Origin of the sequence: Acidovorax bellezanensis, assembly GCF_025421555.1 — a bacterium.
GTDB lineage: Bacteria > Pseudomonadota > Gammaproteobacteria > Burkholderiales > Burkholderiaceae_C > Comamonas > Comamonas bellezanensis.
Map to the genome: position 1 here is coordinate 1 of NZ_JAODYH010000012.1, position 105,450 is coordinate 105,450.

Annotated in this window: 92 protein-coding genes, 2 tRNA genes, 2 pseudogenes and 1 riboswitch; of the genes and pseudogenes, 64 read left to right on the forward strand and 32 right to left on the reverse strand. The window is 63.5% G+C overall.

The features are described from left to right. From N0K08_RS19105 to N0K08_RS19140, 8 genes and pseudogenes are all read left to right on the forward strand, one after another. Positions 1-357 (forward strand): annotated as a pseudogene (locus N0K08_RS19105) (hypothetical protein); the annotation flags it as partial. A 78-nt stretch (positions 358-435) separates the two neighbouring features. Then, positions 436-747, forward strand: a complete 312-nt coding sequence (locus N0K08_RS19110) for a hypothetical protein (RefSeq protein ID WP_261501992.1) — start codon at positions 436-438, stop codon at positions 745-747. 28 nt (positions 748-775) lie between these two features. Beyond that, positions 776-2,458, forward strand: a complete 1,683-nt coding sequence (locus N0K08_RS19115; protein WP_261501993.1) for a type I secretion system permease/ATPase — start codon at positions 776-778, stop codon at positions 2,456-2,458. Positions 2,459-2,476: 18 nt separating this feature from the next. Further along, positions 2,477-3,799 (forward strand): HlyD family type I secretion periplasmic adaptor subunit, encoded by a 1,323-nt coding sequence (locus tag N0K08_RS19120; protein ID WP_261501994.1) that lies wholly within the window; start codon positions 2,477-2,479, stop codon positions 3,797-3,799. Between the two features lie 64 nt (positions 3,800-3,863). Continuing rightward, positions 3,864-5,618, forward strand: coding sequence for a multicopper oxidase family protein (locus N0K08_RS19125; protein WP_261501995.1), 1,755 nt, complete (start codon positions 3,864-3,866; stop codon positions 5,616-5,618). A gap of 23 nt (positions 5,619-5,641) precedes the next feature. Further along, entirely contained in the window at positions 5,642-6,280 is a 639-nt protein-coding gene (locus tag N0K08_RS19130; RefSeq protein ID WP_261501996.1) for an SCO family protein, read from the forward strand. An 86-nt stretch (positions 6,281-6,366) separates the two neighbouring features. Beyond that, complete coding sequence (locus tag N0K08_RS19135) at positions 6,367-7,713, forward strand: TolC family outer membrane protein (RefSeq protein ID WP_261502078.1); 1,347 nt, start codon at positions 6,367-6,369, stop codon at positions 7,711-7,713. Between the two features lie 370 nt (positions 7,714-8,083). Continuing rightward, positions 8,084-8,680 carry a hypothetical protein gene (locus tag N0K08_RS19140; RefSeq protein WP_261501997.1) on the forward strand — a complete coding sequence of 199 codons (597 nt, stop codon included), beginning with the start codon at positions 8,084-8,086 and terminating at the stop codon, positions 8,678-8,680. Positions 8,681-8,747: 67 nt separating this feature from the next. On the opposite strand, the gene N0K08_RS19145 is transcribed toward N0K08_RS19140, so the two are convergent. From N0K08_RS19145 to N0K08_RS19160, 4 genes are all read right to left on the reverse strand, one after another. Then, positions 8,748-9,818 (reverse strand): response regulator, encoded by a 1,071-nt coding sequence (locus tag N0K08_RS19145; RefSeq protein WP_261501998.1) that lies wholly within the window; start codon positions 9,816-9,818, stop codon positions 8,748-8,750. A gap of 2 nt (positions 9,819-9,820) precedes the next feature. After that, a complete protein-coding gene (locus N0K08_RS19150; protein WP_261501999.1) occupies positions 9,821-14,164 on the reverse strand; it encodes a PAS domain S-box protein in 4,344 nt (1,447 codons plus the stop codon). A gap of 332 nt (positions 14,165-14,496) precedes the next feature. Next, positions 14,497-15,507: a glycine betaine/L-proline ABC transporter substrate-binding protein ProX gene (proX, locus tag N0K08_RS19155; RefSeq protein WP_408642980.1), complete on the reverse strand. Its 1,011-nt coding sequence runs from the start codon at positions 15,505-15,507 to the stop codon at positions 14,497-14,499. A gap of 352 nt (positions 15,508-15,859) precedes the next feature. Further along, positions 15,860-16,654, reverse strand: coding sequence for an IclR family transcriptional regulator (locus N0K08_RS19160; protein WP_261502000.1), 795 nt, complete (start codon positions 16,652-16,654; stop codon positions 15,860-15,862). A 114-nt stretch (positions 16,655-16,768) separates the two neighbouring features. On the opposite strand from N0K08_RS19160, the gene N0K08_RS19165 reads away from it, so the two are divergent. From N0K08_RS19165 to N0K08_RS19185, 5 genes are read left to right on the forward strand one after another with little or no spacing between them, the layout of a single operon-like run. Further along, positions 16,769-18,211 carry a carotenoid oxygenase family protein gene (locus N0K08_RS19165; RefSeq protein WP_261502001.1) on the forward strand — a complete coding sequence of 481 codons (1,443 nt, stop codon included), beginning with the start codon at positions 16,769-16,771 and terminating at the stop codon, positions 18,209-18,211. A 3-nt stretch (positions 18,212-18,214) separates the two neighbouring features. After that, the gene (locus N0K08_RS19170) at positions 18,215-19,960 is read left to right on the forward strand and encodes a class I adenylate-forming enzyme family protein (RefSeq protein ID WP_261502002.1); all 1,746 of its coding nucleotides are present in this window, start codon (positions 18,215-18,217) and stop codon (positions 19,958-19,960) included. Beyond that, positions 19,957-20,679: an alpha/beta fold hydrolase gene (locus N0K08_RS19175; RefSeq protein WP_261502003.1), complete on the forward strand. Its 723-nt coding sequence runs from the start codon at positions 19,957-19,959 to the stop codon at positions 20,677-20,679. The genes N0K08_RS19170 and N0K08_RS19175 overlap by 4 nt, the downstream gene beginning before the upstream one ends. Positions 20,680-20,701: 22 nt before the next feature. Next, positions 20,702-22,171 carry a carotenoid oxygenase family protein gene (locus tag N0K08_RS19180; protein ID WP_261502004.1) on the forward strand — a complete coding sequence of 490 codons (1,470 nt, stop codon included), beginning with the start codon at positions 20,702-20,704 and terminating at the stop codon, positions 22,169-22,171. Between the two features lie 36 nt (positions 22,172-22,207). After that, a complete protein-coding gene (locus N0K08_RS19185; protein WP_261502005.1) occupies positions 22,208-23,449 on the forward strand; it encodes an acetyl-CoA acetyltransferase in 1,242 nt (413 codons plus the stop codon). A 73-nt stretch (positions 23,450-23,522) separates the two neighbouring features. Here the strand turns inward: N0K08_RS19185 and N0K08_RS19190 are convergent, their stop codons facing one another. Beyond that, a complete protein-coding gene (locus N0K08_RS19190) occupies positions 23,523-24,479 on the reverse strand; it encodes an SDR family NAD(P)-dependent oxidoreductase (RefSeq protein WP_261502006.1) in 957 nt (318 codons plus the stop codon). 38 nt (positions 24,480-24,517) lie between these two features. Further along, positions 24,518-24,922 carry a limonene-1,2-epoxide hydrolase family protein gene (locus N0K08_RS19195; protein WP_261502007.1) on the reverse strand — a complete coding sequence of 135 codons (405 nt, stop codon included), beginning with the start codon at positions 24,920-24,922 and terminating at the stop codon, positions 24,518-24,520. Between the two features lie 120 nt (positions 24,923-25,042). On the opposite strand from N0K08_RS19195, the gene N0K08_RS19200 reads away from it, so the two are divergent. Beyond that, positions 25,043-25,798, forward strand: a complete 756-nt coding sequence (locus N0K08_RS19200) for an IclR family transcriptional regulator (protein WP_261502008.1) — start codon at positions 25,043-25,045, stop codon at positions 25,796-25,798. Positions 25,799-25,958: 160 nt separating this feature from the next. On the opposite strand, the gene N0K08_RS19205 is transcribed toward N0K08_RS19200, so the two are convergent. Next, on the reverse strand, positions 25,959-26,999 hold the full coding sequence (locus N0K08_RS19205; RefSeq protein ID WP_261502009.1) for a porin: 1,041 nt from the start codon (positions 26,997-26,999) through the stop codon (positions 25,959-25,961). 32 nt (positions 27,000-27,031) lie between these two features. Further along, the gene (locus N0K08_RS19210; protein WP_315968017.1) at positions 27,032-28,006 is read right to left on the reverse strand and encodes a Bug family tripartite tricarboxylate transporter substrate binding protein; all 975 of its coding nucleotides are present in this window, start codon (positions 28,004-28,006) and stop codon (positions 27,032-27,034) included. A gap of 632 nt (positions 28,007-28,638) precedes the next feature. On the opposite strand from N0K08_RS19210, the gene N0K08_RS19215 reads away from it, so the two are divergent. The 6 genes from N0K08_RS19215 (at position 28,639) to cobJ (ending at position 34,402) form a co-directional block, all read left to right on the forward strand. After that, on the forward strand, positions 28,639-30,258 hold the full coding sequence (locus N0K08_RS19215) for a sodium:solute symporter family transporter (RefSeq protein ID WP_261502010.1): 1,620 nt from the start codon (positions 28,639-28,641) through the stop codon (positions 30,256-30,258). Positions 30,259-30,293: 35 nt separating this feature from the next. Continuing rightward, entirely contained in the window at positions 30,294-30,425 is a 132-nt protein-coding gene (locus tag N0K08_RS19220) for a putative transporter small subunit (RefSeq protein WP_261502011.1), read from the forward strand. Between the two features lie 110 nt (positions 30,426-30,535). Further along, positions 30,536-30,772: riboswitch (cobalamin riboswitch) on the forward strand. Positions 30,773-30,981: 209 nt separating this feature from the next. After that, the gene (locus N0K08_RS19225; protein WP_261502012.1) at positions 30,982-32,244 is read left to right on the forward strand and encodes a nitrite reductase; all 1,263 of its coding nucleotides are present in this window, start codon (positions 30,982-30,984) and stop codon (positions 32,242-32,244) included. Further along, on the forward strand, positions 32,228-32,857 hold the full coding sequence (locus N0K08_RS19230; RefSeq protein ID WP_261502014.1) for a precorrin-8X methylmutase: 630 nt from the start codon (positions 32,228-32,230) through the stop codon (positions 32,855-32,857). The genes N0K08_RS19225 and N0K08_RS19230 overlap by 17 nt, the downstream gene beginning before the upstream one ends. Positions 32,858-32,868: 11 nt before the next feature. After that, the gene (gene cobI / locus N0K08_RS19235) at positions 32,869-33,609 is read left to right on the forward strand and encodes a precorrin-2 C(20)-methyltransferase (protein ID WP_261502015.1); all 741 of its coding nucleotides are present in this window, start codon (positions 32,869-32,871) and stop codon (positions 33,607-33,609) included. A 10-nt stretch (positions 33,610-33,619) separates the two neighbouring features. Beyond that, positions 33,620-34,402 carry a precorrin-3B C(17)-methyltransferase gene (gene cobJ / locus N0K08_RS19240; RefSeq protein ID WP_261502016.1) on the forward strand — a complete coding sequence of 261 codons (783 nt, stop codon included), beginning with the start codon at positions 33,620-33,622 and terminating at the stop codon, positions 34,400-34,402. Positions 34,403-34,418: 16 nt separating this feature from the next. Here cobJ and N0K08_RS19245 read toward each other — a convergent pair whose 3' ends face one another. After that, on the reverse strand, positions 34,419-35,165 hold the full coding sequence (locus tag N0K08_RS19245; RefSeq protein WP_261502017.1) for a cobalt-precorrin-6A reductase: 747 nt from the start codon (positions 35,163-35,165) through the stop codon (positions 34,419-34,421). Between N0K08_RS19245 and cbiE the strand changes: the two genes are divergently transcribed. The 4 genes from cbiE to cobF are packed head-to-tail and all read left to right on the forward strand — an operon-like array spanning position 35,164 to position 38,350. Then, positions 35,164-36,357 (forward strand): precorrin-6y C5,15-methyltransferase (decarboxylating) subunit CbiE, encoded by a 1,194-nt coding sequence (cbiE, locus tag N0K08_RS19250; RefSeq protein ID WP_261502018.1) that lies wholly within the window; start codon positions 35,164-35,166, stop codon positions 36,355-36,357. The genes N0K08_RS19245 and cbiE overlap by 2 nt on opposite strands. Beyond that, on the forward strand, positions 36,354-36,764 hold the full coding sequence (locus tag N0K08_RS19255) for a cobalamin biosynthesis protein (RefSeq protein WP_261502019.1): 411 nt from the start codon (positions 36,354-36,356) through the stop codon (positions 36,762-36,764). Before cbiE ends, N0K08_RS19255 begins: the two co-directional genes overlap by 4 nt. 42 nt (positions 36,765-36,806) lie before the next feature. Next, the gene (gene cobM / locus N0K08_RS19260; protein WP_261502020.1) at positions 36,807-37,601 is read left to right on the forward strand and encodes a precorrin-4 C(11)-methyltransferase; all 795 of its coding nucleotides are present in this window, start codon (positions 36,807-36,809) and stop codon (positions 37,599-37,601) included. Further along, positions 37,601-38,350, forward strand: a complete 750-nt coding sequence (gene cobF, locus N0K08_RS19265; protein WP_261502021.1) for a precorrin-6A synthase (deacetylating) — start codon at positions 37,601-37,603, stop codon at positions 38,348-38,350. The genes cobM and cobF overlap by 1 nt, the downstream gene beginning before the upstream one ends. A gap of 37 nt (positions 38,351-38,387) precedes the next feature. Here cobF and N0K08_RS19270 read toward each other — a convergent pair whose 3' ends face one another. Both N0K08_RS19270 and N0K08_RS19275 read right to left on the reverse strand, forming a co-directional pair. Further along, positions 38,388-40,160, reverse strand: coding sequence for a M14 family metallopeptidase (locus N0K08_RS19270; RefSeq protein WP_408642981.1), 1,773 nt, complete (start codon positions 40,158-40,160; stop codon positions 38,388-38,390). A gap of 260 nt (positions 40,161-40,420) precedes the next feature. Continuing rightward, positions 40,421-42,259: a DEAD/DEAH box helicase gene (locus N0K08_RS19275; protein ID WP_261502023.1), complete on the reverse strand. Its 1,839-nt coding sequence runs from the start codon at positions 42,257-42,259 to the stop codon at positions 40,421-40,423. Positions 42,260-42,513: 254 nt separating this feature from the next. Between N0K08_RS19275 and ettA the strand changes: the two genes are divergently transcribed. Next, the gene (gene ettA / locus N0K08_RS19280; protein ID WP_261502024.1) at positions 42,514-44,175 is read left to right on the forward strand and encodes an energy-dependent translational throttle protein EttA; all 1,662 of its coding nucleotides are present in this window, start codon (positions 42,514-42,516) and stop codon (positions 44,173-44,175) included. Between the two features lie 167 nt (positions 44,176-44,342). Here the strand turns inward: ettA and N0K08_RS19285 are convergent, their stop codons facing one another. Both N0K08_RS19285 and N0K08_RS19290 read right to left on the reverse strand, forming a co-directional pair. Continuing rightward, positions 44,343-45,374, reverse strand: a complete 1,032-nt coding sequence (locus N0K08_RS19285; protein ID WP_261502025.1) for a P1 family peptidase — start codon at positions 45,372-45,374, stop codon at positions 44,343-44,345. Positions 45,375-45,424: 50 nt separating this feature from the next. Beyond that, positions 45,425-46,183: an MHYT domain-containing protein gene (locus N0K08_RS19290; RefSeq protein ID WP_261502026.1), complete on the reverse strand. Its 759-nt coding sequence runs from the start codon at positions 46,181-46,183 to the stop codon at positions 45,425-45,427. Between the two features lie 673 nt (positions 46,184-46,856). On the opposite strand from N0K08_RS19290, the gene N0K08_RS19295 reads away from it, so the two are divergent. From N0K08_RS19295 to rlmD, 7 genes are all read left to right on the forward strand, one after another. Next, on the forward strand, positions 46,857-47,270 hold the full coding sequence (locus tag N0K08_RS19295; protein WP_261502027.1) for a type IV pilin protein: 414 nt from the start codon (positions 46,857-46,859) through the stop codon (positions 47,268-47,270). Next, positions 47,261-47,746 (forward strand): GspH/FimT family pseudopilin, encoded by a 486-nt coding sequence (locus N0K08_RS19300; protein WP_261502028.1) that lies wholly within the window; start codon positions 47,261-47,263, stop codon positions 47,744-47,746. Before N0K08_RS19295 ends, N0K08_RS19300 begins: the two co-directional genes overlap by 10 nt. A gap of 5 nt (positions 47,747-47,751) precedes the next feature. Further along, positions 47,752-48,345 (forward strand): type IV pilus modification protein PilV, encoded by a 594-nt coding sequence (pilV, locus tag N0K08_RS19305; RefSeq protein ID WP_261502029.1) that lies wholly within the window; start codon positions 47,752-47,754, stop codon positions 48,343-48,345. Next, positions 48,342-49,412: a PilW family protein gene (locus tag N0K08_RS19310; RefSeq protein ID WP_261502030.1), complete on the forward strand. Its 1,071-nt coding sequence runs from the start codon at positions 48,342-48,344 to the stop codon at positions 49,410-49,412. Before pilV ends, N0K08_RS19310 begins: the two co-directional genes overlap by 4 nt. Then, positions 49,409-49,960, forward strand: a complete 552-nt coding sequence (locus N0K08_RS19315; RefSeq protein WP_261502031.1) for a pilus assembly PilX family protein — start codon at positions 49,409-49,411, stop codon at positions 49,958-49,960. Before N0K08_RS19310 ends, N0K08_RS19315 begins: the two co-directional genes overlap by 4 nt. Positions 49,961-50,016: 56 nt before the next feature. Next, a complete protein-coding gene (locus N0K08_RS19320; protein WP_261502032.1) occupies positions 50,017-53,298 on the forward strand; it encodes a pilus assembly protein in 3,282 nt (1,093 codons plus the stop codon). 96 nt (positions 53,299-53,394) lie between these two features. After that, positions 53,395-54,852, forward strand: coding sequence for a 23S rRNA (uracil(1939)-C(5))-methyltransferase RlmD (rlmD, locus tag N0K08_RS19325; RefSeq protein ID WP_261502033.1), 1,458 nt, complete (start codon positions 53,395-53,397; stop codon positions 54,850-54,852). Positions 54,853-55,125: 273 nt separating this feature from the next. Here the strand turns inward: rlmD and N0K08_RS19330 are convergent, their stop codons facing one another. The 3 genes from N0K08_RS19330 to N0K08_RS19340 form a co-directional block, all read right to left on the reverse strand. After that, complete coding sequence (locus tag N0K08_RS19330) at positions 55,126-55,347, reverse strand: hypothetical protein (RefSeq protein WP_261502034.1); 222 nt, start codon at positions 55,345-55,347, stop codon at positions 55,126-55,128. Between the two features lie 248 nt (positions 55,348-55,595). Then, the gene (locus N0K08_RS19335; RefSeq protein WP_261502035.1) at positions 55,596-55,967 is read right to left on the reverse strand and encodes a hypothetical protein; all 372 of its coding nucleotides are present in this window, start codon (positions 55,965-55,967) and stop codon (positions 55,596-55,598) included. 116 nt (positions 55,968-56,083) lie between these two features. Continuing rightward, the gene (locus N0K08_RS19340; protein WP_261502036.1) at positions 56,084-56,776 is read right to left on the reverse strand and encodes a Bax inhibitor-1 family protein; all 693 of its coding nucleotides are present in this window, start codon (positions 56,774-56,776) and stop codon (positions 56,084-56,086) included. Between the two features lie 195 nt (positions 56,777-56,971). Between N0K08_RS19340 and N0K08_RS19345 the strand changes: the two genes are divergently transcribed. After that, on the forward strand, positions 56,972-57,379 hold the full coding sequence (locus tag N0K08_RS19345) for a GlcG/HbpS family heme-binding protein (RefSeq protein WP_261502037.1): 408 nt from the start codon (positions 56,972-56,974) through the stop codon (positions 57,377-57,379). Between the two features lie 241 nt (positions 57,380-57,620). On the opposite strand, the gene hemP is transcribed toward N0K08_RS19345, so the two are convergent. From hemP to N0K08_RS19395, 10 genes are all read right to left on the reverse strand, one after another. Continuing rightward, positions 57,621-57,830: a hemin uptake protein HemP gene (gene hemP, locus N0K08_RS19350; protein ID WP_261502038.1), complete on the reverse strand. Its 210-nt coding sequence runs from the start codon at positions 57,828-57,830 to the stop codon at positions 57,621-57,623. A gap of 185 nt (positions 57,831-58,015) precedes the next feature. Beyond that, positions 58,016-58,426: an ExbD/TolR family protein gene (locus N0K08_RS19355; protein ID WP_261502039.1), complete on the reverse strand. Its 411-nt coding sequence runs from the start codon at positions 58,424-58,426 to the stop codon at positions 58,016-58,018. Between the two features lie 2 nt (positions 58,427-58,428). Beyond that, positions 58,429-59,154 (reverse strand): MotA/TolQ/ExbB proton channel family protein, encoded by a 726-nt coding sequence (locus N0K08_RS19360; protein WP_261502040.1) that lies wholly within the window; start codon positions 59,152-59,154, stop codon positions 58,429-58,431. A gap of 15 nt (positions 59,155-59,169) precedes the next feature. Next, complete coding sequence (locus tag N0K08_RS19365; RefSeq protein ID WP_261502041.1) at positions 59,170-59,865, reverse strand: energy transducer TonB; 696 nt, start codon at positions 59,863-59,865, stop codon at positions 59,170-59,172. Positions 59,866-59,965: 100 nt separating this feature from the next. Beyond that, the gene (locus N0K08_RS19370) at positions 59,966-60,238 is read right to left on the reverse strand and encodes a (2Fe-2S)-binding protein (protein ID WP_261502042.1); all 273 of its coding nucleotides are present in this window, start codon (positions 60,236-60,238) and stop codon (positions 59,966-59,968) included. A 120-nt stretch (positions 60,239-60,358) separates the two neighbouring features. Continuing rightward, positions 60,359-61,486 carry an alpha-hydroxy acid oxidase gene (locus tag N0K08_RS19375; RefSeq protein ID WP_261502043.1) on the reverse strand — a complete coding sequence of 376 codons (1,128 nt, stop codon included), beginning with the start codon at positions 61,484-61,486 and terminating at the stop codon, positions 60,359-60,361. Positions 61,487-61,539: 53 nt separating this feature from the next. After that, positions 61,540-62,229 carry a Fe2+-dependent dioxygenase gene (locus N0K08_RS19380; protein ID WP_261502044.1) on the reverse strand — a complete coding sequence of 230 codons (690 nt, stop codon included), beginning with the start codon at positions 62,227-62,229 and terminating at the stop codon, positions 61,540-61,542. Positions 62,230-62,268: 39 nt separating this feature from the next. Continuing rightward, complete coding sequence (locus N0K08_RS19385; RefSeq protein WP_261502081.1) at positions 62,269-64,410, reverse strand: TonB-dependent receptor; 2,142 nt, start codon at positions 64,408-64,410, stop codon at positions 62,269-62,271. A 339-nt stretch (positions 64,411-64,749) separates the two neighbouring features. After that, complete coding sequence (locus tag N0K08_RS19390; protein WP_315968018.1) at positions 64,750-65,052, reverse strand: SWIB/MDM2 domain-containing protein; 303 nt, start codon at positions 65,050-65,052, stop codon at positions 64,750-64,752. Positions 65,053-65,410: 358 nt separating this feature from the next. Beyond that, positions 65,411-66,310 (reverse strand): LysR substrate-binding domain-containing protein, encoded by a 900-nt coding sequence (locus N0K08_RS19395; RefSeq protein ID WP_261502045.1) that lies wholly within the window; start codon positions 66,308-66,310, stop codon positions 65,411-65,413. A gap of 153 nt (positions 66,311-66,463) precedes the next feature. Here N0K08_RS19395 and N0K08_RS19400 point away from each other — a divergent pair, with 153 nt between their 5' ends. The 5 genes and pseudogenes from N0K08_RS19400 to rimO all read left to right on the forward strand — a co-directional run bounded on the left by N0K08_RS19400 (position 66,464) and on the right by rimO (position 73,092). Beyond that, positions 66,464-67,456, forward strand: coding sequence for a Bug family tripartite tricarboxylate transporter substrate binding protein (locus N0K08_RS19400; RefSeq protein ID WP_261502046.1), 993 nt, complete (start codon positions 66,464-66,466; stop codon positions 67,454-67,456). Positions 67,457-67,503: 47 nt separating this feature from the next. Continuing rightward, positions 67,504-68,922: pseudogene (gene hglS / locus N0K08_RS19405) on the forward strand (2-oxoadipate dioxygenase/decarboxylase HglS); the annotation flags it as partial. 27 nt (positions 68,923-68,949) lie between these two features. Then, on the forward strand, positions 68,950-70,170 hold the full coding sequence (locus N0K08_RS19410; protein WP_261502083.1) for an aminotransferase-like domain-containing protein: 1,221 nt from the start codon (positions 68,950-68,952) through the stop codon (positions 70,168-70,170). Between the two features lie 152 nt (positions 70,171-70,322). Continuing rightward, entirely contained in the window at positions 70,323-71,537 is a 1,215-nt protein-coding gene (locus N0K08_RS19415) for a D-alanyl-D-alanine carboxypeptidase family protein (RefSeq protein ID WP_261502047.1), read from the forward strand. A gap of 142 nt (positions 71,538-71,679) precedes the next feature. Next, positions 71,680-73,092 (forward strand): 30S ribosomal protein S12 methylthiotransferase RimO, encoded by a 1,413-nt coding sequence (gene rimO, locus N0K08_RS19420; RefSeq protein ID WP_261502048.1) that lies wholly within the window; start codon positions 71,680-71,682, stop codon positions 73,090-73,092. A 99-nt stretch (positions 73,093-73,191) separates the two neighbouring features. Here rimO and efp read toward each other — a convergent pair whose 3' ends face one another. Then, positions 73,192-73,746, reverse strand: a complete 555-nt coding sequence (gene efp / locus N0K08_RS19425; protein ID WP_261502049.1) for an elongation factor P — start codon at positions 73,744-73,746, stop codon at positions 73,192-73,194. Positions 73,747-73,882: 136 nt separating this feature from the next. After that, on the reverse strand, positions 73,883-74,992 hold the full coding sequence (earP, locus tag N0K08_RS19430) for an elongation factor P maturation arginine rhamnosyltransferase EarP (protein ID WP_261502050.1): 1,110 nt from the start codon (positions 74,990-74,992) through the stop codon (positions 73,883-73,885). Between the two features lie 92 nt (positions 74,993-75,084). Between earP and uvrC the strand changes: the two genes are divergently transcribed. From uvrC to N0K08_RS19485, 11 genes are all read left to right on the forward strand, one after another. After that, positions 75,085-77,037, forward strand: a complete 1,953-nt coding sequence (gene uvrC / locus N0K08_RS19435) for an excinuclease ABC subunit UvrC (RefSeq protein ID WP_261502051.1) — start codon at positions 75,085-75,087, stop codon at positions 77,035-77,037. A 20-nt stretch (positions 77,038-77,057) separates the two neighbouring features. Further along, positions 77,058-77,627, forward strand: coding sequence for a CDP-diacylglycerol--glycerol-3-phosphate 3-phosphatidyltransferase (gene pgsA, locus N0K08_RS19440; protein WP_261502052.1), 570 nt, complete (start codon positions 77,058-77,060; stop codon positions 77,625-77,627). A 223-nt stretch (positions 77,628-77,850) separates the two neighbouring features. After that, entirely contained in the window at positions 77,851-78,210 is a 360-nt protein-coding gene (locus N0K08_RS19445; RefSeq protein WP_261502084.1) for an HU family DNA-binding protein, read from the forward strand. Between the two features lie 16 nt (positions 78,211-78,226). Continuing rightward, a tRNA-Val gene (locus N0K08_RS19450) sits at positions 78,227-78,302 on the forward strand. Between the two features lie 329 nt (positions 78,303-78,631). Beyond that, a complete protein-coding gene (locus tag N0K08_RS19455; RefSeq protein ID WP_261502053.1) occupies positions 78,632-80,527 on the forward strand; it encodes a SurA N-terminal domain-containing protein in 1,896 nt (631 codons plus the stop codon). Between the two features lie 108 nt (positions 80,528-80,635). Further along, positions 80,636-80,711, forward strand: a tRNA-His gene (locus N0K08_RS19460). A 576-nt stretch (positions 80,712-81,287) separates the two neighbouring features. Next, positions 81,288-81,809, forward strand: coding sequence for a hypothetical protein (locus N0K08_RS19465; RefSeq protein WP_261502054.1), 522 nt, complete (start codon positions 81,288-81,290; stop codon positions 81,807-81,809). Between the two features lie 3 nt (positions 81,810-81,812). Then, positions 81,813-82,619 (forward strand): DUF1266 domain-containing protein, encoded by an 807-nt coding sequence (locus tag N0K08_RS19470; RefSeq protein WP_261502055.1) that lies wholly within the window; start codon positions 81,813-81,815, stop codon positions 82,617-82,619. Between the two features lie 249 nt (positions 82,620-82,868). Then, the gene (locus N0K08_RS19475; RefSeq protein ID WP_261502056.1) at positions 82,869-83,402 is read left to right on the forward strand and encodes a DUF3302 domain-containing protein; all 534 of its coding nucleotides are present in this window, start codon (positions 82,869-82,871) and stop codon (positions 83,400-83,402) included. Further along, the gene (locus tag N0K08_RS19480) at positions 83,402-84,583 is read left to right on the forward strand and encodes an HlyD family secretion protein (protein WP_261502057.1); all 1,182 of its coding nucleotides are present in this window, start codon (positions 83,402-83,404) and stop codon (positions 84,581-84,583) included. Before N0K08_RS19475 ends, N0K08_RS19480 begins: the two co-directional genes overlap by 1 nt. Positions 84,584-84,593: 10 nt before the next feature. Further along, the gene (locus N0K08_RS19485) at positions 84,594-85,985 is read left to right on the forward strand and encodes an efflux transporter outer membrane subunit (protein WP_261502058.1); all 1,392 of its coding nucleotides are present in this window, start codon (positions 84,594-84,596) and stop codon (positions 85,983-85,985) included. A 49-nt stretch (positions 85,986-86,034) separates the two neighbouring features. Here the strand turns inward: N0K08_RS19485 and N0K08_RS19490 are convergent, their stop codons facing one another. The 4 genes from N0K08_RS19490 to N0K08_RS19505 all read right to left on the reverse strand — a co-directional run bounded on the left by N0K08_RS19490 (position 86,035) and on the right by N0K08_RS19505 (position 91,342). After that, positions 86,035-86,874 (reverse strand): IclR family transcriptional regulator, encoded by an 840-nt coding sequence (locus N0K08_RS19490; protein WP_261502059.1) that lies wholly within the window; start codon positions 86,872-86,874, stop codon positions 86,035-86,037. A gap of 138 nt (positions 86,875-87,012) precedes the next feature. Further along, entirely contained in the window at positions 87,013-89,163 is a 2,151-nt protein-coding gene (locus N0K08_RS19495) for an acetate--CoA ligase family protein (protein WP_408642982.1), read from the reverse strand. Further along, complete coding sequence (locus N0K08_RS19500) at positions 89,156-90,139, reverse strand: Bug family tripartite tricarboxylate transporter substrate binding protein (RefSeq protein WP_261502061.1); 984 nt, start codon at positions 90,137-90,139, stop codon at positions 89,156-89,158. The genes N0K08_RS19495 and N0K08_RS19500 overlap by 8 nt, the downstream gene beginning before the upstream one ends. A gap of 42 nt (positions 90,140-90,181) precedes the next feature. Next, positions 90,182-91,342, reverse strand: a complete 1,161-nt coding sequence (locus N0K08_RS19505) for an acyl-CoA dehydrogenase family protein (protein ID WP_261502062.1) — start codon at positions 91,340-91,342, stop codon at positions 90,182-90,184. A 129-nt stretch (positions 91,343-91,471) separates the two neighbouring features. On the opposite strand from N0K08_RS19505, the gene N0K08_RS19510 reads away from it, so the two are divergent. From N0K08_RS19510 to N0K08_RS19580, 15 genes are all read left to right on the forward strand, one after another. Then, a complete protein-coding gene (locus N0K08_RS19510; RefSeq protein WP_261502063.1) occupies positions 91,472-92,266 on the forward strand; it encodes an enoyl-CoA hydratase/isomerase family protein in 795 nt (264 codons plus the stop codon). 109 nt (positions 92,267-92,375) lie between these two features. Continuing rightward, positions 92,376-93,524 (forward strand): acyl-CoA dehydrogenase family protein, encoded by a 1,149-nt coding sequence (locus N0K08_RS19515; protein WP_261502064.1) that lies wholly within the window; start codon positions 92,376-92,378, stop codon positions 93,522-93,524. Then, entirely contained in the window at positions 93,521-94,309 is a 789-nt protein-coding gene (locus N0K08_RS19520) for an enoyl-CoA hydratase/isomerase family protein (RefSeq protein ID WP_261502065.1), read from the forward strand. The genes N0K08_RS19515 and N0K08_RS19520 overlap by 4 nt, the downstream gene beginning before the upstream one ends. Further along, positions 94,306-95,457 (forward strand): thiolase family protein, encoded by a 1,152-nt coding sequence (locus N0K08_RS19525; protein ID WP_261502066.1) that lies wholly within the window; start codon positions 94,306-94,308, stop codon positions 95,455-95,457. Before N0K08_RS19520 ends, N0K08_RS19525 begins: the two co-directional genes overlap by 4 nt. Position 95,458: 1 nt before the next feature. Next, positions 95,459-95,878: a Zn-ribbon domain-containing OB-fold protein gene (locus tag N0K08_RS19530; protein WP_261502067.1), complete on the forward strand. Its 420-nt coding sequence runs from the start codon at positions 95,459-95,461 to the stop codon at positions 95,876-95,878. Beyond that, entirely contained in the window at positions 95,875-96,273 is a 399-nt protein-coding gene (locus tag N0K08_RS19535; protein WP_261502068.1) for a hypothetical protein, read from the forward strand. The genes N0K08_RS19530 and N0K08_RS19535 overlap by 4 nt, the downstream gene beginning before the upstream one ends. A gap of 2 nt (positions 96,274-96,275) precedes the next feature. Then, complete coding sequence (locus tag N0K08_RS19540; RefSeq protein WP_261502069.1) at positions 96,276-96,692, forward strand: MaoC family dehydratase; 417 nt, start codon at positions 96,276-96,278, stop codon at positions 96,690-96,692. A gap of 1 nt (position 96,693) precedes the next feature. Beyond that, the gene (locus N0K08_RS19545; protein ID WP_261502070.1) at positions 96,694-97,680 is read left to right on the forward strand and encodes a thiamine pyrophosphate-dependent dehydrogenase E1 component subunit alpha; all 987 of its coding nucleotides are present in this window, start codon (positions 96,694-96,696) and stop codon (positions 97,678-97,680) included. After that, the gene (locus N0K08_RS19550) at positions 97,677-98,657 is read left to right on the forward strand and encodes an alpha-ketoacid dehydrogenase subunit beta (protein ID WP_261502071.1); all 981 of its coding nucleotides are present in this window, start codon (positions 97,677-97,679) and stop codon (positions 98,655-98,657) included. The genes N0K08_RS19545 and N0K08_RS19550 overlap by 4 nt, the downstream gene beginning before the upstream one ends. Before the next feature lie 40 nt (positions 98,658-98,697). After that, entirely contained in the window at positions 98,698-99,489 is a 792-nt protein-coding gene (locus N0K08_RS19555) for an enoyl-CoA hydratase/isomerase family protein (protein ID WP_261502072.1), read from the forward strand. Positions 99,490-99,492: 3 nt separating this feature from the next. After that, positions 99,493-100,680, forward strand: a complete 1,188-nt coding sequence (locus tag N0K08_RS19560) for a dihydrolipoamide acetyltransferase family protein (RefSeq protein WP_261502073.1) — start codon at positions 99,493-99,495, stop codon at positions 100,678-100,680. Beyond that, on the forward strand, positions 100,680-102,089 hold the full coding sequence (lpdA, locus tag N0K08_RS19565) for a dihydrolipoyl dehydrogenase (protein ID WP_261502074.1): 1,410 nt from the start codon (positions 100,680-100,682) through the stop codon (positions 102,087-102,089). The genes N0K08_RS19560 and lpdA overlap by 1 nt, the downstream gene beginning before the upstream one ends. 56 nt (positions 102,090-102,145) lie before the next feature. After that, positions 102,146-103,318, forward strand: a complete 1,173-nt coding sequence (locus N0K08_RS19570; RefSeq protein WP_261502075.1) for an acyl-CoA dehydrogenase family protein — start codon at positions 102,146-102,148, stop codon at positions 103,316-103,318. A 45-nt stretch (positions 103,319-103,363) separates the two neighbouring features. Continuing rightward, on the forward strand, positions 103,364-104,866 hold the full coding sequence (locus tag N0K08_RS19575) for an AMP-binding protein (protein WP_261502076.1): 1,503 nt from the start codon (positions 103,364-103,366) through the stop codon (positions 104,864-104,866). A 42-nt stretch (positions 104,867-104,908) separates the two neighbouring features. Next, a partial coding sequence (locus tag N0K08_RS19580) for an electron transfer flavoprotein subunit beta/FixA family protein (protein ID WP_261502077.1) occupies positions 104,909-105,450 on the forward strand: 542 nt, incomplete at its 3' end.

A 105,450-nucleotide genomic window follows, 5' to 3' on the forward strand; every position in this document is an offset into this window, starting at 1 on the left:
AATGCCCTGAGCAACACGCTGAGCGGCGGTGGCGGCAACGACCGCCTGATCGGCGGCGCGGGCAACGACACGATGGATGGCGGGACGGGCAACGACGTCTTCGTGTTCGCAGCTGGCTTCGGCAACGACACGATCACCAGTTTCGACGCCATCCCGGATGGAGTCGGGGCGCAGGATTGGCTGGACATCTCGGCGCTCGGTATCAATGCGGGGTCCTTCGCCAGTCGTGTGGCGATTACCGATCTGGGTAATGACTTCAGCATCGCAATCGACGGCGTGGACACCATTCTGCTGCAGGGTGTCAACGGTGTCGGCACCAACACCGTCACGCAGGCCGACTTCCTGCTGGCGGCTTGAGCCGAGCGCGCGGTGCGGGGCTGTAACGGTCCTGCACCGCGAGTTCTTCCAAACGATAATGAACCCGAGGAGCCCGACATGACCGACCAAGACAAGACCCCCGCCGGCGCCGCGCAAGCAGGCAGTGCCCCAGCGCAGAGCGAACGCCGCACAGTGTCCGACCCGCGCGATGTGGCGACCCTCGTCATGTCGAGGATGAGCATGGTCAATGCGAAGAAGGACGAGCTCACGATCGCCATCAAGGGATTGAGCGACGTGACCCAGCAACTCGCACACGCCTATGCCGAGCAGATGAAGGCGATCGAAAAGCTGGTCAAGCGCGTCAAGGCGCTGGAGGCCGCTGGCGCCGCTGAAGCCTCCAAAGGCATGAACGGCAGCGGACTGCAATAGGCGACATAACAAAAGGGAGGGCCTGCTCATGAAGTCCCTGTGGACCGAACTGCGTCCGCTGCTGGGTTATATCGCAGCGTTCTCGTTCTTCATCAATCTGCTGTTCCTGGTGCCCGCGTTTTTCACCTTGCAGGTGTTCGACCGGGTCATCTCGACCAATAGCCACGAAACCCTGCTGGTGCTGCTGGCCGGCACCGGCGTGGCGCTGCTGATCCTGCTCATCCTGGACTACCTGCGAACGCGTTTGCAGAACGTGGTGGGCGTGCTGGTGGACGAGCGGCTCTCGCCGCCCGTGGTGAATGCCATCGTGGAGCGCGCTGCACGCACGCCCAACGGTAGCCGGACCGAAGGCATCCGCGACGTGGCGGCGCTGCGCTCGGTGTTCTCCGCCAATGGGCTGATCGCAGTCTTCGATGCCCCCTGGGTGTTCGTCTATGTGTTCGTCATCTGGTTGTTCCATCCGGCGCTGGGGATTGGCGCGGCGTTCTCAGCCCTGCTCATGCTGGCCCTGGCATGGCTTAACGACCGCATCAGCCGCAAGTCGCTGGAGACGCTGCAGAGCGAAGGTCGCCGGGCGGCCCAGTATGTCGAGAGTTCGCTGCGCAATGCGGAAGTGCTGCAGGCTCTGGGCATGACCCAGCGGCTGCTGGTGCGCTGGCGCGCGCTGCAAAGCCAGATCGCCGTGATGCAGACCAGCGCCAGCCGCAGCACGGTGGCCTTCGCGGCCGGCACCAAGGCGGTTCGCCAGGCCATACAGATTCTCATGCTGGCGCTGGGCGCCTACCTGGTGCTCAGTCAGCAGGCATCCGCCGGGGTCATGATCGCGACCAGCATCCTGCTCGGACGCGCTGTCCAGCCGGTCGAGCAAATTGTGGGCAGCTGGCGCACGCTGATCGAAGCACGCGCGGCCTACCAGCGCTTGCGGGAACTGTCGAAGGATTTCGAGCGCCCCGAGCCGCGCGTGGTCATGCCGCGTCCCGTGGGACGGCTCACGGCCGAGAATATTTCCTATCGGCCTCCTGGCTCGGACACCCTGGTGCTGTCGAACGTCGCCTTCGCGCTCGAGCCCGGCGAAGCCCTGGCCATCGTCGGTCCAAGCGCCGCCGGAAAGTCCACCCTCGCGCGCCTGCTCACGGGGGTGAGGGCGCCGAGTGCCGGCCGGGTGCGACTCGACGGCGCCGATGTGTCTTACTGGTCGCGTGAACAACTGGGCCCCTTCATTGGCTACGTGCCGCAGGACATCGAACTCTTCGATGGCACGGTCGCCGACAACATCGCACGACTGGACACTGTCAATTCGGAAAAAGTGGTGGAGGCCGCGACGCGCGCCAACGCGCACGAGATGATCCTGTTGCTGCCCCAGGGCTACGACACGCCGGTCGGCGAACACGGCTCGCGCCTGTCTCCCGGCCAGCGCCAACGCATTGCGCTGGCCCGGGCGCTCTACGGCGATCCTCAGCTGGTGATTCTGGACGAGCCGAACTCCAACCTGGATGGCGCCGGAGAAATCGCCCTGGCGCAATCCATGGGCAGCCTGCGCGAAGCCGGTGTGACGTCGGTGGTGGTGACCCATAGACCCTCGCTGATCGCCCACGTTGACAAGATCCTGGTGCTCGCGGGGGGGCACGTCAAACAGTTCGGCCCCGCCAGCGAGGTCATGCGGGATATGCAGCGCCAGGCACAGGCGGTCGTCGACCAGAAGGTGGCCTGAAGGCCCCAAGGATGCACTATGAACACCGCAACGCTCGCCATGCCTCACTCGAGCCAGGAACAAGCCCGCAGGCTGGCGCGGGCTGGCTGCTGGACCATTGTCCTGTCGGTCATTCCTATCGGCCTGTGGATGAGTCTGGCGCCGCTGTCTATGTCCGTCGTCGCGCCAGCTTTCGTCAAGGTGGATCTGAATCGGCGACCGGTGCAGCACCTTGAAGGCGGCACCGTGCGTGAGGTACTGGTGCGTGACGGCCAGCATGTAAAGGCCGGCGACCCCATTTTGGTGCTCGGTGACGTGAGGGTCGATGCCGACCGCAACCGGCTTGGTTACCGTGTGTTCGTGGAACAGGCCGCGCTGGCGCGTCTCGAGGCCGAGTATTCGCTCGCCAAAACCTTGAAATTTCCAGAAGACCTGCAGAAGGCGGCACAGACCGACGAGCGCATCCGGCAGGCCCTGCAGAAGGAGACCGGCCTGTTCCAGGCGCAGCGCCATTCCCTGGACAGCGGCACGGCGCTGATGTACACGCAGCGTGAGCGCGTGCAGCAGGAGATCGTGGCCGTCAACGCGCAGATCGATCAGGCGAAGAGCTCGCTCAATCTGCAGCGCCAGGACCTGGAGGCCAACCGTGGATTGATTGCCGAAGGCTTCATCTCCGCCAGCCGCATCTCCCAGATCGACTCAACGGTCATGGAGTATGCGGCGAAACTCGAAGAGCGGCGCACGGAGCTCGCGCGCGCCGGCCAGCGCCTGGTGGAGATCGACATGAAGATCCAGACGATACGCAACGACTACGTGAAGTCCGCCAGCGACCAGCTCAAGGCCACCACACAACGCCTGAGCGAGATCGAGCAGGAGCAACGCAAGTCGGAAGACGCCGCCCAGCGCCAGGTCGTATCGGCCCCGGCCAGCGGCGAGGTCATCGACCTCAAGTTCACATCTCCCGGCGCGGTGGTGGGCCCCGGGGACACGATCGCGGACATCGTGCCGAGCAACACCCAGCTCCTGATCGAAGCCCACATCCGCCCCGAAGACATCAGCAACGTCCGCCTCAACCAGAACGCACGGATCAAGTTCACCGCGTTCAAGCACCGCAACACGTCGATGGTGACGGGCACCGTGAGCTACGTATCGGGCGACCGTTTGCTCGAGCGCCAGAGCAACCAGCCTTACTACAGCGTCATGATCCGTGCCGACGCCGAGTCGCTCAAATCCATCAGCGGCTTCACGTTGCAGGCGGGCATGCCCGCGGAAGTCTATATCGCAGGCGTCACGCAGACGGCTCTTCAGTACATTGCCGAGCCCATCACCAGCACCATTCGCCGGGCGGGCCGGCAAATGTGAAAAATCTGTTCAGTATCAACGAGGGGAATGCATCATGCGCAAGAATTCCAAACAAAGCGAGCCAGTGGCTTCTTCCCTCGCTGGTACCCGACGCAGCTGGCTGAAGGCCTCGCTTGCGGCCACGGCGGCGCCCATTGTGCTGACACCGGGCAAGGCGAGCGCACAGCCCACCCCATTGCCGCCCAGCCCGCCGACAACGCCCTGGGTCGAGGAGCTGCCTACGCAGGTCACGCCGCTTTCGCCGCTCGCCGCGCTGAACCCGGCCCCCACCGTCACCGCGAACCTGGCTGGCGGTGAGTGCGGGCGCGCCCCGCACCAGCGCTTCGCCGCCCTGACGGTGCCCGGCTTGGCCGGCACACCGCTGCTCTACCAGCTGACGGCGAAAGAGAACCCGGCCTGGCTGTTCAACGGCAACAACCCCTACTACCCGCCGCAGCCCATCTGGGGCTACGAAGGCCACACGCCGGGCGTGACCACGCCAGGCCCCACAATCCACGCGCGTTACGGCCAGTCCATCATCTGCCGCATCCGCAACGGACTGCCGCAGAACCACATAGGGTTCGGATCGCCCGAGATCTCCACGCACCTGCACAATATGCACATGCCCTCGGAGAGTGACGGCTTCGCCGGCGACTTCTACAGCGCGACCCAACGCGGGTTGACACTGGCGGCGCCGGGGACGTTCAACGACCATTTCTACCCCAATCTGTACGCCGGCTTCGACGAGTTTGGCGGGCGCGGCGACCCGCGCGAGGCCTTGGGCTCGCTCTTCTACCACGACCATACGGACGGCGTGACGGCCCCGAACGTGCTCAAGGGGCTGTTCGGGCGCTACATGATCTTCGATGACCTCGATACCGGCGACGAGACCACGGGGCTGAGGCTGCCCAGCGGCGCCTACGACTACCCGCTGAGTTTCGCGGACAAGCGCTTCGACTCCGGCGGGCGGCTGACGTTCGACGAGCTCAACCCCGAAGGCGTGCTGGGCGACAAGATCATCGTCAACGGCAAGATCGAGCCGGTGCTGCGTGTGGCGGCCCGCAAGTACCGGCTGCGACTGCTCAATGCCGGCCCTTCGCGGTTCTACGAATTCGCGCTGCAGAACACCGGCGCCACCACCGTCTACCCCTATACCCAGATCGCCAGCGACGGCAACTTGCTGCCGGCACCGATCCAGAACGTGTTGCGGCTCCGGATCGCGCCGGCGGAGCGCGCGGACATCATCGTGGACTTTTCACGGTTCCCGATGAACACCACGCTCTACCTCGTCAACCAGTTGACGCAGGTCGACACGCGCAAGCCCGGCGTGCTGCAGGCGCCGGGCACGCGCGTACTCAAGTTCATCGTTGATCGCCCAGCCCCGGCGCCCGACCTGAGTCAGGTGCCTAGCGTGCTGCGCCCGCTGCGCGACCTGCCCAATGCCGCCGCACTCGCGGCGCTGCCTGTCCGCACCTGGGTCTTCGCGCGCAACAGCGGCATGTGGACCGTCAACGGACAGTTCTTCGATTCACTCACGCCGCGGGCCTCGATCAACCGGGGCGGCATGGAAATCTGGGAGTTCGTCAATCCGGACAACGGCTGGCAGCACCCCATCCATGTGCACTTCGAGGAGGGGCGTATTCTCAGCAAGAGTGTCAACGGCGTCAACGTGCCCATACCGATGAACGAGCGGGGGCGCAAGGATGTCTTCGTCGTCGGCGAACTCATGACGGTGCGAGTTCTCTTGCGCTTCCGCGATTTCCAGGGCAAATACATGATGCACTGTCACAACCTCACCCACGAGGACCACGCGATGATGGTCCGGTTTGATATCGTGTGAAGCCAGCGGACGATGCGCGATGAATGCTGATCACTTTCGAGGAGATTTTCATGAACGACCGCAGACATGTACTCGTCGGACTGGGGGCCGCTTCGCTGTGCGCGATCGGCCTGCCCGCAGCCGCCGGTTCCGCCGCGAAAACCCGTGCCGGGCAGCGCTTTCCGAATGTTCCGCTGAAGACGCACACCGGGGCCTCGGTGAACTTCTACGACGATCTGATTCGGGGAAAGATCGTCGCCATCAACATGATGTACGCCGATTGCGAAGGCATCTGCCCGGAGATGACCTACAACCTCTCGCGCGTGCAGGAGCGCCTGGGGTCTCGCGTGGGCAAGGACATCTTCATGTACTCGATCACCATCAGGCCCGAGATCGACACAGTGGAACACCTTGCCGACTATGCCGAAATGCACGACGTCCATCCCGGGTGGCTGTTTCTGACCGGAAGCCGGAAGAACATTGATCTTGTGCGCTATGCACTCGGCTTCTACGACCCGGACCCAAAAATTGACAAGGAGCTCAATCGCCATACCGGCATGGTGCGCATCGGCAACGACGCCTACGACCGCTGGGCTATGGCGCCGGCCTTGGCCAAGCCGGAGCAGATCGTGGGCGCCATCCTGCATGTGGATCGCAAGCTGCTGCCGAAAGCCGGTGGATGAACCGCAGCCTCCAACCCCGGCACCGCGCCGGCGGGCAGGACAGGGTTCTGTCGCCTGCCGCGAAGCTGCCCGTCTTGGCGTTCGCCATGCTGTTCATGGCGGTCCTGCCTGCGCGGGGGCAGAGCCTGATCGAGCTCTACGAATCCGCGCGCGGCTATGACGCCACTTTCCAGGCCGCGCGTGCGCAGCACGATGCCGCATTGGCGCGGGCGGCGCAGTCCAGGGCCGGCCTGCTGCCGACGGTAGGGCTGTCGGCCGGTGTCGCGCACACGCGGCAGGACATCTCGCCCGAGACCGCCTCGTCGGGGCGCGGGGTCAACACGAAGAATGTGGGCATCAACGCAACCCAGCCGCTTTATCGCCCCGCCAACCTGGCCAGCTATGAACAGGGAAAGCGCCAGGTCGACATCGCGCATGCCCAGCTCACTATCGCCGAGCAGGACCTCGTGGTGCGTGTTGCCCAGGCCTACTTCGACGTGCTGGCCAGTCAGGACAGCCTGGCGCTGGTGCGCGCGCAGAAAGTCGCGGTCGCCGAGCAACTCGCTTTTGCCAAGCGCAACTTCCAGGTCGGGACCGCGACCATCACCGACTCGCGTGAAGCACAGGCCCGCTACGACCTCGTCATCGCCCAGGAGATCGCGGCGGAAAACGATTTGCAGGTCAAGAAAATAGCGCTGGACCAACTGGTGGGGCGCCCCAGCAGCGTGCCGACGCCACTGGCGGCGCCGGTGGTGCTGCCCGCTCTCGTGCCGAACGACATCGAGCAATGGGTGGTGCAGGCCGATGCAGGGCATCCTTCCATCCTGCAGGCCCAGTTGGGGCTGGACGTCGCCGGGCTCGAAGTGCGCAAGGCCAAAGCCGGCCACCGGCCCACGGTCGACGCTACCCTGGGCTACAACATCACCCACAATCCGCAGAGCACGACAACGTCTGCGGAGCGCTCGCGCATCAAGGCGACTTCCGTGGGGGTCGTGCTCAATCTGCCTTTGTTCGCCGGCTACGCGACCGAGAACCGCGTCAAGGAAACGCTGGCGCTCGAAGACCAGACGCGCTCGGTGCTCGAGGCCACACGCCGCAGCGTATCCCAGGCCACTCGTGCCGCCTTCCTCGGCCAGGTGTCGGGGGCCGGCCAGGTCAAGGCGCTCGAAGCGGCCGAAGCTTCCAGCCAGGTCGCGCTCGACGCCAACCGCATGAGCTACCAGGTGGGCGTGCGCATCAATATCGACGTGCTCAACGCGCAGACCCAGTTGTTCCAGACCAAGCGTGATCTGGCCGTGGCGCGCTACGGCGTGCTGCTCGGCAACCTCAAGCTGCGGCAGGCGAACGGCACCCTGGCACCCGAGGACCTGCTCGCCATCAATGCAACGCTTGCAACCAACGGCCGCACCGCCGTGGACAGCACGGCACCGGTCGCAGCGCCCGGGCGGCGCTGATGCGAAAACGCTATCGCATTCGGCCAGGAATCCTGCTGTCGCTATGTCGGTCGAGTGACAGAGCCGGCCAGATCATCGCTATAAATGCTACAGGTCGTTAGGGTTACTGCCGAGATAACGCTGTAAAGATATGTATGAAAACCAAGTCAATAGCACTACCCATATGAGAACGGTGCTATTAATTTTAATAAAATAAGTGGGTACTCACCTATTTCCCTGGTCTTTCATCTTCGAACAGATGGTCCACGGGAGCTGGATACATTCGCTTCAAGGCTTTTGATGCATCTATCGAGGCCTCCTGCCCCATTTCATGCGGGCAAGTCTTGACACTCTTATACGGACACCACACATGGAATATGAATTTCTTCGAATGGGAATTGTCTACGCCCACCTGATCGCCTGCTGCGCAGCCATCGGACTGGTTCTCATGAGCGACATTGCGATGGTCAAGCAGCTCATCTCGGGTAATCCCCGCGAGCGCATGGACGAGAAGCATCTGCATGACCTGCAGAATACCGTGGCCTGGGCCCTGGTCGCACTCTGGGCCACCGGCGTGGCTATCATCACGCTGGACGCATCGTCCAAGGGCTGGGCGTACTTCGCCAACCCCAAGCTGCAGGCCAAGATCACTGTCGTCTGCCTGCTGACGCTCAATGGCTTCTTGCTGCACCACCGCGTGCTGCCGCTGATGAAGAAGGTCGGCAACCTGCTGAGCATGTCGTTCTCCCAGCGTAGCTTCGCCGTGTTCGCCGGCTCGGTCTCGGCGGTGTCGTGGTTCTACGCCGCATTGCTGGGCGTCGGTCGTCCACTGAACTGGAAATACTCCCTGACCGAAATCCTGGCCGCCTATCCGGCACTGATTGTCGGTGGCTTTGCCGGCCTGATGCTGCTGCTGGCCTGGGCGCGGCACCGCACCGGCGACGAGTCCCACGCGCTGAGCGGCACCCGATTCGTCGGAGCCCGTTGAACCCCACGCTGCAGTTGTCTGCACGAGGCCACCCGTCAGGGTGGCCTTTTTGCGTGGGCCAGGGGACTCAATAAGCAGAGGCCTCCGTCTGAAACGGGCTGCCATGCCAGGGCAGGCTTCCGTTTTCGTTGGCGTTGGAGTTGGCGTTGGAGTGGCTCTCACGCGCGTCCCACTCGATCTTGATGCTGTAGATGCGCGGCAGAATATCCATGAAGCATTTGAGCAGATACGGGTCAAAATGCGTTCCGGCGCCTTCCTGCAAAGTGTCTATGACCCGCTCGAGCGGCCATGCCTCCTTGTAGGGGCGTTTCATGGTCAATGCGTCAAAGACATCGGCAATCGCCACGATGCGTGCCGACAAGGGAATCTTTTCCCCCGACAGGCCGTCCGGGTAGCCGCTTCCATCCCATTTCTCGTGGTGGCGCAGGGCCACCTCTGCGGCCAGCCGGAAGACCGGGGCCTTGCTCTTGCTGAGGATGTCGTAGCCGATCTGGGTGTGCGTCCTCATGATCATCCATTCGGAATCATCCAGTTTGCCCGGTTTGCGCAGGATGAGGCTGGGGATGCCCACCTTGCCGGTGTCGTGCATCGGAGCGGCCAGTTCGAGCATCTGGCAGTCATGCTCGCTCCAGCCAATGGTGGCCGCAAGCTCCCTGGAAAGGGCCGCCATGCGCCAGATATGCGCACCCGTATCGTTGTCGTTGTAGTGGCCCGCCATGCCCAGCATGTGGACGGCATCGCGATGGCTTTGTTCGAGCTGGCTGGCGCGCACCAGCGAAAGATGGGTCTTGACCCTGGCGCGCACCACCGGCGGCGAGGCCGGCTTGGTGATGTAGTCGACCGCGCCACAGTCGAATCCCCTGGCTTCATCCCAGGCATCGGAGAGGCTGGTCACGAAGATCACTGGAATATGGGCGAACTGCGCTTGTGCCTTGAGCGCAAGGCAAGCGGCATAGCCGTCCATGTGCGGCATCTGGATATCCATCAGGATCAATGAAGGCGCGTGTTTTGCTGCCGCTGCCAGCGCTTCTTCGCCGTCGCGCGCAAACACCAAGGGGTAGTCCCTCTCAAGAATCTGCCGCATGGCGTCCAGGTTCAGCGGTTCATCATCAACTACCAGAATAGGGTTGGTAGGCATGGCTAACACTCCAGAAGAATATTCAGGGTGACCGCTATTTTCCGGGTACAGGCCTCCGCCCCCCGAAAGTCGTAGCGTGCGACCGCTTCGCGCAATTCGTGCCAATGTCCCGTGGACAACAGGGACTCCAAGTCTTCGAGAGCGTGCTCGATGTGACTGGCATCATCACTTTGAAGCGCCTTGACGAAGTGATTCAATTTTCCTTCCCTGTTGGCGGAAGAGGGCGGTGCTTCGGCGGGTGACCGAGCGGGCCGCGCGGCTGCCGCATATTCATGAATCGCTGCCTGCGCGTCACGCATGGCATCCTGCAGTCGGGCCAGCGCTTCGCTCGCATCGCTTCTTGCAATCAACTGCAGCTCCGCCGCCTTGGCGGCCTCTGCCACGGCGCCCAGGCCCAACTGTGCTGCCGCGCCCTTGAGCTTGTGCGCCAGTGCCGCTCCCTCATCATCGGGGGATGAGCGCATGTTGGCCACCGTGTCCGCATGGATGTTGGAGAATTTCAACAAGGCACTGGCCAAGGCCCAGGCATCGGGCCAGATGCGCAGGCCGCTTGCCGTGTCCAGCACCGCAACGGAGGCAGTTTTCTCGTGGCCAGCCTCCAAAGGCGTGGCTTCGTCCACCCGGTTGCAAGCGCGCAGTATGGCCGCGATCAGCTTGTCGACGTCGAAAGGCTTGGCGACAAAATCGTCGACCCCCGCTGCCAGTGCCTGGTCGCGTTGGGCCTGGAAGGCACCGGCACTCAGTGCAATGACGGGAATCGACTGGAGTGCGGGTGTCGCCCGGATTTCACGGGTGGCTGCATAGCCGTCCATGACGGGCATCTGCATATCCATCAGCACGAGGTCGAACGCCTGGGTGCCCGAAACGAGCATGGCCAGCGCGGCGCGACCATTTTCGGCCAGTTCAACCTCGGCCCCTTCGCTGACCAGGATGCGTTCGGCCACGTCACGGTTGATTTCGCTGTCATCGACCACGAGTATCCTCAGCCCCAGCAAAAACCTGTCCTGCGCGCGCGGGGGCGTCGATACACGCAGCTCGTCACGGTGCTGCTTGGCTTCAAAGACCGCGTTGAAGAGGCTGGAGCTGGTGACCGGCTTGTTGACGATGACGTCGACCGCTGCGGATTCAGGGTGGCTGAGGAATTGCTCGCGGTCGTAGGCGGTCACCATGATGATGATGGGCAGCTTCCCTCCCGCACGGCTTTCCTGGATCTGGGTGGCCGCCTGGAGCCCGTCCACGCCGGGCATGCGCCAATCCAGCAGCAAAATGTCATAAGCAGGGGCCCCGGGTGCACATACCTTGGCGATGGCTTGTGCGCCAGACGCCACCGTATCGACCTGCCAGCCCAGGCTGAGCACGGTATCGGCCAGGACCGAGCGTGCGGAGGCATTGTCATCCGCCACCAGCACCCGCTGGTGCGCCAGACCCGGGATCACACAGTTGTTCGAGTTGCTGGTCGCGAAGGCTATCGTGAAGCTGAATTCGCTGCCCTCGCCTGGCGTGCTTTCCACTGTCAGGCTGCCGCCCATCAGTTCCACGAGCCGGCTGCTGATGGTCAGCCCCAAGCCGGTGCCACCGAAACGGCGGGTGGTGGTGGTGTCGGCCTGGCTGAACGACTGGAAGATGCGCGCCTGCTCATCCTTGGGAATGCCTATGCCCGTGTCGGCCACGGCAAAGCGCAACACCACCTGGTCAGGGCTGTCGGACGGCAGTTGCACGATGCGCACCGCCACTTCCCCGCGCTCCGTGAACTTGATGGCGTTGCCCGCCAGATTGATCAGCACCTGGCCCAGGCGCAGGCTGTCGCCGATCAGGAAGTCGGCGCCCGGCGGTGGCGGCGCGACGATCAGTTCCAGGGGTTTGCTGCCCAGGGACGCGGTCATGATGGTCGCAAGATTGTCCAGTACATCGGAGAGCAGGAAAGGCACGGTCTCGATGTCCAGGCGATGCGCTTCGATTTTCGAGAAATCCAGGATGTCGTTGATGATGCCGAGCAAGGAATGGCCCGCGCCGTGCAGACGCATGACCATCTCCATGGAAACGGGCTGAAGATCCTGTCGCTCCAGCAGATAGCACAGGCCGAGGATTGCATTCATGGGCGTGCGAATCTCATGGCTCATATTGGCGAGGAATTGCGATTTGGCCTGGGTCGCCTTTTCCGCTATGGCGAGTGCTGCGTGCAATTCCTGCGTGCGCTTGGTGACCTGCTCTTCCAGCAGCAGGTTGAGCTCGAGAATGCGGTTTTCCGCCGCCTTCTGCGCGGTGATGTCGCGGTTGATACCGACCATCTGCAGGGGCAGACCGTCAGCGCTGCGTTCCACGGTGGCGGCGGCCTGGATGAAGCGCACTTCGCCGGAGTCGAGGACGATGCGGAATACGGGATCGTAGATGCCGTTGCCATGCAGGTGCTGCTGCAGCTTGTCTTCCACCATCGCGAGATCGTCGGGGTGGACGCGGCTGTGCCAGAAATCCCAGTAAAGGCCGCTTTCCCGCAGCGACGCCGGGACGTCATAAATGGCCAGCATGCATTCGTCCCAGGTGAGCCGTCCGTCCGCCAGATTCCAGACCCAGACGCCAAGACCCGCAACGTCGACCGCCTGGCGCAGCCGCTCCAGCGTGGTCTGGAGCTGGGTTTCGAGTTGTCGGCGTCGAGAGATGTCCGCGATGGAGGCGAGAGTGGTGGGCCCTTGCCGTGTGGCGACGGGATTGAGGCCGATCTCCACGGGGATCTCATGGCCGTCCTTGTGCAGGCCGAAGAGGTCCATGCCAAGGCCCATGGGGCGCGCGTTCTGGCTGGACTGATAGTTCCTCACATTGTGCTCGTGCTTGTGCCGGTTGCGGTGCGGAATCAGGGTCTCCAGCGGCATGCCGAGCAATTCCGCGCTGGTGTAGCCAAACAGCTCTTCGGTCTTGTGATTGGTCAGCAGAATCTTCTGCTCCTGGCTGACCATCAGCATGGCGGTGGGGGCGGCTTCCACCGCCAGCTGGAAGCGCTCGTCCGCGGCCACCTGTTCCGAGATGTCGCGAATGGTCTGGGCCGCGCCCACCACCCGGCCATTGGTATCGCGGATGGGGGAGCCGGTGATGGCGACATCGATCAACTGGCCGTCGCTGCGGTGTCGCGTGGTGTGCTTGAGGGGGATGGTTTCTCCGTGCAGGATTCTGGCCAGAATTCCGGACTCTTCGGCGTGCTTCTCCTCGGGCACGATGAGGCTGCTCAGAGGTCTGCCTATCGCGATGCTGCTCGCGTAGCCGAAGATTCTTTCGGCAGCGTGGTTCCAACTGGTCACGATACCTTGCAGATCCTTGCCTATGATTCCGTCGGTGGCGCTGTCGACAATGGCTGCCAGTCGCGCGTCGTTGATCGCGGCCTTGCGGCGCTGCTGGACATTGAGCAAGAAGAAGTACAGCAGGGTGGCCAGCAGGGCCGAGAAGCCGATGATGGACTTGGCGGTGACCGTCGGGTCGGTCAGGTTGAGCTGGCTTAAGAATTCGGGGGAGGCCTTGACTTCGGCCAGCCACTGACGGCCATACAGCGACAGGGGAAGCAGGGTGACCATGCCATCAAGTACGGGCCCGTTGGCGCCTGGGCTGGTGTAGAAGCGATGCGGGCCCTGTGGCGTGTCGTTGTCATAGAGCACCAGGGACAGCTGTTCCTTGAACAGGTCCAGCCCTTCGAGTACTTCGTCGATGGTGAGCGGCGCATACGCCAGGCCCACACCGGCATTCAGCCGCGCCTGTGGCGAATCCAGCGCACTCTCGGGGCCATAGATGGGCAAAAGGATGAGGAAGCCCAGGTTTTCCTTGCCACTGGCCTGCACCAGGGTGATCGGTTGCGTCAATATGGGCTGTCCCGCGCTCAGGGCCTCCAGGGCTGCATCGCGCCGGCGAGGCTCCGAGGCGATATCCAGTCCTATGGACTCGCGGTTGCTGGCCTCGGGCTCCACGTAGTGGATCAACAAGTGGTCGCCATCGTGCGAGGAAAATTCCTTGACCTCAAAATCGGGTCTTTCGGTCGCTTTCGTCGTGTGCACGAAATTGGCCAGGCCAGAGCGCGGGACCAGCCGGATGAAGCCAAAGCCTCGCGCCCCAGGAAACTCCCGTGTCAGTTCGCGCGACTCGCTGTAGCGACGGAACTGCTCCCGCGTGATGCCGATATTCTCCGCGGTGATGATGGCGCCGCGAGCACCTCTTACGCCATCTTCATAAACCCGCATTCGGTCCGACAGCTCTTCGAGGGCGCGGTCGGCGAGGGTGGAGAACCGGGTGGTTTTCAACTCCTGCTGGACGGCAGACAGACGGTGCCACTCGTAACCCGCCAAGGCGCAGCCAAGTGCGAATAGCATGGCCGACCAAGCCAAAGGGGAAGAGAGCTTTTGCATATGTCCATCCGCTGGTGCTGCTGGAATGCTGGAAACACCCAGGGACAAATGGAGGCATAGACGCATGCCCATTCAAATGCACAGGGTGTAACTAAATGAAGATATTTGGCACCAATAGAAATAAAAGTCAATGCACTTGTGAACAAGTGACGACATGTATCTTCAATAGCAGCCCTGCCGTGGAGCTTCGGGTGAGGTCTGCAAACCAGGCCGCCCCGCGTGACGACTGGCTTGTTCGGCTGCTGTCGCCCTGAACGGGCTGCCGACGGCAAATGCCCGCATGCCGCGGGCCGGACTCAGTTGCCCGCAGCCTTCAAGGCCGCCTGGATCCAGCCGTCAAAGGTCTTCTGGTGCGCCTTGATCCACGCATCCGTCTGGCGCTCCACATCCTGCTGGCGGTTCTTGCCTTCGTGCATCAACCGGTTCTGCTGGCTGATGTCGCCTATGGGTAGCGACATGACTTCGAACAGCTTGGCGGCGGCGGGGTTTTTCGCAACGAAGGCCTTGTTGGCCACGATGTATTCGTTGTTGATCGGGAAGCCGTAGTTCCTGCCGTTGGCGAGCTTGGTGTCGGTGCCGGCCTGCACGCCGGGCATGGCCGAGAACGGCACTTCCAGCCAGACCACTTCCTTGCCCGCACGCAGCACATTGCTGAGCCAGTAGGGGGTCCAGCTGTAGAACAGCACGGGCTTGCCTTGCTGGTAGCGGGCCAGGGTGTCGGAGATCAGTGCGGCGTAGTTGCCCTGCGTATAGCTCACCGTGTCCAGCAGCTTGAACGTGGCGAGCTGGTGGTGCACCACGGCTTCACCGCCCCAGCCGGCGCTGGGGCCGACCAGATCGGCCTTGCCGTCGCCGTTGGCATCGAACAGCTTGGCCAGCTTGGGATCGGTGAGCTGGCTCAGGTGGGTGATCTTGTACTGGTCGGCCGTTTTCTTGTCGATCATGTAGCCCTGGGCGGCGCCGGCCGCATACACGCCCTTGCGTGACAGCTTGGCGTCACCGCCCGCGCTCTTGTAGAACTCGGAGTGGTGGGGGTTCCAGTGATTGGCCATGAAGGTGGCGTCACCGCTGGCCACGGCCAGATGCGCCAGCGGGTATTCGACTTCCTGGATGGGCTGCACGTCATAGCCGAGTCGGGTCAGCGCGCGCGTCACCAGCAGGGTCTGGAACGTCTCCTCGGCCAGCGCGCTTTGCAGCGGCAGCACCTTGATGCCTTTGCCGGGCAGGTCGGCGGCGTGGGCGGACAATCCTAGCGTCAACAGGGCGCTGGCGAGCAGGGTGTGGGCGAAGTGGCGGGTGGTCATCATGCGGCGTTCTTCCTTTACGAGAGACAGGGGCGACAAAGGGGGACGGCCCGGACAGGTGCCGTCGTGAAGACGATGCAAGCAGGGGCTGTCGGTCGCCAGGGGGCCTGGGCGGGGCGGGCGCGACGCGGGGCTGGCCGGAGAGTTCGGCCAGGTCGCAGGGCAGGACCCTGCGCGAGACTTCAATGCAAAGGCGGGGTGCAAGGCAGTCCGCGTGTCACATTGAAGTTGTCAATATACTCAATTGACTGTTAAGAAGTGTTTGAATATAACTTTTGAGTCAAAAGAGGTCAAGCCCGCTGACAACTCAGGGAGGGCATGGGCCGCGGTTCAGAGGGCCGGCCGGGCATTGCCATCAACCGAGCTGCCGGGCCAATGCCTGCAGCTGTGGCGCAATCTCGTGGCGCAGCCATTGCAGGTCCAGCGTCCGGCCCTGGAAGGTGCAATTGATGGCCGCCACATCGACGTTGTTGACGCGCCCCAGCGGCACGGCAACGGCTTGTACATCGGGCAGCACTTCACCGACCGAGGTGCAGCAGCCGAACTGTACGAAATCCTTGAGGTTGTCCTGCGCCTTGGCGCTGTAGGCGTTCCATTGCGCCGGGTCCTTGACCCGGATGTGGTTGAGCAGGGCTTCGCGCGCCGAAGCGCTGCAACCCATCAGATAGGCGCGGCCCAGCGCCGTACCCAGGATGGGATGGGTGCTGCCCACATCGTGCGCATAGACCTGCTGGTTGGAGGCGCGGATGACTTCAATGTAGACCATGGACAAGCGGTCGCGTATGCCTATGGATACGGTGCACTGGCGCAGGTTGGCCAGTGAGAGCATCAGGGGGCGTGCAATGCGCCTGAGCGTGAGCTGGGCCAGCAGCGGGTAGCCGACCGACAGCGTGGCGGCGCCGAGCTGGTATTTGCCATAGAACTCCGTGCCCGTGAGATAGCCCATGCACAGCAAGGTATAGGTCAGCCGCGAGATCGTGGCCTTGGGCAGTTGCAGCATCTGCGCCAACTCTCCGTTGCCCAGGATGGGCCTGTCCGGCGTGAAGCAGCGCAGCAGCTCCAGGCCCCGGGCCAAGGTGGTCGCGAACTGCTTGTCGCCGGCAAATTCTTCCAGGCCCGCGGGCACGCGGCTGTCACCAGTAGTGTTCATGGAGTTTGGAATATCGATACCGAATATGGCATATCGAAATTTTAAACGGGCCTGGAAGAAGCCGCTCCTACACTGATTTCAAGCTTCCCTGCAGAAGCACAGTGAGGAGACAAGATGAGTACCACCGAGCTGCCCGAGCATGCCATTGCGGCCTTGAATGGCAACAACGCGCCGGTGTCGGACGAAAGCGTCTGGACCGACCTGACCGTCATCGGCACCGTGCCGGCGGACATGAATGGCCTGTATGTGCGCAATGGCCCGAACGCCCACTATCCCCCGGATTGGCGCTACCACGCCTATGACGGCGATGGCATGCTGCACGCCGTGCAGTTCGACCAGGGCCGGGTCACCTACCGCAACCAGTGGATCCGCACCGCCGGCCTGCAAGAGGAGCAGCAGGCCGGCCATGCGCTGTGGAAAGGCATCAAGGAGCCGCCCCGGGCCGACACGCCGCGGGAGCCGCTGAAGAACACGTCGAACACCGATGTGAAATACCACGCCGGCCAGCTGCTGACCATGTGGTATCGCAGCGGCATGCCTTACGCCGTGGACCCGGTCACCCTGCAGACCTTGGGCCCGGCCGACTACGGCGGCAGCATCGCGCGGATTTCGGCGCATTCCCGCCCGGACGAGCACACCGGCGAGCTGATGTTTTTCGACTACGACACCCAGCCGCCGTACATGCAATACGGCGTGATCGGCCCCGACCGGCAACTGCGCCACCGCATCGATGTGCCCATGGACAGGCCCAGCCTGCCGCATGACATGGCCATCACGCAAAACTATTCCATCCTGCATGACTTTCCTCTGCGGCCCGACCCCGAAGCGCTCAGGAACGGGCGCTACAAGCTGCGCTTTCATGCCGACCAGCCGTCGCGCTTCGGCGTGCTGCCCCGGCATGGCCGTGCCGAGGACATACGCTGGTTCGAAGCCCAGCCCACTTACATGCTGCACGTGGTCAACGCCTGGGAAGAGGGCGACGAAATCGTCATGGTGGGAACGCCTTACCGCATGCACAGCCAGGACGACGGCGCGCTGGATGCACAGCGCCTGGAGCGCACGATCCAGCTGCGTCAGCGCGATTTCCTGCTCTACGAATGGCGCTTTGACCTCAAGACCGGGCGCACGCAGGAGCGGGTGATCGATGACGTGCTCAACACCGAGTTTCCGGTGATCAACAGCGCCTACCAGGGCCGCAAGAACCGCTGGTCCTACCACGTGGTTTTCCCCCAGGGCGGGCGCGAGGAGCCGCGCTTTCCCGGGCTGGTCAAGTACGACCTGGAAACCGGTGGCTACGTGGCCTACAGCGCCGGGCCGCAGTTCTTCTACAACGAGCCCGGTTTTGCCCCGCGCGACAAGGCCCAGGCCGAAGACGACGGCTATCTGGTGATGTTTGTCTGGAACCCGCATGCAAAGCAGTCGGAAGTGCAGATCTTCGATGCGCGCGAAGGGCGCATGGCCAACGGGCCGGTGGCCCGCGTGCTGCTGCCGCGGCGTGTACCCCACGGGTTTCACGCGACCTATGTGAGCCAGTCAACCCTGCAGAAGTGGAAATAAATCATGATCTTGGTCAGTCAGGAAAAAATCGATGCCTTCGTCGCCAAAGGCTGGTGGGGGCGGGAAACCTTGGGCGGCATTTTTCTGGATACGGCGCAGCAGCAGCCAAGCACGTTTGCCGTGGCCGATCCGCCCAACCGCGCCGAGCTGTTCGGCGGCGCCCCACAGCACTGGAGCTGGGCCGAACTGATGGCGCAGGTGGGCCGCTTCAGCGCGCTGCTGCATGCCCAGGGCATGCAAAAAGACGATGTGATCGTGCTGCAACTGCCCAATTGCGTGCAAATGCATGCGATCTATCTTGCCTGTGCGGTGTGCGGCATCGTCGTCTCGCCGGTGCCCATGCAATACCGCGAGCATGAACTCGCCCATGTGGTGCAAAGCACGCAGGCCAAGGGCATTGTTTCCACGCAGCGCCTGGGCAAGTACCCGGCGGCGCAGGAAGTCGCGGCCATGGCCTGCAACTTCCCTTCCGTGCAGTGGGTCTGGTCTTTCACCGACGGCTCGGGCCAGGCCTTGCCCGCGCGGGTAGAGGACCTCGATGCGGCCTTGCAGGCCTGTGCGCCCTGGAGTGCAGCGCAGATGCGCGCCCACATGCAGCGCATCGGCCTGACTGCCGACGACGTGTTCACCATCTGCTGGACTTCGGGCACGGAGTCGCGCGCCAAGGGCGTGCCCCGCAGCCACAACGAATGGCTCATCGTCGGCCAGTCCGTGGCCGACGCCGGCCAGATGCAGCCCGGTGCCCAGATGGTGATTCCCTTCCCCTTCGTGAACATGGCGGGAATTTCCACCAGCCTCATCGCCTGGCTGCTGACGGCCGGCGGCCTGCACCACCACCATCCTTTCGATCTGGAGGTGTTCATTCGGCAATTGCAGGACAACCGCACGGATTACACGGTGGCGGCGCCGGCCGTGCTGAGCATGCTGCTCAAGGAGCCTGAGCTGCTGGCCAACGTCGACCTCAGCCGGCTGCGGCGCATAGGCTCCGGTGGCGGGCCTTTGGCGCCCTGGCTGGTGGAGCAGTTCGCTCAGCGCTTCGGTATCGAAGTGATCAATTATTTCGGCTCCAACGAAGGCGCTGCGCTGTCCTCCACGCCGCAGGACATTCCGGACCAGCAGCACCGGGCCAGCTACTTCCCGCGCCTGGGGGTAGACGGTCTGGTGTGGAAGGCGGTCAACGCGCCCAAGGTGAAAACGCGTCTGGTGGACGTGGATTCGGGCGAGGACATCCTGGAGCCTGGAAGGGCCGGGGAACTGCGCTACCAGGGCCCGATGGTGTTCCAGGGCTACTACAACAGCCCGGAACTCACGGCCCAGGCGTTCGATGACCAAGGCTTCTACAAGACGGGCGACCTGTTCGAAATCGCGGGCGACCGGAACCAGTACTACCGCTTTGCGGGCCGCCACAAGGACATCGTGGTGCGCGGCGGCATGAATATCTCGTGCGAGGAAGTCGAAAGCCTGCTGCTGTCGCACCCCAAAGTACGCGAGGCGGCGGTGATAGGCTGGCCGGACGAGGTGCTGGGCGAGCGGGTCTGTGCCGTGGTCGTGCCGCGCGACGGCCAGCCGCCGCCGGAGTTGGCCGAACTGGTGGCCCACCTGCGGCATGCGGGCAAGGCCGCGGCCTTCAAATGGCCTGAACGCCTGGAACTCATCAGCGAGCTGCCGCGCAATCCCGTGGGCAAGGTGCTCAAGCGGGTGCTGCGCGCGCAGTTGCAGCCTGTGGCGGCTCAGGGAGAGCAGGCATGAGCCGCGCGGCCCTGCTGCTGATCCCCGGCATGCTGACCCATGCCGGCATCTGGCGCGCGGTTTCGGCCCGGCTCCAGCAGGCCATGGGAGCGCGATTGCAGCTGCTCGTGGCCGATGTATCGACCCAGGACAGCATTGCGGACATGGCCGAAGACGCCTGGCGGCTGCTGGGCCAGGTGGCGCCCGAGGTGCCTTGCGGCGTCGTCGGCTTTTCCATGGGCGGCTATGTCGCGCTGGAAATGCTGGCCCATGCGCGGCGGCCGCTGCGGATGGCCTGCCTGGTCTCGACGTCGGCGCGCGCGGAGCCTGCGGAAGGCGTCGCGCAGCGCGAGAAAACCATGGACAGCCTGCGGGCCGACTTTGAGCAGGCGATTGGCGCCACGGCGCTGTACGGCACGCACCGCGCCAACCGCGCCGACCTGGCGTCCTTGCTGGAGATGATGCGCAGCGTCGGCCCTGACACCGCCGTTCGGCAGGTCCAGGCCATCATGCGCCGCCGCGACCTGCGGGCGCAGCTCGCCCGGCTGGATCTGCCCGTGCAGGTGCTGTGCGGGCAGGACGATCGCATCACGCCCTGGGCGCTGTCCGAAGAGCTGGCCGCGCTGATTCCCGGCGCAGGGCTGCAGCAGGTGCCGCAGGCCGGTCACATGCTGCCTTTCGAGCGCCCCGAAGTGCTGGCCGGCAGCCTGCTGGCCCAGCTGCACAACGCCGGCCATTGATTTTTCAACGGAGTGATTCACCATGCCCGCAGAAATTGTGGACCGTATCGCCCCCACGCTGACGCAGTGGGACCATCCCTATACCAGCGGGCCGTTCACGCCCAACTTTGTGGAGTACAACGCCACCGATCTGGAAGTGATAGGCACGATCCCGCCGCGGCTCGATGGCGTCTATCTGCGCAACACGCAAAACCCCGTGCACGATGCCTTGGGCGTGCGCCATGCCTTTGACGGCGACGGCATGCTGCATTTGCTCAGCTTCCACCAGGGCCGGTGTGAGTACCGCAACCGCTTCCTGCGCACCAAGGCCTTCGAGCAGGAGCAGGCCGCGGGACACGGCCTGTACGCCGGCCTGATCGACAAGCCGGGCATCGCGCACCACCCGGGCTGGGGCGCGCGCGGAGGGCTCAAGGACACTTCCGCCACCGATGTGATCGTGCACGCCGGCACGGCCCTGACCACGTTCTACCAGTGCGGCGAGCCCTACCGTTTTGACGCCCGCACGCTGCAACCGCTGGGCGTGGCCGCCTGGGGCAAGGACATCCTCCAGGACAAGGGCATCTCGGCCCATCCCAAGGTATGCCCCAGAACGGGCGACCTGCTGTTCTTCAACTACAGCAAGGAGGCACCGTACATGCATTACGGCGAAGTCGACGCGCAGGACCGCCTGGTGCATTACGTGCCGGTGGCCTTGCCGGGCCCGCGGCTGCCGCACGACATGCTGCTGACCGAGAACTTTGCCATCCTCAACGACTTTCCCCTGCACTGGGAGGAGTCCTTGCTGGCGCAGGGCAAGCACAAGCTGGTCTATGACCAGACCAAGCCCGCGCGCTTTGCCGTCGTGCCGCGCCGGCATGCACCGCAAGACGGCGTGCGCTGGTTCGAGGCCAGTGCGACCTATGTGCTGCACTGGCTCAATGCCTGGGAAGAGGGCGATGAAATCGTCATGCATGGCTACCACCAGAAGTGGCCCATGCCCGAGGCCGGTTTCGACAACCAGGGCGCGAGGATGGGACCGGACCGTTATGGCCCGACCCTCTACGAGTGGCGGCTGAATCTGCGTACGGGGGCCGTGCTCGAGCGCCGGCTGCACGAGCGCCATCTGGAATTCGGCCACGTGAATGCGCGCTACTGGGGGCGCCCCTACCGCTACTCCTACAACATGATCGCGCACCCCGATGCCTTCCTGTTTGACGGCATCGCCAAGTACGACCACATCACGGGCGCCATGCAGGAATACCGCTTTGGTGAAGGCCGCTTTGGCAGCGAGTCGCCCATGGCCCCGGCGATGGGCGCCACCGCGGAAGACGACGGTTACGTGGTCAGCTTCATCACCGACATGCAGGCCGACCGCTCGGAATGCCTGGTGCTGGACGCGCAAGACCTGGCCGCGGGGCCCGTGGCCCGCATCATCCTGCCGCACCGCATCAGCAGCGGCACCCATGCCTGCTGGGCAGACACCGCGGAAATCCGCAGCCCCTTCACCGCATGAGCGGTGGCAACGAACAACCACCAGGAGAGCTACCCAATGACACAAGCTGTTTACGTGCTGGGCGGATACCAGACCGACTTTGCCAAGGCATGGTCGCGGTCCGGCCAGGATATTGCCGACATCGTGCAGGACACCGTGACCGGTGCCTTGCAAGCCTGCGAACTGCAGCCGCAAGACATCCAGAGCATCCATGTGGGCAACGCGTTTGCCGAGCTGCAAAGACAACAGGCCCATCTGGGCTCCATGGTGGCGCAGATGGTGCCCGCGCTGCATGGTGTGCCCGCCATGCGCCATGAAGGCGCATGTGCTTCTTCCTCCCTGGGGGTGCTCGCGGCCACGGCGGAAATCGAAGCCGGGCGCTACGACTGCGTGCTGGTGCTGGGCGTGGAAGAGTTCAAGAACACTTCGGGCCACGAGGCTTCGCGCAATCAGAATGCGGCGTCGTGGCAGGGGCGCGAAGAGATCGATTGCCAGTTCATGTGGCCCGCGGCCTTCGGCCTGGTCGCGGCCGAGTACGAGCGCCGCTATGGGCTGGATCGCCAATACCTCAACCGGATTGCCGAGCTGAACTACGGCCACGCGCGCAACAACCCGAATGCCCAGACGCGCAGCTGGCAATTCAGCGCCCTGAGCTTCACCGACGATGACGAAGCCAACCCCTTGATCGAGCCCGGTACGCGCCGCCAGGATTGCGGTCAGGTCACGGATGGCGGCGCGGCCGTGGTGCTGGCATCGGCCCGGTTCGCGCGGGATTATGCGGCACGCACCGGCCAGGACCTGCAGGACCTGGCCCGTATTTCGGGCTGGGGGCACCGCAATTCCGTGCTGCGCCTCAAGGACAAGTTGGCCTTCAGCCAGGATGCCGCCTATGTGTTTCCCCATGTGCGGCAAACCCTGGAAGACGCCTGGCGCCGTGCCGGAATCCACGGGGTGCAGGATTTGAGCGGCATTGAAACCCACGACTGCTTCACCACCACGGAATATGTGGCGCTGGACCACTTCGGGCTGACGCCGCCGGGCATGGGCTGGCAGGCCGTCGCAGACGGCTCCATCGACCGAGGTGGCCGCTGTCCGGTGAACATGAGCGGGGGCTTGATTGGCGGGGGCCACCCCGTCGGCGCCACCGGTGTGCGCATGCTGCTGGACTGCGCCAATCAGGTCACGGGGCGTGCCGCAGCCATGCAGATTCCGGGCGCACGCCGCATGCAGACCCTCAATATTGGTGGCTCGTTTGGCACCGTGGTCAGCTTTGTGGTCGAACAGGGCACTGCGCTCTGAGATTGCGCCCAAGCAAAAGCCCCGCGTCGAGGACGCGGGGCTTTTTTGCAGGCGCGGCCGATGGGCTTGCTGCTCAGTGGGCTGGAGGCGTCAGAAAGCTGTTGAGCTTGTTCACCACATCCTGGGGATGGACGGAAGAATCGGGCGTATGGGCATAGATGTGTGGGTTGCGTTCCTTGCGGTCAAACCAGATCGCCTCGTCTCTCTTCTGGCTCGGCCGTTCCCGGGCCAGGTAGACGATGGTATCCGCGCCTTTTTCATGGTCGCGCAACACCCTTTTGAGCAGGGCGACAAACCGCGGCATGGAGCGGTTGACACTGGCCGTGTCGACCCAGCCGGGGTGCATGGCGTAGAACTTCTGGTTGAGATGGGCATGTTTTTCCCGCCAGTAGCTCATGACCATGACCTGGGCGCGTTTGGCCAGGCCATAGGCGCGCGAACCCAGGTAACGCGTGGCGTCGGTGATGTTCAGGTCCTCGGGGACCATGCGGTGGTTGTACATGCCGCCCGACGAAACTTCTATGACCGTGGCGTCGTCCTTGAGGATTTTCTCTTCCAGCAAGGTTTTCACCAGCAGATGATGGCTGAGGATATTGGTCACGAACGACGTTTCCAGCCCTTCGTCCGTGATGACGGGTTGGTGCTTTTGTATACCTACGTTGTCGATGAGCACATCAAAGCGTTCGCCCGACTGGCGGATTTGCGCCAGCAATGCGTGCACGTCCGCCGTCCTGGAAAAGTCCGCCGTCAGGTAGCTGATGGGAGTCTGTGAGCGCACACTTTTGGAGAATGCCTTGAGCTTGCCGGCATCGCGGGCGACGCAGATGACATGTGCGCCGCCCTCTGCACCCTGGCGGGCCGCCGCTGCGCCAATGCCTTCGGATCCGCCCGTGACCAGCCAGGTCTGGCCCTGGAAATTGTTGGGGCGATTTTTCCAGAAAATACTTCTGATATGGTAGCCAATGGCGCTATAGCTGGGGGTGAAGCGGATATAGAACTTGATGATCTTGGTAAGAGGTGTCTTGGCCATTTTTTAATACAGGTTAATAAGACGTGAGGCGGATGCGCTCAATGGGGGCCGAGTTCCTGTATCGCATTGAGCATGGTGGCGCGATCGTAGTATTCTTTCCAATGCGAAATCTTGTCGCCGGAAAAATCAATGATGCCTACGGTGGGAATTTTTTTGGATTGGCCATCAATAATGATTTCGTCCTCGCGTTCCACAAAAAGAGTACCGCCAGAAACACCTATTTTAAGAATATGAAGTTTCACAATCTTGTTGGGGCGCTCGGTACTCTTGATGCGTTCGTAGAAGTTTTCACGACCGACACAGGGCGTGAGCATGACGGAATGCAAAACTCCTTGCTCTGCCATGAGGTCTGCGCAGGCGCGCCAATCCTTGGCTTCCCAGGCATCTTTCATTTGCGTGAAAACACGGATTTTCGTTTCATCGCTGACTTGGTGGGAGTTCATCAAACGCCTTTCATTTCGGTGTGAATATTGCGGGAGGAGGGAAATATGCTTTCCCTTGGGCTGGCTTTGATTTGAGTTGGTTTGCCTTATTTCAACAACGTGAAAACATGGAATTTCCCAATGGGTGAGAAAAAAACAGCAGCGATCACCGGCACCCAAAGCGCCGCCAAGGTCTTGCAGTTGCTGAGAATGGTGGGCGCGCACCATGCCAGCGGCATCCGGCTGAGTGAGTTGGTGGAGTTGTCGGACATTGACAAATCCACGGCGCACCGGCTGCTGCAATGCATGCTGGAGGAGGGGTTCGTGGAGAAGATCGGCACGTCCAAGGCCTATCGCCTGGGCATGGAGACTTTGCAGTGGGGCTTCTCCTCCGCCGGAATGGAAGCCTTGTCGGAGCGCTTTCGCCCCACCTTGTTGCGGCTGGCGCGCATCACCGACGATGCCGTGTTCCTGATGGTCAGAAGCGGCGATTACGTGGTCTGTTTGAGCCGGGTGGAAGGCGGGCACCCGACCAAGGCCTATGTGGTCGAGGTGGGAGTTCGACGGCTGCTGGGAGCCAGTGCCTGCGGTATCTCCATGCTGGCGCAAATGGACGATGCCGAAGTCCACAGCGTGTTGTCCAGGCACGAAGCGGAGTATTCCCGCAACCACCAATCCATCACCACCATCAAGAAAGCCGTGCTGCAAGCCCGCGCCGTGGGCTACTCGGAAGTTTCGGACGTACTGATCGATTCGAACGGCGTGGGTTGTGCGTTTCCCATGACGCAAAGCTGGTGGGCCGGACTCAGCGTGGCCGTGTCCCAGCACCGCTCCAGCCCCGAGCGTCTGCGGCACATTGCCGATCTGCTGCTCAACGAAGTGGCGCAGGTCAGCTGAGCGGAATGAATAATGGCCCCCACGCTTGCTCGCTTCGCGTAGCTGCGCTGCCCCCCAAGGGGGCTTTTTTCATCTTGGGGCGGCCCGGCGATGAAAAAAACCCTCTTCAGCCTTTGCCCCACCAGGCGCCGAAGAGGGTTGGAAGCAACGCCGAAAGACGTCAGAAGCGGTGGCGGATACCCACGGCCGCGCCCGTCTGGCTGTTGGCGTTGCCGCCCAAGGTGTTGAGCGCCGCGAAGTTCACACCGGCGTTCTTGGCATGGGCCAGGGCGGCGTACAGATCCGTGCGCTTGGAGAGCGCGTAGATCGCCTGCAGCGTCAGCTGCTTGGGATCCGCCGGGTTGCCCGGAGCTGTCTTGATGTTTTGCTGGTAGTAGGCCGCGTTCAAGGTCAAGACGCCTGTGGGCTGGTAATTCACGCCCAGCCACCAGAAGTCATCGCGCTGCGTCACTGCACCGACGGCACTCTTGTTTTGCCCCCAGCGATAGCCCGTGGACAGGCGCAGCTGGGACGTGAGCTGGTAGGCCGCGCCCAGCGCCGTCTTGCGAGCGAGCGGATGCGCGCCATTGACGTCCAGGCCGTTTTGCTGGTCATAGGCCAGGGCGACGTTCAGCTGCTTGCTGCCGTAGCTGACATTCCCGCCCCAGGCGGCATTGGAGGATTTGGATGAAGTCTGCTCGCCAAAAGCGTAATGCAGCTGCGCGCCCCAGCCGTTCATGTTGAAGCGGTATTTGACCGAGTTGTCGTTGCGCAGACCGCCCAGCAGAGGGCTGAACGGCTCATAGGCGCCGGAATAGGCCAAGGGCACGACATACAGCAGGCCGTCGAAGAGCGAGGTGTACTGGCGGCCCAGGGTGACTCGGTGGTTCGCATTCTCCAGCCCGACGAAAGCGCCGCGGTTGAAGAAACGGGTGGTATCGGCATTGGTGCCGGTGTCCGAGTTGAAGCCGTGTTCCAGCGTGAAGACGGCCTTGAGGCCGCCGCCCAGATCCTCGGCTCCGCGAAATCCCAGGCGAGGCCCTTGTAGGCCGGAGTTCCCCATGCGCAGCAGGGAGCTGGAGCCGCCGCCGTTCTTGGGCGTGTGGGTGAGGTATTCGATATTGGTGTCGATGATGCCGTAGAGCGTCACCTGGGATTGGGCCCAGGCGGCAGGGGCCAGTGCGGCTGCGGCGAATGCCAGTGCTGTCATTTTGGTTTTCATGGCTTGTCTCCTCTTTGTATGGTTTTTCCGACTCAGATCTCGATGCCGCTGCCCTTGATGAGGCGGCCCCAGCGGATGTTTTCTTCATCCACCTGCTTTTGAAATTCCAGCTGCGATTTGCCGCCGCCCACATAGCCCAGATCCTTGAGGCGCGGCTGCACTTCGGGCAAGTTGATGACTTTGACGGTGACGTTGTGGATTTTTTGAACGATGTCGGCAGGGGTGTTCTTGGGGACGAAAAATCCCGCCCAGGTCGGCAGCTCGAAGCCGGGGTAGCCCTGCTCGGCCAAGGACGGAATATCGGGCGTCAATGCCGACCGCTCGGCCCCCGTGACCGCAATCAGTTTCACTTTGCCCGTAGGCAGCAGCGACCCCAGCGTCACCAGATCCAGGATGGTCATGGTGACTTCGCCCGAAGCCAGCGCCATGCTGACCTGGGCCGAGCCTTTGTAGGGCACGTGCAGCATGTCCAGCTGGGCCACTTTGTTGAGGTGGTTGCCAAGAATATGGGAGGAGGATCCATTGCCGATGGAGCCATAGACATGGGTCTTGGGATTGGCTCTGACTTCCTTGACCAGTTCGGCGATATTGGTGGCCTGGGTTTTCTGGGTGCTGACGGCAATCCACAAAGGGCTTTTGACCAGGTCCACTACCGGCACGATATCCTTGAGCGGATCGTAGGGGAGTTTCTTGAAGAGATAAGAAGTTTGCAGCAGCAGGGGAATGGTCAGCAAAATGGTATTTCCATCAGGCCTGGACTTCGCCACAACGTCCGTGCCTATGGTGGTGCTGCCTCCCGGTTTATTCTCGACAATAATGACGCGTTCCAGCAGAGGCGCCATTTTCTCGGCAAAGAGACGGCCCAATACATCGCCGCCGCCGCCTGGTGCAAAAGGCACGACGATGCGCATGGGTGCGCCATTCGCCCAAGCCTTTTGTCCCGTGGCCAATGCGATACCCGTGCCTGCCAATATCTTGGAGAATTGTCGACGGTTGAAGTAATGCATTTCTTGTCTCCATTGAATTGGTTGAGAAATATCCGCTTGAATGTTTTTTGCGATGAGCGGAATTTAGGGGGAGTCGGGGAGCGGGCGGCGAGGAGAAAAAGACTTTTCTCACCTGATGGGAATACTCGGTGTTTGTACTGATTTTTCGCCCCATCGAGGCGGGACGTCGGCGGCCTGCGGCTGCTGACGTCCGTGGATCTCGCGCAGGGCGTCAGGCCCTGGAATGCCCGTCGCTTTGACATGAGCGGCGGGTCGGTGTAACCTTATGGGCTTACTGAGAAACAGGTGCTTTCTGTTCACAGCACACGATTTTGCACCCGCTGCAAAACACGTGAGGCATCACATGCCGTCGCTGACCAGGTCTTTCTAGCCACCGTTTCTTTGACCACCTTGCGTGGTATTTCCCCTGTCCCCAGCCTTGACTGGCTGCCAGCGTTGGACGGGCCTGTTTGCAGGCTCTCCAACCCGGACATTTTTCACAATTGAATTGCTTTCGCCCTACGGCCTGTCCATGCCATGGGCAGGCGAAGCGCAGCCTCCGTGGGCATTGGCCGTCTATGCAAGTTCTTGCATGCATGCCCAGTGCTGCCACGCCTATGGGGCTGCGCCGCGAAAGCTGAACCGGAGCATGCATGCACCAGCTATCGCTGACCACTGTCCTTCTTTTGTTGTTGGGCTTCTACGGAATCTCTTTCTTGCTGACCTTGCGAATAGGGCGGAAAGACGAGAGTGCCGATGGATACATGACTTCCAACGGATCGATAGGCTTCGGCATGTCGGCGGCGAGCATGACCGCCACCTGGGTGTGGGCCGCGTCGATTTATGCGGCAGCCAGCTCGGGCTTTCAGTACGGCCTTTCGGGTGCTCTGCATTACGGCTTCTGGGGCGCGTTGATGATCATGTTCGTCTACCCCTTCGGGCGGCGCTTCAGGGAAGTGGCGCCCCATGCGCACACGCTGGCCGAGATCATGCACGCACGCCACGGGCGCTGCAGCCAGATGATTCTGGCGCTGTCGAACGTGCTGGGCAGCGTGATCAGCCTGATGGTCAACTTCACCGCGGCCGGCGCGCTGGTGTCCATGCTCTCGCCGCTGAGTTTCCTGCAAGGCGTGCTGATCGTGGCCCTGGGCGTGCTGTCGTACACGCTGTGGTCGGGGTTTCGCGCTTCGGTGCTGACGGATTTCGTGCAGCTGGTGGCGATGATCCTGGCCGCGGTGATCATCATTCCCTTCATGTTCTACACGCTGGGCGGGGCGGAGCTGTTCGTCACCGGCTGGCACCGGCTGGATGCCGAGCAGGCCGACTTCTTCTCGAAGAAAGCCATTCTGGAGCAGGGCGCGCCTTACTTTGTGGCGGTGCTGGCCTATGCCATCGGTAACCAGACCATTGCCCAGCGCCTGTTCGCGGTGCGTGAAGACCTGATCAAGCCGACGTTCATCACGGCCACGCTGGGTTACGGCGCGATTGTGATCGGCCTGGGCATCCTGGGTTTTCTGGCCTTGCTCGCCGGCATTGTTCCGTTGGGCGGCGACCTCAACAACCTGGTGCCCCAGATGGCGGCCACCTATCTGCCGCTGGCCCTGATCTGCCTGTTCTTCATCCTGATCATTGGTTCGCTGTCGTCCACGGCCGACTCTGACCTGGCGGCCCTGGCGTCCATCGTGATGACCGATCTGTATGGCAAGAACCTGGCCAGGGGCAAGCCCGATCCACGGCGCATGGTCTGGATCGGTCGCCTGACCATGCTCGTGGCCACGGCGCTGGGCGTGGGCTTTTCCTACCTGCGGCTCGACATCCTGTCCATGCTGGTGTTTGTCGGCGCGCTGTGGGGCGCGATCGTGTTCCCGGTCATCGTCAGCCTCTACTGGGATCGCGTGAACAACAGCGCTTTCACCTGGTCGGTGCTGGCGGCCTTCGCGGTCTTCTTGTCGGTGCGTTTTGCCTGGTTGCCGCTGACGGGTGGCACGGCCTATGCCTTGGAGCTGGTGGCCTGCGTGGGCGCGGGCGTGGTCATAGGCCTGATGGCCTTTGGCCTGCTGGGCAGGCGCGTGGGCATGGTCTGCGGCCTGCTGGCGGCATTGGCCGTGCTGCCCTGGGCCTGGGGCGAGATGCGCGACTACCCCGTGCTGCTGAGTTCGCTGCTGGCCTATGGCGTCAGCGCCATCGTCTGCACGGCGATCAGCCTGCGCAATGCCCAGCGTTTTGACTTCGCGCTGATCGGCCAGCGCGTGACGAATTTTCAGGCTGCCTGAGTTCTTTCCATCGTTTTTTGACAGGAGATATTCCCATGAACACTTCTTTGCTGACTTTGTATGTTCTGGTCTGGCCGGCGCTGGCCGCCATTGTGCTGCTGGTGCTGTCGGGCGGTGTCTGGCATGACATGCGCGCGGCCAAGGCCAGGGGCGAAAGCCTGGTCTGAGCCCTGGCGGCTCTCGCCGGATGCCGACAACGGGTCTGCCCTGCAAGGGGCAGGCCCGTTTTTCCTGGCGTGCGAACGACCGGTTTGGGGCAGCCCGAGATAGCGTAAGATTCGCAGCGATCACAGGTGTTTCTTGGCGTGTTCTACGCCTGAAATGAAACGGGAAGCAGGTGAGTGGATCTCCACAAGCCCTGCACTGCACCCGCAACGGTAATCAGAGTGTCTGTATACAAGCCATTGCCCACGGTAATGGCCGCCACTGCGCAAGCGGGAAGGTGTATCCAGGCGTCAGCCCCCCTGGGTTGAGCTCTGTAAGTCCGGAGACCGGCCTGATGTGAACAAGACGCAGCGGGAGTGCCTGTGACTTGGCGGGCGGCTGTCTGTACAGCCGACTTCTTCAGTTTCCACCCCTCTGCACAATTCATTCATTCGGCCCGGGAATCGGCCAGACTGACGATTGATTTTGCATGTTGCAAGGATCTGGCTATCTGTCCGCCAGGGCAGGGGTATGCCGCGCCCACGGCGGGCTGCGGCATGTCTTGCGTGGGGCCGGGCGATGACGGATGCCATCCAGGTCCAGGGCTGGTGCCCCAGCGCGTGGCAGCCCATGCGCGCCCAAGACGGCTGGATGGTGCGCGTGCGCCCCCATTGCGCCTCCATCAGCGCCGCGCAATGGCGGCTGCTGGCGCAGCTCGCCTTGTCGCAGGCGCATTCCCAGATCGAGTTGACGCGGCTGGGCAATGTGCAGCTGCGCGGCGTCAGCGAGCCGCAGCAGGTGCGCTCGCAGTTGATCGCGGCGCAGCTGGTGCCTGTCGATGCGGATGCCGATCTGGCACCCGCCGTGCATTGCACGCCGCTGTACCGCTCGGGGGATGCGACCCATGCCTTGGCCTTATGGCTGTCGGCGGCAGTGGTCGAGCGCTTGAGTCCCCACGCGCTTGCGCGCCAGGCCGTGGCGGCCCTGCCCGGCAAGTTTGGCCTGCTGGTGGACGACCCGGACCGGCACATGCAAAGCATCGCCGCGGACCTGCATTTGTGGGTGGCCGCGGATCAAGGCTACTGCCTGGCGCTCGGCGACGCGGCGGATTGGTACTGCTTTGCGCACGCGCAAGATGCGGTGGAGGCGGCCGTGCAGGTCGCTCTCTGGTTCGCCAGCGCGCGCGCGACGATCACTCCCGCGCCCACCCGCTTGCGCGGCCTTTTGCCCTATCGCCAGCCGGATCTGCCCGCCTTGCGGGCGGCGCAGCGGCGGGCGGCTGTAGCCGATGGGGGCAGCCCCGCCCAAGCCCTTTCTCCCGGCCAACATGCAGGCCAGGGCTGGGTGATGGCGGCTCCGCTGGGGCGCATCGATGCGGCCGCGATGCACCAGCTGGCCAGCGATCTGCCGGCGCACACCGCTATCCGGGTCACGGCCTGGCGTTCCCTGCTCGTGGACGCGCCCGCCATGGAATCGCACATTGCGCGGCTGGACCCGGCGCACTGGATCACGCAGCCTGACGATGTGCGCTTGCGGGTTTCCGCCTGCACCGGCGCGCCGCGCTGCACCCAGGCCCTGATACCGGCCCAGGCCATGGCCTTGGCACTGGCTGCCCAGGTGGCAGAGAACAAGCACCTGCATGTGAGCGGCTGCGCCAAGTTTTGCGCGCTGGCTGCGGATGCCTCGGGCGTGCTCTACGCCAGCCGGGGCGCTGGCGGCGAAGTGTTGCTGAACGCCAGTGCCGTGGACCAGCGCGCCCGTCCGGGCCCACCTATTTCCTCTCTGGCGCATACCGAAGCGCCGGAAAAAATACAAGAACTACTCCATGACCTACACCTATGAAATGCGCGGTGAAGAGATTTACCGGCAATCGTTTCGCATCATTCGCAGCGAGGCCGATCTGGCCCGCTTCACGGCGCTGGAAGAGCGCGTGGCCTGCCGCATGATCCATGCCGCCGGCATGGTGGAGCTCGCCGCGCACATCCATTTCTCGCCCGATTTTGCCGAGGCGGCAGAGGCGGCGCTGCAACGCGGCGCGCCCATCCTGTGCGACGCACGCATGGTCAGTGAAGGTATTACGCGCAAGCGCCTGTCTGCCGACAATGCCGTCATCTGCACCTTGCAGGATCCGCGCGTGGTGGAACTGGCCGCGCAGATGGGCAATACGCGCAGCGCCGCCGCGCTGGAGCTGTGGCGCGAGCATCTGGGCGGTGCGGTGGTGGCCATTGGCAATGCGCCCACGGCCTTGTTTCACCTGCTCAACATGCTGGAAGACCCGGCTTGTCCGCGGCCCGCGGCCATCATCGGCTGCCCGGTGGGCTTTGTGGGAGCGGCGGAATCCAAGGACGCGCTGCGTGCCTGGGGCCAGATCCCGTTTGCCATCGTGCAAGGGCGTCTGGGGGGATCGGCGATCACGGTGGCGGCAGTGAATGCTTTGGCCACGTCGGTCGAGTGAAGGGGGCCACGATGAACAGCGGAAAAATCGTTTGCGTGGGCCTGGGCCCCGGGGATCCGGAACTGATGAGCGTCAAGGCCGATCGTCTGCTGCGCAATGCACGCCATGTGGCCTATTTTCGCAAGCGCGGCCGTCCAGGCAAGGCGCGGCAACTGGTCGATGGCATGCTGCATGGCGAGGTGAACGAGTACGCCATGGAGTACCCGCTCACGACCGAGATTCCACACGATGACCCGCGCTACGTGGCGCAGCTGTCCGATTTCTATCTGGAGTGGCAGTCGCGCCTGACGGAGCTGGCGCGTACCGAGGACGTGGTGGTGCTGTGCGAGGGCGACCCGTTCTTCTACGGCTCCTTCATGCATTTGTATGTGCGCCTGCAGCAAGCCGGCGTGGTGCCGGTGGAAGTGCTGCCGGGCATTCCCGGCATGGTGGGCTGCTGGCACGCCACGGGGCTGCCCATCACCTGGGGCGACGATGTGATGAGCGTGCTGCCGGCAACGCTGCCCGATGTGCCGCTGCGTGAGCACATCGAGCGCTCCGATGCCTTGGTCATCATGAAGGTGGGCCGCCATATGGGCCGCATCCGCACGCTGCTCACCGAGTCGGGCAAGCTGGACCAGGCCTGGCTGGTGATCAATGGCACCATGGCCGATCAGCAGGTCATGCCCTTGCGCGATGCGCCCGAGCCCTGCCCGTATTTTTCCATCGTGATCGTGCACGGCCAGGGCCGGCGTCCGGCCAACGACATGTGAGGGCAGGAGTATGAATACTTCAGCGCCAGGGCGTGGTCGCCTGTGTGTAGTGGGACTGGGACCGGGAGACGACGCGCTGCTGACCGAGCAGGTGCGTGCCAGCATCGCCAGCGCCACCGATGCCTTTGGCTATTTCCCCTATGTCGCGCGCCTGGGCGGAATGGAGCACCTGCAATTGCATGCCAGCGACAACCGCGAGGAGCTGGAGCGCGCGCGCCAGGCCTTGGATCTGGCTGCGCAAGGCCGGCAGGTGCTGATGCTGTCCTCGGGCGACCCGGGCGTGTTCGCCATGGCCAGCGCCGTGTTCGAGGTGCTGGAGTCGGCCGCGTCCGAAGACAAGGCGCGCTGGGCCGCCGTGGACATCGAGGTGCAGCCCGGCATCACCGCCATGTTGGCTGCCGCTGCACGTCTTGGCGCGCCCCTGGGCCATGATTTTTGCACCATCAATCTGTCGGACAACCTCAAGCCGGCGGCGGTGATTGCGCGCCGTATCCGGCTCGCGGCGCAAGCCGATTTCGCCATGGCGTTCTACAACCCCTGCTCCACATCGCGGCCTGAAGGCTTTGTGCGGGCGCTCACGGTGCTGCGCGAAGAATGCGAGCCAGAGCGGCTGATCTGCTTTGCGCGCAACGTGAGCCGGCCGGGCGAGACGCTCAAGGTGCTGCCGCTGCATGCCGTGACGGCCGACATGGCCGATATGCGCACGGTGGTCATCGTCGGCAACAGTCTGACGCGCCAGGTGGGCAAGCATGTCTACACGCCGCGCAGCTACGGCTTGCCCGCCCATGAATGAAACGGGCCTGATGCCCTCAGCGCTGGCTGCCGAGCCACTCCATGGCCTGCTGCGGCGTTTCGCATTGCCTGCGCGCGGGCAGGTGCGGGCGATCGACCATGATGACCGGAATGCCCAGCGCGCGCGCCGCTTCGATTTTTGCGTAGGTATCGGCGCCGCCGGCGTTCTTGCTGACGATGCAGTCCACGCCATGGCGCTGCAAAAGCGCGAGTTCATTGTCCAGCTGAAACGGGCCGCGCGCGATCAGCAGTTCGTAGCTGGCTGCGGGCAGCGGCAAGGCCGCATCGGGTGGATCGACGACGCGCAGCACGAAGTGGTGCCAGGCCGCCTGGTCCGCAAAGGCCGCGAGTTGCTTGCGGCCTATGGCCAGAAAAACGCGCGGCCCATGCGCCGCCAATGCCTGTGCGGCAGCCTCCATGTCGGGCACGTGGGTCCATTGGTCCGCGGGCGTGGCTTGCCAGGCGGGGCGCTCCATGGACAGCAAGGGAATGCCCAAGGCGCTGCAGGCGCTGATGGCGTTGCGGCTCATCTGCGCGGCAAAAGGGTGGGTGGCATCGATCACATAGCTGATGCGCTGCTGTTGCAGGTATTGCGTCAAACCGGCGACACCGCCAAAGCCGCCGACGCGCGTGGGCAGGGCAGGGGTGCGACGGGTTTGCGTCACGCCCGCATACGAATAAATGGCCTGCACGCCTGCCGCATGCAGCAGGGTGGACAGAACATGGGCATCGAACGTGCCGCCTAACAGGAGAACTTTGGTCATGGCCAATCCGTGGCTTTCAATCATCGGTATTCATCCTTCGGGTCTGGAGGGATTGTGCGCCGCCGCCAGGCGGGATCTGGATGATGCCAGCCTGGTGTTCGGCAGTCCGCGCCACCTGGCATTGGCCGAGGTCGGCGCGCGCGGCCGGCCGTGGCCCCTGCCGTTCAGCGTGGAGCCGGTGCTGCAACTGCGCGGGCAAACGCGGGTAGCTGTGCTGGTGTCGGGCGATCCCTTCCATTTTGGCGCGGGCGCATCGCTGGCCAGGCATCTGGACGTGGGCGAATGGCGCAACCATCCGCAGCCGTCCACATTTTCATGGATTGCCGGGGCGCTGGGCTGGTCGCAAGAGCACAGCCATTGCCTGGGACTGCATGCGCGCAGTTTCGAGCATCTGACGCCATTGCTGGCGGCGGGCCAGCGTTTCATCTGCCTGCTGCGCGACGGCGCGGCGGCGCAAGGCATCGCGGCCTGGTTGCAGGCGCGCGCCTGGGGCGAGAGCCCGATGTGGCTGGTGTCGCAGGCCGGCAGTGCCGAGCAGCGCATTCGCCATGGTACGGCCGAGGAGCTGGCCAGGAGCTTGATCGACGAGCCGGTGGCCGCTCCGGTGGCTGCGGCTTTCGAGGCGCGCGGCGGCAACGGCCTGATGCAGGTGCCGGGCCGCGGCATTGACGCCTTTGCCCATGACGGCCAGATCACCAAGAGCCCCGTGCGGGCGATGACGCTCGCCGCCCTGGCGCCGCGCCGGGGGGAGTGCTTGTGGGATCTGGGCGCGGGCTCGGGTTCGGTGTCCATCGAATGGTGTCTGGCGGGCGGTCAGGCCGTTTGCGTGGAACAGCATGCAGCCCGCGTGGCCAATATTGCCGAGAATGCCGCGCGCTACGCGGCGGCGTTGCAGGTAGTGCACGGCGAGGCCTTGTCTGCGCTGGCCGGCTTGAGCCCCGAGCCGCAGGCGGTGTTTGTCGGTGGTGGTTTCGACAGGGAACTGTTCCAGGCGCTGCGCGCGCGGCTGACCGGCCCTTGGCGCCTGGTGGTGAATGCGGTGGCGCTGGAGACCCAGGCGCTGCTGATGGAGCTGCATCGCGTGCATGGCGGGCAATTGCTGCAGCTGCAATGGAGCGAAGCCGTACCGCTGGGGCGCATGCAGTCGTGGAGCGCGGCGCGGCCCGTGGTGCAGTGGGCATGGCAAGCATGAGGCCTTGGTTCGCCGGCTGGGGCTTTCGGGCCGGGGCGCAGCCCTCGTCGTTTGCCAGTTGCTGGGAGCAGGCATGCCAGCAACTGGCGCAGCCGGGCAGTGCGCCTGGCGGCTGGACTTTTGCGCTGCTGGCTTCGAAGGCGCAGACACCGGGCGCGAGCGCGTTGCAGGATTGGGCCGCTGTCGCCATGCCGCAAGCGGTCTGGCTGAGCTGCGCGGAAGCCGCCATCCGGCAGGTGGCCACACCGTCGGTGTCCGAACGGCTGCTGCAGCGCTTTGCGACCGGCAGCGTATCGGAAGCGCTGGCCTTGCATGCCGCCAGGGCGCATGCCGACAGCCGTCTGATCCTGCGCCGCATCGTGTCCGCGGACCGGCACGCCACGCTGGCCGTTGCCGGGCTGCCCTAGATCGCAAACACGTTCTCATCTATTGGAAACAGGAGGTCTTTCTTGACAGTTCACTTCATTGGCGCCGGCCCCGGCGCGGCCGACCTTATCACTGTACGCGGACGGGATCTGCTGGCGTCCAGCCCCGTCTGCCTGTATGCCGGATCGCTGGTGCCGACCGAATTGCTGGCGCATTGCCCGCAGGGCGTGCGCCTGGTCAACACCGCGCCCATGTCCCTGGAAGACATCGTGGCCGAAATGCGCCAGGCCCATGCCCAGGGGCTGGATGTGGCGCGCCTGCATTCGGGTGACTTGAGCATCTGGTCGGCCATGGGGGAGCAGTTGCGCAGCCTGCGCGAACACGATGTTCCGTACACGGTCACGCCCGGCGTGCCGTCTTTCAGCGCGGCCGCGGCGGCGTTGGGCGTGGAGCTGACCTTGCCGGGATCGTGCCAGTCGGTGGTGCTGACCCGCACCTCGGGCCGCGCATCGGGCATGCCCAGCGGCGAGACCCTGGCCGCATTCGCGGCCACGGGCGCCGTGCTGGCGATTCATCTGTCGGTGCATGCGGCCGAGCAGGTGCAGGCCGAGCTGTTGGCGTACTACGGCGCGGACTGCCCGGCGGCCATCGTGTGGCGGGCGTCCTGGCCCGATGAACTGTTGGTGCGCACCTGCGTGGGCGAGATTGCCGCGGCCGCGCAGGCCAATGCGCTGCAGCGCAGTGCCCTGATTCTGGTCGGGCCCACGCTCAGCCAGCAGGACTTCGGCCTGAGCCGGCTCTACGCCAACGATTACGACCGGCGCTACCGCCCGCGTGGCGATGAGCCCCGGTTTCCCACAGGCAGCGAGGGCGCCTGATGCTGCAACTGTTTCTGATCGGCATAGGCACGGGCAACCCCGATCACATCACGCGCGAAGCGGAAAATGCGATCCGCGGCGCGGATCTGGTGCTGTTGCCGCACAAGGAAGACAACAAGGCCGAGCTCGCGCAGGTGCGCCTGTCGCTGTTGCAAAGCCTTGCGGTCGCCAGCGATCGCGTGGCCCATTTCGACATGCCCCAGCGCCGCCAGCAAGGCGATGATTACGAGCTGCAGGTCGACGAATGGCATGACGCGATTGCACAGCGCTGGCAAGCCAGCCTGGCGGCGCACCTGCCCTCGGGCAAAGGGCGCGTGGCCCTGCTGGTCTGGGGCGATCCGGCCTTGTACGACAGCACCTTGCGCATTGCCGCGCGCCTGGGGCTGGCGCAGGAGCAGGTGCATGTGGTGCCGGGCATCACTTCGATGCAAGTGCTGTGCAGCGCGCACGGCATTGCGCTGAACGCGATAGGCGCGCCCTTTCTGGTGACTACCGGGCGCCAGCTGCGCGACAACGGCTGGCCGCGGGGCGTGGACACCCTGGTCGTCATGCTCGACGGGCAATGCTCGTATGAACAGGTGAGCGAGCCGGATGTCGATATCTACTGGGGCGCCTACCTGGGAATGCCGCAGCAAATCCTGATGCGAGGCAGGCTTGCGGACATGGCGCAGCGCATCACGGCGCGACGCGCGCAAGCGCGCCAGGCGCACGGCTGGATCATGGACATCTACCTGTTGCGCAGGCACTGACTTCGCCCGCAAGCCATGCGGGCGAGTCCTGCAGGCCTCAGTCGCCGACGTCTTCCTCGAACACCAGCGCGGGTCTGGCCATGACCCGGGCCACATCGCCCAGGTTGCCGATCAGGTGCTGGGCAAAGAAGCTGTATTCGGTGTCGGGCTCGAGCGCCGCGGCCACCAGGTGGGCGCCGGACTGGTTCATGGGCACGTAGAAGCTGCCTGGCGCGGCATCGACGGCGCCGCGCGTGGGCGTGACCTGCACCAGGCGCGCGTTGCCGGCCGTCGCCAGGGGCATCTGTGCCTGAGGCGTGGGCGTGTAGGTATCGGCGATCAGCGGCGCGGATTCCGCCACACGCAGCACCTGCAGGCCCAGCTGTTCCAGTCGCTCGACGGCGGCCCCCGCTTCGGCCGACAGCCAGTAACCGCAGGGCCGGGGCCGGGATTTGAGCGAGCGCAGGGCCAGCGAGGAATTCCAGTCGACCTTGATCGTGTAATCGGCGCCGGTCTGGGGGTGCAGGAAAGTGACTTCACGCTGTCCGGGTGTTTGCGCCGCCTGCACCACCAGCTGCTGGCGGCAGCTCTGGGCCGCGGTGTCGCGTCCCACGTAAGCCTGTACTTTGGTCAGGTCGGGCGCGCGTTCGGCGGTGCTGCGCAAGGCGCTGCTGATGGCAACGACCTGGCTGTGCACGCGCCGCTGGATGTGGGTGCGGCCGATGCCGATGCCGCGCGTTTGCACCATCATGCCCAGCGCATTGCGCAGCGCATTGGTATTGGACAGGCTGTCGGGCGCGATCGAGGCCATGGACAAGGCCAGGTCCTTGGGGTCGGCGGAGGTGGTGGCGTACCAGTCGCTGCTCAGCTTTGCGCCTTGCAGCGCGGCCGTCATCGGCTCCTGCAGCCATTCGCGGGCGGCCTTGGTAATGAACTCGTGCGCGTTGGGCGTGCCCGCATATTGCAGCAGGACGTCCTGGCCGCGCAGGGCCTGGTATTTCTGCAGATAGGGGCCGGCGACGACGAACTCATGCGCATCGAGCACGACGGTCGTGCGATAGTCGCGCGTGAGCATGGCCAATGCCTGGGCCTCGGGCGTGCGCAGCAGCAGGTGGTCATGCTCCATGTCCACGCCGTTGGCGGTGGCATGCAGCCCGGTGAGCGCACCGTCGGGATTGGCGCGCGGGACGATCAGTACATTGATGCGCGCCAGCAGCGGTTCGAGCAGCCCACCGGGCGCGAGTTCGCGGGCAATGATCAGCAAGGCTTCGCTGCCCGCGGGCTCGTCGCCATGCTGCTGGCCGACGAGCAGCACCGTGGGCCGGTTGACGGCGTCCAGACCCTGGGGCGTGATGTTCTTGGCGCGGGTGGCAACCAGCGCCTGAATCGGTTCGCCACGTTGCGAGGTGCCGGCCGTGACCAGTCCGAGCAGCGTGCCGCTGCCCAGCGAGCGGTTGGCCAGCTGGCGCAGCCATTGGGCCATCTCAGCCTGCGTGGTGAAGTTGCTGCGGCCGTCTTCCAGGCCTGGCGTCGCGTAGTGCACCGCAGGGTCGGGAAAGCGCGCCGCCACGGCCGCACTGTAGGGCAGGGGCGCCATGGAACGTGGGGGGGCGATGGGCTGGCTCTGGGCTGTTTCTACAGGCTGCGCCGCGGGCCGCGCCTTGGAAGGCGTGGCAGCGACGGGACCGGCGGACGTTCCTGGCCAGGGTGGCAAAGGCGTGCTGCTGCAGGCCGCAAGAAGGCCTGCCACAGTGATGGCGGAAAGACGCACCGTCCAGGACATCTGCGGCGTGCGATTGGGCAAGCCAACGGGAGCGGGAAGTGGTTTCATGGTGAGGTAGGCCTTTGTATTCCGAAAGGCGCCCGGATTAGTGAGCGTCAGAGGTTCAAAGATGTTACCCGCCGCAAGCGTATGCAACGTGTCAGCGGACAACGCCTGTGCGCAGATTCCCACAGGGAACTGGCGGACAGGTCCGTCAGCGGCCGCTCACCATGGAGGTCCCAGGACCGGGCAGGTCGGCTGCGCGGCAGGCAAAAAAAATCCCGGAGCCGCTGCGCTGCAGCAGGTTCCGGGAACATTGTCACAGGGGCTTAGCGGCTGAAACCGCCGCCACCGCTGCGGCCACCGCCGCCGCCGCCACTGCGACCGCCGCCGAATCCACCGCCGCCGCCGCCGCCACTGCGGCCGCCACCACCACCGAATCCACCACCACCGCCGCCGCCGCCGCTGCGGAAGCCGCCGGTGCGACGGCCGCGTTCGGCCATGCTGTCCACGCTGGTGCGCATGGGATCAGGCTGACCGCCGCCGGCAGGAGCGCGGGGCGTCATGGGGCGACCCATCTGGGTGCCCAGGTGCGCGTTGGCGCGAGGGGGTTGGTCGTCAAAGCGGGCATTGCCGCCGTCGCCACGGGCCGGACGGCTGGAGGGGCCGCGGTTGTCGTCGTGGCGCGCATCGCTGTGGCGTTCGCCGCCTTGGCGGGGTCCGTTGTTGCGTGGAGCCGCGCCGCGAGGAGCTGCACCACGGGGGCCGTTGGCGCTGCGGGGGCCGCGGCCTTCGCCGTTGCCTGCAGGTGCCTGCGAGGCACCGCGGGGCTTGCCGCCGCCGTTGCCTTGGGGCTTGCCGCCGCGGTCACCCGCTGCAGGCTTGTTGGCGCGAATGCGGTCCATCATTTCGGTGCGGGCGGCCTTGGCGGCTGCCTGCATCACGTCGCGGCTAGGCGGCTTGCCGGCACCGCCCCAGATGGTCTGGCGACCCATGGCGATGGGTTCGGCCTTTTCGCCTTCTTCCGGGCCGAAGCCTTCGAGCAGCTGGACGGGGATCTCCTGCTTGGTGAAGCGCTCGATGTCCATCATGAAGCCTTCTTCGTCCATGCAGACCAGGCTCACGGCCTGGCCTTCACGACCGGCGCGACCCGTGCGGCCGATGCGGTGCACGTAGTCTTCCGAGACGTTGGGGATTTCGTAGTTGACGACGTGGGGCAGCTCGTCGATGTCGATGCCGCGGGCAGCGATGTCGGTGGCGACCAGGGCGCGGATGTCACCGCTCTTGAAGCCGGCCAGAGCCTGCGTACGTGCGCTCTGGCTCTTGTTGCCGTGCAGCGCCATGGCGTTGACGCCGTTCTTGGTCAGGAAGTCGGCGACGTTGTTGGCGCCGAACTTGGTGCGCGTGAACACCAGCACCTGGCTCCAGTCGTGTTCCTGGATGATGTGCAGCAGGGCTTGCTTCTTCTTGCCGCGGCCCACGGGGTGGATCACCTGGGTGATGCGCTGCACCGTGGTGTTGCTGGGCGTGACCTGGATGCTTTGCGGGTTCTTCAGCAGGGTGTTGGCGAGTTCGCGAATTTCGTCGCTGAACGTGGCCGAGAACAGCAGGCTTTGCTTGTTCTTGGGCACCAGGGCCAAAACCTTTTTGACGTCATGGATAAAGCCCATGTCGAGCATGCGGTCGGCTTCGTCCAGGATCAGGATTTGCACCGTGGACAGGTCCAGGAAGCCTTGCTGCTGCAGGTCCAGCAGGCGGCCGGGAGTGGCCACCAGAATGTCGACGCCGCGCTTGATGCGGTCGATCTGCGGGTTCATGCCCACGCCGCCGAAGATCACGGTGGAGCTGATGTTGTCCAGGTACTTGGCATAGCCGCGCACCGATTCCTCGACCTGGGCCGCGAGTTCGCGGGTAGGCGTCATGATCAGGGCGCGCACGCCCTTGTTGCCAAACTTGTTGGTCGCGGGTTCGCTTTGCAGCAGGCGATGCAGCATGGGCAAGGCAAAGGCAGCGGTCTTGCCGGTGCCGGTTTGCGCGCCGGCCAGCAGGTCCTGGCCTTGCAGCACGGCAGGGATGGCCTGGGCCTGGATAGGCGTAGGCGAGTTGTAACCCTGTTCGAGCACGGCCTTCAGGAGGGCGGGAGCCAGGTTCAGTTCTTCAAATGTCATTTGGTCAGATGCGCCCATCCTGGGCGCGGGGGGTATCAGCCTGTCGTGGCAACCTTTGGGCGGTTGCCGGCCAGTCCTAGGCAGATGAGGTTCAAAGATGGGAGCCCGGCACTGCGTCCATTGTCCCCAGCTGGAATGCTGATGTTACGGACAACTGGAGCCCGTAACTCAGGGTATTGTCGCATGCGCCGATAATCATGGCTGGCGTGCAAGCATTTTCTTGCCCAGTTTTTGAAGAATCAACAGACAAATCCATGGCCCAATACGTTTTTTCGATGAACCATGTCACCAAGACCGTGCCGCCCAAGCGGCAGATCTTGAAGGACGTTTCTCTCAGCTTTTTCCCCGGTGCCAAGATTGGCGTGCTGGGCCTTAACGGCTCCGGGAAATCCTCTCTGCTGAAAATCATGGCAGGTGTGGACAAGGAGATCGAAGGCGAAGCCATCCCCATGGCTGGCCTGACCATCGGCTATCTGCCCCAGGAGCCCCAGCTCAACCCTGAGCACACCGTGCGCGAAGCGGTGGAAGAAGCCCTGGCCGAAGTCAACAACGCGCGCAAGCGCCTGGACGAAATCTACGCGGCCTACGCGGAAGAAGATGCCGACTTCGACGCCCTGGCCACCGAGCAAGGCGAGATGGAAGCCATCATTGCCGCGGCCGGCACCGACTCCGAGCACCAGCTGGAAATCGCCGCCGACGCGCTGCGCCTGCCCGCCTGGGACGCCATCATCGGCAAGCTGTCGGGTGGTGAAAAGCGCCGCGTGGCCCTGTGCCAGCTGCTGCTGTCCAAGCCCGACATGCTGCTGCTCGACGAACCCACCAACCACTTGGACGCCGAATCCGTGGACTGGCTGGAGCAGTACCTGCACCGCTTCACCGGCACCGTCGTGGCCATCACCCACGATCGCTACTTCCTCGACAACGCCGCCGAGTGGATTCTGGAACTTGACCGCGGCCACGGCATTCCCTACAAGGGCAACTACTCCGAGTGGCTGCTGCAAAAGGGCAACCGTCTGGAAGCGGAAAACAAGGGCGAGGAAGCCCGCGCCAAGGCCTTGAAGAAGGAATTGGAATGGGTGCGCCAGAACTCCAAGGGTCGTCAGGCCAAGTCCAAGGCGCGTATTGCCCGCTTCGAGGAACTGAGCGATTACGAATACCAGCAGCGCAACGAAACACAGGAAATCTTCATTCCTGTGGCCGAGCGCCTGGGCAGCAAGGTCATCGAATTCGACAAGGTCACCAAGAGCTTTGGCGACCGCGTGCTGATCGACAACCTGAGCATGAACGTGCCTGCGGGCGCCATCGTCGGCATCATCGGCCCCAACGGCGCGGGTAAGTCCACGCTGTTCAAGCTGATCGCCGGCAAGGAACAGGCCGACAGCGGCACGGTCGACATCGGCTCCACCGTGAAGATGGCTTTCGTCGACCAGTCGCGCGACTCGCTGGCCAACGAAAAGACCGTCTGGGAAGACATTTCCGGCGGCCTGGACATCATCAACGTGGGCAAGTTCCAGATGGCTTCGCGTGCCTACGCGGGCCGCTTCAACTTCAACGGCCAGGACCAGCAAAAGAAGGTCGGCAACCTCTCCGGTGGTGAACGCGGCCGTCTGCACCTGGCCAAGACGCTGATCCAGGGCGGCAACGTGCTGCTGCTCGATGAGCCGTCGAACGATCTGGACGTGGAAACCCTGCGTGCGCTGGAAGACGCGCTGCTGGAATACGCGGGCACCGTGATGGTGATTTCCCACGATCGCTGGTTCCTGGACCGCATTGCCACCCACATCCTGGCCGCTGAAGGCGACTCGCAATGGGTGTTCTTTGACGGCAACTACCAGGAATACGAAGCCGACAAGAAGCGCCGTCTGGGCGAAGAAGGCGCCAAGCCTAAGCGCATGCGCTTCAAGGCACTCAAGTAAGCACCCCCTGAGCCGCTTCGCGGCTCCCCCCTCTCATCCTTCGGTGGAGGGGGGCGACACCATCGCTGCGGGGCGGCCCTTGCTCGGTGTCCCCTTGCTGGGCTGCTCCAGTTGCGTGGGTCGTTGATCGACGCTAAGAAAACAGGCTCCCTTGTGGAGCCTGTTTTTCATGGTGCGGCGATATCGGCCGCGGCGGGGAGGTGCAAGCCCTCGGCGGTGGTGAGGCTGCGCGCGCAGAGCACGGCGCGCAAGGTGGCCAGGGCCGTGGCTTCTGCGGCCATGGTGGCCAGGGTCATCATGCCCAGGGTTTTTCCGCTCGCACCCGTGCCCAGCGTGAACAAGGTGTCGCCGTCCGACATGGTGTGCACCGGGTTGATGGCGCGCGCCAGGCCGTCGTGGGACACCACGGCCAGGCGATGGGCCTGGGCCTTGGTGATGCGGGCATCGGTGGCGATCACGCCGATGGTGGTGTTGCTGCCAGCCAGGATGGGGCGGGGCGCGTCACCGCGCAGCAGGGCGCGGCGCGTGTCGAGCAGTTGCCGGCCGTCTTCGCTGCGTGCACCGGCGACGACCTGGGCCGTGTCGGGGTCGAGCACATCGCCCAGCGCGTTGCAGGCAATGATGGCGCCCACGGTCACGCCGTCGACCGTGACGGACGCCGTGCCTATGCCGCCTTTCATCGCGCGCGCCATGCCGAACACCTTGCCCACGCAGGCTCCCGTGCCCGCGCCTACATTGCCTTCGGCAGGCGCCGCGCTGCTGGCGGCCGCGCAGGCGGCGTAACCGGCCTGCGCATCGGGGCGGATGCGGGCATCGCCCACGCCCAGATCAAACAGCACCGCGGCCGGCACCAGGGGCAGTCTGGCGTAATGCACATCCAGGCCCACACCGTGCTCTTCCAGCCACTGGACGGCACCGGTGGCCGCATCCAGCCCCCAGGCGCTGCCGCCGGCCAGCATGACGGCATGCACCTGTTCGACCAGATTCGTGGGGTGCAGCAGATCGGTCTCGCGCGTGCCGGGCGCCGCGCCGCGCACGTCGACGCCGCCTACCGCGCCCGCGCGCGCCATGACCACCGTGCAGCCCGTGGGGCGTCGCGCGTCGGTGTAGTGGCCGACTTCGATGCCTTGCACGCGGGTGATGCCGCCGTCTGCGCGTGCGCAGCGATCAGCGAAGGAAGAGGGGGAGGAGAGGCTCATGGCGCCATTATGGACAGCCGCGGCCCGGGCTGCCCGGGCGCGCCGGCGGCTCAGTGGCGTGGCGTCTGCAGGCGGTTGCGCTGCGGGTCAAACAGCAGATCGGCGGCAATCGTGCAAGCCATGCCCACGGCCAGCGTGATCACCAGCAAAGGCAGGTCCATCACGCTGATCACGCTAGGACTGCTGGGGATTGCCAGTCGGTTGGTGGTGGTGCATATGAACTCCGCGGCCGACATGCCGGTGTAGTGCATGGCGGACACGGCCAGTCCCATCACCGCCGCCGCACCGATGCGCGCAATGGCACTGCTGGTATTGAAGGCCAGCCACAGCGCCGCGGTGGCCGCGACAATGGCAATCAGGACCGAGATGGCGACCACATCCAGGGACCAGACGAAATAACCGCCAAAACGCATGCCGTACATCCCCAGGTAATGCATGGTGGCGGCACCCAAGCCCAGCATGGCGCCGGCGGAGACCAGGCGGCTCCAGCTGTGCGGGTTCTTGGCGACGATGGACAGCGCCCAGGCTGCTGCTGCGCATGCGGCCACAAGGGAGATCACGGTTTCGATCATGGAGTAGCCCAGACCGATGTCCATCTTCAGAGACAGCATGCCGACGAAGTGCATGGACCACACGCCAATCCCGCCCAAGGCAATGCCTGCAATGCTCAGATGGACCAGGTTGCTCTTGCTGGATTGGGCTTGCATTCGATGCGTTGCGGACAGTGCCGCATACGAGCCTACGACCGAGATCAGGTAAGCCAGAATCACCAACGGCGCGCTGTACGTCGTTTGAATCACTTCGTTCATGGTTGCTCCTTCAAGAATGCGGGGGACGCTTTGTCGGGCCATGGGTGCATGGGTGCATGGGTGCACCAGAGGTTTCTGAAACAGAAGATACCAAATGAATTAAATTTTTCGTTTAATAACATTTTTAATAAAATGTTTATTCGCGATTATTGTTGGTAGCTATTAAAGGCATGGATCTCTATTGATGTATTCAATGGATGCGGTGCATTGCCAGGGTGGCGCCAATCCGTGCAAGGGCTTTTGGGGGCCAGGTTGATGTGCCCGCATGGGACTGTTTTGGTGCCCAGTGCAACACCTGGTCGCCTGTAGCCTGCTGCATCACGGCAGCGACGGGTTACCCCACTCCAGACCTGCCGCCTTGCGCGCCCGCTGGGAGGAGACGTCTGCCCCGCATCGCAGGAATGTTGCAAATTGTTTCAATTTTGGTCGGGGTTTACGGAAGAGCCCTGGGCTCAGTCCCGTTGACGGTCGACTATGCAGAGACGGAGTCGTTTAAAAATCAGCGGCAAGTATTTGATTTTCTTATCGAGAGTCTCAATTGAGAATCGTTCAATAAATTCCCGGGAATCCACGGTGGCATGCCCGATAGTTTGTTTTTTTCAGGGTGCATGGGGAATATCTGCATAATCACGGAAGCATGTCGATACACCGTTCGACAGTTGGGGACAATACTATGTTGCGCAGCAAGGGATTCACCTTGATCGAACTGATGGTGACCGTTGCCATCGTGGGCATTCTTGCCGCGATAGCCTATCCAGCGTACGCCTCATATCTCGTCAGATCCAATCGCGCCGCCGCTGAATCTTTTTTGCTGGAGGTCAGCAGCCGCCAGCAGCGCTATCTGCTGGATGCGCGCAGTTTTGCCTCGGATTTGAATGCGCTGCAACTGGTCCCGCCGACGGAAGTCAGCAAAAACTACACCATCGCCACGGCGCCCAAGAGCGGCACCACGCCGCCAGGTTTCACGGCCACGGCGGCACCCAAAGGCTCACAGGCCACGAATGACAGCGGCTGCGGTACGCTGACCATTGACGAAGCGGGTACCAAGACGGCTTCGGGCGCGAAGGGGGTGGGCGGATGCTGGTAAATCGCTGCCGTCGGGCCACGTCCCTGCGTGGCTTCACCTTGGTCGAGCTGATGGTCACGATCAGCGTTCTGGCCATTCTTGTCGCGCTGGCATTGCCTTCGTTTCACGACTTCGTGGCCAAGCAGCGCGTGCGCAATGCATCGTTCCAGCTGATGGCGGCACTCGTGCAGACGCGCAGCCAGGCGATTACCCAGAGCGGGACCGTGTCCTTGAAAAGGAGCGGTTCGACGTGGAATTCAGGCTGGTCCGTGACGGATGACACCAATACCTTTGGCCGCCAGGAGTCCTTGGCACGCCTGAGTATTTCCGATTCCAACAATCTCAGCGCCGTCGCTTACGGACGTGACGGCCGCCTCGCCTCGGGGGCCACGAAATTCACCGTCAAGCCGGTCGATGCGACAAACGATGCCGCCACGCATTGCATCCGCATCGATCTCAGCGGCCTGCCTACCAGTGCCCAAGGGGCATGCTCGTGAACACCATGCATCCATTCCTTGCCCGCAGGCGCCACCAGGGCGCGACGCTGATCGAGATTCTCGTCACCTTGGTCATCTTGCTGTTGGGTCTGCTGGGGCTGACGGCGGTCAGCAGCCGCTCCCACATGGCCGAGCTGGAGTCGTTCCAGCGCATACAGGCGCTGGAGCTGGTGCAAGACATGGCGGAACGCATGAACGCCAACCGCAAGGTGGCTTTGTGCTATTCGAATTCCGCCACGGGCGTGCAATTGGGCACGGGGGCCAACCCCACCACCGCCGTGCCGGCCTGTGCCCTGGGCAGCGCGCAGCAGCAAGCACAGGCCGTGGCCGACCTCAAGGCATGGGACAGTCTCATCAAGGGGCAGGCTGAAGTGCTCAAGTCCGGCACCCAGGTCGGGGCCATGCTGGGCGCTGTCGGCTGCATCGTGCAGCAAGCCCCCAATACGTATCTCATCGCGGTGGCCTGGCAAGGCCTGGCGCGCACGGCGGCGCCCACCATCGAGGATGGTTCCACGTTTCCCTGCGGCAGTGGCAAATTCGGCGATGATCGACTGCATCGCGTGGTGACGACCAAGGTGCAGATTGGAGTCCTTTCATGAGCGCGCACGGATCTTCAGCCAGGGCCGTGCAGCGGCCGTCGGCACACGGCGTGCAAGGATTCACGCTGGTGGAGTTGATGGTGGCGATGGCGATCGGCCTGCTGCTGGTGGCGGCCTTGGTGGCGCTGGTCGTCTCGACCATCGCCAACCGCAGCGAATTGGATAAAAGCGCACGCCAGATCGAGAACGGCCGCTATGCGCTCAAGGTGCTGAGCGAAGACATCGCATTGGCAGGCTTCCTGGGGACCTCGGGCTTGTACAGCTGGGATCGCGTCGCACCCGTGGCCTGCCCCGCCAGCGTCGCCGACCTGGGCTATGCGACCAGCACCTTGCCGCTGGCCGTGCAATTGCTCACGGCGACACCAGGCTGCGTGACCAATGTCCAGCCAGGTACGGACATGTTGCTGCTGACACGCGTGGCCGTGCAGCCCGTGGCGCCGGCCAGCACCAGCGCCACTGAAGCCTATGTGCAGGTGTCCACCTGCCAGAAAGACACTAAGTCATTCACCGCAGCCGCCGGCGCCCAGGCGGCCGATTTCACCCTGATGCAAAAGGACTGCAGCGACACCCATCTGGCGCAGGTGCGCAAGGCGATCCAACGCATCTATTTCGTCAGCAGCTGCCATGAATGCGGCAAAGACACCATTCCGACGCTGAAGGTGGCTGAATATGTCGGGGGCACAATGACCATCACTCCGCTGGTCGAGGGCATAGAAAACCTGCAGTTCGATTTCGGCATCGACACCGACGGCAACGGTTCTCCAGACTGTTATGTCAGCAACCCCGATGCTCCGGCTCCCGCGCAGATCGACGCCAGTGTGTGCGTGCCGCCAGCGACTGCCTACGACTGGAGCATCGTGGCGGCCAACCGCGCCAATGTCATGGCGGTGCGCGTGAACCTGCTGGCACGCAATACGGAAACCACCGGTGGCTGGACGGACGATCGTACCTACCACCTGGGCCTGGGCGCACCCACTGTGGGTCCGTTCAACGACAGCTACAAGCGCCATGCCTACAGCACGGTGGCGCGTCTGAACAATCCTTCCGGCTTGAGAGAATTGCCATGACCCGTGTTCCTGCCTGCCGCCGGCTTGGCGCTCGCCAGCGAGGCGTCACCCTGCTGGTGGCCATGATCTTTCTCGTGGTGCTGATGCTGGTGGTGGCCTCTGCCGTCAAGGTGACCAACGTCAACACCAAGGTGGTGGGCAACATGCAAACGCAAAACGAAGCAGCGGCTTCAGCGCAGCACGCCATCGAAGAAACCATCAGCTACGACTTCACGAAGCTGCCGGTTTCTCAGACGATCCAGGTGGATATCAATGACAGCGGCAAGGCCGGGTCTGTCTACACGGTCAAGGTAGTGCCGACCTGCATCGCCGTGCAGCCGGTCAAGAGTGTCGATCTGGATGTGGACAGTGCCGCCGACCAGCTGTGTTTTTCCAGCGGAGCCGCGCAGAACACGGGCATCGTGGGTTCGACGCCTTCCGGAAATTCCTTGTGTTCCGCTTCCCTGTGGAACATCGAAGCCACAGCCACCCCACCCAATTCCACCCAGCCTGCAGCAACCCTGATCCAGGGCGTGACGCAGCGCGTGGACCCTGGTGCCAATTGCTGAAGACCGCGACTGGCCCAGGCCATACGCTGTTGACCCTTTCTTGAAGGAGCCACTCCATGCACAAGAACCGCACACCTGACAGGCCGTTGCGCGCCTTCTGGGTCTTGCTCGCCGTTGCCATTCTGCTGCCGACCGCGCGCGCGGAAGACATCGACATCTATGGCGGCCCGCAAGCCGGTGGCGCCAACTCCAATCTCCTCATCGTGTTGGACAATGCCGCGGCCGCAAGCGGTTCGTCATCCTTCACTTGCCCGACTTTTCCCTCACCGGACAACGCCTTCAAACCCAAGGACCCGAGTGCGAATTTCGGTTTCGAGCAGTGCGGCCTGTTCGGCGCGCTGGTGGGCTTGGGGGATATGCTGAAAGCACAGAAAGTCGCCACACCTGCGGTGACTCGGTTGCCGTTGAACCTGGGATTGATGTACTTTCCCAGCGGGGGCATCAATGGCGGTCAGTTCGTGCTGCCCGTGAATCCCGGCAACCCCAGCAATCTCGTGGCCATGGATGCCACCGGCATCGAGGCCTTCAAGACCCGGGTGGCGGCCCTGAGCCTGAGCAGCGACAAGAGCGATAACAACCAGTTCAGCCAGGCGCTGCAGGAAGGCTTTGCGTTCTACAACGGCCTGCAAGGCTTGTCGGGCAAGCAGTACACGGCCCTGCCGGCGGACCTACTGTCCTGTGGCAAGAATTACATCGTCTACATCACGCTGGCGACCAACAACCAGAAACCGCAGGATGGCGGCAAGGTGGCGGAAGCTGCGTTGAAGACATTGAAAGGCAAATTCACCGAACTGACTCTGCCCGCCTACAAACAGAGCTTTTCTCCCAACGCCACCGCCAAGGCCAAGTACCAGAGCGACCCGGCCGACGAATGGTCGCTGTTCATGTCCACCGGCACGGCGGCCACCAAGCAGTACCAACCGGTCACGACCTACACCATCATCCTGTACGACGGGAGCAATCCGGACTACGAACAGCTGATGAAGAACGTCGCGAACCAGAGCAGCACGACGCCTTATTTCGTGAAGCTGGGGGATACCGAGGGGCTCAAGGATGCGATAGGCAGCGTGTCCCGCCAGGTGATGGCCGTCAACAGCGTGTTTGCCGCGCCCGTGCTGCCCGTGAGCACGAATGCCCAGGGAACCTATGACAACCAGGTCTACATGGGCCTGTTTCGACCTGACGCCAACGGTTTGCCGCGCTGGAAAGGCAACCTCAAGCAGTACCAGTTCGGTCTGGATCGGACCGACAAGGTCAATCCGGTGCTGTTCCTCGCCGATTCCACCGGTAAGGGGGCGCTGAGTTCCGCCGGTACCGGCTTTCTGGACCCCGATGCCATCAGCTTCTGGACATCGAAGAACACCGCTGTGCTGCCCGACAGCAAAGCGGGCTTCTGGGTGAATGCCATGAAGGAGCAAGGCGGCAAGGATGGCACGGACCTGCCCGACGGCCAGGTCGTGGAAAAGGGTGGGGTCGGCCAGCAAATCCGCCTGGCCGCGCTGACGGACATCAGCAAGCGCAATGTCTATACCTGTGTGGGCACTGGCTGCGTGGGCAACGCCGCGCTCAGTGGCATGAAGTTCATCACCACCAACACCAGCATCACGGATACCTTGCTGGGCACCGATGCCACCGTGACCAAGGGCAATGTCATCGACTGGGCGCGCGGCAAGGATGTGGCCCTGGGCGTGACGAGCAGCAATGGCGCGGGACCCGAATCCAGCCAGCCACCGGACAGCAGCATCATCGTGCGCGGCTCCGTGCACGGCGACGTACTGCATTCACGCCCCACAGTGCTCAACTACAAGGACTACGGCACGGTGGTGTTCTATGGCGCCAACGACGGCATGTTCCGCGCGGTGAATGGCAACCAGCCGAACAATCCCAGCGACACCACCAAACCCCGCGGCAATTGCCTGCTGTCCAGCACCTGCGCGATCGGCACCACGGATGCCAGTGGTGCCAGCGTCCAGGTGCCGCCGGGCGGGGAACTGTGGAGCTTCATTCCCACGGAGTTCTATGGCAGCCTGAGGCGCATCTACGAAAACAACGTGCAGCTCACGCTGGGCCTGGCGGCCGATGTCGACCACCAGCCCAAACCCTATTTCTTTGACGGCCCGCCCAGCGTCTACCAGAAGGACGGCACGGCGTATCTGTTCATCCCTGCGCGCCGTGGCGGCCGGATCCTGTACGCACTCGATGTGAGCGATCCGCGGGAGCCCAAGTACCTGTGGAAGATCAGCAATGACACGACGGGCTTCGCGGAACTGGGCCAGACCTGGTCCCAGCCCAAGGTGGCCATGATCAAGGGCCACACCGGTCCGGTGCTGATCTTTGGTGCGGGCTACGATCCCAATCAGGACAACGATCCGGTCTCCCTGGCCGACAGCATGGGCCGCGGCATCTTTGTGGTCGATGCCAAGACCGGGGCCCTGCTGTGGCGGGCCACCGTCGGCGGCAGCGACAGCAAGTGCACCGGCAACCCTTGCCTGCTGGGCGAAATGAAGTATTCCGTTCCCGCGGACATCACCCTGGTGGATCGCACGGGCGACGGCCTGATCGACCGCCTGTATGCCAACGACACGGGCGGCAACGTGTGGCGGGTCGACCTGGAGCCCGACGGCACGGGTGCTGTCAGCACCTGGAAGGCCTACCAGTTTGCTGCGCTGGGTGGAACGGGCAGCCCCAAACGCAAGTTCTTCTTCCCGGTCGACGTCACGCTGACCAAGAACTTCGACGCCGTCGTGATGGTCTCCGGTGACCGTGAGCACCCATTGCGCACCAGCGCCGCGAACCAGGTGGTGAACCGCTTCTACATGATCAAGGACAGCAAGGTCGGCCTGGATGGCAGTGCCTGGACGGCGGTGAGCGACAGCACCAGCAGCCTGTTGGATGCGAAGCCTGCAGGGCTGTTCACCGCGACCAGTGCCGTCTACGACGGCAGCGGAAGCGGCTTTTATGTGACCTTGTCGGGGACAGGTGAAAAAGGCGTCAATGCCCCGACCACTTTTGGCGGCATCGTCTACTTTGGCACCAACCGCCCGAAGACGCCCACCTCGACGGTGAGTTGCACGCCCGATCTTGGCGAGGCCCGCGGTTATGCGATGAATTTCCTGACAGGGGAGCGCACGGTCAAGCTGTTCGATGGCGGCGGCCTGCTGCCTTCGCCCGTGACCGGCATGGTCACGATCAAGGTGGATGGTCAGAATTTGCAGGTTCCCTTTGTCATCGGCGGCGGCGGCGGCGTGAATGCCGATGGAAAATCGGCACTGGGCGTCGAGCGCCCGAAGATTTCCACCAAGAAAAACAAGCGTCGCACCTATTGGTATCGGAGTTGATCCGTGCTCGGGCCTCACGCAGTCATGCGCTGAGGCCCGGCCTGTAATTTCCCTGTATTTGTCTCGCCCCATCGCGGGCCTGAGACAATCTCGTCCATGAGTGACCTGAGCGAAAACAATCCCCCCGCGAACCACCCCCAACCCAACACCGAATTGCCGCCAGGCTGGTTCGAAGTGCTGTCCATGGACATGGACGCCCAAGGTGTTGCCCGTCAACCCGACGGCAAGGTGGTATTCATTGACGGCGCCTTGCCTACGGAGTTGGTCAGCGCCAACATCCATCGCAAGAAAAACAGCTTTGAACGCGGCAGCCTGACGGCCATCCACCGTGAATCCTCTCAGCGCGTGACGCCAGGCTGTCCGCATTTCGGCTTGCATGAAGGCGCTTGCGGCGGCTGCAAGATGCAGCATATGCATGTGTCGGCCCAGGTGGCCGTCAAGCAGCGGGTGCTCGAAGACAATCTCTGGCATCTGGGCAAGGTCAAGACGGAAATGATGCTGCGCCCCATCGAGGGACCGGCCTGGGGCTACCGTTATCGCGCGCGCCTGTCGGTGCGCTATGTGATCAAGAAGCAGAAAGTGCTGGTCGGCTTTCACGAGCGCAAGAGCCGCTACATCGCCGACATGGAAGTCTGCCGCGTGCTGCCGCCCCATATCGACAACATGCTGATGCCGCTGCGCGCGCTGGTCGCTTCCATGGATGCGCGCGAGACCCTGCCGCAGATCGAAGTCGCCTGTGGCGATGACGTCACCGCGCTGGTGCTGCGCCACATGGAGCCGCTGTCCGAAGGCGATCAGGAGAAGCTGCGGGCGTTTGCGGCCGCGCAGAATGTGCAATGGTGGCTGCAGTCCAAGGGCCCGGAGACGGTGCAGCTGATGGATCCGCAAGGCCAGCAGCTGTCGTACAGCCTGCCGGACTTCGGCATCACCATGCCGTTCAAGCCCACCGACTTCACCCAGGTCAATCCACACATCAACCGGGTGCTGGTGACGCGCGCGCTGCGTCTGCTCGACGTCAAGAAGACCGAGCGCGTGATCGACTGGTTCTGCGGACTGGGCAATTTCACCCTGCCGCTGGCCACACAGGCCCGCGAAGTGCTGGGCATCGAAGGCAGCGAAACCCTGGTGGCCCGTTCGCACGAAAACTACCAGAAAAACCAGGAGCAGCGGCTTGCGGGCGATGCGCTGGCGCCCACGGATTTTGTGGCGCGCAACCTGTTTTCCATGACGCCCGAAATGCTGATCGCCGACGGCGTGGCCGACAAGTGGCTGGTGGATCCGCCGCGCGAAGGCGCGTTCGCGCTGGTACAGGCGCTGGCCGACATCCACCAGGCGCGCATCGGCGCCGAAGATGCGCCAGCCTTGCCCGAAGGCAGCGAATCCTGGGAGTTTCCGCAGCGCATTGTCTACGTGAGCTGCGCCCCGGCGACGCTGGCGCGTGATGCCGACCTGCTGGTCAACAAGGCGGGTTACCGCTGCACCTCCGCCGGCGTGATCAACATGTTCCCGCACACCGCCCATGTGGAAAGCATGGCCGTGTTCGAGCGGGCCTGAGCTTGCGTCTGGCCAGGCAGCGCCGCCTGGTCATGTTCCCGCCGACGAAGTCGTGCGCGTCCTGCTCTTGTGTGTTCTGTTTCACGAACGTGCCCAGCTCCTGAGTTTCTGGGTTTCTCTCAGTGCCATGCGGGGAGCCTTTTCAGACGCGCCACCGTTTGAAACCCCTTGGTTTCGAGGTGGGACTGAGGGTTGTGGTTCTCAGGAGTTGGGTCTTGTCCTGTGAAGAGATTTCACGCGGGATTGCAGTGCTGACCGGACTCCGGGGGCTGGCTACCGGGCCTTGTTGACATGGTGTGTGCTGTGGATTTTCCCGCTTCCATGTGCTGCAGCATGTGCCTTGGCGATTTCTTCTCGGGACATCCGTTGTTCCAATGCAGCGCCCGGGTTTCGTGGATCCAGACCATGTTGCGCATGCAGGCGTAAAACGGCTGTTTGAATTTTCTGGGCTTCGTCTATGGATTTTTGTAAATCCTGTACGAGTTGGGACAGCATGTGGAGACTCATGGCGATTTCCTGAAAGTGTGGCGGGCGTTGACGCCCGGCATGACAGCAAGAGATTCGTGCCAAATTCCACCGGGCAGTTCCCCGCAGCGCGCATATTCAGAAAGGGCAGACAGCCCATGCTTGGGGCAGGTGCCTGAGCCCACCTGTGCCGTGGTGCGGGAGAGCCTGGCCCTGGTGCCGGCGGCCAGCCACCCGCCGTGAGCCCTTGCGCAGGGCATTGGGCTGTCAGGCGCGCATCAGCTGCGGTTGCGCTGAGTCGCTGGGCGCAGTTCCGTTTCTATGTCGGCATCCTGAGCCGAGGCCCGTGCCGGCTTTTCATGCTGGGTGATGACCGAAGGCGTGCCTTCGATCTTGTTCTCGCGCATGTATTGGTCCATTTCCTTCCAGCCGGCAAAGACCAGCGCCTTGGTGGACTTGGGGTTGAGCGAGTAACAGTCCTCAAGCCCGCGCAAGGCATGACGGCAGGCGCTACCTACGGCCTTGGCCTCGTTTTCCCGCGCGATGGCCTGTGGCGTGGGCCCGAGGCCGGGGATGTCGCAGCCTGCCAGAAGCAGCAGGGGTATGGCGAAGAGAGCAGACCGCATGGTGGTGAGGGCGTAATTGGACATGTCTGTTCCTTATCGGCAGCCGGCGCGCAAAGTTGAGGGCGGTCTGTGTTGCTTCAAATTCTCGTCCGCGATGAAAAAAGGCCCCGCAGGGCCTTTTTGAGGGGGCAGGGGCGGGTTTAATCGCGCTCGCCACCCATGATGCCCAGCAGGCTCAACATGAACTGGAACACATTGAACAGGTCCAGGTACAGGGCCAGTGTGGCGCTGATGTAGTTGGTCTCGCCGCCGTCCATGATGCGCTTGAGGTCATACAGCATGAAAGCGCTGAAGATGCCGATGCCGGCCACGGAAATGACCATCATGCCGACCGTCGAAGCCACAAACATGTTGACCACGATGCCGACCAGCAGCACTGCCGCACCGACAAACAGCCACTTGCCCATGCCCGACAGGTCGCGCTTGATCACGCTGGCCAGGCTGGCCATCACGAAGAACACGCCTGCCGTGCCGGCGAAGGCCGTCATGATCAGTTCGGTGCCGTTGCTGAAGCCCAGTATCGAGCCGATCAGCCGCGACAGCATCAGGCCCATGAAGAACGTGAAGCCCAGCAGCACGGGCACGCCCGCGGCCGAATGCTTGGTCTTCTCGATGGCGTACATGAAGCCGAAGGCGCCAGCCATGAATACGACGAGGCCGACCACGCCGCCCAGCGATGCCGTGATGCCCGTGGCAACGCCTACCCAGGCGCCGAGTACCGTTGGCAGCATGCTCAGCGCGAGCAGCCAATAGGTATTGCGCATAACTTTGTTGCGCTCTTGCTGCGAGACACCGTAGCCCGCAGAGCCCAGTGTGGTGACTTGATCATTCATTCGGACGCTCTCCTTGAAATATGCATGATTGCATAGCCCATTCTAGGTGGCGACGCCAGCCCTATTTTGCAATACCCTGTTGCCGACATGAGGTTTTAGTGTCGAATGTTTTGCGCAGAAAGTGCCCAGTCATGAGCCGCTTGGCGGCTATGCTGTGGTTTTCGCGGATACCTTGCCTTACAACGGAGCCTTTGCATGAAGACCAAGCACGAACTCGAATTTGCCGACGTGAAAGCCATTGCCGCTGCAGCCGAAGCCGAAGCCCTGAAAAACCATTGGGCCGTCACCATTGCCATCGTCGACGATGGCGGTCACCTGCTGTGGCTGCAGCGCCTGGACGGCGCCGCCGCCATCTCGGCACAGATCGCTCCTTCCAAGGCCAATACAGCGGCACTGGGCCGGCGTGACTCCAAAGTCTATGAGGACATGATCAATGGCGGCCGCACATCCTTCCTGAGCGCGCCTGGCCTCAACGGCCTGCTTGAAGGTGGCGTGGCCATCGTCAAGGACGGCCAGGTCCTGGGTGCCGTGGGCGTCAGCGGCGTGAAGTCGCACGAAGATGCGCAGATCGCCCGCGCCGGCATTGCCGCCATCGGCCTGTGATCCACAGCTGAGCGCCTGGATGTGCCCTGCGGGGCGCACGCGAAAAAGCCGGTCTGATGACCGGCTTTTTTGTGCGTGAAGCGTGGAAAAAAAGCCTGGCTACGCGGAAACAAATCCGTTGGCTGGCAAAACGACCGGACCGGCATTGCTGCCAGGGAGTCGCCCCACGATGAAACTTGTTTTGCTTCCCTATCAAACGTGCACTTTGTCGGCTTCGCTTGATCTGGAAACGGAATTGGAATTATTTGGTGAGAATCAGCTTGCCCAGCTTGGTGGCCTGCAGACGGTAAGGCATGCCGTTGTGCAGGATGGTGACGCACTTGCGGCCTTGCAGCAGATCTGTGCTGTCCATACCCAGAGCACTCTCGGCCAGCAGGGGTGCCAGCTGGATGGGGCTGTTGTTGGCGAGGCCTGTGCGTGGCAGCGAGGAGGCGGTAAGGGTTGCGGGCATGGGTTGATTCCTCAGTACGATTGCTGAATGATATTGATTCTCAATAACAAGTCAACGCCTTGTAGCCCCAAATTTGTAAATAATTGAACAAATCCGGCCCCATCCGCTGGACGGCCCTGGTTTGGGGCATGAAAAAACCCTGCCGTCTCATGCGAGAGGGCAGGGCTGTCTGGGTGGGCTGACGCTTATTTCACCGGATCGGTCACAAAGCCGATCTTGCGCACGCCCGCGCGCTGGGCGGCGGCCATGGCCTGGGCCACGCGCTCGTAGCGCACGTTCTTGTCGCCGCGAATGTGCAGATCCGGCTGGGGATCCTTGGCGCCTTCGACCTGCAGCTGCGTCACCAGCGCTTCGTCGGAGATGGGCTGCGCGTTCCAGTGGTACTGACCGTCGGCGTCGATGCTCAGGTTGACTGTTTCGGGCTTCACGTTCTCGGGCTGGTTGGTCGCCCGCGGCAGGTCCACATTCACCGAATGCTTCATCACCGGAATGGTGATGATGAAAATGATGAGCAACACCAGCATGACGTCGACCAGGGGCGTCATGTTGATTTCGTTCATCACCTCATCGGTATCGTCCTGTGTTCCGAACGACATGGTCAGGCACCTTTCTTCAGCGGCAGCACCTTCGCGGATTCGCCATCGTTTTGCACGTTCACACGGGCGCCGGTCACGAAGTAGGCGTGCATGTCGTGTGCAAAGCTGTTGAGGTTGTTGAGGATGGACTTGTTGCCGCGCACCAGGGCGTTGTAGCCCAGCACGGCGGGAATGGCCACGGCCAGGCCCAGGGCCGTCATGATCAGGGCTTCACCGATGGGGCCGGCCACCTTGTCGATGGTCGACTGGCCCGAAGTGCCAATCGCGACCAGCGCGTGGTAGATGCCCCAGACGGTGCCGAAGAGGCCGATGAACGGCGCCGTGGAACCCACCGAAGCCAGGATGGCCAGTCCGCCTTGCAGGCGGGCGGTGAATTCGTTGATGCAGTTGCGCAGGCAGCGCGTGACCCAGTCGCTCACGTCCAGTGCGTCATGCAGGTGGGCGCTGGACTTGCGGTGGTGGGCCGTGGCTTCACGGCCTTCGAGCGCCAGGTGGCGGAAAGGGTTGCCTTGGTCGGTGCCGAGCTTGGCCAGGCCGGCGCTGAAGTCTTCGCTGTGCCAGAAGTCATTGGCGGCGCGGGCATGCTTGCGGTATTTGTAGATGTCCAGGGCCTTGAGGATGATCACGATCCAGGACACGAGAGACATGCCGATCAAGATGATGGCGACAGCGCGGGTGACAAAGTCCCCTTGGGTCCAGACGTTGGCAATGCCGAATTGGGAATCCATGAATACTCCTGAAAATTATTCGAGAACAAAGTTGATGGGCACGATGTTCCACATGGCTTCGGGAACACCATTGCGCTTGCCGGGCACGAAGCGCCAGCGCTTGACGGATTCAATGGCTTGCTGGTCCAGGCGCTCATAGCCACTGGACTGGCGGATTTCTATGGTCTGCGGCTTGCCTTCGGTGTCGATGAAGACACGCAGCACGACCTTGCCCTGTTCGCCCATGCGCCGGCTGATGGAGGGGTAGCTGGGCTTGGGGTTGTTGAGGTAGGCCGCATTGCTCGAAGGCAACTGGATCACCGGCGGCGCGGGTGGGGCCGGCGGCGCTGGCGGTGCGGGAGGGGCGGGCGGAGCCGGGGGTGCCGGCGGCGCATCCGTCACGGGTGCCGGATCAGGCTCGACCACGCCCTTGGGCGCATTCGGCGAGGGTTTCGGGTCGGCAATGGCCTTGGGCAGAGGGGCCTTGCGCACCACGGGCTGGGGTTTGGGCGGCGGTGGTGGTGGTGGCGGTTTGGGCGGAACGACCTCGGGGGCCGGCGGGGCAATGAACTCGGCCAGCACTTCTGCGGGCACGACGAGTTCCACGGCCTTGCGCATCAGGCCGCTTTGCAGCGCCCAGAGGCCGGCCACGTGCAATACCACCACGGAGCCCACGATGATCATCGTGCGGCTCGTGCCCCCGGCAGGGGCAAATCTATCAGTCTGGGACATATACGGGGAAGGCGGTCAGCGGGCACTGCACGAGGGCAGGTGGAGGAGAAAAGCCAATTTTATTGGCGGCAAATCCACCAGGTGCATCCAACGACGAGGATCAGGCTGCCGAGCAGAACGGAGAGGAGGGCCATGCTTTGCTTTCCAGGATGTTGTTGGCAAGCTGGATCGGCTGGGGTGCTGACATGTTCTGGATGTGAGCAACCGCGCCCGCGGCACCGCACTGCGCGACCACGTCACGGGCGCAGCCTTCGCAGCGACCGCACTGGGTGGCAACACCGAGTTCGAATTGGATTTCGTCGAAACTCATTCCCGCATGCGCGTGGCGTGCGATTTCGCGGTCAGAAACCCGGCGGCAAACACAGACGATCATGGCAGTAGCAGTTGTGGCTGGCTATGGAAGGGATAGCTGGAATTATAAATGAGAACTCATCGCATTCTCAATCGTCTTTTCAGGCCCTTGATGAAATAGGTCTTTCGCCGCCTGGCGGGATCAGTCGGTGAACAGGGCCGGCGTGGCGTCGGCGAGCGTGGCGCAACCGGTCAGCGCCATGGCGATTTCGAGTTCGTCGCGCAGCAGGCGCAGTACATGGGCGACACCGGCCGCGCCGGCGTTGGCCAGGCCCCAGACGATGGGGCGGCCGACCATGACCGCGCTGGCGCCAAGGGCCATGGCCTTGAGCACATCGGTGCCGCGGCGAATGCCACCGTCGACGATCACGGGCAGCTCGGCGCTGGCGCCAGGCATGGCACGCAGTGCCTGCACGATGCGCGGCAGGGCGATGGCGGTGGCGGGGGCGGTGTCCAGCGTGCGCCCGCCGTGATTGGAGACAATCAGGCCATTGACCTGCAGGCGCGCAGCCTGCAAGGCATCCAGGGGATGAAGAATGCCTTTGAGCAGCACGGGCAGACGGGTCTGGGCTTGCAGCCAGGCCAGGTCTTCCCAGCTGGGTGCGTGATGCAATACGCCGGCGCACAAGGCATTGTGGTTGGCAGCGGCGGTCGGTGCACCAAGCCCTTGCAGGTTGACGGCGGAAATGCCTGTCGGGAGATGAAAGCCTGCACGACGCTCGCGGTCGCGCGCGCCGGAAACGGGTGCATCCACGGTCAAGACCAGTGCCTCATAGCCTGCGCGCTCGACGCGCTGTACCAGTTCGCGTGTGAAGCCGCGGTCATGTTGCAGATATAGCTGGAACCACAGGGGGCCGCGGCCGGCGGTGCCGAGTACGGCCTGGGCCGGCACTTCCAGCGGCAGGCTGGCCTGGGTGCTCAGGGTAAAGCCCGCGCCCAGGGCGGCGGCGGCATAGGCGCTGGCCAGTTCGCCGTCGGCATGGGCCAGGCGCTGGTAGGCCATCGGTGCCACCAGCAGGGGGTGGCCATAGTCCTGACCCAGCAGGCGGATGCGGGTATGGCCTTCGGCCAGGGGGCGCAGAACGCGCGGCCACAAGGAAAGATGGTCCCACGCGCTGCGGTTGGCCCGCAGGCTGTGCTCGTCGGCAGCGCCGCCGCTGAAATAGGCCCAGGCATTGGCGGTGAGCACTTCGGCCGCATGCCGTTCGTGGTCTGCGAGGCAGACGATGTCGGGAGAAACGGGCTGGATCGCGGGAAGGGCAGAGGTCATGGGGAAGTGGTGCGCTGGTGGCAGGGAGCACTATGCCATGACGGGTGGCAGCGTCAGACGTCGGCCCACATGCGCAGCAGGTTGTGATAGGTACCCGTGAGCTGGACCATGCTGTGGTGCTTTTCGCCCACTTCGGCGCGCAGCTTGAGCAGGGCCATGTCCATGTCGAACAGCATTTGCCGCTGTTCGGTGCTGCGCACCATGCTTTCGATCCAGAAGAAGCTGGCAATGCGCGCGCCACGGGTCACTGGAGCGACCTGGTGGACGGTGCTGCTGGGGTAGAGGATCAGGTCGCCGGCCGGCAGCTTGATGCGGCGCTCGCCCAGGGGCTCCTGGATCAGCAGTTCGCCGCCATCGTACTCATCGGGTTCGCTCAGAAACAGGGTGCAGGAGATATCGCTGCGTACCCATTGCGCCGGGTTCTGGGAATGCAGAACGGCGCCGTCGATGTGGGCGCCGTAGAAATTGGAGTCACCGCTGTAGCGGTTGAACAAGGGGTTGAAGATGCGCTTGGGCAGGGCCGCTGAGAAAAACAGCGGGTCCCTGCCCAGCGCGGCCCGCACGCTGGCCTGCAACTGGCGCGCCGCATCGCTGTTTTGCGCCAGTTGCTGGTTGTGCTTGAAGGCTTGGGCCTGGCCGCCCGCGCTGGTCTTGCCATCCATCCACGGCGCACCCTCTCCGAGGAGTTGGCGTGCGGCGTGGATTTCCTCGGGGGAGAAAACCTGTGTCAGATGCAGGAACATGGCAGGGCAAAGATCAGGCGGAAGGCCTTGGAGGGCAGTTTAGAAGCGCGACTTCAGAGTCACTTGCACCGAGCGCGCAGCGCCAGGCGTGTAGAAGCCACGATACAGCGAATCCGCGTACAGCTTGTTACCCAGGTTGCTCACGTTGAGCTTGACCGAAGTCTTCTGGTCGAAAGTGTACTCAGCCATGGCATCGACGGTTGCAAATCCGCTGGCCATGATTTGGCGCGCGCCTTCGGGGCTTTGCGTGCTGCGGTAGGTGACGCCGCCGCCCAGGCGCAGTTTGGGAGTCACTGCATAGGTGGACCAGACGCTGCCGCTGTGCTTGGGAGTCAGGCCGGGGCGGTCGCCTTGCTGCTGTGCATTGCCGTTGGGGTTTGCCGCGGTGGTGGTGCTCTTGTCGATCTTGGCGTTGGGGATCCAGGTGTGGTTGTAGAAGATGTCCCACTTCGGCGTGATGTGGCCGGCCAGGTTGAGCTCCATGCCTGCAGCGTGGCGCTTGCCCGACAGCAGGTAGCCTGGGTTGTCCGGGTCGGTGTTGCGCTCGTTGAACTTCTCGCTGTAGAAAGCGGCGACGCCCAGCAGTGCACGTTGTTGGAACAGCTCCCACTTGCCGCCGATTTCCAGGTTGCGGCTCTTTTCCGGTGGTGTGTCGGCCAGGGAGCCCGTGGCGGCGCTCACATTGCCATACTGGTAGGTGTCACCCGACGTGTTGTAGGAAGTGCCGAAAGACACGTAGTACGAAGTCAGGTCATCGGGTTGGAAAATGGCGCCGACGCGCGGGCTCCACAGGCCTTCGGAGCTGGAATCGCCCAGCGAGCCGCTGGCATTGCGGTAGGTGGCCTTGAACTGGTCGTAACGCAGGCCGCCGACCAGCTTGACGGTGGACGTCAGCGACATCGTGTCTTGCATGTACAGGCCCAGGTTCTGGGCCTTGAACGTGTTGAAGGCTACGGGCAGGCGCCTGTCCGGAGCCGAAGCGCCGTTGTTGGGCGTACCGACCGAAGTGATCAAGCCGGGGTTTGTCGAGGAGTTGCCGGCGGCGTTGGCATAGCTGGCGTTGCGGTCCGCGTCGTCATGGTAGTAGTCCAGGCCGGCGATGATCTGGTGCTTATTGCCGCCCCAGTTGAACTCATTGGTGTAGTCGCTCTGAACCTGCGTCATCGTGCTTTCGCCGATGCGGCCCTTGGAGGTGCGCGAAAGCAAAGTGCTGGAGTTGATCTGGTCCAGCGATGTAGGGCGGGTGCCTGCAAAGCCGATCACGCTGGCCAGCAGGTCGCGCTTGTACGTGCCGTGGCGCAGGCGTGTCTGCAGTTCGCCGCCATTGTCAAAGCGGTGGATGTGACCCAGGGTCAGGTATTGGGCCGAGGTGTTGAGGTGGTCGCTGTTGAGACCGTAATAGTTCTTGGCGGGCAGCGTGGGAACGATACGGCCGTTGCTGGCGATCCAGGGGCTGTTGTAGTTGGGACGACCCTTGATGTCCAGGTAGTACAGGCCGACCGAGAACTCGTCGCGCGTACCGATGCCCCAGGAGAACGTTGGAGCGATACCGCGCTTGTCTTGCGTTGCGCCGTAGTTGTCCGAGTTGTGAATCATGGCGTTCACGCGCAAGGCCGAGTTTTCGCCGGTCTTGAAGTTGAAGTCGCCCTGCAGACGGTGGGTTTGGCCGGTGCCCAGGGTGTACGAAGCTTCGTGCTGGTCGATCAGCAGGGGAGCCTTGTTGACCTGATTGACCACACCGCCGGTCGAGCCCTTGCCAAACAGCATGGAGGCCGAGCCTTTGAGCACTTCGACGCGGTCATTGTTGAAGGTGTCGCGCTCGTACAGCGGAGCGTCCTTCATGCCGTCGACGTAGATGTCGCCGGCCTGGCCCAGGGAGAAACCGCGCAGGCGCACGTCTTCTTCGCCGGTTTCGCCAGCCTGGAACGTGACGCCGGCCGTGGTGCGCAGCACTTCACGCAGGTCGTCCTGGTTGCGGTCGGTCATCAGGCGCTCGGTGAACACCGTCACCGATTGGGGGATGTCCTTGATGTCCTGCTTGCCTTTGCCGACCGTGGTCTGCTTGACGCGCAGCGTGTCCTTGCTTTGCACTTCCGCAGCCTCACGCACGGTCACCGTGCCCATGGTCGCTTCCGGTGCGACAGGGGCCTGGGCCCAGCTGCTGACGGAAGCGGCAAGCATCAACGCGCCCAGGGGCAGCAAGGCCTTGTCGGCTGTGGACGCAGGAAAGGCGACGGTGCCGAGAGCGGCATCCGACGTGATGGCGGTTTTTTTCAAGGTAAATCTCCGGAAAAGGAATTCGTTGGCTCAGAGGGCACAGGGGGCTTGTCGGACATCTAGCCGCAGGGCGTGTCAGGAATTTCCCCTTTTTTGTGTCTCTTTGCAGTCGATGCGAATCATAAATAGAAATGCGATTAATTCGCATTGCTTGCGTTTGTTTTTCGCAACGATTCTGGCAATTTCCCTTTTTCCGGACGAAAAAAAGCCGGCGTAGAGCCGGCTTTTCGAGGCACGCGTGAATTACTTCACGTGCTTGCCAATCAGGCCTGCCATTTCGAACATCGAAACTTGGGGCTTGCCAAAGACTTCCTTGAGCTTGGCGTCGGCATTGATCATGCGCTTGTTGGCTTCGTCCTGAAGCTTGTGGGCCTTGATGTAGACCCACAGCTTGCTGATGACTTCCGTGCGTGGCAGCGGAGCCGAACCCACGACCGCGGCCAGGGCCGGGCTGGGGGTCAGCGGTTTCATGAAGGCGGCGTTGGGGGTGCGTTTCTTAGCGGGTGTCGCAGATGCTGCGGCCGGTGCCTTCTTTGCAGTTGCCATGTTGCTTTTCCTAGTTGGGTGAGAATTCTTGACCAATGCCAAGCGTGTGCTTCTTATCGGCTCAGCAGATGCTACTGGGAAATTTTCCGCTTTCCAAGTAGCGCAAGCGCTTTTTTGCCTCGAATTGTTGCGCTAGTGCACTGTAAATGCCTCCGAGGCCCCGGGGAAGGCCATTTCACCCTCGTTTTCCCGGGTCTGGCACGCATCATTGTCATGCGCAACTGCCGTTGCGCAGTGCGCGCCAAGGCCTGTCGCAGCGCAAAAGTGGTGGCTGAATGTCGCTCCGGCCTTGTTCAGGGGCATTTCACGCCGCATGCCGATCGCCACTGGCCATCTGCGTGACGACCGTCCATGGCCGCTAGGCACCGGCGAAATCATGGGCCGCTTCGAGCAACCATTCCCGCAGCCTGGCCACCGCGTCGCTCATGGGGCGAGAGTCGGGTGTCACGAAGTAGTAAGCGTTGGGCGAACGCAAGAAGTGCTTTACCGGCGAGAGCAGTTGGCCCTTGACCAGGTATTGCTCGACCAGGAAGCGCGGAACCAGGCCTACGCCCAGGCCTGCGAGCACCCCGCTGATGACCATGGTGTGGTGCTCGAAGCGCGCGCCGCCCATGGGGTTGGCCAGGTCGATGCCCGCGGACTCGATCCAAAGTTTCCAGTCGAGGGCGCGCGAAGCGAGGTGCAGCCGGGGGGCGGTGGCCACTTCCAGCTCGGACACCGTCGTTCGGCCCGCGAAATAATCAGGGCGACAGACAACAATCGACTCCTCGCCGAACATCAGGTCGGTACGCGCTCCCGGATAGACATCCGAGCCGAAATGGATGGATGCATCGTAGGGCGCGCCGTCAAAGAAAAAGATGCTTGTCATGGCGCTGATGTTGACGACCACTTGCGGATGCTTCGCGTAGAAGTCGGGCAGTCGCGGAATCAACCATTCGACGGCGAGCGTGGGGACACAAGCCAGCTCAACGATTCCCCCGGACCCCTGGTGGGCCATCAGGTCGAGGGTATTGCGCTCGAGCTGTCCCAGCAGATCTCGGACCTGACGGCTGTATGCGGCGCCGGCCGTGGTCAGCGTCACGCGCTTGTTGGCCCGTCGAAACAATTCCACGCCCAGGAATTTTTCCAGCGCAATGATTTGTCGCGACACCGCGCTTTCTGTGATGAACAGGTCTTTTGCCGCGCGGCGCAGATTGAGGTGCGAGGCCGCAGCCTCGAATGCGCGCAGGCTGCTGAGGCTGGGAATGCGTTGTCTCATGGCATGTCTACTTGATGACTTTTAGTCATCATTGTAGGTAAATAATTCGCTTTTGACAGTTTGCTTGATGAGCAATGATTCCGCCTGTCACCGCTCGACAGAGCGCGTGATGTCGGTGCCGAGCAACCCGACCCAACCCACAAGGAAATAAAAATGAAGCGCCTCGTCCGTTCTCTCGTCCAAGCCAGCGTAGTTGCCGGCACACTGGTTTCAGCACTCGCGGTGGCCGCACCGTTTCCTGATAAGCCGGTGCGCATCATCGTCCCGTATCTGGCGGGAGGCTCTACCGACATGGTGACGCGAGTCGTCGGCGACCAACTGTCACTGCTGTGGAAGCAGCCCGTGGTGGTCGATAACCGCTCCGGCGCGGCAGGCATGGTCGGCACCAGCGTTGCCGCCAATTCTCAGGCGGACGGCTATACGCTTTTGGTCGGCTCCGTCGGCGAGTTCGCCATCAATCCGGCGCTGTACAAAAAAATCGCCTACAACGCCGAAACGGACTTTTCCCCTGTCTCGCTGATTGCCCGCGTGCCGAATGTGCTGGTGATCTCGCCGGTGTTTGCCGAGCGCACGCGCATCCAGACCCTGGCCGATCTGGTCGCCTATGCCAAAGCCCACCCGAAAAGCGTGAACATGGCTTCGGCGGGCGCGGGCACGTCGACCCATCTGGTCGGCGAGCTTTTCCAGCGCATGACCAAGGTCGAAATGAGTCATATCCCCTACAAGGGAAGCAGTGCTGCCCTCGCCGACCTGCTGGGCGGCAGTGTGGACGTGATGTTCGACAACCTTCCATCTTCGCTGGCGTTCATTCGCTCCGGCAAGCTGAAGGCGCTGGCCGTGACCACCGCGGTGCGCTCGCCTGCGCTGCCCGACGTTCCCACGATTGCCGCCGCCGCCGGACTGCCCGATTACGACGCCGGACCGTGGTTTGGCGTGCTGGCGCCCAGCAAGACGCCGGATAGCGTCACGAAGAAGATCAATGAAGACCTGGTGCGGGTTTTGCAGCTGCCGGTGGTGCAGGCCAAGATGCGCGAAGTGGGTGCGGAGCCCAGCCCGACAACGCGTACGGAGTTCGCCGAAATCCTCAAGCGTGACCGCGTGAAGTGGGGCGACATTGTGAAAGCCTCCGGCGCCACAGTGGATTGAATCGGCAACGGCGGGGGCGCGCAGCCCCTGCCATCTTTGGTTACATGATGAGCAATATGAACAGCAACTCCTCCTTTGTCGGTACAGACCAGGTCCGTGCGCGTTTCTCGCACGCCATGTCGGCCATGTATAGACAGGAAGTGCCGCAGTACGGGACCCTTGTGGATCTGGTGGCCGATATCAACAGCCACGCGCTGAGCGCCGAGCCCGCGCTGCGCGCCCAACTGGCGCGCGCTGGGGAACTGGAGCGCCTGGACGTGGAGCGCCACGGCGCCATCCGGGTGGGCACGGCGGCCGAGCTGGAAACGTTGCGGCGTCTGTTCGCCGTCATGGGCATGGAACCCGTGGGTTACTACGATTTGTCCGTGGCGGGAGTTCCCGTGCATTCGACGGCCTTCCGCCCGGTGGACGATGCCGCGCTGCTGGTCAACCCCTTTCGTGTGTTCACCTCGCTGCTGCGGCTGGAACTGATTGCGGACCCGGCGCTGCGCCAGAAGGCCGCCGACATCCTGGCGCGGCGCAGCATCTTCACGCCGCGGGCGCTGGAACTGATGGTCCAGTGTGAAACCGAGGGCGGACTGTCCGCCGCGGACGCCGACGCCTTCGTGCATGAAGCCTTGGAAACCTTCCGCTGGCACAGCACGGCCACGGTGGATGCCGGCACCTACCGCGCGCTGCAGGCATCGCACCGCCTGGTGGCGGATGTGGTGTGCTTTCACGGGCCGCACATCAATCATCTGACGCCGCGCACGCTCGACATAGACGCCGCGCAGGCCGCGATGCCCGCGCGCGGCATGGACGCCAAGGACGTAGTCGAAGGCCCGCCGCGCCGCAACTGTCCCATCCTGCTGCGCCAGACCAGCTTCAAGGCGTTGCAGGAAACGGTGCGCTTTACCGACGGCGAGGGCGCCCATACCGCGCGCTTCGGCGAGATCGAACAGCGTGGGGTCGCGCTGACCCGCAAGGGCCGCGCCCTTTATGACGCCTTGCTGACCGAAGTCCGCGAGATGGGCAATGCCGGCAGCGCCGCACCCGACTATTCGCAACGGCTGGAGCAGGTGTTCGCGTCCTTCCCCGACAGCCATGACGCGTTGCGCGTCCAAGGGCTGGCGTTTTACCGCTACAGCCTGACCGCTTCCGGTCGGGCCGCGTCCGGCCGGGCCCAAGCCGGGGCGGGTGCGGACCATGCCGAGGCCGGTCTGGAGCAACTGCTGGCCAAGGGCTGGGTGCAGGCCGACCCCATCACCTACGAAGATTTTCTGCCGGTGAGCGCGGCAGGCATCTTTCAGTCCAATCTGGGCGGCGCGGAACAAAAGCAATACCAGGCCAATGCCGCGCAGCAGGCCTTCGAGGCTGCGCTGGGTGCGCGCGTGCACGACGAAATCGCGCTGTATGAAGCGACGCAGCAAGCCTCCATAGCGCAGTTGCGCGCGCAATTGCGCGGCGCCACCGCCGGGGCCGCGGCAGCCACAGGCCGGAATGCACAGGCCGGCATGCCGGCTTTCGCCGCCATGTTTGCGCAACCGGCGGGCTCTCCCATCCGGGAGCTGTTTCCCTACCTCAGCCAGCCGGGCATGATCTCTCTGGCGGGCGGCTACCCTTCGCCCAGCCTGTTTGATGCCGAGGGGCTGGCGCTGGCTGCCACCCAGGCCATGAGCAGCGGCCCGCAGGCGCTGCAGTATTGCGCCACCGAAGGCTTGCCTGCGCTGCGCGAAGCGCTGGCCGCGCAGACTCGCGAGCGCGGCATGCAGGCCAGCGCCGAGCAGTTGCTGGTGACGACCGGATCGCAGCAGGCGTTCGACCTGCTGGTACGGGTGCTGATCGAGCCGGGCGATACGGTGCTGGTGGAAGTGCCCGCCTATCCCGCGACGCTGCAGGCCTTGCGCTTGGCGCAGGCCCGCATTCTGCCCGTGCCCATGGACGAACATGGCCTGCAGACCGACGCGCTGGCCGAGTTGCTGCGCGATCTGCCCCTGGCGCAGCGTCCCAAGCTGCTCTATACCGTGCCGAACTTCTCCAACCCGCGCGGCACCTTGCTTGCGGCGCAGCGGCGTGAGGCGCTGGTGCAATTGGCCAGCAGCCATGGCTTCTGGGTGGTGGAGGATGACCCGTATGGCGAGCTGTGTTTCGACGCGGCGGACGGCAGCACGCCGCCCATGCCCACGGCGCTGCGCACGCTGGGCGACCGCTTGGGCGCTGCCGTCAACCCCGTGGTCTACCTCTCCAGTCTTTCCAAGACCGTGGCACCCGCGTTGCGCGTGGGCTGGATGCTGGCCGACGGCGAGTTGCTGCGCCGCTGCACCATTGCCAAGCAGACGGTGGATCTGTGCACGTCGCCGCTGGCGCAGATGGTGTCGGCCTGTTATTTGCAAAGCGGGCGCTATCCCGCCACCGTGCAGCGTGCCCGCGCCGAGTACCAGCGGCGCATGCAGGCGCTGGTGCAAGGCATAGCCAGCCAGCTCGACGGCCTGGTGCATTGCACGCCGCCGGCGGGCGGCATGTTTGTCTGGGCGACGTTTGCGCAGTCGATAGACCCGCAGGCGCTGTTCGATGCCGCCGTCTCGCGCCAGGTGCTCTACGTTCCCGGCAAGGCGTTCTTTCCCGAGAGCGCGCAAGTGCACGCCATGCGGCTGTCGTTCGCGGCGCCCGAGGTGCCGCAGATCGAGCAGGCCGTGCAGCGGCTGGCGCAGGCGGTGGCACAGGTCAGGCGCTGAGACGGCGGGAGCGTGGCTTCGCCGTCCTGGTGGCAGGCGGCGAGTTCAAGGCAGGGGTGCGGCCGCTACCCCTGCTGACAAAAAACTCTTCCAGGCACGATTAACAAACGGGGTGCGCTCCGCCACAATGAGGGCTCACGATCGGGAGTCCCATGCAATCCACTCAATTTGCTTTCCTGCCTCTCGTTTTCGCCCTGGCCGCCGGCGCCCTGGTGCCCGGCGCAGCAATTGCGGCCAAACCTGCTGTCCACAAGAAGTCCGCCGCCGAAGTGCCAGCCCCGGCGCCGTTGGCCGGGCAATCCGCCGTAGAAGGTGGCGTGCCGGCCATCCCCGCCAAGGCATGGCTGCTGATGGACTTCGACTCCGGAGAGGTGCTGGCCTCGGCCAATCCCGATGAGCCGCTGCCGCCCGCGTCGTTGACCAAGATGATGACCAGTTTCCTGGTCGAACAGGCGCTTCGCTCGGGCAAGCTCAAGAAAGATGATCTGGTCTCGGTCAGCGAGAACGCCTGGTGCCGGGGCTCGAGTACCGAGTCGTGCATGTACCTGCCGCTGAACAGCCAGGCCACGGTGATCGACATCCTGCGCGGCATCGTCATCCAGTCAGGCAACGACGCGTCCAAGGCGATCGCCGAACACATGGCCGGTTCGGAAGAGGGCTTCGCCAAGCTCATGAACGCCGAAGCCCAGCGCCTCGGCATGAAGCACACGAACTTCGTGAACGCCACCGGCCTGCCCGACCCGGCGCACAAGTCCTCTGCAAGCGATCTCGCCATTCTCGCGCGGGCGATCATCCGCGACAGCTCCGACTACTACCCGCTCTATGCCGAACGCGAGTTCAAGTACAACGGCATCAAGCAGGGCAACCGCAACGCCTTGCTCTACACGGACTCCACGGTGGATGGACTGAAGACCGGCCACACCCAGGAAGCCGGCTACTGCCTGGTCACGTCCTCCAAGCGCAATGACATGCGCCTGATCACGGTCATCCTCAATACCAACAGCGCAAAGGCGCGTGCCGACGAGAGTCGCAAGCTGCTGGGCTGGGGATTCAGCCGCTTCGAAAAGGCCTCCCCCATTCAGCCGAACGCCGTGGTCACGAATGCCAAGCTCAGCTATGGGAAGGCCGACACGGTCGCCGCGGGCCTGGGAGCGCCGTGGACCTTGACCGTGCCGCGCGGTCAGAAATTGCAGACCTCGGTGCAGTTGAAGCCTGACCTGGAGGCACCGGTCAGCAAGGGCGCCGTGATCGGCAAGGTGATCGCGGAGTCCAACGGCAAACCGGTGGGCGAAGCGCCGCTGATTGCGCAGGCGGATGTGGAGCGCGCAGGCTTCATGCTGCGCATGTGGCAGTACCTGATCAAGTAAGGCGCGAGTGCCCCCAGGCGGGTGCATCAGTCAAGGCGGCAATGAGCGGCTTGTTGAGTGATGCAGCCTGCCTAAGGGAAATTCCTGGTCTGGCTTACAATACTCGCCCCACCAATCCGCCAGGTCGCCCTGCGAAAAACAAATGAGATCAGATACTTTTGACGCAGTCGCGACGTCTGCCAGCGCCCAGATTCCGAAGATCGGCTTCGTGAGCCTGGGTTGCCCCAAGGCCCTGACCGACTCCGAGCTCATCCTCACGCAGCTCAGCGCAGAAGGCTATGCCACGTCCAAGACTTTCCAAGGCGCGGATCTGGTCATTGTCAACACCTGCGGCTTCATTGACGATGCCGTCAAGGAAAGCCTGGATACCATCGCCGAGGCGCTGGCGGAAAACGGCAAGGTGATCGTCACCGGCTGCCTGGGCGCCAAGACCGGCACCGATGGCGGCAACATGGTTCGCCAGGTCCACCCCAGCGTGCTGGCCGTCACGGGCCCGCATGCGACGCAAGAGGTGATGGACGCGGTTCACACCCACCTGCCCAAGCCCCACGATCCCTTCCTCGATCTGATTCCGGGTGCATTCGGTGAAGCCGGGCTCAAGCTCACGCCGCGCCACTATGCCTACCTGAAGATCAGCGAAGGCTGCAACCACCGCTGCACGTTCTGCATCATCCCTTCGATGCGCGGCGACCTGGTTTCGCGCCCTATCGGTGATGTGCTCAAGGAAGCCAAGGCGCTGTTCGAAGGCGGCGTCAAGGAGCTGCTGGTGATCAGCCAGGACACTTCGGCCTATGGCGTCGACGTGAAGTACCGCACGGGCTTCTGGGACGGCAAGCCGGTCAAGACGCGCATGCTGGAGCTGGTGCAGGCCCTGGGCGAGCTGGCCGAGCCGCATGGCGCCTGGGTGCGTCTGCACTATGTCTACCCTTACCCCAGCGTCGACGAGATCATTCCCTTGATGGCTTCGGGCCGCGTGCTGCCCTACCTCGACGTGCCGCTGCAGCACAGCCATCCCGATGTGCTCAAGCGCATGAAGCGTCCCGCCAGCGGCGAGAAGAACCTCGAGCGCATCCAGCGCTGGCGCGAACTGTGCCCGGATCTCATCATCCGTTCGACCTTCATCGCCGGCTTCCCCGGTGAGACCGAGGAAGAATTCGAGCACCTGCTGGACTTCATCCGTGCGGCCGAAATCGACCGCGCCGGCTGCTTTGCCTATAGCGCTGTCGACGGCGCTGCCGCCAACGACATTCCCGGCATGCTGCCGCTGGAAGTGCGCGAAGAGCGCCGTGCGCGTTTCATGGCCGTGGCCGAGGAAGTTTCGGCCAATCGCCTGCGCCGACGCATTGGCTCGACCATGCAGGTGCTGGTGGATTCGGCGCCTGGCCTGGGTCGCAAGGGTGGCGTGGGCCGCAGCTATGCCGACGCGCCAGAGATCGACGGCGTGGTGCACCTGCTGCCGCCAGAGAAGATCAGCAAGACCATGAAGGTCGGCGAGTTCACGCGTGCGCGCATCGTCGGCACGCAAGGCCACGACCTCGTGGGCGTGCCGATCTGAGCCTGATGGCTCTACCCGCTGCGGATGGCAGCGGGACGTAAAAAAGGCTTCCCGAGGGAAGCCTTTTTTGTGGGCGAAGCAGCCATGGGGCCGCCGGCCTTAGACGCGCTTGCGGTATTCGCCAGTGCGGGTGTCGATTTCGACCTTGTCGCCTTGGGCGACGAACAGGGGCACGGCCACTTCGAAGCCGGTAGCGATCTTGGCGGGCTTGAGCACCTTGCCGGACGTGTCGCCCTTGACGGCGGGTTCGGTCCAGGTGATTTCGCGCACAACGCTGGTGGGCAGTTCGACCGAGATGGCCTTGCCGTCATAGAACACCACTTCGACGGTCATGCCGTCTTCGAGGTAGTTCAGTGCGTCGCCCATGTTTTCGGCTTCGACTTCGTACTGGTTGAACTCTTCGTCCATGCAGACATACATCGGGTCGGCGAAGTAGGAGTAGGTGCACTCCTTCTTGTCCAGGATCACGTTGTCGATCTTGTCGTCGGCCTTGAACACGTTTTCGGTGCCCATGTTGCCCAGCAGGGCCTTGAGCTTCATGCGAACGGTCGCAGCGCCGCGGCCGCCACGGGCGTATTCGGTCTTGAGGACGATCATGGGGTCCTTGCCGTGCATGATCACATTGCCGGCGCGGATTTCTTGTGCGATTTTCATAGCTAGATTGCTGGGGTTGGTAGCCGCTCAACGCGTCCAGCTGCGCCGCCCGGTGGGCTGCTGCATTGAAACATGTTCCGCGGCGGGGGGAGTGAGGCGCGCAAGTCGTCGTGCGGCCTGCGCTAAAACCATGATTTTAGCTTTTTTCCGCCACAAACTGCTGTAGTTGGCTGATGAGATCGCAGGAATTCCACTGGCGGGCCCGGGCCGCCTGTGCGCAATCACGCCATTCGGCCAGGATTTGCGGGGTGATGGAGGGCAAGCTGGCCCCTGTGACCATGCCATTCCAGAGGTGGTGGAACAACCGTAACGACGGCGGGGCCTCTAGCCAGTCGAGGAAGGCATCGAGCTTGGCGTGGTGGGCATTGTCGTGCTGGGGGTAGATGTGCCAGACAAAGGCTTCGCCGGCCCACAGCGCGCGCACCAGCGAGTCTTCGCCGCGCACCAGGTTCAGGTCGCTGGCCCAGAGCATTTCGTCAAACGCAGGCTGCGGGCAGTGGGGCAGCCAGGTGAGGGCGGACGGGGCGAGTGCATCCGGCCGGTCGGCCAGCGCGGCCTGGACGGCCCGGGTGGCGCGCCCCGGCGTGACCAGCAGGTGGCAGGGGGTATCGCTGCCCTGCAATTGCGCCAGCAGCGCGGACAGGGCGGGGGGCTCGTAGCAAAACAGCGAGACCAGGCGCGTGTCCTGGGCGATGCCGCGCGCCGCGCGCCAGGCCTGCCGGTCGAAGGCCGACTGGCGCTGGGCCAGGTCGGCTTCGCGCAGCAGTCCGCCCGTGCGCTCGGTAAAGCCGGGGTAGAAAAACCAGCGCGTCATGCCGGCGGCCGGGCCGCTCATCAGCAGCGAAGGCAGGCGGTGGCAGCGCTCCACATAGGGCTCGGCGCTGAGGTATTCGAGGTTGATCCACAGTGGCGCGCGCGTCTGGCCGTTGGCGGCGCTGGCCTGGCGCTGGGCGATGGCCTGCACAAAGACTTCGGGAATCGTGCAGCCAAAGGCCTCGATCACCACGTCGCCAGCGCCTTGCGCGGGCAGCAGCGCGGCGTGCTCGGGCCAGGGGTGCACGCTCAAGCCCGCGGGGTGGGGCTGGGGCGCCATCCAGGCCAGTGCGCTGGCATCGTCCAGCCACAGCCGCACCTGCTGGCCACGCGCGGCCAATTCGGCGGCGGCGCGCCAGCACACGCCGACGTCACCGAAGTTGTCGATCACCTGGCAAAAAAGGTCCCAGACGAGGGGGCGGTTCACGGTCATCGGGAAAGCTTCAAAGTAAATGGGAAAGGCTGGGCGCTGATGGTACTGCGCTGGTGTTGGGAATGCGGCCCCGGCACCGCCACAATACGGATATGTCTGAAATGCATTCCGATGAACTGTTGGCGCAGGTCGCAGCCCTGCCTTCCCTGCCGGGGGTGTACCGCTATTTCGATGCCGAAGGCGGCTTGCTGTACGTGGGCAAGGCCCGCAACCTCAAGCGTCGCGTGGCGAATTATTTCCAGAAAAACCATGGCGGCACGCGCATCGGCCACATGGTCAGCAAGATCGTGCGGCTGGAGACGACGGTAGTGCGCTCCGAGGCCGAGGCGCTGCTGCTGGAAAACAACCTCATCAAGACCCAGCACCCCAAGTACAACATCCTGTTTCGGGATGACAAAAGCTATCCCTATCTGATGATTTCCGGGGTTTCGGGGCGCGACGGCGAAGGCCCGCAGCCAGGCCAGAAGTTTGCACGCATGGCTTACTACCGCGGCAGCGTCGACAAGAAGAACCGCTACTTCGGCCCTTACCCCAGTGCCTGGGCGGTCAAGGAAACCATTCAGCTGCTGCAAAAAGTGTTCCGGCTGCGCACCTGTGAAGACACGGTGTTCGCCAATCGCTCGCGCCCCTGCCTGCTCTACCAGATCAAGCGCTGTACCGGCCCCTGCGTGGACCTGATTTCGCCCGAGGCCTATGCAGTCGATGTGCGCAACGCCGAAGCCATGCTGCGCGGCGAAACCCAGGCCCTGCTGCAGCAACTCGAAGCCCGCATGCTGGCGCACTCCGAGGCGCTGGAGTTCGAGCAGGCGGCCGAAGTGCGCAACCAGATGACGGCGCTGGCGCGGGTGCTGCACCAGCAGTCCATAGAGACCACCTCGGACAAGGATGTGGACATCCTGGCCGTGCGCGTGCAGGGCGGGCGGGCCTGCGTCAACCTGGCCATGGTGCGCGGCGGCCGCCACCTCGGCGACCGGCCTTATTTCCCGTCCCAGCTTGGCGATGCCGCCGCCGTGCATGCGTCGGAGCAGGCGCTGGAAGAAGGGGATGCGCCAGCCCAGCCGGTGGAAGTGATGGTGCTTGAAGCCTTCATGGCCCAGCACTACACCAGCGTGCCCGTGCCGCCCGTGCTGGTGCTGAGCCATGCCGTGGACAAGTCGCTGGTCAAGGCCTTGTCCGAGTCCAGCGGCGTGCGCGTGACGGCCTTGCACCAGCCGCGCGAGCAGCGCCGCGCCTGGCTGGACATGGCGCAACAGAATGTGGAGCTGCAACTGGCGCGGCTGCTGGCCGAGGAAGGCTCGCAGCAGGCGCGTACGCGGGCCCTGGCCGAGGCGCTGGATCTGCCGACCCATGACCTCGACAACCTGACCATAGAGTGTTTCGATATTTCCCACACTTCGGGCGAGGCGACCAAGGCTTCGTGCGTGGTGTTTCACCACCACAAGATGCAGGGCAGCGAGTACCGGCGCTTCAACATCGACGGCATCACGGGCGGCGACGACTATGCCGCCATGCGCCAGGTGCTGCTGCGCCGCTACAGCCGTGTGGCCGAAGCCCAGCGCGAGGCCGGCGGTGCCGAGCCGTCCGCGGGGCAGGCGCGCTTGCCCGATCTGGTGCTGGTCGACGGCGGCGTGGGCCAGGTCAGCATGGCGCGCGAAGTGTTCACTGCGCTGGGCCTGGATCTGTCGCGCATCGTGGGCGTGGAGAAGGGCGACAAGCGCAAGGTCGGCCTGGAGGAGCTGGTGTTCGCCGACGGCCGCGAAAAAGTCTATCTGGGCAAGGATTCGGCGGCCCTGATGCTGGTGGCGCAGATTCGCGACGAGGCGCATCGCTTTGCGATCACCGGCATGCGCGCGGCGCGCGCCAAGGTGCGCATAGGCGGCGGCCAGCTCGAGGAAATCGCCGGCGTGGGCCCGAAAAAACGCGCCCGTCTGCTGCAGCGCTTTGGCGGCGTGCGCGGCGTGGCAGATGCCAGCGTGGAAGACCTGATCACGGTGGAAGGGATTTCGCGCGAGCTGGCCGATACCATCTACCGCGCGCTGCACTGAAGGCATGACACAATCACGCCATGTTTCTGACCATCCCCACCTTGATGACCTGTACGCGCATTGTCGCGATACCTTTGATCGTGGGAGTGTTTTACATCCCTGTGGAACCAGCCACGCGCAATCTGATTGCGACGCTGATGTTCATCGTGTTTGCCGCCACCGACTGGCTCGACGGCTATCTGGCGCGCAAGCTCAACCAGACTTCGTCCTTTGGGGCCTTTCTGGACCCTGTGGCCGACAAGTTCCTGGTCTGCGCGGCGCTGCTGGTGCTGGTGCATTTGCAGCGTGCCGACGTGTTCGTCGCGCTGATCATCATTGGCCGCGAGATCGCCATTTCGGCCTTGCGTGAATGGATGGCGCAGATCGGTGCCAGCAAGAGCGTGGCCGTGCACATGCTGGGCAAGCTCAAGACCATGTCGCAAATGGTGGCCATTCCCTTTCTGCTCTATGACGGAACCGTGTTTGGCGTGATCGACACCGGTGTCTGGGGCCATGTGCTGATCTGGATCTCGGCGGTGCTCACGGTCTGGTCCATGGCGTACTACCTGCAGAAGGCCTTGCCCGAGATTCGGGCCAAGGTGCCCAAATAAGTCGGGCTGCCCCCGCAAAGCGCCTGCCCGTCAGGCGCTTTTTGCTGTCTGCTGCGCAAGGGCGCTGTCAATCCGTAAAGCCTCTAGCGGCGGCGCACCATAAAAACCGCCACGGATGGCCAGACCACTGCACAATTGCAGCTAGAATCGCTGCAGCCGCTGGGAATACAGCGGAGTACATTGACACTTGGAAAGTCGATGGCGTGCAACGCATCCACCCAAAGTGTTTGCGGGCCGATGCGGACAGTCCCAGGACTGCTCAGGCGTCAGGCAAGAGACATTCCATCCACCATTTCCCGAGAGGCCTCTTGTGAATAAGACAGAACTGATTGAGCACATCGCTAACAATGCCGACATCTCCAAAGCCGCCGCTGCGCGCGCTCTGGAATCCACGATCGAAGCAGTGAAGAAAACCCTCAAAAAGGGTGGTACAGTATCGCTCGTCGGTTTCGGAACATTCACTGTCGGTGAGCGTTCCACGCGTACCGGCCGTAATCCCCGTACCGGCGCCACGATCGAGATCAAGGCCGCCAAGGTGCCAAAATTCCGTCCAGGCAAGGCATTGAAAGATGCGTTGAACTGACAAACCGGTTGTGATGGGGTGCTTAGCTCAGATGGTAGAGCGGCTCCTTTACACGGAGTAGGTCGGCGGTTCGATCCCGTCAGCACCCACCACCCATCAAGAAATCAAGGGCCTGGAGCAATTCCAGGCCCTTTTTCTTTGCCCGCGGTGCGCGTCAGCCATATTCTTGCTGCCGGGCCCGGGTTTTACCTGCGTATGGATGTGCGCCCAAACCCGGGCCTGCAAGCGCAACAGGTAGAATCGCCGTAGTTTCCTTCACCAAGGTGGCGTGGGTCGTTGGCAGGCATTGTCATGGTTGGATGGATGAGGGATAGCATCCCTTGCAAGGCGTACTTCCACAGTCTGATTCCGTTGGCACCCCGCACCGTACAAAGGCGAACGTTGGTTCGCCTTTTTTATTGCTTCCACAGAAAGATTGACTATGTTTGAAGCCATCCGCAAGCATTCCAAGTTCGTGATGATCTTGTTGTTCTTGCTGATCATTCCCTCTTTCATCTTCGTTGGCATCGACCAGAACTATTTTTCGGAATCCAGTCCGACGGTGGCGCGGGTGAATGGCAACGATATCAAGCAATCGGACTGGGACAATGCGCACCGTGCGCAGAGTGACGAGATCCGAGCCGCCAATCCCGGTATTGACGCCAAGCTGCTGGACACGCCGCAGGCGCGCTATGCCACACTGGAACGCATGGTGCGCGACCGCGTGCTGGCGGCCGCGGCGCAGAAGATGCACCTGGTGACCAGCGATGCGCAACTGGTGCGCACCCTGCAGCAGATTCCGGCGATCGCCGCGCTCAAGCGGGCCGACGGCACGCTGGATGCCCAGGCCTATCGCGCCCTGGTCGGTGCCCAGGGCATGACGCCTGAAGGCTTCGAAGCCAACTTGCGCAGCAATCTGTCGGTCAGCCAGGTGTTGGGCAGCGTGCTCAACTCCTCGTTTGCGACCGACGCTGAAGTCAAGCTGGCCATGGACGCGCTCTATCAGCGCCGTGAAGTGCAGGTGGCCCAGTTCAGCGCCAGCGACTTTGCCGCCAAGGTGAAGCCCACGCCCGAGGAGCTGCAGGCCTATTACAAGGCCCATCCCGACAAGTTCCAGCAGGCCGAGCAGGCCGACGTCGAGTACGTGGTGCTGGATACGGCGGGCGTGCAGGCTTCCATGGTGCTCAACGAAGACGACCTGCAGACCTATTACAAGGAAAACCTGGCCCGCCTGGCCGGCCAGGAAGAGCGCCGTGCCAGCCACATCCTGATCAACGTCAGCAAGGAGGCATCGGCGGACGACCGCGCCAAGGCCCGCGCCCAGGCGCAGGCGCTGCTGGAGCAGTTGCGCAAGGAGCCATCGTCCTTCGCCGCCGTGGCGAAGAAATCTTCGCAGGACAGCGGCACGGCCACCAATGGCGGCGATCTGGGCTTCTTTGCCCGCGGCGCCATGGTCAAGCCTTTTGAAGACGCGGCCTTTGCCTTGAAGAAGGGCGAGATCAGCGATGTGGTCGAAAGCGATTTTGGCTTCCACATCATCCAGCTGACCGACATCAAGACACCGCCACAGCCTAGCTTCGCTGAAGTGCGTCCCCGCCTGGAGAAGGAGCTCAAGGAGCAGCAGGCGCAGCGCAAGTTCGCTGAAGCGGCCGAGCAGTTTGCCAACAGCGTGTACGAGCAGTCGGACAACCTGCAGGCCGTGGCGGAAAAGCTCAAGCTGCCCGTGCAGACGGCCAAGGCGGTGGCACGCGTGCCGGCCGCTGGCGTGCAAGGCCCGCTGGCCAATCCCCGCTTCCTCGAAGCCCTGTTCTCCGCCGACTCGCTGGCGAGCAAGCGCAATACCGACGCCGTTGAAATCTCTCCTGGCGTGATGGTGGCTGGCCGCATCGTGTCCTATTCGCCAGCGCATACGCTGCCTTATGAAGCCGTGGCCGCCAAGGTCCAGACGCTTTATGTGGCGCAGAAGGCTGCGGAACTGGCGCGTGAAGAAGGCCAGGCCAAGCTCAAGGCCTGGAAGGAACAGCCTGCCAGCGTGGCGCTGAACAAGGCGCTGGTGGTGGGCCGTGACCAGACCGAAGGTCTGTCGCGCGCCATCATCGATGCCGCCTTGCATGCCCCCGTGGATGCCTTGCCCGCATGGGTCGGCGTGGATTTGGGTGACCAGGGTTATGCCGTGGTCAAGGTCAATGCCATCGTTGCGCGCCCTGCGCAAGACGCCCAGGCCATGGCCGCGCAAAAGCAGCAATACGCTCAGTTGTGGGCCAACGCTGAAGCTGCAGCCTATTACGAGCTGCTCAAGACGCGCTTCAAGGTGCAGATCAAGGTCGACCGGCCTTGAGTTTTTGCAGCCGGGCCGCCCAGCGCGCCTGGTGGCCATCTTTTTGAGGCCAAATCACGTAATTCGAGATTTGGCCTCAATTGTTGGCTTACAATAGATGCTTCTACGGTGGCTGTAGCTCAGTTGGTAGAGTCCAGGATTGTGATTCCTGTTGTCGTGGGTTCGAGCCCCATCAGCCACCCCAAAATTTGAAAACGCCCTGAACGCAAGTTCAGGGCGTTTTTTCGTTGTGCGCGCCGCAGCATGGCTCCGCCATGCGCTGGTCACGGTGTTAGAAGCGCAATTGCGCGGGGCCGACCGGGCGCGGGAAGGGGGCTTGGAGCGTAAATCGCGAGCCGTTTGACGCCCTCCATCAGGTCGGTCGGGCGTGCGAGGATTTCCACTGCCTCTGTGCCCCGCTCGGTCTTGGGCTGCGTGACTTCGTCGCCGGCTTGCAGCGCGGTCAACGTTCAAGATGTCTTGCCTCGGTGGCGGCCATCGCGACCAGTTCCGCCATCATGGCCGAGCTCGATATCCTGGTAGATGCAGTGTCAAAAAATGTCTGCACGGGAGCCGCTGGCCGGTATTGTCCGCATTGTGTAACAATGCCCTTATATACTGCGGGGGAGATGCCGCTGGTATTTTTTTGGCTGGCCTAGGGTATTTACCAGTGGCCAAATGGTTCTAATAAATGACTTTTAAAAAATCATTTGTTTGAAGTGGGGTTCACTTGGCAAGTGAACAATTTTATTATGATAAATAATTAGAAACGTAAATTTCCATGCGAACCATTGCTTATAAGATGGAGTATTCCATTCTTGAGTTAGTTTTTGGGCTCATTGGGCCGGCAATTATTCTTGCCTCCATTTTTTATCCTATCTCTGATCTGAAAATTGGCAGCTTGCGGCTTAACCTTCCGGCGGGCTTGGCTAATATAATTCTCGCTGTCTTGGGTGCTTATGTCACGTACCTGACCGTCGGAACACTTTTTAAAAAACGTGCAGTCAATAGTCAAGGCGCCAGTATTGTTCTTGATGATGAGAAGATGACCTTCACGACAGTTCAAAAATTCCGTGGCGTGCTGAATTCCGTGAATTATGGCTCCATCGATAAGGTCGTTGTCACGAATGTTCCGGAAACCAGTACATCAGTGGAGGAAAAAACGGTAGAAATCAGAGTGCCGTCAATGACGCCCAAAAAACATGAATTCGATGCCATCCATATGGCGGAATCCTCGGATTTTGATGCGCTGGTGGATACGCTCAAGCATCGGGCCGTCAATGCCAGTTTTGAAGGGGGCTAGATCTTGAACCTGCTGAAAAAGCTGTTTGCGGCAGTTTCTGGAAAGAAATACAGGAAATGTCCCGGTGGAGCGGTGACGAACCAGGCAGAGCAGAGGGCGCTCAAAGCCGGACTCATCAACTCCGAGCAGATCATGGCGTATTGCGATAGTTATGCAACCGGACTGACGCGCGATGATCTGAAGGACGCGCTTGAGTCAAATTGGGACATACGTTCGCCTCAGGACGCTGCCACAGTATTGGATTCGCTCAGTCGGTACGGTCACCGCTTCTTCTATGACATCATTTTCAGGGTTTACAGTGAGGCTGCTCCAGAAGGTGGGCGTCATGAAGTTCTCCAGGCATTGGTGGAAAGCGGTCGATACGGCGACCCCGCAATGCTGCGGGAGCGGATTGCTGCGCAGGAGCCTTCCGCGGAGAAATATCTCGTTTTCTCAGCGCTGGAGAGCGCCATGGACATGCTGGAAAACTTGAGATCGGTTTTTCGCCTTCTTAAAGACAAAGTCAATGGGGCGTATCTTCCAAAGGATTATGGCGCTGGGGTGCTTGCCTGGGATCTGGGGCGCCTCGTCACGGTGGCAAGAATGTCATTCGACTGCGATTACATAGAGGAACGGGAACTCAGCCGAATTCTTGCGCATGTTGATAGTGAGGTTCGCTCAAATTTCTCCTCTTGGCAACATTTTGCGAAAAGCTACATTGTTGGTCGGGCGAGCTGGGCGGGTGAGAACATGATGCTGGGCGGTATTATTGGCATAGCTGAAGATCTTATGACTGATAAAAATAGTCCTTGGGTGCTGTCGCCCCTGTGAGTCGCCGAATAGGAATGGGTGTGAGGTAGCTATCTATCACGCATGGATTGCGTGTCAGCGTTGGGTAGGTGGCGCCAGACTTCGACACAGGTGTGACCTGCGGGTGCAAGGCGAAAGGCGCTAGCCGGGTCCGTCAAGGCGGCGTTCCGATGGCAGGCATCCACTGAAATCTGTCGTACATGCTCGCCGGGAGCCGCTTACAATCCGAAAAAAACGTCGGGCATTGCGTCTGGCGTGAAGGAGCGCGCCATGATGGTGACACGACGGATTCTCCTGTTGTTCGCGCTGGCATGGAGCTTGTCTGCCCGTGCCTCCTTGCTCGAAGGTGAGGCGCTGGACGCGCTTGCCAACGGCATCGCCTGGGCCGCCCTGGTGATCGTGCCGCTGGTGCTGATCGGCGTGTTCTGGTGGGTGCACATCATGCCGGAGAAGATCGCGGAAAAGCGCCAGCATCCGCAGCTCGCCGCAATCAAGATCATCTGTCTGCTGTCACTGGTGTTTGGTGGCCTGCTGTGGCCCATCGCCTGGGTGTGGGCCTATACGCGGCCCGTGCTGCACAAGCTCGCCTACGGCACCGACACGCTGGACGAACACGGGCACGGGGGTGACGCCGTCGGTCTCGAGCCTATGCCGGCGCAAGCACCCCAGGGGGCTGCCGAGCCCACGCCCGTGGTCGAAGACACGGCTGAATTGCATAGGCGCATCCAGTCGCTGGAAATGCAACTCGCTGCAGCGCGCGCGCCGGCACCAGGCCAGAGCGGTGTGCAAGAAGGGGGTGTCTGATGGAAATCATTCTTCTGCTGATCTACGCGGGCATCGTCTGGCTGATTTTCTTCAAGTTCAAGCTGCTGCCCTGGAATTTCATCAGCCAGGTGATCGTGATCACGCTGCCCATCTTCGGTTTGACCGCCTTGATCCTGATCCTCAATGTGGTCGCTCCTTCCACGGCCGACGTGCGCGTGGTCAATTACGTGGTGCAGGTCACGCCGCGCGTCACCGGCCGGGTGATCGAGGTGCCGATAGACGCGAATCGCCCGATCAAGAAAGGGGAAGTTCTGTTTCGCATCGATCCGGAACCGTTCGAGCAGAAGCTGCGGCAGCTGCAGGCGAAGCTGCCGGAGTTCGAGGCCAAGATCGATAGCGCGCAGGCCTACCAGCGCGAACTCGACGAGCAGTTGAAGGGCGCGCGCGCCGCGCGTGCCGCGCAGGAGTCCAAACTGGCGCTGGCCGTCAAGCGCCAGGGGCAGACGCGCGATCTGTCGCGCACGGGAGCCGGCCCTCAGTTCGACTACGAACAGGCGCAGACCGATGTCGCGAGCCAACGCGCCGACCTTGCGCGCACGACGGCGAGCGTGGGACAGGTGCAGCAGAAACTCTCGGCGCGTACCAAGGACGGCGACTTGTCGGAAGTCGCGCAAGCGCGCGCCGCGCTGCAGCAACTCACGGCGCAGATCGCCTACGCGACCTGGGAACTCGACCAGACCGTGTTCCGCGCGCCGGCCGACGGCACGGTCGTGAACCTGCAATTGCGCCCTGGCTCCTATGCTGCGCAGTTGCCTATGGTGCCGGTGATGTCCTTCGTCGAGAACGAGCAGTGGATTCTGGCGATGTATTCCCAGAACGAGCTGCGCAACATCCAGCCAGGCGATGAGGCCGAGATCGCGCTGCAGACGTTTCCGAACCGCATCATCAAGGCACAGGTGGATTCGATCATCTGGTCGTCGGGAACCGGGCAGCTGCCGATTTCCGGCAGCGTGCCGCAGACGGGCACCATGCCGATTCCTCCGGGCCGTTTTGCGGTGCGTCTGAAGGTGGTGGGGCGCGATGCGGATACCTTTCTGCCCATGGGCGCGCAGGGTGTGGGTGCCGTGTACACACAGCATGGCCATATGGTGCACATCGTGCGCAAGGTGATCCTGCGTGTCGGCACCAAGCTAGACCTGTTCGTGCTGAAGCTGCACTGAGGCCACAGCCATGTCGCGATCCCCTGTTTCGCTGTCGCTCGGGCTGGTGGCGATGCTGTTTGCCGGCTGTGCCGTGTCGCCGGAGCCAGGGCCTGGAGATACGCGCGCCCAAGCGCTCAGCCAGGTGCAAGTGCCGCAGACCTGGTCCATGCCCTCGAACCCGGCGCCCGTGGCAGCCGGGTGGCTGGCGACGTTCGACGATCCACAGCTGAGTGCGCTGGTCGCTGAAGCGCTCGCCCAGAATCCCAACCTGGCCGTGGCGGCCGCACGCGTGGAGCAGGCCGAGGCACAGGTGGATCTCGCCAATGCCCAGCTCAAGCCGGCGATCGGCATCCTCGGGCGCGCAGGATCGAAGTCCACCTCCGACCTCGTGTCCTTGCTCAGCGGCGTGATGCTGCGCATCTCCTGGGAAGTCGATCTGTGGGGGCGTCTGCGCTACCAGCGCAACGCGACCATGGCGCAGCGCGATGCCAGCAGTGCCGATTTGCGCTTCGCGCAACAATCTCTGGCAGCGTCGGTGGCACGCGTATGGTTTGTCGCCACGGAAACCGCGCAGCAGGCCCAGATTGCCCAGAGAATGGCCGACGATGCGCAGCAGCTGATCGGCCTGAGCAATGATCGACTGCGCATCGGCGCGGGCACCGAGATGGACGTGATGGCGGCACGCGCCAGCCATGCGAGCTATCGCGACGCGGCCCAGCAGGTGGCACTCGCGCACCGCAGCGCCTTGCGTGCCTTGGAAATCCTGGTGGGGCGCTATCCCGCCGCAGCCATCTCATCGCGCGCAGAACTCGCGCCATTCCCCGCTCCTGCGCCAGCGGGCATGCCCTTGGAGGCGCTCGATCGCCGGCCAGACCTATGGGCGGCGCAACGCCGGGTTGCCGCGGCCTTCGATCTGGTGGGTGATGCGAAGGCGTCGTTCTGGCCTTCGCTGTCGCTGTCTGCGGGTTATGGCCACCTCTCTCGCCAGGCCAGCGAAATCCAGCAAAGCCTCGATCGCACGACCACCAGCGGCAGTGCGACCGTCGCCGTACCGCTTTATACCGGGGGGCGCCTGACGGGCAGCGTGCGCTTGCGCACCGCGGAGCAGCGTGAAGCCGTTGCCAACTATGCGCGTCTGGCGCTGAAGGCATTGGAGGATGTCGAAACCGCGCTCGATGCGGAAGTCAGTCTGGCCACGCGCGAGGAATTGTTGCGCGCGGCGGCCGCCGACAGTCGCCGGGCTGCGGGTTTGATGCAAACGGCCTACCGCGTCGGCAAGTCCGATCTGCGCGACGTGATGAATCGCCAGCTCTTTGCGAATGCCGCCGAGATCGCCTTGCTGGCCGTCAGGCGCGAGCGCCTGGTGCGCCGCGTCGACCTGCATCTGGCGTTGGGCGGTGATTTCGTGGCCGCACCGTAGTCACGGGGTCAATGCACTGGTGTGCACCATGGACTACTGGATGGGTTTTTTATGCTTCCCGTGAAGGGGAAGGGCCTGCGCGCAGCGCAGGGTGTTGCTCTGTCCACAGTTCAGTCACCGTTCCGCCCGACAGCGCACTGGTGGCTTCGCGGCAGCGCTCCCGCAGGTCTTCGTGCAATGCCTTCAGCGAGTTGCTGGAGAACTGCGTGGAAAATCCCACCGCGCTGACTGCCATCAGCGGGCGTTTTTGCGCGTCGATGATGGGCGAGGAAACGGTGGTCACGCCTTTGACGTAGTTGCCGTTGTCAATGGCGAAGCCGTGCTGGCGCACGTTTTCCACTTCTTGCATATAGGTCTCGAAACTGGGGCCGTCTTCCCAGCGCAGCTCGCTGAGTTTGCGGCGCAGTTCCATGGCGTTGAGGCCCGAGTAGGCGGCAAAGCAGCGGCCGAGCGCGGCGACATACATGGGCAGGCGTTGGCCTATGCTCATGTGAATGCGCATGGTCGAGCCGCTTTCGGCCAGGTCGACCAGTACCACGCGTTCGTCGCGTGTGCGTTGCCAGAGGGTCGTGGTGACGTTATGGCGCTCGGCCAATTCCTGCAAATGGGGGCGCATCAGGCGCACATAGGATGCCTTCTCAAGCGAGCCCTTGGCCAGCTCCACCAGACCCAGTCCGATGTTGTAGGTCTTGGTGGATTCATCGAAAGTCACCAAACGTTCGTGCACCAGCGTCTTGAGCAGGTTGAAGCAGGTGCTCGGGTTGATGTTCAGGTCCTTGGCAATGCGCGATACACCGTGCGCGCCGGATGCGCTGGCAAGATATCGCAGGACCTTGAGACCGGCACTGAGAGCGCCCACCAGTTTTTCGGGTGGGGATGTGTCTGTCATGGAAGGCTGGCCTTTGTCTGATGGGTCCGTGGAATTGTGTCTGCGCTTGCCTGCGGGGTTGTGCAGGCAAGCGGCAGTTTCTGGCCTGCGCAAATTTTAGCAAAGCAGATGGACGCCAGCGTACCTGCACCTGGCGCTTCAGGCCTTGGCGGGTGCCATCAAGGCATCCAGGGCCCATGCATGGCTGCCTTGGATGGCCAGCGGGTTGATCTCCAGTTCCTGCAGCGCCTGACCCATGAACCAGGTGCACAGTCCGGTGATACGTTCCGCGAGCGCCTCCATGTCCGCCGCCGGCCGGCCTCGAAAGCCATTGAGCAGCCTGGCGTAGCGCAGTCCCTGCAGAGCGCGAAGAATCTCGTCCTCCGATGCCGGCAAAAGCACGTTGGCGACGTCAGGGTCCGCCTCGGCCTCCACGCCGCCGCGGGCGATCGTCAATACCGGGCCGAAGCGCTCGTCGTTGCGCAGGCCGAGCAGAAGTTCGTGGTCGAACGGCAGCATTTGCTCGATCAGCACACCTTGCACCGGGATCTTGAGTGCCCGGCCAATTTTGCAGAGGCGGGAGATGGCGGACTCCAGCGCTGCCTGGTCCTGGATTTTCAGGATCACACCGCCGGCATCGCTCTTGTGAAGCAGTTGTGCGGATTGCAGCTTGGCGACCAGCGGGTAGGGCAGATGCTCGGGAATGGCCTCGCCTTCCTGGAGCAGCCAGCCCTGGGGCATGCCGACCCAGGATTGGCCGCGGAGCAACTGCTTGCCATCCCATTCGCTGAGGTGGGCAATCGCTGCTTCGGTGGCGGTGGTTGGCTGGCCGCGTTTGAGAGGCGTTGAAGCATGCGCGCTGTTGCGGGCCTGTGCTTGCAGCTGGGCCAACTCCCGCGTCGCGTGCAGCGCGCGCATGGCCTGCGGAATGTCCCCGAACACCGGGATGCCCGCGGCCTCGACCCGCTGAATGGTTTCCGGCATGGCCCCTATCCAGATGACGATGATGGGCTTGGGGGTGAGCCGGCGCGCATCGGCAAGCGCATCGGTGAAAGCCCCCGCGATGCTGTGCATGAGGCCCACGAAAAGCACGATGGCGTCCACGCTTTCGTCGGCGGCAACGGCGGTCAGGGCGGTCGAGATGCTGGCCGTGTTCTGCACGACGTTGCCCGTGAGGTCCAGCGGATTGGACGTATGGGCGAACGAAGGCAGGACGGTCTTCAGCACGGCATTGGTTGCATCGCAGAAGCCGGGCAGCTGCATTCCCAGTGCCTCGGACTCATCGGCGATCAGGACGCCAGCACCGCCGGACACGGACATGATCGCCAGCCGGTTGCCCTGAGGCACGCTTTTGCAGAGGTACAGGCGTGCGGCATCGATCATCTCGGACAGCGAGCCCACGCGCAGCGCGCCGAACTGGCGCAGGCATGCGTCATAGAGTGCGTCATCACCTGCCAGCGCGCCCGTGTGGGAGGCGGCGGCCTGCGCGCCGGCATTGGAGCGTCCGGACTTGATCGCGATGACGGTCTTGTGGGCCATGGCGGCCCGCTGCAGGGCGCGGCGAAACGACTGCGTATCGCGTATGTCTTCCAGGTACAGGCCGATCACGTCGGTATCGGGGTCATCCACGAGGAAGTCGATGGCCTCGCCCGCATCCACGTCGCATTCATTGCCGGTCGAGATCCACTGGCTGAAGCCCAGTCCGGAGCGCAGCACGATGTCCAGCCAGTAAGCGCCCAAGGCGCCGCTCTGGCTCACGAAGGCGAAGCGTCCTGGCAGCAGCGGGCTGGACTCGAGGGCCGTGGTGAACGATGCGATCAGGCCGGTGGCGCTGTTCGCAAGGCCCAGGCAGTTGGGGCCCAGAATGGCCACGTCGTTGGCGCGTGCGAGGGCACTCAGCCGCTGTTGCAATGCGCGCCCGGCATCGCCCGTTTCCGCAAAGCCGGAGGAGAACACCACGAAGGCCTTGATGCCCACGTCGATGCCTTCCTGGATGATGGCCTCCACCTGTTCGGCGGCGGTTCCCACGATGGCGAGATCCACCGGCTTGCCAATGGCAGCGAGTGAGGGGTAGGCCGGCAGGCCCTGTACTTCCTTGCGGCCCGGATTGACGGGGTAGAGCGCGCCGGTAAAGCCTCGCGCCAGCATGTAGGCCAGCGGCCGGCCGGTGATCTTGCTCGGGTCGGCCGATGCGCCCACGATGGCGACGCTGCGGGCTGCAAAGAGACTGGCGAGTCGCGAGGAACGTGGCGCGACGGCGGTGTCGCCTGCGGTCGACGGGATCTCAAGGGTGTCCAGCATTTCAGTCATTCTTGATACCTGCTTTTTCCACGACGGCGCCGTAACGGCGGATTTCGTTTTCCATGAATTTCTGCGACTCGGCCGGTGATGAGCCCATGGGCACCACCGCCATGGACTGCAGGCGCTTGGCAATTTCCGGGTCTTTCATTGTCTCTGTTATGCCTTGTGCGAGCTTGTCGACGATGTCCTTGGGCGTTCCCGTGCGCACCACCAAGGCCAGCCAGGAGTTGGCGTTGAACGTGGGCAGGCCCGATTCGGCAAACGTGGGAACGCCGGGCATGTCGGGCACGCGTGATTTGTCGCTCACGGCCAGCGCCCGGAGCTTGCCGGCAGCGACATGCTGCTTGACCGAAAGAACGTCGACGAACATGCAGGTCAGTGTTCCGCCGAGTACATCGGTGAGTGCCAGTGCGCTGCCTTTGTAGGGAATATGGTTGAGCTTGACGCCGGCTTCGGTGTTGAAGCTCTCAAGCGACAGGTGGTTCGACTGGCCATTGCCCGCGGAGCCGCAGTTGTACTGACCGGGTGAGCGCTTGGCGAGTGCAATGAATTCCTGCAGGTTGTTGGCCGGCGTGTCGGGGTGCACGACCAGGACGTTGGTCAGGTTGACCACATGCGAGACGGTGGTGAAATCCTTCAGCGTGTCGTAGGGAAGCTTCTTGTAGACGCTGGGGTTGACGGCATGGCTGCTGGCCACCATGCCCAGCGTGTAGCCGTCGGCAGGCGCGCGGGCAACGGCCGCGGTGCCTATGCTGCTGCCCCCGCCGGGGATGTTCTGCACGACCACGGGCTGGCCCATTTTTTCCAGGCCCTTGGCCACGATGCGGCCAATGGTGTCAAGAATTCCGCCCGGCGTGGAGGCCACCACCACGGTGACGGGTTTGCCGGGGTAGCCGGTGGCATGGGCCGCGGGTAGCACGCAGGTGGCCGCAATGAGGGAAAGGGCGACGCGGCGCGTCTGGAGAACCTGGGAGAGCGTTTTCATGGGATTCCTTCGGTGAATGGGATGCAGGCGGATGCGGGGGGCTTATTCCACTGGCAGCCCCAGCTGTTTGGCGATGGCGCGTTGCTGAATCTCCACGCTGCCTACCGTGACGGGCGCCACGAGGGCGTCGAGTGCCCAGCGCATGGCGGGCAGTTCGCTGGTCAGGCCCCAGCCGCCGGCAACGTGCAGCACCGTCTGGGTCACGCGCACGACGGCCTGCGTGCAATGGAGCTTGGCGGTGGAAATATCGAGAATCACATCCTGCAAGGGCACGCCGCTGTCCCAGCGCTCGGCCGCATAGTAGGTCAGGCGCCGGGCCGCTTCTATGTCCAGGTGCGCCTGCGCCAGGGCAAAGGCGATGGACTGGTTGGAGCCGATCGCCCGGCCGAACTGGCGGCGAGTCCGGGCGTATTCGAGCCCCCATTCCAGCGCCGTCTGCATGTGACCTAGCCAGCGTGCGGCGACCATGATGCGCTCGCGGTTGAAGCCGGCCATGATTTCTGCAAACCCGGCGTTGAGCATGCAGCTCGCCGGTACCCGCGCCTGGTTGAACATCACGCGATAAGTCGGCGCGGGGCGGTTCACATAGGTGTCGATCTGGCTGGTCTGCACGCCGGGCGTGTTCCGGTCAATGGCGAAGAAGCGCATGCCGTGGCGCCCGGCCTTGGGGTCGGTCTGCGCGAGCGTCACCAGGATGTCCGCGTCGCCGCCCAGGGTGATGAAGGATTTGATGCCGTCGAGCACCCATTCGTCGCCGTCGCGGGTGGCGCTGGTGCTCACGTTCTGGATGTCGTTGCCGGCTTCCGGCTCGGTGATGGTGATGGCCACCAGGCATTCGCCGGCGATGTTGCGGCGTGCGATTTCACGGTGATGCGCGTCCCCGTACTCGTAAAGGATGGAGCCCGCCACGTTCTGCACGAGCACCGATACGGCCAGGTTGGGGTTGGCCTTGGCCAGCTCCTCCAGCGCGATCGCTTCCTCGTACGCGCCCAGGGCAGCTCCGCCCACCTCCTCGGTCGCCGTGATGCCAATCAGCCCGGCACGCGCGGCGGCACGGTAGAAGTCCATCGGGAACTGTTTGTCCGCATCCGCCTTTTCCCAGCGCGGGCGGATTTCGTGGTCGGCGAATGCCTTGCACATGTCGCGGAATGCGACCCGATCGACCTCATTGGATGGTTTCGCGCGGTCCGTCTTTTGGCTCATGCTTGTCTCCGGTTGATTTTTATGGAGAATAATGTTCTCGTAGTAAAAAATCAAACCAGGGTTTTCCCTTGATGCGAATGAATTCCGGTGGCCGAGGAATCGAGGGATCCCATTTCAAGGAGATCGAGCATGGCTCAAGCGTTGGTGACGGTTCTGGATGAAAAGCATGTCGGGTCAGAGGGGGACGCGGTGCGCGTTCGCCGCATCACGCTGAATCGGGCCGACAAGGCGAATGCCATGACGGCAGACATGATGCGATCGGTGGCGCGCATCGTTGCCGAGCAGGCGGCGGACGTGCATGTGCTGCAAAGCGCCAGCGCCCGGTTGTTCTGTGCCGGGGCGGATATCGCGGAATTCCTGGCGGGCGAGCAGGCGCTTGCCGAGCAGGAGCATGCGCTGTTGGCGCTGATCGAGAGTCTTTCGCAGAGCCAGGTGCCCTTGCTGGCGGTGGTGCGGGGCAAGGCGTCGGGCGCCGGGGTATTGCTGCTGGCGCTTTCCGACGTGGTGCTGGCCGCAGAGGGCTCGCAGCTTGCGTGCCCGGAAATTCAATTTGGCATGTACCCGGTGATCGTGGATGCGGTGCTCAACGCGCGCATCTCTCCCGCACTGGCCAGCCGCATGTGCCTGGGGCAGGCGCTTGGCGCTCTGGATGCCTGGCAGGTCGGCCTGGTCACCGAAGTGATTCCTCAGGCCGATTTCGATGCCGTGGTGGCGCAGCGCCTGGACTACTTCCTGGCGCGCAGCGGCTCGCTGGCGATTGCGCGGCAATGTCGTCAGCGCATGGCATCGGCACAGGCCGTGGTGCAGCGCGTGCAATCGGTGGCGCCGCTGATGGGGGACAACTACCGCGGCGGCGGCGTGCGCGAGCGCATCTCGGGATATCTCTCGGATCTGGCGCGCAAACGCAATCCAGCCGGCGCATGAGTTGACATCTCATTTTTCTGAAATAATAATCTCCATCAAGAATTAAATTTCGCATAAGAAATAACAAGCCAATGTCGGCCACTACCTAGACAGAGCAAAAAGGAGTCATATGGGTCTCGATTTTTCTTTCACGCAAGAGCACGAAGCGGTTCGCGACACCTTGCGCAGGCTGTGCCAGCAAGAGATGTCCGCATGGGTGACGGACGCCGAGGAAAACGAGTGCTTTCCGCGCCAGGCATTCAAGCGCTGGGGTGAGTTGGGGCTGCTGGGGGTGCGCTACCCGGAAGCCGACGGCGGCAGCGGCATGGACAAGATCAGCGACTGCATCGTGCGCGAGGAGCTCAGCTACATGAGCCAAGGCTTTGCGTCGGCGTGGTCCGCGCATTCGCACCTGGGCATCTGGCCGATCTGGAAGGCCGGAACGCCGGAGCAGAAAGAGCGCTTCTTCAAGCCCGCGCTGGCGGGGGACAAGATCGCGGGCTTCGGCTTGAGCGAGCCCGACGGCGGCTCCAACGTGCGCGCGATGAAGACGCATGCCAAGAAAGTGGAGGGCGGCTGGATTCTCAACGGCAGCAAGCTCTACATCACCAATGCGCCGATCGCCGACTTTCTGCTGGTCGCCGCGCGCACGGATCCGGCGCTCAAGTCCGAATCGATCAGTCTGTTCATCGTGGAATTGCCCAACCCGGGATTCGACATCCACAAGCTCAAGAAGGAAGGCATCCGGGCATCCGAGACGGCCTTGATCCACATCGCCGACGCCTTCGTGCCGGACGACTGCCTGCTGGGAGAGCGCACTGGCACCTATCCGGTGATCCTGGAGTCCTTGAGTGAAAACCGGGTGGGCGTGGCGGCGAACGCGCTGGGCATGGCGCGCGCGGCCTTCGATGCGGCCAACAGCTTTGCGCAAGACCGCATTGTTGCGGGCAAGCGCGTGGGCGACTACCAGGCCATCGCGCACAAGCTGGCCGACATGTCGGCGCAGATCGAGGCCGCCAAGTGGCTGGTGTATTACGGCGCATGGCGCGTGGACCAGGGCACGCTGGATGCGCCCACGGCGGCCCGCGTGAAGCTCATCGCGTCGGAGACGGCATTGTCGGTGAGCGAGCAGGCCATTCGCATCCATGGCGGAGCGGGAATCATGCGCGAATACCCCGTAGGACGCATTCACCGGGATGCCCTGGTGTATGTGATCGGCGAGGGCACCAGCGAAGTCCAGCGCAACATCATCGCGCGCGAACTGGGGTACAAGCCATGACCGAATTCGTACTGACAGAGCGCCAGGGCGCGACCCTGGTGATCCGCATCAACCGCCCCGAGCGGCGCAACGCCTTCGATCTGGAAGTGCGTGCAGGTCTGGCCCAGGCCATCATGGAGGCAAAGGACGATGACAGCGTGCGCGCGGTGGTCATCACCGGCTCCGCGGGCGTGTTTTGCGCGGGCGGAGACCTGAAATCGCTGGCGGAGGCAAAGCGTCCGATTTTCAAGGACAGGGACCGTATCCGCCGGCTCCACACCTGGTTCCGTGAGCTGATCAATCTGGAGAAGCCGGTCATCGCCGCGGTGGACGGCCCCGCGTTCGGCGCGGGCTTCAATCTGGCGCTGGCCTGCGACTTCGTGATTGCAACGCCCCGCGCACGGTTTTGCGCGGTGTTCGGGCGCATTGGCCTGGTGCCGGATCTCGGCGGCTTCTTCCTGTTGCCGCGCATCGTGGGCCTGCAGCGCGCCAAGGACATCGTGTTCTCGACGCGTGAAGTCGACGCGCAGGAGGCGCTGCGCCTGGGCATCGTCCTGCAGGTCGTGGAGCCCGAGCAGCTGGAGCAGACCGCCATGGCCATGGCCGAGCGCTACCACAGCGCATCGACGCAGGCCCTGGGCATTGCCAAGAACATCCTCAACCGCTCGTTCGAGCTCGACTACGAAACGCTGGCCGAGATGGAGGCCAATGCGCAGGCGCTGGCATTGCATACCGAATACCACGACGAGGCGGTTGCCAACTTCCTGAACAAGCGGCCCTTGAAGTTCACCGGGGACCAGCGATGAGCATGAATGCTTTCATCACCGGCGCCTACGACACAGCGGTCGGCGAGCTGCCCGGCAGCAGTTGCATGGCACTGCATGCCGAGGCCGCCATCGGCGCGGTGGCCGATGCGGGGCTGGCGCTGTCCGATATCGACGGCGTGCTCTGCGCCTACTCGTTCACCGAGCCGCATCTGATGCTGGCTTCGGTCTTCTGCGAATACCTTGGAATCCATCCAGGCACCTGCCTGGCGATCCAGGCGGGCGGCGCGAGCGCCTGCATCATGATCATGAACGCAGCGGCGCTGGTGGCCAGCGGGCAATGCACGCATGTGCTGGTCGTGACCGGCGACAACCGTTTGACCGGCCTGTCGCGCGATGGCGCGGTGGCTGCGTTGTCCGAGGTGGGGCATCCGCAGTTCGAGCGTCCGTTCGGCATCAGCGTGCCAGCCTCGTATGCCTTGGTCGCCAGGCACTACATGCACCAATACGGCGTGACCTCGGAGCATCTGGCGGCGATTGCGGTCGAGCATCGCCGCCATGCGAGCCGCCATCCCAAGGCGCAAAAGCGCGATCCGATCAGCGTGGCCGACGTGTTGAGCTCCAAGATGATTGCCAATCCGCTGCACATGCTGGACTGCTGCCTGATTTCCGATGGCGGTGCGGCACTGGTGGTGAGCAGCCGCAGCGCGGCGCGCGATACCAAAGGCCAGGCGATAGAGATTCTGGGCGCGGGGCAGGGTCACACCCATGAACACATCATCGCCGCGCCTAGCCTGGTCGATTTCGGCTGCAAGACGTCTTCTGCCACGGCGTTCGCGCGGGCGGGCGTGCAGGCTTGCGACATCGACGTCGCGCAGATCTACGACTCGTTCACGATCACGCTCGCGGTGGAGCTGGAATCCATAGGCTTCTTCGAGCGCGGCCAGGCGGGAATTGCCGCTGCCGCGGGCGAGCTGGGCCTGGGCGGCAAGCTGCCCTGCAACACGCACGGCGGGCTGATGTCCTATGCGCACTCGGGCGCGGCCGGCGGCATGTTTCACGCGGTCGAGGCCGTGCACCAGCTGCGCGGCCATGCCGATGCGCGGCAGGTCAAGGACGCCAAGCTGGCCTTCGTGCATGGCGACGGCGGCATTCTGTCGGCCCATTGTTCGCTGGTGCTGGGAGCCTGAGATGAACCTGAACTACCCACTGCCCCGTGCCAACGCGCAGACAAATGCCTACTGGGATGGCTGCGCGCAGGGCGAACTGCGCTACCAGCGCTGCGGCCAATGCGGCCAGGTGCAATGCATTCCGCGCTCGCTGTGCGACCGCTGCCAGAGCAGCGATCTGCCATGGAGCGCGTCGCGGCGCGAAGGCACGGTGCTGACTTTCACCACCGTGTACCGCGCGCCCTTGCCGGCGTTCAAGGAGATGCTGCCTTACGTCATTGCCATTGTCGATCTGGACGAAGGCTTTCGGGTGATGGCGAATGCGCTGTCCTGCGTGCCGCCGGATGCGCTGGCCATAGGCGCGCGGGTGCGCATCGGCTTCAAGGAAGTGCACGGCATGGCGCTGCCAGTGCTCGAGTCGATTCTGGAGGGGGCGAAATGAGCGAATCCAAGCCAATCCTGTTCGAGGATTTTGTTCCCGGTGCCTTGATGGGGGAGCGGGAAGAGGTCTACGACGCCGCGCAGGCCATGCGCTGGCAGTCACTGTTTGGCGGCGCTGGCGCTGGCGCCGCCGAAGCCGCGAGCATGGCCGTCATCAGCATGATGCGCGGCTACCTGAATCTGGTGACGCCGCGCCCTCCTGGCAACGTGCATGCGCGCCAGCAATTGAAGATGCGCGGCTTGCCGCAACCGGGGGAATCGATCCGCGTCGCCGTGCGCTGTCTTGGCAAGGAGGTGCGCCGCGAACGCAATTATCTGGAGCTCGAGGTCCGTGGCTGCGGAGCGCAAAAACGCGCCTTGTTCGACGCGCAGCTCACGCTGATCTGGGCGGCATGAGCATGGACCAGCAACCAACCCTGGATCGTGCGTTGCAGACCTGCAGCCTGGTGGTGACCCCGGAGTCCATCCAGACCTACGCCGAACTCACCAACGATTTCAACCCGCTGCACGTGGATGCCGAGTTCGCCGCCAAGACCGCGATGGGCCGCCAGATCGCGCACGGAACCATGTCGCTGTGCCTGATTTTTCAGTGCGTACAGCGCAATTTCGGCGGCCAGGCCTTGGCCGATGTCGAACTCGATGTGCGCTTTGTGAAGCCGGTCTTCATTGGCGACACGGTCATCGCGGGAGGCGAGGCGAGCCGCGAGGGGCCCGGTCAATGGAATGTCTGGGTGCGCGGCGCGGATGGCGCGGATCGCATCGTGGGCAGCGCGCGCATCGGGGCATGCGCACTGACACAGCATGGAAAGGCATGAGATGACATCGCAAGACAGTGACAAGAACCGGGTGGAGCAGCTCACGCGGCTGTACCGCAGCATGTGCCTGATCCGCCATGTGGAGACGGCCCTCACGCGGTTGTTTGCCAACGGCGAGGTGCCGGGCTTCATCCACCTGAGCATCGGCCAGGAGGCGGTGGCCGCCGGTGTGGCCAGCGTGCTGGAGCCGCAGGATTCGCTGGCCACCACGCACCGCGGCCACGGCCATGTGCTGGCGCGCGGCATGGATGTGACCGGCTTCATGAAGGAGATCATGGGCCGCGAAGGCGGGCTGTGCAAGGGCCGCGGCGGCTCCATGCACGTGGCCGATCTGAGCCTGGGCATTCTGGGGGCGAACGGCATCGTGGGCGCCGGCATCCCGATCGCGCTCGGCTCCGCCATGGCGCACAAGGCACGCAAGACGGGGGGCGTGGCCGTGGCTTTCTTTGGGGATGGCGCAATGGCCGAAGGCGTGCTGCACGAGACGCTGAACATGGCAGCGCTCTGGAAGAGTCCGCTGCTGCTGGTCTGCGAGAACAATGGCTGGTCGGAGTTTTCGCCCACGTCGCGCCAGTTCGCGGCCAAGCTCGAAAAGCTCGCGCAGGCATTCTCGGTGCGCTACGCGCAAGTCGATGGCAACGATGCCCTGGCGGTTGCCGAGGCCACGCGCATCGCGACGGCGCAGCTGCGTGAAGGAAAGGGACCTTATGTGCTGGAGTGCATCACCACGCGCGTTCGCGGCCACTTCGAAGGCGATGCGCAGAAGTACCGCGACGCGGACGAACTCGAGTCCGTGCATGACAACGATCCGCTGACGGCCGCGCGCAAGCTGCTGCAAGCGGCCGGCGTGGAGACCACCGCCATCGACCATGAAATCAACGCGCAAGTGGAAGCCGCGATTGAAGCCGCGCGTGCCGACGCGCTGCCCAGGCCCGAGGACGCCATCCGCGATGTCTATACCCAGAATTTGCAGGAGGCCCGCGCATGAGCACCGCCACTGAAATGCGTTATGTGAACGCGATCACCCAGGCCATGGCCGACAGCATGGCGCAGGACGACTCGGTGATCGTGATGGGCGAGGACGTTGCGCACGCGGGCGGCTCGTTCAAGGCCACGCGGGGGCTGCTGGAGCAGTTTGGCGAAGAACGCGTGATCGACACGCCGATCTCGGAGTCGTCTATCACCTCGGCAGCCGTGGGCGCGGCGCTCACGGGACTCAAGCCCATCGTCGAAATCATGTTCATGGATTTCATCACGCTGTCCATGGACGCGCTGGTCAACCAGGCCGCGAAAGCGCGCTACATGTTTGGCGGGCAGGGCTCGGTGTCCATGGTGCTGCGAACGCCCCATGGCGGTGGCCTGAGCGCCGGACCGCAGCATTCGCAGTGCCTGGAAGCGTGGCTTGCGCATGTGCCCGGCCTCAAGGTGGTGTGCCCGTCCAACCCGCAGGACGCCTACAGCCTGCTGCGCGCGGCGATCGCCGATCCCGATCCGGTGATGTTCATCGAACACAAGGCCTTGTATGCGCAAAAGGGGCCGGTGGATATCACCCAGGCCGCGCGCATCGGCGAGGCGCGCATTGCCCGCGCGGGCCGCGACGTGACGCTGGTGACCTATGGCGCCACCGTCGGCATCTGCCTGCAGGCGGCCGAGCAACTGGCCGCGGAAGGCGTCGAGGCCGAAGTGCTGGATCTGCGATCTATCCAGCCATGGGACAAGGCGGCGGTTCTCGCGTCGCTGTCGCGCACCCACCGTGCCGTCGTGGTGCATGAGGCCGTTCAAGCCTTTGGTGTGGGCGCGGAGATCGTCGCCACGATGGCCGACGAGGGCTTTGACGAGCTGGACGCGCCGGTGTTGCGCGTGGCGGCTCCGTTCATGCCGGCGCCGTTCGCCAGCTCCCTGGAAAAGGGCTACGTCGTCACCGCGGAGCGTGTGAAAGACGCGGTGCGCAAGACGCTGGCCTGAGCCGGGCTATTCCCCAACAACTGATTCAGGAGAACTCCCCATGTCCGACGAACAAAACCCCATCCTGTGTGAACGCCATGGCGCCGTGGGCGTGTTGACCATCAATCGCCCCAAGACGCTGAACGCGCTGAACGTGCCTACGCTGCTGGCCCTGGAATCCGCGCTGACCGCACTGGAAAAGGATGCGAGCGTGCGCGTGATCGTCATCACTGGCGCGGGCGACAAGGCCTTCGTGGCAGGCGGCGACATCGCCGACCTGAACAGCCGCCAGGGCTTGCAGCACTACGAGGAATTCGCCGAGGTCATTCACCGTGTGTTCCGCCGCTTCGAGCTTTGCGACAAGCCGACCATAGGCGCGATCAACGGCTGGGCATTGGGCGGCGGCACGGAGTTGCTGCTCACGCTGGACCTGCGGCTGGTGGCCGCCGAGGCCAAGCTGGGCCTGCCCGAAATCAATCTGGGCCTGTTCCCCGGCGCTGGTGGAACGCAGCGCCTCATTCGCCAGGTGCCGCTGTGCCGCGCCAAGGAGCTGATGTTCACCGGCAACCAGATCACGGCGGCGGAGGCCGTCGACCTGGGTCTGTGCAATCGCAGCGTTGCGCGCGAGATGCTCATGGAAGAGAGCATGAAGCTCGCCCACCAGATCGCGCAGAAGTCGCCGCTCACACTCAAGCTGCTCAAGCGCGCATTGCGCGACGGCGCGGAAATGCCGCTCGGCGCGGCATTGGCCCACGAGCAGGCCATCATCGGCCTGGTGCTCGACAGCCAGGACGCGCACGAGGGCTGCAGCGCCTTCCTCGAGAAGCGCGCAGCCCAGTTCACAGGGAAGTAAGCCATGCGACGTGAACTTCTTGTGCCCAAACTGGGGCTGACCATGACCGAAGGCACGCTGGTCGAATGGATGGTCCAGCCTGGCGACGCTTTCCAGGCGGGGCAGGGCATCTTTGTCGTCGAGTCCGAGAAGGCCGCGAACGAAATAGGTGCGGATGCCGATGGCGTGCTGCTGGAAGTGGTTGCCGAAGTGGGCACCACGCTGGCTTGCGGTTCGGTGATTGGCTACTGGGATGACGGGGCGGCGGGCGAGGGCGTGGTGGCGCCCGCGGCAACGCCTGCTGCGCAAGCCGTCTGCGCGCCGGCTGCCGAGGTGCTGGCGCCCGCGCCAGCGGCGTTGCAGGCGGGACAACGCGTGCCCGTGACTCCGCTGGCGCGCCGCATCGCGGGCCAACGGGGCGTGGAGCTGGCGCTGGTCACAGGCTCGGGGCCGCGTGGCCGGATTCGTGCGCGCGATGTGCTCGCGGTGAGTGAAGCCCAGCCGCACAGCGATGCCGCAGCACCGACAGGAAATTTGCGTGCACCCACTCCCCTGGAGCGCACGATCGCCCAGCGCCTCACGCAGGCCAAGCAGCAGATTCCGCACTTCTATCTGTCGGTCGAAGCCGAGGTCAGCGCGCTCATGCGGCTGCGCCAGGAGATGAACGCGGCGCAGACGCAGCAGAAGTTCACGCTCAACCATTTCGTGCTGGCCGCGGTGGGGCAGGCACTCGAAGCCATGCCGCAGGTCAATCGCGTGTGGACCGATCAAGGCATTCTGAGTCTGGGCGCATCCGACGTGGGCATGGCGGTGAATACCGACAAGGGCTTGATGGTGCCGGTCCTGCGCGCAGTAGGGCAGCAGAGCCTGGGCGGTGTGGCCAGGCAATCCGCGGCGTTGATTGCGCGCGTGCAGGCCGGGCGTCTGAGCGCGGCGGAAATGCAGGGCGGGGCGATCACGGTGTCGAATGCGGGCATGCACGACGTGAGCTATATGGCGTCGATCATCAACCCCGGCCAGGCCATGATTCTGGGCGTGGGCAGCGTGCGCGAGCTGTTCCGTCCCGATGACGGCGGCCAGCCGGTGATTCGCCGCGAAATGGGCATGGTGCTGTCTGCCGACCACCGCGTGCTCGACGGCGTCACGGCGCTGCAGTTCCTCAAACGCATCGTGCAGGCGCTGTCGCAGCCGGCGGGATTGTTGGTGCAGTGATGGCAGACCACAACACTTCCCCTGAATTCGACGTCGTCGTCATTGGCGGCGGCCCCGGCGGCTATGTGGCGGCATTGCGTGCGGCCCAGCTCCAGCTGCGCACCGCCCTGGTCGAGCGCGAAAACCTCGGCGGCATCTGCTTGAACTGGGGCTGCATTCCGACCAAGGCCTTGCTGCACACCGCCGATACACTGCGGCGCATTCGGCACGCGGAGGCGCTGGGCATCCGCGTGGGGCCGCCGCAGGTCGATTTCACCCAGGTGATGGGCCGCTCGCGCCAGGTGTCGCAGCGGCTCAATCGCGGGGTGACGCATCTGCTCCGGAAAGCCGGCGTGACGGTGCTGATGGGCTCGGCGGAATTGGCTGGCAAAGGCCGGGTCGAGGTGACCGATACCCAGGGTACCAAGCAGTCGCTCAAGGCCAAAAACACCATCATCGCCACCGGCGCGCGCGCCCGTGAACTGCCCATGCTGCCATTCGACGGCAAGCGCGTGTGGGGCTACCGCGAGGCGCTGTCCGCCAAGGAAGTGCCGCAGACGCTGGCCGTGATAGGCGCGGGAGCCATCGGCATGGAGTTCGCCAGCTTCTACGCGTCGCTGGGCGCCAAGGTGACGGTCATTGAAGCCGCGGCGCGTGTGCTGCCGGCCAGCGACGAGGAGGTGAGCGCCTTCGTGCAGCAGGCCATGGCCAAGGAAGGCATTCGCTTCATGACGGAGGCGCGTCTCGTCGCCGCCCAGGTCGGCAGTGCCGGCGTCGCGTTGAGCGTGGAGCAGGGGGCGGACCGCCACCAGATCGACGCGGAATGCGTGCTTGTGGCCGTGGGCCTGGTCGGCAATGTGCAAGGCCTGGGTCTTGAAAAGACCCGCGTGGCCGTGGACCGCGGATGCATCCAGGCCGGCGATTGGGGTCAGACCGCGGAGCCCGGCGTCTACGCCATCGGCGACGTGGCCGGTGCGCCCATGCTGGCGCACAAGGCCAGCCACGAAGGCATTGAATGCGTGGAGTACATCGCCGGCCAGCGCAGCGGCAGGCAGCCGCAGGCGCTGATTCCGGCCTGTGTCTACAGCCATCCGCAGAGCGCGAGCGTGGGGCAGACCGAGGCGCAGGCGCGCGCCGCCGGCACGAAAGTGCGTGTCGGCAAGTTCCCGCTCGAAGGCAATGGCAAGGCCATCGCCATTGATGAAGCGCAGGGCTTCATTAAGACGGTGTTCGATGACGTCACCGGCCAGTTGCTGGGGGCGCACCTGGTGGGTCCCGAGGCGACCGAGCTGATCCACGGCTTCACGCTGGCGGGCACGCTGGAGGCCACCGAGGCCGAGCTCATGGAAACCGTGTTCCCGCACCCCACGCTGTCCGAGTCCATGCACGAAGCGGTGCTGGCCGCTTATGGGCGAGCGATCCACATCTGAAGTGACAGCCACAGCCTTTCGAGCAAACCCCATTCTTCCTGAAAGAGAGACACACCATGGACTTCCGACTCAACGACGAACAGCGGATGATGATTGAAACAGCGCGCCAGATCGGCGAGAGCTTCGGTCTGGAATATTGGCGCAAGCTGGATGCCGCAAAGTCCTTTCCCACGGCCTACTGGAAGGCGGTCTGCGACGCGGGGCTGTGCGGCGTGGCGCTGCCCGAAGCGCATGGCGGCAGCGGACTGGGCATGATGGAGATGAGCCTGATCGTGGAAGCGCTCGCGGCCACGGGCGGGGGCTCGACCGTGGGACAGCTGTTCATGATCAACCCGATTTTTGGCGGGGTGTCGATCTCGCGCTTTGGCAACGAGAAGATGAAGAAGGAGCTGCTGCCCAGGATCATCAGCGGCGACCTCAACTGCTGCATGGCGCTGACGGAGCCCGATGCGGGCACCAATACGCTGGAAATCAAGTCCTTTGCCGCGCAGGATGGCGACGGCTGGCGCCTGAACGGTCGCAAGATCTGGATCACCGGCGTCGAATCGGCCGAAAAGATGCTGGTGATTGCACGCACCAAGAAGCTGCAGGACTCCACGTCGCGCACCGATGGGCTCTCGATGTTCATGATCGACGTGAAGCGGGAAGGGCTGACGCACACGCCTATCGACAAGCTCGGCACCTGCACGCTGGATTCGAGCAGCGTGTTCTTCGACAACGTGCGCATCGGGCCCGACGAGTTGATCGGCACGCTGCACAAGGGCTGGCGCGAACTGCTGGACGTGCTCAACACCGAGCGCATGGTGACCACGGCGGGGCTGGTGGGCACGGGCGAGTTGGCGATCAAGCTGGCCGTGGACTACGCCAACGACCGCAAGGTGTTCGGCGACCGGCCCATCAGCTCTTATCAAGGCCTGCAGTTTCCGCTGGCGCAATGCCATGTGGACGTCGAGTCGGCGCGCCTGCTCAACTACAAGGCGGCCACCAACTTCGACATGGGCCTGCTTTACAGCAACGAGGCCAACGCCGCCAAACTGATTGCCGCGCAGGCCGTGGCGCGTGCCACCGAACGCGCCATGCAGACCATGGGGGGCATGGGCTACGCGAAGGAGTTCCATGTGGAGCGGCTGTGGCGCGATTGCCGTCTGTTCCGCTTCGCTCCGGTGTCGGAAGAAATGCTGCTGAACTACGTGGCCAATCACGAGCTGAAGATGCCCAAGGGGTATTGAGCGCATGTCGTCGGTCGGGTACATACGAATTCAAGGAGACGGATCATGGTGTCAGTGAGTGCCAGTGTGGCCTGGTGGGCGCACACCGAACCCGCGCGTCTGGCGCTGGTCTATGGCGGGCAGCGCCTGAGCTATGCGCAGCTGCAGCAACGCGTGGAGCGCGCGGCGGCATGGCTTGCCGCACAGGGCGTGGGCGCAGGCGACGTGGTCGCGCTGCTCATGAAGAACAGCGCCGCGTTCCTGGAACTGTCGCTCGCCATCAGCCATGTGGGCGCCGTGTTCCTGCCGGTGAACTACCGCTTGGGCAGGGAGGAGGTGGCTTACATCGCCGACCATGCCGGCGTGCGTCTGCTGTTTGCGGACGAGGAACTGCGGGCGTCCGTGCCCGATGCATTGCAGACCATCTGGGTCAACGAGGCGGCGCAGCAGGACTGCGGCGTCCTGTGCAGCGGCCAGCAGCTCGCTGCCGTGCCGCCGCATGTGTCGACGCCGGAGGATCTCTATCGCCTGATGTATACCAGCGGCACGACGGACCGGCCCAAGGGCGTCATGCATACCTACGGCAACATGGCCTGGAAGTGTCTCGATCACATTACCGCCCTGGGCCTGGGCAAGACCGACAAGCTGCTGGTGGTGGGCCCGCTGTACCACGTGGGGGCCTACGATCTGCCGGGCGTCGCGCTGTGGATCGCCGGTGGCTCGCTGGTGCTGGAGCGCGACTTCGATGCGGACCGCGCGCTGTCGCTGATCGCCAGCGAACAGCTGACGGGCGGCTGGATGGCCCCCGTCATGCTCAATCGCTGCCTGAACAGCCCGAACAGTGCGCAGCACGATCTGAGCAGTTTCCGGTGGCTGATCGGCGGCGGTGAACGCACGCCGGAGGAGCGCATTCGCGCGTTCACCGGGCTGTTCTCGCAGGCGCGCTATGTGGATGCCTACGGCCTGACCGAAACCTGCTCGGGCGACACCATGATGGTGGCGGGACAGGAAATCGCAAAGATCGGCTCCACCGGTCGCGCACTCGCGCATGTCGAACTGGCGATTCTTGACGACGACGGCAATGCCTTGGCCGCAGGCGAGCAGGGCGAGGTCTGCTTGCGCGGCCCCAAGGTCACGCGCGGCTATTGGCGTGACGAGGCCAAGACCCAGGCCAGCTTTTGCGGCGATTGGTTCCGGTCGGGCGATGTGGGCTATCTGGACACTGACGGCTTTCTCTATCTCACCGATCGCAAGAAGGACATGATCATCAGCGGCGGCGAAAACATCGCCTCATCCGAAGTGGAGCGCGTGGTCTACGAGCTGCCACAGGTTGCCGAAGTGGCCGCCATCGGATTGCCCGATGCGCAATGGGGCGAATGCGTGACGGCCGCTGTCGTGCTCAAGCCAGGCGCGTCGCTGAGCCTGGAGCAGTTGCGCGCGCATTGCAGCGACAAGCTCGGCGGCTTCAAGACGCCGAAAAAACTCGTGATCTGCGAGGCTCTGCCGCGCAATCCTTCGGGCAAGGTGCTCAAGCGGGAGTTGCGCCTGCAGATGGCGGATGGGAAATGAAGCTCGCGAGATCGGCAAAGTAAAACTGTTTGGAGATACGAAATGAAGGTATTGGTCCCAGTCAAACGCGTGGTCGACTACAACGTCAAGGTCCGCGTCAAGTCCGACGGCACAGGCGTGGACATCGCCAACGTCAAGATGAGCATGAACCCGTTTGACGAGATCGCCGTCGAAGAAGCCGTGCGTCTGAAGGAAAAGGGCGCTGCGACCGAAGTCATCGCCGTCTCCTGCGGCGTGACCCAGTGCCAGGAAACCCTGCGCACCGCCCTGGCCATCGGCGCCGACCGCGCCATCCATGTGCTGACCGACGTCGAACTCCAGCCCCTGGCCGTGGCCAAGCTGCTCAAGGCCCTGGTCGACAAGGAACAACCCGGTCTTGTGATCCTGGGCAAGCAGGCCATCGATGACGACGCCAACCAGACCGGCCAGATGCTGGCCGCGCTGGCCAAGCTGCCCCAAGCCACGTTCGCCTCCAAGGTGGAAGTCGCTGGCGACAAGGCTGGCGCGCCCCGAGTCAATGTGACGCGCGAAATCGACGGCGGCCTGGAAACCCTGGCCCTGGCGATGCCCGCCGTGATCACCAC

Bases quoted from the DNA above. Each gene is read 5' to 3' on its own strand.
- N0K08_RS19355 (WP_261502039.1), bottom strand. From the start codon at position 58,426: ATGTCGTTCGGAACACAGGACGATACCGATGAGGTGATGAACGAAATC.
- N0K08_RS19335 (WP_261502035.1), bottom strand. From the start codon at position 55,967: ATGTCCAATTACGCCCTCACCACCATGCGGTCTGCTCTCTTCGCCATA.
- N0K08_RS19545 (WP_261502070.1), top strand. From the start codon at position 96,694: ATGACATCGCAAGACAGTGACAAGAACCGGGTGGAGCAGCTCACGCGG.
- pilV (WP_261502029.1), top strand. From the start codon at position 47,752: ATGCATCCATTCCTTGCCCGCAGGCGCCACCAGGGCGCGACGCTGATC.
- N0K08_RS19340 (WP_261502036.1), bottom strand. From the start codon at position 56,776: ATGAATGATCAAGTCACCACACTGGGCTCTGCGGGCTACGGTGTCTCG.
- N0K08_RS19295 (WP_261502027.1), top strand. From the start codon at position 46,857: ATGTTGCGCAGCAAGGGATTCACCTTGATCGAACTGATGGTGACCGTT.
- N0K08_RS19160 (WP_261502000.1), bottom strand. From the start codon at position 16,654: ATGAACACTACTGGTGACAGCCGCGTGCCCGCGGGCCTGGAAGAATTT.
- N0K08_RS19330 (WP_261502034.1), bottom strand. From the start codon at position 55,347: ATGCTGTCCCAACTCGTACAGGATTTACAAAAATCCATAGACGAAGCC.
- N0K08_RS19360 (WP_261502040.1), bottom strand. From the start codon at position 59,154: ATGGATTCCCAATTCGGCATTGCCAACGTCTGGACCCAAGGGGACTTT.
- N0K08_RS19465 (WP_261502054.1), top strand. From the start codon at position 81,288: ATGCGAACCATTGCTTATAAGATGGAGTATTCCATTCTTGAGTTAGTT.
- N0K08_RS19140 (WP_261501997.1), top strand. From the start codon at position 8,084: ATGGGAATTGTCTACGCCCACCTGATCGCCTGCTGCGCAGCCATCGGA.
- N0K08_RS19480 (WP_261502057.1), top strand. From the start codon at position 83,402: ATGGAAATCATTCTTCTGCTGATCTACGCGGGCATCGTCTGGCTGATT.
- uvrC (WP_261502051.1), top strand. From the start codon at position 75,085: ATGTCTGAAATGCATTCCGATGAACTGTTGGCGCAGGTCGCAGCCCTG.
- efp (WP_261502049.1), bottom strand. From the start codon at position 73,746: ATGAAAATCGCACAAGAAATCCGCGCCGGCAATGTGATCATGCACGGC.
- N0K08_RS19165 (WP_261502001.1), top strand. From the start codon at position 16,769: ATGAGTACCACCGAGCTGCCCGAGCATGCCATTGCGGCCTTGAATGGC.
- N0K08_RS19485 (WP_261502058.1), top strand. From the start codon at position 84,594: ATGTCGCGATCCCCTGTTTCGCTGTCGCTCGGGCTGGTGGCGATGCTG.
- N0K08_RS19515 (WP_261502064.1), top strand. From the start codon at position 92,376: ATGGGTCTCGATTTTTCTTTCACGCAAGAGCACGAAGCGGTTCGCGAC.
- N0K08_RS19495 (WP_408642982.1), bottom strand. From the start codon at position 89,163: ATGACTGAAATGCTGGACACCCTTGAGATCCCGTCGACCGCAGGCGAC.
- N0K08_RS19245 (WP_261502017.1), bottom strand. From the start codon at position 35,165: ATGACCAAAGTTCTCCTGTTAGGCGGCACGTTCGATGCCCATGTTCTG.
- N0K08_RS19315 (WP_261502031.1), top strand. From the start codon at position 49,409: ATGACCCGTGTTCCTGCCTGCCGCCGGCTTGGCGCTCGCCAGCGAGGC.
- N0K08_RS19540 (WP_261502069.1), top strand. From the start codon at position 96,276: ATGGACCAGCAACCAACCCTGGATCGTGCGTTGCAGACCTGCAGCCTG.
- N0K08_RS19120 (WP_261501994.1), top strand. From the start codon at position 2,477: ATGAACACCGCAACGCTCGCCATGCCTCACTCGAGCCAGGAACAAGCC.
- N0K08_RS19395 (WP_261502045.1), bottom strand. From the start codon at position 66,310: ATGAGACAACGCATTCCCAGCCTCAGCAGCCTGCGCGCATTCGAGGCT.
- N0K08_RS19275 (WP_261502023.1), bottom strand. From the start codon at position 42,259: ATGACATTTGAAGAACTGAACCTGGCTCCCGCCCTCCTGAAGGCCGTG.
- N0K08_RS19500 (WP_261502061.1), bottom strand. From the start codon at position 90,139: ATGAAAACGCTCTCCCAGGTTCTCCAGACGCGCCGCGTCGCCCTTTCC.
- N0K08_RS19575 (WP_261502076.1), top strand. From the start codon at position 103,364: ATGGTGTCAGTGAGTGCCAGTGTGGCCTGGTGGGCGCACACCGAACCC.
- N0K08_RS19210 (WP_315968017.1), bottom strand. From the start codon at position 28,006: ATGCATTACTTCAACCGTCGACAATTCTCCAAGATATTGGCAGGCACG.
- N0K08_RS19365 (WP_261502041.1), bottom strand. From the start codon at position 59,865: ATGTCCCAGACTGATAGATTTGCCCCTGCCGGGGGCACGAGCCGCACG.
- N0K08_RS19205 (WP_261502009.1), bottom strand. From the start codon at position 26,999: ATGAAAACCAAAATGACAGCACTGGCATTCGCCGCAGCCGCACTGGCC.
- N0K08_RS19505 (WP_261502062.1), bottom strand. From the start codon at position 91,342: ATGAGCCAAAAGACGGACCGCGCGAAACCATCCAATGAGGTCGATCGG.
- N0K08_RS19455 (WP_261502053.1), top strand. From the start codon at position 78,632: ATGTTTGAAGCCATCCGCAAGCATTCCAAGTTCGTGATGATCTTGTTG.
- N0K08_RS19310 (WP_261502030.1), top strand. From the start codon at position 48,342: ATGAGCGCGCACGGATCTTCAGCCAGGGCCGTGCAGCGGCCGTCGGCA.
- N0K08_RS19475 (WP_261502056.1), top strand. From the start codon at position 82,869: ATGATGGTGACACGACGGATTCTCCTGTTGTTCGCGCTGGCATGGAGC.
- N0K08_RS19400 (WP_261502046.1), top strand. From the start codon at position 66,464: ATGAAGCGCCTCGTCCGTTCTCTCGTCCAAGCCAGCGTAGTTGCCGGC.
- N0K08_RS19345 (WP_261502037.1), top strand. From the start codon at position 56,972: ATGAAGACCAAGCACGAACTCGAATTTGCCGACGTGAAAGCCATTGCC.
- cobF (WP_261502021.1), top strand. From the start codon at position 37,601: ATGCTGCAACTGTTTCTGATCGGCATAGGCACGGGCAACCCCGATCAC.
- cobI (WP_261502015.1), top strand. From the start codon at position 32,869: ATGAACAGCGGAAAAATCGTTTGCGTGGGCCTGGGCCCCGGGGATCCG.
- N0K08_RS19410 (WP_261502083.1), top strand. From the start codon at position 68,950: ATGCCGGCTTTCGCCGCCATGTTTGCGCAACCGGCGGGCTCTCCCATC.
- N0K08_RS19215 (WP_261502010.1), top strand. From the start codon at position 28,639: ATGCACCAGCTATCGCTGACCACTGTCCTTCTTTTGTTGTTGGGCTTC.
- N0K08_RS19230 (WP_261502014.1), top strand. From the start codon at position 32,228: ATGACCTACACCTATGAAATGCGCGGTGAAGAGATTTACCGGCAATCG.
- N0K08_RS19550 (WP_261502071.1), top strand. From the start codon at position 97,677: ATGAGCACCGCCACTGAAATGCGTTATGTGAACGCGATCACCCAGGCC.
- N0K08_RS19530 (WP_261502067.1), top strand. From the start codon at position 95,459: ATGAACCTGAACTACCCACTGCCCCGTGCCAACGCGCAGACAAATGCC.
- N0K08_RS19560 (WP_261502073.1), top strand. From the start codon at position 99,493: ATGCGACGTGAACTTCTTGTGCCCAAACTGGGGCTGACCATGACCGAA.
- N0K08_RS19535 (WP_261502068.1), top strand. From the start codon at position 95,875: ATGAGCGAATCCAAGCCAATCCTGTTCGAGGATTTTGTTCCCGGTGCC.
- N0K08_RS19320 (WP_261502032.1), top strand. From the start codon at position 50,017: ATGCACAAGAACCGCACACCTGACAGGCCGTTGCGCGCCTTCTGGGTC.
- N0K08_RS19520 (WP_261502065.1), top strand. From the start codon at position 93,521: ATGACCGAATTCGTACTGACAGAGCGCCAGGGCGCGACCCTGGTGATC.
- N0K08_RS19255 (WP_261502019.1), top strand. From the start codon at position 36,354: ATGAGGCCTTGGTTCGCCGGCTGGGGCTTTCGGGCCGGGGCGCAGCCC.
- N0K08_RS19110 (WP_261501992.1), top strand. From the start codon at position 436: ATGACCGACCAAGACAAGACCCCCGCCGGCGCCGCGCAAGCAGGCAGT.
- N0K08_RS19130 (WP_261501996.1), top strand. From the start codon at position 5,642: ATGCTGATCACTTTCGAGGAGATTTTCATGAACGACCGCAGACATGTA.
- rimO (WP_261502048.1), top strand. From the start codon at position 71,680: ATGAGATCAGATACTTTTGACGCAGTCGCGACGTCTGCCAGCGCCCAG.
- cbiE (WP_261502018.1), top strand. From the start codon at position 35,164: ATGGCCAATCCGTGGCTTTCAATCATCGGTATTCATCCTTCGGGTCTG.
- N0K08_RS19190 (WP_261502006.1), bottom strand. From the start codon at position 24,479: ATGGCCAAGACACCTCTTACCAAGATCATCAAGTTCTATATCCGCTTC.
- N0K08_RS19415 (WP_261502047.1), top strand. From the start codon at position 70,323: ATGCAATCCACTCAATTTGCTTTCCTGCCTCTCGTTTTCGCCCTGGCC.
- N0K08_RS19145 (WP_261501998.1), bottom strand. From the start codon at position 9,818: ATGCCTACCAACCCTATTCTGGTAGTTGATGATGAACCGCTGAACCTG.
- N0K08_RS19175 (WP_261502003.1), top strand. From the start codon at position 19,957: ATGAGCCGCGCGGCCCTGCTGCTGATCCCCGGCATGCTGACCCATGCC.
- N0K08_RS19370 (WP_261502042.1), bottom strand. From the start codon at position 60,238: ATGATCGTCTGTGTTTGCCGCCGGGTTTCTGACCGCGAAATCGCACGC.
- N0K08_RS19555 (WP_261502072.1), top strand. From the start codon at position 98,698: ATGTCCGACGAACAAAACCCCATCCTGTGTGAACGCCATGGCGCCGTG.
- N0K08_RS19115 (WP_261501993.1), top strand. From the start codon at position 776: ATGAAGTCCCTGTGGACCGAACTGCGTCCGCTGCTGGGTTATATCGCA.
- rlmD (WP_261502033.1), top strand. From the start codon at position 53,395: ATGAGTGACCTGAGCGAAAACAATCCCCCCGCGAACCACCCCCAACCC.
- N0K08_RS19200 (WP_261502008.1), top strand. From the start codon at position 25,043: ATGGGTGAGAAAAAAACAGCAGCGATCACCGGCACCCAAAGCGCCGCC.
- N0K08_RS19570 (WP_261502075.1), top strand. From the start codon at position 102,146: ATGGACTTCCGACTCAACGACGAACAGCGGATGATGATTGAAACAGCG.
- N0K08_RS19185 (WP_261502005.1), top strand. From the start codon at position 22,208: ATGACACAAGCTGTTTACGTGCTGGGCGGATACCAGACCGACTTTGCC.
- cobJ (WP_261502016.1), top strand. From the start codon at position 33,620: ATGAATACTTCAGCGCCAGGGCGTGGTCGCCTGTGTGTAGTGGGACTG.
- N0K08_RS19300 (WP_261502028.1), top strand. From the start codon at position 47,261: ATGCTGGTAAATCGCTGCCGTCGGGCCACGTCCCTGCGTGGCTTCACC.
- hemP (WP_261502038.1), bottom strand. From the start codon at position 57,830: ATGCCCGCAACCCTTACCGCCTCCTCGCTGCCACGCACAGGCCTCGCC.
- proX (WP_408642980.1), bottom strand. From the start codon at position 15,507: ATGATGACCACCCGCCACTTCGCCCACACCCTGCTCGCCAGCGCCCTG.
- N0K08_RS19220 (WP_261502011.1), top strand. From the start codon at position 30,294: ATGAACACTTCTTTGCTGACTTTGTATGTTCTGGTCTGGCCGGCGCTG.
- lpdA (WP_261502074.1), top strand. From the start codon at position 100,680: ATGGCAGACCACAACACTTCCCCTGAATTCGACGTCGTCGTCATTGGC.
- earP (WP_261502050.1), bottom strand. From the start codon at position 74,992: ATGACCGTGAACCGCCCCCTCGTCTGGGACCTTTTTTGCCAGGTGATC.
- N0K08_RS19180 (WP_261502004.1), top strand. From the start codon at position 20,702: ATGCCCGCAGAAATTGTGGACCGTATCGCCCCCACGCTGACGCAGTGG.
- ettA (WP_261502024.1), top strand. From the start codon at position 42,514: ATGGCCCAATACGTTTTTTCGATGAACCATGTCACCAAGACCGTGCCG.
- N0K08_RS19195 (WP_261502007.1), bottom strand. From the start codon at position 24,922: ATGAACTCCCACCAAGTCAGCGATGAAACGAAAATCCGTGTTTTCACG.
- N0K08_RS19290 (WP_261502026.1), bottom strand. From the start codon at position 46,183: ATGAACGAAGTGATTCAAACGACGTACAGCGCGCCGTTGGTGATTCTG.
- N0K08_RS19225 (WP_261502012.1), top strand. From the start codon at position 30,982: ATGACGGATGCCATCCAGGTCCAGGGCTGGTGCCCCAGCGCGTGGCAG.
- N0K08_RS19375 (WP_261502043.1), bottom strand. From the start codon at position 61,486: ATGACCTCTGCCCTTCCCGCGATCCAGCCCGTTTCTCCCGACATCGTC.
- N0K08_RS19490 (WP_261502059.1), bottom strand. From the start codon at position 86,874: ATGACAGACACATCCCCACCCGAAAAACTGGTGGGCGCTCTCAGTGCC.
- N0K08_RS19135 (WP_261502078.1), top strand. From the start codon at position 6,367: ATGCTGTTCATGGCGGTCCTGCCTGCGCGGGGGCAGAGCCTGATCGAG.
- N0K08_RS19380 (WP_261502044.1), bottom strand. From the start codon at position 62,229: ATGTTCCTGCATCTGACACAGGTTTTCTCCCCCGAGGAAATCCACGCC.
- pgsA (WP_261502052.1), top strand. From the start codon at position 77,058: ATGTTTCTGACCATCCCCACCTTGATGACCTGTACGCGCATTGTCGCG.
- N0K08_RS19510 (WP_261502063.1), top strand. From the start codon at position 91,472: ATGGCTCAAGCGTTGGTGACGGTTCTGGATGAAAAGCATGTCGGGTCA.
- N0K08_RS19390 (WP_315968018.1), bottom strand. From the start codon at position 65,052: ATGGCAACTGCAAAGAAGGCACCGGCCGCAGCATCTGCGACACCCGCT.
- N0K08_RS19285 (WP_261502025.1), bottom strand. From the start codon at position 45,374: ATGAGCCTCTCCTCCCCCTCTTCCTTCGCTGATCGCTGCGCACGCGCA.
- N0K08_RS19170 (WP_261502002.1), top strand. From the start codon at position 18,215: ATGATCTTGGTCAGTCAGGAAAAAATCGATGCCTTCGTCGCCAAAGGC.
- N0K08_RS19385 (WP_261502081.1), bottom strand. From the start codon at position 64,410: ATGCTTGCCGCTTCCGTCAGCAGCTGGGCCCAGGCCCCTGTCGCACCG.
- N0K08_RS19150 (WP_261501999.1), bottom strand. From the start codon at position 14,164: ATGCTATTCGCACTTGGCTGCGCCTTGGCGGGTTACGAGTGGCACCGT.
- N0K08_RS19525 (WP_261502066.1), top strand. From the start codon at position 94,306: ATGAGCATGAATGCTTTCATCACCGGCGCCTACGACACAGCGGTCGGC.
- N0K08_RS19270 (WP_408642981.1), bottom strand. From the start codon at position 40,160: ATGAAACCACTTCCCGCTCCCGTTGGCTTGCCCAATCGCACGCCGCAG.